Source organism: Micromonospora sp. ATCC 39149 (genome assembly GCF_000158815.1).
In the GTDB taxonomy this organism is placed as follows: domain Bacteria; phylum Actinomycetota; class Actinomycetes; order Mycobacteriales; family Micromonosporaceae; genus Micromonospora.
On the sequence record NZ_GG657738.1, the window covers coordinates 4,576,460 to 4,689,418 of the forward strand.

The 112,959-nt window shown below is 70.2% G+C and carries 115 protein-coding genes, 2 tRNA genes and 5 pseudogenes (2 of these 122 only partly in view); 42 read left to right on the top strand and 80 right to left on the bottom strand.

What is annotated here, in order from left to right; all coding sequences use genetic code 11:
- The 42 genes from MCAG_RS19845 to MCAG_RS32740 form a co-directional block, all read right to left on the bottom strand.
- Positions 1-43, bottom strand: partial view of a minor capsid protein gene (locus MCAG_RS19845; RefSeq protein ID WP_007074773.1) — the 5' end (the start) only. The gene continues 407 nt to the left of window position 1, outside the view; 43 of the gene's 450 nt are visible here — the first part of the coding sequence; it begins with the start codon at positions 41-43; its stop codon lies off the left edge, out of view.
- A 1-nt stretch (position 44) separates the two neighbouring features.
- A complete protein-coding gene (locus tag MCAG_RS19850) occupies positions 45-398 on the bottom strand; it encodes a hypothetical protein (protein ID WP_007074774.1) in 354 nt (117 codons plus the stop codon).
- A 3-nt stretch (positions 399-401) separates the two neighbouring features.
- Complete coding sequence (locus tag MCAG_RS19855; RefSeq protein WP_007074775.1) at positions 402-743, bottom strand: hypothetical protein; 342 nt, start codon at positions 741-743, stop codon at positions 402-404.
- A 4-nt stretch (positions 744-747) separates the two neighbouring features.
- A complete protein-coding gene (locus tag MCAG_RS35010) occupies positions 748-1,437 on the bottom strand; it encodes a hypothetical protein (RefSeq protein WP_007074776.1) in 690 nt (229 codons plus the stop codon).
- Positions 1,434-2,123, bottom strand: coding sequence for a hypothetical protein (locus MCAG_RS19865; protein WP_157548145.1), 690 nt, complete (start codon positions 2,121-2,123; stop codon positions 1,434-1,436). Before MCAG_RS19865 ends, MCAG_RS35010 begins: the two co-directional genes overlap by 4 nt.
- Positions 2,124-2,280: 157 nt before the next feature.
- Positions 2,281-2,865 (bottom strand): hypothetical protein, encoded by a 585-nt coding sequence (locus tag MCAG_RS19870; protein WP_007074778.1) that lies wholly within the window; start codon positions 2,863-2,865, stop codon positions 2,281-2,283.
- Positions 2,866-2,868: 3 nt separating this feature from the next.
- A complete protein-coding gene (locus tag MCAG_RS19875; RefSeq protein WP_036374354.1) occupies positions 2,869-3,219 on the bottom strand; it encodes a hypothetical protein in 351 nt (116 codons plus the stop codon).
- Positions 3,219-4,280 (bottom strand): major capsid protein, encoded by a 1,062-nt coding sequence (locus tag MCAG_RS19880; protein ID WP_036374357.1) that lies wholly within the window; start codon positions 4,278-4,280, stop codon positions 3,219-3,221. The genes MCAG_RS19875 and MCAG_RS19880 overlap by 1 nt, the downstream gene beginning before the upstream one ends.
- 28 nt (positions 4,281-4,308) lie before the next feature.
- On the bottom strand, positions 4,309-5,061 hold the full coding sequence (locus tag MCAG_RS19885; RefSeq protein WP_232290226.1) for a hypothetical protein: 753 nt from the start codon (positions 5,059-5,061) through the stop codon (positions 4,309-4,311).
- A 91-nt stretch (positions 5,062-5,152) separates the two neighbouring features.
- On the bottom strand, positions 5,153-5,377 hold the full coding sequence (locus tag MCAG_RS19890) for a hypothetical protein (protein WP_036374360.1): 225 nt from the start codon (positions 5,375-5,377) through the stop codon (positions 5,153-5,155).
- A complete protein-coding gene (locus MCAG_RS31125) occupies positions 5,370-7,313 on the bottom strand; it encodes a phage minor capsid protein (RefSeq protein WP_007074782.1) in 1,944 nt (647 codons plus the stop codon). Before MCAG_RS31125 ends, MCAG_RS19890 begins: the two co-directional genes overlap by 8 nt.
- A gap of 3 nt (positions 7,314-7,316) precedes the next feature.
- Positions 7,317-8,927, bottom strand: coding sequence for a hypothetical protein (locus MCAG_RS19900; protein ID WP_007074783.1), 1,611 nt, complete (start codon positions 8,925-8,927; stop codon positions 7,317-7,319).
- 12 nt (positions 8,928-8,939) lie between these two features.
- On the bottom strand, positions 8,940-10,226 hold the full coding sequence (locus MCAG_RS19905) for a PBSX family phage terminase large subunit (RefSeq protein ID WP_007074784.1): 1,287 nt from the start codon (positions 10,224-10,226) through the stop codon (positions 8,940-8,942).
- Positions 10,216-10,734: a hypothetical protein gene (locus MCAG_RS19910; protein WP_007074785.1), complete on the bottom strand. Its 519-nt coding sequence runs from the start codon at positions 10,732-10,734 to the stop codon at positions 10,216-10,218. The genes MCAG_RS19905 and MCAG_RS19910 overlap by 11 nt, the downstream gene beginning before the upstream one ends.
- A gap of 175 nt (positions 10,735-10,909) precedes the next feature.
- A tRNA-Met gene (locus MCAG_RS19915) sits at positions 10,910-10,983 on the bottom strand.
- 116 nt (positions 10,984-11,099) lie between these two features.
- Positions 11,100-11,405, bottom strand: coding sequence for a hypothetical protein (locus MCAG_RS19920; RefSeq protein ID WP_007074786.1), 306 nt, complete (start codon positions 11,403-11,405; stop codon positions 11,100-11,102).
- A gap of 13 nt (positions 11,406-11,418) precedes the next feature.
- Positions 11,419-11,724 carry a hypothetical protein gene (locus MCAG_RS19925; RefSeq protein ID WP_007074787.1) on the bottom strand — a complete coding sequence of 102 codons (306 nt, stop codon included), beginning with the start codon at positions 11,722-11,724 and terminating at the stop codon, positions 11,419-11,421.
- Positions 11,725-11,901: 177 nt separating this feature from the next.
- Entirely contained in the window at positions 11,902-12,333 is a 432-nt protein-coding gene (locus tag MCAG_RS32730; RefSeq protein WP_007074788.1) for a hypothetical protein, read from the bottom strand.
- Positions 12,334-12,437: 104 nt separating this feature from the next.
- On the bottom strand, positions 12,438-12,626 hold the full coding sequence (locus MCAG_RS19930) for a hypothetical protein (RefSeq protein ID WP_036374363.1): 189 nt from the start codon (positions 12,624-12,626) through the stop codon (positions 12,438-12,440).
- Between the two features lie 56 nt (positions 12,627-12,682).
- Positions 12,683-13,330, bottom strand: a complete 648-nt coding sequence (locus MCAG_RS19935) for a hypothetical protein (protein WP_007074789.1) — start codon at positions 13,328-13,330, stop codon at positions 12,683-12,685.
- On the bottom strand, positions 13,327-13,515 hold the full coding sequence (locus tag MCAG_RS19940) for a hypothetical protein (protein ID WP_036374365.1): 189 nt from the start codon (positions 13,513-13,515) through the stop codon (positions 13,327-13,329). Before MCAG_RS19940 ends, MCAG_RS19935 begins: the two co-directional genes overlap by 4 nt.
- Positions 13,512-13,772: a hypothetical protein gene (locus tag MCAG_RS19945; RefSeq protein WP_036374367.1), complete on the bottom strand. Its 261-nt coding sequence runs from the start codon at positions 13,770-13,772 to the stop codon at positions 13,512-13,514. Before MCAG_RS19945 ends, MCAG_RS19940 begins: the two co-directional genes overlap by 4 nt.
- 15 nt (positions 13,773-13,787) lie before the next feature.
- Positions 13,788-14,771 (bottom strand): hypothetical protein, encoded by a 984-nt coding sequence (locus MCAG_RS19950; RefSeq protein WP_007074792.1) that lies wholly within the window; start codon positions 14,769-14,771, stop codon positions 13,788-13,790.
- A 16-nt stretch (positions 14,772-14,787) separates the two neighbouring features.
- Positions 14,788-15,315, bottom strand: a complete 528-nt coding sequence (locus MCAG_RS29790) for a hypothetical protein (protein ID WP_007074793.1) — start codon at positions 15,313-15,315, stop codon at positions 14,788-14,790.
- A gap of 10 nt (positions 15,316-15,325) precedes the next feature.
- A complete protein-coding gene (locus tag MCAG_RS19960) occupies positions 15,326-15,553 on the bottom strand; it encodes a hypothetical protein (protein WP_007074794.1) in 228 nt (75 codons plus the stop codon).
- The gene (locus MCAG_RS19965; protein WP_007074795.1) at positions 15,550-16,002 is read right to left on the bottom strand and encodes a hypothetical protein; all 453 of its coding nucleotides are present in this window, start codon (positions 16,000-16,002) and stop codon (positions 15,550-15,552) included. The genes MCAG_RS19960 and MCAG_RS19965 overlap by 4 nt, the downstream gene beginning before the upstream one ends.
- Before the next feature lie 2 nt (positions 16,003-16,004).
- A complete protein-coding gene (locus tag MCAG_RS35015; RefSeq protein WP_007074796.1) occupies positions 16,005-16,994 on the bottom strand; it encodes a hypothetical protein in 990 nt (329 codons plus the stop codon).
- Between the two features lie 83 nt (positions 16,995-17,077).
- Complete coding sequence (locus MCAG_RS19980; RefSeq protein ID WP_007074797.1) at positions 17,078-17,392, bottom strand: hypothetical protein; 315 nt, start codon at positions 17,390-17,392, stop codon at positions 17,078-17,080.
- The gene (locus MCAG_RS19985; protein WP_036374370.1) at positions 17,392-17,850 is read right to left on the bottom strand and encodes a hypothetical protein; all 459 of its coding nucleotides are present in this window, start codon (positions 17,848-17,850) and stop codon (positions 17,392-17,394) included. Before MCAG_RS19985 ends, MCAG_RS19980 begins: the two co-directional genes overlap by 1 nt.
- The gene (locus tag MCAG_RS32735) at positions 17,850-18,026 is read right to left on the bottom strand and encodes a hypothetical protein (RefSeq protein WP_157548147.1); all 177 of its coding nucleotides are present in this window, start codon (positions 18,024-18,026) and stop codon (positions 17,850-17,852) included. The genes MCAG_RS19985 and MCAG_RS32735 overlap by 1 nt, the downstream gene beginning before the upstream one ends.
- A 187-nt stretch (positions 18,027-18,213) precedes the next feature.
- Positions 18,214-18,747 carry a hypothetical protein gene (locus tag MCAG_RS19995; RefSeq protein WP_007074800.1) on the bottom strand — a complete coding sequence of 178 codons (534 nt, stop codon included), beginning with the start codon at positions 18,745-18,747 and terminating at the stop codon, positions 18,214-18,216.
- Positions 18,744-20,039 (bottom strand): hypothetical protein, encoded by a 1,296-nt coding sequence (locus tag MCAG_RS20000; RefSeq protein WP_007074801.1) that lies wholly within the window; start codon positions 20,037-20,039, stop codon positions 18,744-18,746. Before MCAG_RS20000 ends, MCAG_RS19995 begins: the two co-directional genes overlap by 4 nt.
- Positions 20,036-20,278: a hypothetical protein gene (locus MCAG_RS20005; protein WP_036374373.1), complete on the bottom strand. Its 243-nt coding sequence runs from the start codon at positions 20,276-20,278 to the stop codon at positions 20,036-20,038. The genes MCAG_RS20000 and MCAG_RS20005 overlap by 4 nt, the downstream gene beginning before the upstream one ends.
- Entirely contained in the window at positions 20,275-20,538 is a 264-nt protein-coding gene (locus MCAG_RS20010; RefSeq protein WP_007074803.1) for a WhiB family transcriptional regulator, read from the bottom strand. Before MCAG_RS20010 ends, MCAG_RS20005 begins: the two co-directional genes overlap by 4 nt.
- A complete protein-coding gene (locus tag MCAG_RS20015) occupies positions 20,535-20,774 on the bottom strand; it encodes a hypothetical protein (protein ID WP_007074804.1) in 240 nt (79 codons plus the stop codon). Before MCAG_RS20015 ends, MCAG_RS20010 begins: the two co-directional genes overlap by 4 nt.
- Positions 20,771-21,688, bottom strand: coding sequence for a hypothetical protein (locus tag MCAG_RS35020; protein ID WP_232290227.1), 918 nt, complete (start codon positions 21,686-21,688; stop codon positions 20,771-20,773). Before MCAG_RS35020 ends, MCAG_RS20015 begins: the two co-directional genes overlap by 4 nt.
- Positions 21,685-22,029 (bottom strand): hypothetical protein, encoded by a 345-nt coding sequence (locus MCAG_RS20025; protein ID WP_007074806.1) that lies wholly within the window; start codon positions 22,027-22,029, stop codon positions 21,685-21,687. Before MCAG_RS20025 ends, MCAG_RS35020 begins: the two co-directional genes overlap by 4 nt.
- Positions 22,029-22,373 carry a hypothetical protein gene (locus tag MCAG_RS20030; RefSeq protein ID WP_036374375.1) on the bottom strand — a complete coding sequence of 115 codons (345 nt, stop codon included), beginning with the start codon at positions 22,371-22,373 and terminating at the stop codon, positions 22,029-22,031. Before MCAG_RS20030 ends, MCAG_RS20025 begins: the two co-directional genes overlap by 1 nt.
- On the bottom strand, positions 22,370-22,645 hold the full coding sequence (locus tag MCAG_RS35025; protein WP_369751374.1) for a hypothetical protein: 276 nt from the start codon (positions 22,643-22,645) through the stop codon (positions 22,370-22,372). The genes MCAG_RS20030 and MCAG_RS35025 overlap by 4 nt, the downstream gene beginning before the upstream one ends.
- 119 nt (positions 22,646-22,764) lie before the next feature.
- Positions 22,765-23,367: a hypothetical protein gene (locus MCAG_RS20040; protein WP_007074809.1), complete on the bottom strand. Its 603-nt coding sequence runs from the start codon at positions 23,365-23,367 to the stop codon at positions 22,765-22,767.
- Positions 23,368-23,442: 75 nt separating this feature from the next.
- On the bottom strand, positions 23,443-23,751 hold the full coding sequence (locus MCAG_RS20045) for a helix-turn-helix domain-containing protein (RefSeq protein ID WP_198141591.1): 309 nt from the start codon (positions 23,749-23,751) through the stop codon (positions 23,443-23,445).
- A gap of 8 nt (positions 23,752-23,759) precedes the next feature.
- Positions 23,760-24,014 carry a hypothetical protein gene (locus MCAG_RS32740; protein WP_007074811.1) on the bottom strand — a complete coding sequence of 85 codons (255 nt, stop codon included), beginning with the start codon at positions 24,012-24,014 and terminating at the stop codon, positions 23,760-23,762.
- Positions 24,015-24,257: 243 nt separating this feature from the next.
- Here MCAG_RS32740 and MCAG_RS20050 point away from each other — a divergent pair, with 243 nt between their 5' ends.
- A complete protein-coding gene (locus MCAG_RS20050) occupies positions 24,258-24,683 on the top strand; it encodes a helix-turn-helix domain-containing protein (protein ID WP_007074812.1) in 426 nt (141 codons plus the stop codon).
- A 5-nt stretch (positions 24,684-24,688) separates the two neighbouring features.
- Positions 24,689-25,867 carry a site-specific integrase gene (locus tag MCAG_RS29795; RefSeq protein WP_050778017.1) on the top strand — a complete coding sequence of 393 codons (1,179 nt, stop codon included), beginning with the start codon at positions 24,689-24,691 and terminating at the stop codon, positions 25,865-25,867.
- A gap of 198 nt (positions 25,868-26,065) precedes the next feature.
- Here the strand turns inward: MCAG_RS29795 and MCAG_RS20060 are convergent, their stop codons facing one another.
- Both MCAG_RS20060 and MCAG_RS20065 read right to left on the bottom strand, forming a co-directional pair.
- Positions 26,066-27,358 (bottom strand): Ig-like domain-containing protein, encoded by a 1,293-nt coding sequence (locus tag MCAG_RS20060; protein ID WP_036374379.1) that lies wholly within the window; start codon positions 27,356-27,358, stop codon positions 26,066-26,068.
- A gap of 203 nt (positions 27,359-27,561) precedes the next feature.
- On the bottom strand, positions 27,562-28,827 hold the full coding sequence (locus tag MCAG_RS20065; RefSeq protein WP_007074815.1) for an Ig-like domain-containing protein: 1,266 nt from the start codon (positions 28,825-28,827) through the stop codon (positions 27,562-27,564).
- 186 nt (positions 28,828-29,013) lie between these two features.
- On the opposite strand from MCAG_RS20065, the gene MCAG_RS20070 reads away from it, so the two are divergent.
- Positions 29,014-29,089 (top strand) — tRNA-Lys (locus tag MCAG_RS20070).
- A 28-nt stretch (positions 29,090-29,117) separates the two neighbouring features.
- On the opposite strand, the gene xerC is transcribed toward MCAG_RS20070, so the two are convergent.
- From xerC to MCAG_RS20085, 3 genes are all read right to left on the bottom strand, one after another.
- The gene (xerC, locus tag MCAG_RS20075) at positions 29,118-30,551 is read right to left on the bottom strand and encodes a tyrosine recombinase XerC (RefSeq protein ID WP_007074816.1); all 1,434 of its coding nucleotides are present in this window, start codon (positions 30,549-30,551) and stop codon (positions 29,118-29,120) included.
- A 159-nt stretch (positions 30,552-30,710) separates the two neighbouring features.
- The gene (locus MCAG_RS20080) at positions 30,711-33,920 is read right to left on the bottom strand and encodes an AAA domain-containing protein (RefSeq protein WP_007074817.1); all 3,210 of its coding nucleotides are present in this window, start codon (positions 33,918-33,920) and stop codon (positions 30,711-30,713) included.
- Positions 33,921-34,109: 189 nt separating this feature from the next.
- Complete coding sequence (locus MCAG_RS20085) at positions 34,110-35,720, bottom strand: DEAD/DEAH box helicase (RefSeq protein ID WP_232290228.1); 1,611 nt, start codon at positions 35,718-35,720, stop codon at positions 34,110-34,112.
- A 237-nt stretch (positions 35,721-35,957) separates the two neighbouring features.
- Here MCAG_RS20085 and MCAG_RS33780 point away from each other — a divergent pair, with 237 nt between their 5' ends.
- The 9 genes from MCAG_RS33780 (at position 35,958) to MCAG_RS20125 (ending at position 47,936) form a co-directional block, all read left to right on the top strand.
- A complete protein-coding gene (locus MCAG_RS33780) occupies positions 35,958-36,236 on the top strand; it encodes a hypothetical protein (RefSeq protein ID WP_198141799.1) in 279 nt (92 codons plus the stop codon).
- A 371-nt stretch (positions 36,237-36,607) separates the two neighbouring features.
- Positions 36,608-37,153 (top strand): DUF6244 family protein, encoded by a 546-nt coding sequence (locus MCAG_RS20090; protein ID WP_036377617.1) that lies wholly within the window; start codon positions 36,608-36,610, stop codon positions 37,151-37,153.
- Positions 37,132-37,614 carry a DddA-like double-stranded DNA deaminase toxin gene (locus MCAG_RS20095; protein WP_007074820.1) on the top strand — a complete coding sequence of 161 codons (483 nt, stop codon included), beginning with the start codon at positions 37,132-37,134 and terminating at the stop codon, positions 37,612-37,614. Before MCAG_RS20090 ends, MCAG_RS20095 begins: the two co-directional genes overlap by 22 nt.
- A complete protein-coding gene (locus MCAG_RS20100; RefSeq protein WP_007074821.1) occupies positions 37,611-38,030 on the top strand; it encodes an Imm1 family immunity protein in 420 nt (139 codons plus the stop codon). Before MCAG_RS20095 ends, MCAG_RS20100 begins: the two co-directional genes overlap by 4 nt.
- 239 nt (positions 38,031-38,269) lie before the next feature.
- On the top strand, positions 38,270-39,826 hold the full coding sequence (locus tag MCAG_RS20105) for a DUF2397 domain-containing protein (protein WP_036374382.1): 1,557 nt from the start codon (positions 38,270-38,272) through the stop codon (positions 39,824-39,826).
- Positions 39,823-41,013, top strand: coding sequence for a TIGR02678 family protein (locus tag MCAG_RS20110; RefSeq protein ID WP_083802315.1), 1,191 nt, complete (start codon positions 39,823-39,825; stop codon positions 41,011-41,013). The genes MCAG_RS20105 and MCAG_RS20110 overlap by 4 nt, the downstream gene beginning before the upstream one ends.
- Positions 41,013-45,332 (top strand): TIGR02680 family protein, encoded by a 4,320-nt coding sequence (locus tag MCAG_RS20115; RefSeq protein ID WP_007074823.1) that lies wholly within the window; start codon positions 41,013-41,015, stop codon positions 45,330-45,332. Before MCAG_RS20110 ends, MCAG_RS20115 begins: the two co-directional genes overlap by 1 nt.
- The gene (locus MCAG_RS20120) at positions 45,329-46,498 is read left to right on the top strand and encodes a TIGR02679 domain-containing protein (protein ID WP_050778018.1); all 1,170 of its coding nucleotides are present in this window, start codon (positions 45,329-45,331) and stop codon (positions 46,496-46,498) included. The genes MCAG_RS20115 and MCAG_RS20120 overlap by 4 nt, the downstream gene beginning before the upstream one ends.
- Positions 46,499-46,556: 58 nt before the next feature.
- Positions 46,557-47,936, top strand: a complete 1,380-nt coding sequence (locus MCAG_RS20125; RefSeq protein ID WP_007074825.1) for a restriction endonuclease — start codon at positions 46,557-46,559, stop codon at positions 47,934-47,936.
- Here the strand turns inward: MCAG_RS20125 and MCAG_RS20130 are convergent.
- A complete protein-coding gene (locus MCAG_RS20130; protein ID WP_157548073.1) occupies positions 47,863-48,906 on the bottom strand; it encodes an IS630 family transposase in 1,044 nt (347 codons plus the stop codon). The two genes, MCAG_RS20125 and MCAG_RS20130, sit on opposite strands and share 74 nt — an antisense overlap.
- A gap of 629 nt (positions 48,907-49,535) precedes the next feature.
- Between MCAG_RS20130 and MCAG_RS20135 the strand changes: the two genes are divergently transcribed.
- Positions 49,536-52,007, top strand: coding sequence for a UvrD-helicase domain-containing protein (locus MCAG_RS20135; RefSeq protein ID WP_007074826.1), 2,472 nt, complete (start codon positions 49,536-49,538; stop codon positions 52,005-52,007).
- Between the two features lie 590 nt (positions 52,008-52,597).
- Here MCAG_RS20135 and MCAG_RS20140 read toward each other — a convergent pair.
- Together MCAG_RS20140 and MCAG_RS20145 are read right to left on the bottom strand one after the other, a co-directional pair.
- A complete protein-coding gene (locus MCAG_RS20140; protein ID WP_007074827.1) occupies positions 52,598-53,167 on the bottom strand; it encodes a flavoprotein in 570 nt (189 codons plus the stop codon).
- Complete coding sequence (locus tag MCAG_RS20145) at positions 53,164-54,510, bottom strand: hypothetical protein (RefSeq protein WP_036374385.1); 1,347 nt, start codon at positions 54,508-54,510, stop codon at positions 53,164-53,166. The genes MCAG_RS20140 and MCAG_RS20145 overlap by 4 nt, the downstream gene beginning before the upstream one ends.
- 420 nt (positions 54,511-54,930) lie before the next feature.
- Between MCAG_RS20145 and amcA (MCAG_RS33785) the strand changes: the two genes are divergently transcribed.
- The 6 genes from amcA (MCAG_RS33785) to MCAG_RS20170 are packed head-to-tail and all read left to right on the top strand — an operon-like array spanning position 54,931 to position 58,053.
- On the top strand, positions 54,931-55,095 hold the full coding sequence (amcA, locus tag MCAG_RS33785; RefSeq protein WP_198141592.1) for a multiple cyclophane-containing RiPP AmcA: 165 nt from the start codon (positions 54,931-54,933) through the stop codon (positions 55,093-55,095).
- Positions 55,092-55,439, top strand: a complete 348-nt coding sequence (locus MCAG_RS20150) for a hypothetical protein (protein ID WP_007074829.1) — start codon at positions 55,092-55,094, stop codon at positions 55,437-55,439. The genes amcA (MCAG_RS33785) and MCAG_RS20150 overlap by 4 nt, the downstream gene beginning before the upstream one ends.
- The gene (amcB, locus tag MCAG_RS20155) at positions 55,436-56,572 is read left to right on the top strand and encodes a cyclophane-forming radical SAM peptide maturase AmcB (protein ID WP_007074830.1); all 1,137 of its coding nucleotides are present in this window, start codon (positions 55,436-55,438) and stop codon (positions 56,570-56,572) included. Before MCAG_RS20150 ends, amcB begins: the two co-directional genes overlap by 4 nt.
- Complete coding sequence (gene amcA / locus MCAG_RS20160; protein WP_036374387.1) at positions 56,569-56,751, top strand: multiple cyclophane-containing RiPP AmcA; 183 nt, start codon at positions 56,569-56,571, stop codon at positions 56,749-56,751. Before amcB ends, amcA (MCAG_RS20160) begins: the two co-directional genes overlap by 4 nt.
- 60 nt (positions 56,752-56,811) lie before the next feature.
- A complete protein-coding gene (locus MCAG_RS20165; RefSeq protein WP_007074831.1) occupies positions 56,812-57,474 on the top strand; it encodes a pentapeptide repeat-containing protein in 663 nt (220 codons plus the stop codon).
- Positions 57,475-57,489: 15 nt separating this feature from the next.
- On the top strand, positions 57,490-58,053 hold the full coding sequence (locus MCAG_RS20170; RefSeq protein ID WP_007074832.1) for a kinase: 564 nt from the start codon (positions 57,490-57,492) through the stop codon (positions 58,051-58,053).
- Between the two features lie 168 nt (positions 58,054-58,221).
- Here the strand turns inward: MCAG_RS20170 and MCAG_RS20175 are convergent, their stop codons facing one another.
- The 4 genes from MCAG_RS20175 to MCAG_RS20190 form a co-directional block, all read right to left on the bottom strand.
- The gene (locus MCAG_RS20175) at positions 58,222-58,452 is read right to left on the bottom strand and encodes a hypothetical protein (RefSeq protein ID WP_036374390.1); all 231 of its coding nucleotides are present in this window, start codon (positions 58,450-58,452) and stop codon (positions 58,222-58,224) included.
- A gap of 4 nt (positions 58,453-58,456) precedes the next feature.
- On the bottom strand, positions 58,457-59,605 hold the full coding sequence (locus MCAG_RS20180) for a WXG100 family type VII secretion target (protein WP_198141593.1): 1,149 nt from the start codon (positions 59,603-59,605) through the stop codon (positions 58,457-58,459).
- 131 nt (positions 59,606-59,736) lie between these two features.
- The gene (locus MCAG_RS20185) at positions 59,737-60,057 is read right to left on the bottom strand and encodes a type VII secretion target (RefSeq protein WP_007074834.1); all 321 of its coding nucleotides are present in this window, start codon (positions 60,055-60,057) and stop codon (positions 59,737-59,739) included.
- Positions 60,044-60,445 carry a YbaB/EbfC family nucleoid-associated protein gene (locus MCAG_RS20190; protein WP_036374393.1) on the bottom strand — a complete coding sequence of 134 codons (402 nt, stop codon included), beginning with the start codon at positions 60,443-60,445 and terminating at the stop codon, positions 60,044-60,046. Before MCAG_RS20190 ends, MCAG_RS20185 begins: the two co-directional genes overlap by 14 nt.
- Before the next feature lie 544 nt (positions 60,446-60,989).
- On the opposite strand from MCAG_RS20190, the pseudogene MCAG_RS35770 reads away from it, so the two are divergent.
- From MCAG_RS35770 to MCAG_RS20220, 9 genes and pseudogenes are all read left to right on the top strand, one after another.
- Positions 60,990-61,202: pseudogene (locus MCAG_RS35770) on the top strand (transposase); the annotation flags it as partial.
- Positions 61,203-61,298: 96 nt separating this feature from the next.
- Positions 61,299-62,697 (top strand): annotated as a pseudogene (locus tag MCAG_RS31140) (IS30 family transposase).
- A gap of 18 nt (positions 62,698-62,715) precedes the next feature.
- The gene (locus MCAG_RS36320; RefSeq protein WP_369751329.1) at positions 62,716-62,850 is read left to right on the top strand and encodes a hypothetical protein; all 135 of its coding nucleotides are present in this window, start codon (positions 62,716-62,718) and stop codon (positions 62,848-62,850) included.
- Between the two features lie 118 nt (positions 62,851-62,968).
- Entirely contained in the window at positions 62,969-63,988 is a 1,020-nt protein-coding gene (locus MCAG_RS20200) for a tryptophan--tRNA ligase (protein ID WP_036374396.1), read from the top strand.
- Between the two features lie 834 nt (positions 63,989-64,822).
- Positions 64,823-65,305: a hypothetical protein gene (locus tag MCAG_RS35035; protein ID WP_232290230.1), complete on the top strand. Its 483-nt coding sequence runs from the start codon at positions 64,823-64,825 to the stop codon at positions 65,303-65,305.
- Between the two features lie 23 nt (positions 65,306-65,328).
- Positions 65,329-66,078: a DUF4041 domain-containing protein gene (locus tag MCAG_RS35040; protein WP_232290231.1), complete on the top strand. Its 750-nt coding sequence runs from the start codon at positions 65,329-65,331 to the stop codon at positions 66,076-66,078.
- A gap of 157 nt (positions 66,079-66,235) precedes the next feature.
- Positions 66,236-67,048: pseudogene (locus MCAG_RS35775) on the top strand (exonuclease domain-containing protein); the annotation flags it as partial.
- A gap of 105 nt (positions 67,049-67,153) precedes the next feature.
- The gene (locus tag MCAG_RS20215; protein ID WP_007074842.1) at positions 67,154-67,396 is read left to right on the top strand and encodes a DNA-binding transcriptional regulator; all 243 of its coding nucleotides are present in this window, start codon (positions 67,154-67,156) and stop codon (positions 67,394-67,396) included.
- A 406-nt stretch (positions 67,397-67,802) separates the two neighbouring features.
- On the top strand, positions 67,803-70,658 hold the full coding sequence (locus MCAG_RS20220; protein ID WP_036374399.1) for a glycoside hydrolase N-terminal domain-containing protein: 2,856 nt from the start codon (positions 67,803-67,805) through the stop codon (positions 70,656-70,658).
- Between the two features lie 240 nt (positions 70,659-70,898).
- Here MCAG_RS20220 and MCAG_RS20225 read toward each other — a convergent pair whose 3' ends face one another.
- From MCAG_RS20225 to MCAG_RS20240, 4 genes are all read right to left on the bottom strand, one after another.
- Positions 70,899-71,771 (bottom strand): hypothetical protein, encoded by an 873-nt coding sequence (locus tag MCAG_RS20225; protein WP_007074844.1) that lies wholly within the window; start codon positions 71,769-71,771, stop codon positions 70,899-70,901.
- 24 nt (positions 71,772-71,795) lie between these two features.
- Complete coding sequence (locus MCAG_RS20230) at positions 71,796-72,452, bottom strand: hypothetical protein (protein WP_007074845.1); 657 nt, start codon at positions 72,450-72,452, stop codon at positions 71,796-71,798.
- A gap of 19 nt (positions 72,453-72,471) precedes the next feature.
- On the bottom strand, positions 72,472-73,539 hold the full coding sequence (locus tag MCAG_RS20235) for a hypothetical protein (protein WP_007074846.1): 1,068 nt from the start codon (positions 73,537-73,539) through the stop codon (positions 72,472-72,474).
- 136 nt (positions 73,540-73,675) lie between these two features.
- Entirely contained in the window at positions 73,676-76,339 is a 2,664-nt protein-coding gene (locus tag MCAG_RS20240) for a LuxR family transcriptional regulator (RefSeq protein WP_036374405.1), read from the bottom strand.
- Positions 76,340-76,467: 128 nt separating this feature from the next.
- Between MCAG_RS20240 and MCAG_RS32745 the strand changes: the two genes are divergently transcribed.
- Entirely contained in the window at positions 76,468-77,022 is a 555-nt protein-coding gene (locus MCAG_RS32745; RefSeq protein ID WP_157548151.1) for a hypothetical protein, read from the top strand.
- A 20-nt stretch (positions 77,023-77,042) separates the two neighbouring features.
- Here MCAG_RS32745 and MCAG_RS35050 read toward each other — a convergent pair.
- From MCAG_RS35050 to MCAG_RS31155, 5 genes and pseudogenes are all read right to left on the bottom strand, one after another.
- Positions 77,043-77,440 (bottom strand): annotated as a pseudogene (locus MCAG_RS35050) (response regulator transcription factor); the annotation flags it as partial.
- Positions 77,441-77,496: 56 nt separating this feature from the next.
- Entirely contained in the window at positions 77,497-78,150 is a 654-nt protein-coding gene (locus MCAG_RS20255) for a response regulator transcription factor (RefSeq protein ID WP_007074850.1), read from the bottom strand.
- Entirely contained in the window at positions 78,147-79,244 is a 1,098-nt protein-coding gene (locus tag MCAG_RS20260; protein WP_157548153.1) for a sensor histidine kinase, read from the bottom strand. The genes MCAG_RS20255 and MCAG_RS20260 overlap by 4 nt, the downstream gene beginning before the upstream one ends.
- Before the next feature lie 2 nt (positions 79,245-79,246).
- On the bottom strand, positions 79,247-80,689 hold the full coding sequence (locus tag MCAG_RS20265; RefSeq protein ID WP_036374415.1) for a serine hydrolase: 1,443 nt from the start codon (positions 80,687-80,689) through the stop codon (positions 79,247-79,249).
- A 144-nt stretch (positions 80,690-80,833) separates the two neighbouring features.
- Complete coding sequence (locus tag MCAG_RS31155; RefSeq protein WP_232290232.1) at positions 80,834-80,974, bottom strand: hypothetical protein; 141 nt, start codon at positions 80,972-80,974, stop codon at positions 80,834-80,836.
- Positions 80,975-81,413: 439 nt separating this feature from the next.
- Between MCAG_RS31155 and MCAG_RS20275 the strand changes: the two genes are divergently transcribed.
- From MCAG_RS20275 to MCAG_RS20290, 4 genes are all read left to right on the top strand, one after another.
- Positions 81,414-83,039: a PHP domain-containing protein gene (locus MCAG_RS20275; RefSeq protein WP_232290233.1), complete on the top strand. Its 1,626-nt coding sequence runs from the start codon at positions 81,414-81,416 to the stop codon at positions 83,037-83,039.
- A 254-nt stretch (positions 83,040-83,293) separates the two neighbouring features.
- Complete coding sequence (locus MCAG_RS32750) at positions 83,294-83,776, top strand: aldehyde dehydrogenase family protein (protein WP_007074855.1); 483 nt, start codon at positions 83,294-83,296, stop codon at positions 83,774-83,776.
- A gap of 160 nt (positions 83,777-83,936) precedes the next feature.
- A complete protein-coding gene (locus MCAG_RS20285; protein WP_083802318.1) occupies positions 83,937-86,741 on the top strand; it encodes a ricin-type beta-trefoil lectin domain protein in 2,805 nt (934 codons plus the stop codon).
- A 111-nt stretch (positions 86,742-86,852) separates the two neighbouring features.
- On the top strand, positions 86,853-87,032 hold the full coding sequence (locus tag MCAG_RS20290; RefSeq protein ID WP_007074857.1) for a hypothetical protein: 180 nt from the start codon (positions 86,853-86,855) through the stop codon (positions 87,030-87,032).
- 13 nt (positions 87,033-87,045) lie between these two features.
- Here MCAG_RS20290 and MCAG_RS35055 read toward each other — a convergent pair whose 3' ends face one another.
- Positions 87,046-87,237, bottom strand: coding sequence for a DUF664 domain-containing protein (locus tag MCAG_RS35055; protein ID WP_232290234.1), 192 nt, complete (start codon positions 87,235-87,237; stop codon positions 87,046-87,048).
- Complete coding sequence (locus MCAG_RS20295) at positions 87,197-87,859, bottom strand: glycoside hydrolase family 11 protein (RefSeq protein ID WP_369751330.1); 663 nt, start codon at positions 87,857-87,859, stop codon at positions 87,197-87,199. The genes MCAG_RS35055 and MCAG_RS20295 overlap by 41 nt, the downstream gene beginning before the upstream one ends.
- Between MCAG_RS20295 and MCAG_RS33795 the strand changes: the two genes are divergently transcribed.
- A complete protein-coding gene (locus MCAG_RS33795) occupies positions 87,858-88,085 on the top strand; it encodes a hypothetical protein (RefSeq protein WP_165949719.1) in 228 nt (75 codons plus the stop codon). The genes MCAG_RS20295 and MCAG_RS33795 overlap by 2 nt on opposite strands.
- A gap of 252 nt (positions 88,086-88,337) precedes the next feature.
- Here MCAG_RS33795 and MCAG_RS20300 read toward each other — a convergent pair whose 3' ends face one another.
- Both MCAG_RS20300 and MCAG_RS20305 read right to left on the bottom strand, forming a co-directional pair.
- Positions 88,338-88,835 (bottom strand): S-adenosylmethionine decarboxylase family protein, encoded by a 498-nt coding sequence (locus MCAG_RS20300; RefSeq protein ID WP_050778022.1) that lies wholly within the window; start codon positions 88,833-88,835, stop codon positions 88,338-88,340.
- Between the two features lie 34 nt (positions 88,836-88,869).
- Entirely contained in the window at positions 88,870-90,069 is a 1,200-nt protein-coding gene (locus MCAG_RS20305; RefSeq protein WP_036374423.1) for a nucleotide disphospho-sugar-binding domain-containing protein, read from the bottom strand.
- A 228-nt stretch (positions 90,070-90,297) separates the two neighbouring features.
- Here MCAG_RS20305 and MCAG_RS20310 point away from each other — a divergent pair, with 228 nt between their 5' ends.
- Complete coding sequence (locus MCAG_RS20310) at positions 90,298-91,251, top strand: aldo/keto reductase (RefSeq protein ID WP_007074862.1); 954 nt, start codon at positions 90,298-90,300, stop codon at positions 91,249-91,251.
- Between the two features lie 109 nt (positions 91,252-91,360).
- Here the strand turns inward: MCAG_RS20310 and MCAG_RS20315 are convergent, their stop codons facing one another.
- From MCAG_RS20315 to MCAG_RS20355, 10 genes and pseudogenes are all read right to left on the bottom strand, one after another.
- A complete protein-coding gene (locus tag MCAG_RS20315; RefSeq protein ID WP_036374426.1) occupies positions 91,361-92,545 on the bottom strand; it encodes an endonuclease/exonuclease/phosphatase family protein in 1,185 nt (394 codons plus the stop codon).
- The gene (locus MCAG_RS20320) at positions 92,542-93,597 is read right to left on the bottom strand and encodes a glycosyltransferase family 2 protein (protein WP_007074864.1); all 1,056 of its coding nucleotides are present in this window, start codon (positions 93,595-93,597) and stop codon (positions 92,542-92,544) included. Before MCAG_RS20320 ends, MCAG_RS20315 begins: the two co-directional genes overlap by 4 nt.
- A gap of 39 nt (positions 93,598-93,636) precedes the next feature.
- The gene (locus MCAG_RS35060) at positions 93,637-93,876 is read right to left on the bottom strand and encodes a hypothetical protein (RefSeq protein ID WP_050778023.1); all 240 of its coding nucleotides are present in this window, start codon (positions 93,874-93,876) and stop codon (positions 93,637-93,639) included.
- Between the two features lie 200 nt (positions 93,877-94,076).
- A pseudogene (locus tag MCAG_RS36325) lies at positions 94,077-94,388 on the bottom strand (UbiA family prenyltransferase); the annotation flags it as partial.
- Between the two features lie 258 nt (positions 94,389-94,646).
- Entirely contained in the window at positions 94,647-95,696 is a 1,050-nt protein-coding gene (locus MCAG_RS20330; RefSeq protein WP_007074866.1) for an NAD(P)-dependent oxidoreductase, read from the bottom strand.
- Positions 95,693-97,021: an aspartate aminotransferase family protein gene (locus MCAG_RS20335; protein ID WP_198141760.1), complete on the bottom strand. Its 1,329-nt coding sequence runs from the start codon at positions 97,019-97,021 to the stop codon at positions 95,693-95,695. Before MCAG_RS20335 ends, MCAG_RS20330 begins: the two co-directional genes overlap by 4 nt.
- A 165-nt stretch (positions 97,022-97,186) precedes the next feature.
- A complete protein-coding gene (locus tag MCAG_RS20340) occupies positions 97,187-98,173 on the bottom strand; it encodes a lysylphosphatidylglycerol synthase transmembrane domain-containing protein (RefSeq protein WP_083802319.1) in 987 nt (328 codons plus the stop codon).
- Positions 98,170-99,177, bottom strand: a complete 1,008-nt coding sequence (locus tag MCAG_RS20345) for a glycosyltransferase family 2 protein (RefSeq protein ID WP_132399210.1) — start codon at positions 99,175-99,177, stop codon at positions 98,170-98,172. Before MCAG_RS20345 ends, MCAG_RS20340 begins: the two co-directional genes overlap by 4 nt.
- A 260-nt stretch (positions 99,178-99,437) precedes the next feature.
- The gene (locus MCAG_RS20350) at positions 99,438-99,665 is read right to left on the bottom strand and encodes a hypothetical protein (RefSeq protein ID WP_007074870.1); all 228 of its coding nucleotides are present in this window, start codon (positions 99,663-99,665) and stop codon (positions 99,438-99,440) included.
- Positions 99,666-99,706: 41 nt separating this feature from the next.
- On the bottom strand, positions 99,707-100,417 hold the full coding sequence (locus tag MCAG_RS20355; RefSeq protein WP_007074871.1) for a BTAD domain-containing putative transcriptional regulator: 711 nt from the start codon (positions 100,415-100,417) through the stop codon (positions 99,707-99,709).
- A 201-nt stretch (positions 100,418-100,618) separates the two neighbouring features.
- Here MCAG_RS20355 and MCAG_RS20360 point away from each other — a divergent pair, with 201 nt between their 5' ends.
- From MCAG_RS20360 to MCAG_RS20390, 7 genes are all read left to right on the top strand, one after another.
- Positions 100,619-101,569 carry a UbiA family prenyltransferase gene (locus MCAG_RS20360; protein ID WP_007074872.1) on the top strand — a complete coding sequence of 317 codons (951 nt, stop codon included), beginning with the start codon at positions 100,619-100,621 and terminating at the stop codon, positions 101,567-101,569.
- Between the two features lie 153 nt (positions 101,570-101,722).
- The gene (locus MCAG_RS20365) at positions 101,723-102,778 is read left to right on the top strand and encodes a sensor histidine kinase (protein ID WP_198141595.1); all 1,056 of its coding nucleotides are present in this window, start codon (positions 101,723-101,725) and stop codon (positions 102,776-102,778) included.
- Positions 102,775-103,458: a response regulator transcription factor gene (locus tag MCAG_RS20370; RefSeq protein ID WP_036374435.1), complete on the top strand. Its 684-nt coding sequence runs from the start codon at positions 102,775-102,777 to the stop codon at positions 103,456-103,458. The genes MCAG_RS20365 and MCAG_RS20370 overlap by 4 nt, the downstream gene beginning before the upstream one ends.
- 155 nt (positions 103,459-103,613) lie before the next feature.
- The gene (locus MCAG_RS20375; protein WP_198141596.1) at positions 103,614-104,873 is read left to right on the top strand and encodes an AMP-binding protein; all 1,260 of its coding nucleotides are present in this window, start codon (positions 103,614-103,616) and stop codon (positions 104,871-104,873) included.
- A 455-nt stretch (positions 104,874-105,328) separates the two neighbouring features.
- Entirely contained in the window at positions 105,329-106,699 is a 1,371-nt protein-coding gene (locus tag MCAG_RS20380; protein ID WP_036374440.1) for an RICIN domain-containing protein, read from the top strand.
- Between the two features lie 170 nt (positions 106,700-106,869).
- On the top strand, positions 106,870-108,102 hold the full coding sequence (locus tag MCAG_RS20385) for a chromosome condensation regulator (protein ID WP_036374443.1): 1,233 nt from the start codon (positions 106,870-106,872) through the stop codon (positions 108,100-108,102).
- Positions 108,103-108,344: 242 nt separating this feature from the next.
- Complete coding sequence (locus MCAG_RS20390) at positions 108,345-108,995, top strand: ClpP family protease (protein WP_007074878.1); 651 nt, start codon at positions 108,345-108,347, stop codon at positions 108,993-108,995.
- Positions 108,996-109,047: 52 nt separating this feature from the next.
- Here MCAG_RS20390 and MCAG_RS20395 read toward each other — a convergent pair whose 3' ends face one another.
- The 3 genes in view from MCAG_RS20395 to MCAG_RS20405 are tightly spaced (each overlapping or abutting the next) and all read right to left on the bottom strand, a layout consistent with a single transcriptional unit that may run on beyond the window.
- Positions 109,048-109,563, bottom strand: a complete 516-nt coding sequence (locus tag MCAG_RS20395; RefSeq protein WP_007074879.1) for a pyridoxamine 5'-phosphate oxidase family protein — start codon at positions 109,561-109,563, stop codon at positions 109,048-109,050.
- Complete coding sequence (locus MCAG_RS20400; RefSeq protein WP_036374446.1) at positions 109,520-112,150, bottom strand: lantibiotic dehydratase; 2,631 nt, start codon at positions 112,148-112,150, stop codon at positions 109,520-109,522. The genes MCAG_RS20395 and MCAG_RS20400 overlap by 44 nt, the downstream gene beginning before the upstream one ends.
- A protein-coding gene (locus tag MCAG_RS20405) for a cytochrome P450 (protein WP_036374449.1) crosses the window boundary here: on the bottom strand, positions 112,138-112,959 show its 3' portion. It continues 369 nt past the right edge of the window; only the last 822 of its 1,191 coding nucleotides appear in the window; the start codon falls outside the window, past its right edge; the stop codon is at positions 112,138-112,140. The genes MCAG_RS20400 and MCAG_RS20405 overlap by 13 nt, the downstream gene beginning before the upstream one ends.

The window sequence follows — 112,959 nt, forward strand, 5'->3', positions numbered from 1 at the left end:
GGCCGGTCAGCAGCCGGGATGTCCATCCGTCGCCGGTGGCCACGTCAGCCTCCCAGCGGCCGGCGGCTGGCGCGGGCGATCAGGGCCAGCATCACGTCCTGCTCGGTCGACATGGGTTCCTCCAGGTACTTGGCCTGCCGGCCCTCGTCGTGCCGCAGCGTCATGTCCTCGTGCTGCTTGACGGCGTACGGGCGGTCGTACGACACCGCGACGGTCCCGGACGCCCGATCGGCGGTCACCTCCGCGGACCGCTCCAGGTCGCCCTCCTCGTGCGGAGCGAGCCCACTGGACACCTGGAGCAGGTGTTCGGCGGCCAGCATCAGGCCATCCATGCTGGCGTCGGCCAGTGCGGCGAGCACCTGCTCCCCGTCCCAGTGGAGGCGGAAGTCGTCGGCCATGCGTCACTCCAGACTGATCTCCAGGTGCTCAGGCAGGGGCAGCCCGTGTGCCTCGATCCGGGAGACGGCCAGGACCCGGGCCGTCCGGCCAGCGGCGGTGACGCGGCTCCCGGCCGGGCAGACGGTCGCCAGCGGGGCGTACACGGTGGTGGACGACACCTGCTCGGCCCCGGCGGCGTCCTGGGTCTGCACCCGGACCATCCGACGGGAGTCCTCCACCACGCAGGGGGTGACGTTGACTGCGGCGGCGTAGACGGGGCCGTACGCGCCGCTGCCCTCGTACGCCTCCACGCTGACCGTCGCCGGCGTCGGGATGTGAGCAGCGATGAACTCCTCCCAGGTCATCGCGTCACCACGTCTGCGGTCCCTGGCCGGTCAGTCCGGCCGTCTGGAGGATCAGCCACGCCTGATACCAGAGCCGGCCCACCCGGGCCGTGCCGCCGGCGGACCCGGACCCGGGCGCGCCCTGCTGCACGCTGACCTTGCCGATCGTGAAGCCGGTCGACGCCGGTGCCACCCCCGTGCCGGACAGGTCCCCCGCGTCGAGCATGCCCGCCACCTGCTCACACGTCGCCTGCTGGAGGGCCAGCTGCACATCCGCGTCGTCCGCGTCGTAGACGGAGCACAGCAGCGCGGAGTCGACGTCCCGAGACGCCCGGACGAGCAGCCGCTCCGCGCCGGCCGGCGTGCTGCCCAGCCAGTCCGTCAGGTCGGCTACGGACGCGTACGCGCCCGCCACGAGGGCGTCGGCGACGGTCAGCAACTCGGACGCCTGCACGGCCTCCAGGTCGCTGTCGACGGCGGTCCACAGGACCACGTAGTCCCCGACCGTGGTGCCGTCGGCGACCGCCCAGGCGTACGAGTAGAGGCCGACCGCCTCGGCGACCACACCGGTGGAGGTCGGCCCGACCACGGCCGCACCGCCGCCGGTGGGGGCGATGCGGATCTCCACCGACGTGACCGGGGCTGCGGGACCACCCGCGTACGCGTACCACTGGGCGGTCAGGGTGATGGTGCCGCCGACCCGAACCGTCGTCACGACGCGACCCGGGAGAAGCTCAAGCCATCCAACCCCAGGTAGCCTGCCGCGCCGGTGGCGACGTGAGGCAGCGACAGCCGACCGACCGTGTCGACCGTGGCGATCGCCGCCAGGTTGGACGACGGGCCCGTCCGGACCGACAGGGTGATCGTTTCGACGGGCCAGTGAGCGGAGTCAAGCGTTGCCAGGACCGTGCCGGCGGCCAGCGACGCCGACCACGTCAGCCGGCCCCGCAGAAACACCCGGCCGTAGATCCCGTCGAGCTGGCTCGCCACGGTCGGGAAACCGGCACCGGCCCAGGCCACACCCGAGCCGCTGTTGAGGGTTGCGACCAGCCACGCGGGCGGGGCGTCGAGCACGAGCGCCCGACCGACGTGCAGGTCGCGATCTGCGTAGGAGTCGCCATTGGCCAGCGTCCGGAACATGTCGGTGTTGTCGCTGAGGGCGAAGCTGCCGATTGTCTGCGACGTTCCGTCCTTGCTGGAGTGACAGGCCGCGCGAAACGCCACCTGATCGGCTGCGTCGGCGTGCGCCGGCACCCGTGCCCGCAGGCACGAGTAGCCGTTGACGTAGCCGCCGCGCTGGCCCGCGTACTGGGTCTGCCAGACGTCCGTGCTCTCCGCGCCGGTGGCCGGCCGGTTGACGGTCCGCGTTGCCCCAGCCGGCACCGTCTCGGCGGTGGCCACCGCGCCGACGTCACCCGCGTTCAGGACCACTGTGCCGGTCTCGCCGTTGACGGAGTCCACGGCCGCCGGGTCGCTGGTGTAGCCGGTCGCCGCCACGCTGCCTCCCCTCGTCGGGTGGTGGGGCCCGGTCCGGGCAGTAGACGGACCGGGCCCACGATCAGGTCAGGACGACGTACGGCACGAACTGCTTCGCCGTGGGCGACGCGATGGTCGCCGGGGCGGTGGCCGCCAGCGACGACCCCGAAGACTGGCTGAGGTTTCGCTCCCCGGTCACGATCGCCGGGGCGCCCACCGCCCCCAGCAGGGTCGGCACCGCGGTCGCCTTGACCATGATTCCCACCCAGTAGATCCCCGACTCGGTGATCGTCTGCGCGGTCGCCAAGGCCAGGGTCTTGGTGGTGTTCGCCCCCCAGGCCGTGGACGTCTGGTCGGCGGTCTGCGCCAGCAGCGCTGGAGTGGCCGCGTTGGAGTACAGCGCCAGCCAGTAGTTCGTCGGGGTGTTCGCCGCCGTCGCACCGGAGCGCACCGAGATGTTGGTGATGACGTCCCCGGCGTGCAGGTAGATCGGCACCGACGTCATGACCTCGGTGACCAGTGCGACCTGGCCGGTGTCGCCAGCCGAGTCGTACAGGTTGGTGCGGGGCAAGTTGCGCCGGTAGAACGTGTCCGGGCTGGACGGGTCCGCCGCGTTGAGGTGCGCCAGGGCGTCGCGGACGTTGCGGGTGTAGCCGCCGAGTTGCACGGGTCAGTCCTCCTTCGGGCCGAGGACGTGCTCGGCCAGCTCGTCGCGCTTGAGCGCGGTCGCCTCGTCGAGGGTGAGCCGCTTCTCGCCGGCCGCCTCGCTGGTCGCGAACGCGATCCACGCGTCCTTGGCCGCACCCCGGGCCGGAGGCTCGGTGATGACCGGCTCCGTCTGCTCGGCCGGGGTGACGACCGGTTCCGACGCCTCCTCGACGCGGTAGCCCCGGCGACGGAAGTACGCCAACGCGCGGCCGTGCGTCTCGCTGTCGACGGTTGCCGTGCCGTCGGCGAACGCCACCCCCGCCACTTTGCCCGTGAACCCGGGCGTCGGAGTGGTGAGCTTGAAAAGCGCCATCACCGCACCTTGACCTTCCGGATCACGCCGCACGCCTTGGTGGACTTGAGGACCATCGCGACGGGCCCCATCTCCACCTCCCACGTCTTGCTGGCGCCCGGCTCGTCCATGCGCGGCATGTACGTCTCCACCAGTGGCTTGTTGGCCACGGCCGCACCGTGCAGGGCGTCCATGCCGAACGTGACCGCGTAGATGTCGGTCAGGCCGGTGATCGTGCCCCCAGCACCACCCTCGTCGGCGTCCGCGCTGTAGATCGGCACGATCGGGCTGGAGCCCTGGACGCCGTTGCCGAGGTCCACGAGGGCCCAGTCGCCGTACCGCTCGACGCGCCGGCCGAGGTCGTCCTTGTCGGCGGTGTAGAGCCCCGCCCACCGGGCCAGGGCGCGGATACGGGTCACGCTGCTGGTGTTGCCGAGAAGCGCCTTCTCCCCGGGCGGCACGGCGCCGGGGGCGCCGAGGTCACCGCCGCCGGTCTTGCTCGGGGTGATCTCGGCCAGCATCTCGTCGAGGCGGTCCAGGGCGGCCATGGCGAGCGGCTGAGTGATGACGGTGCCGGCAGTCCAGTCGAGGTAGCCGGTGGTGACCCCGTGGTCGAGAGGGTCGTACTCGGTTTCGGTGCCGGTGAGGGACTTGTCGAGGCCGTCGAACCCGAGCGCGTCAACGGCGACGTCGCCGTTGATCAGCTCCTCCTGGACCTTCTGCTGCACGCCCGTGATGAGCTGCTGCAGCTGGAAGGTGGCCTCGTTCGTGGCGGCCTGGCCGAGGTTGGCCAGCACCCGGTCGACATCGAAGCTGCCGCCGAGGGGCTTGAGGTCGACCGTGTACCGCTGGCGTGCGGCCTGAGCGGGGGTGTACTCGGAGTTGAGCGCCCGGAAGCTCGCGCCCCGGGGAGTGGTGAGGCGGGTATACCCGTAGGTGAGGGTCGTGCCGCCGGTCGGGTTGACGGTGTCGTCCCAGACGATGCGGTCCAGGAGCCAGGAGTACCGGCGCAGGTTGTCGATCACCGCGAATGCGACGTCGTCCTGCACGTTCACCTGGGCCTGGGCGAGGGTGATAGCCACGATGGCTACTCCTGTCCTGGTTGGTGGGTTACTGCCCGTTGAGGCGGGCGGTGAGTGCCGCGCCGAGCGAGGCGGGCCGTTGCCGGCCGTTGCCGCCGCCGCCGTGGTCCGCTCCCTGTCGGGCCGGCCCTTGGCCTCCCGGGGTGGCGGTGGCGGCGAGCTTGGGGTTCGCCTTGATGGCGTCACGAACCGCCGCCGTCACCGACTTCTCGAAGTCATCGGCGGTGGGGTCCAGGTCGGCGAGGGCCTTCATGAAGCCGCGGGAGTCCTGGAGCGCGTTGACGTCGCCGCCGGCCTTGCCGGCGACTCGGTACAGCGCGTTCTCGACCCGTAGTTCCCGGTTCTCCGCCTGCGCATCGGTCAGCTCCTTGGCGACCTTCGCTGCGGTGGCGGCCGGATCGGTGTTCGGATCGGGCTTGAGCCCGAGGGCGACCAGAACGGCGTCGAGTTTGGCCTGCTGGTCCTGCTCGGCCTTGACGCGGATCTCCTTCTCGCGCTTGGCGTCTTCTCGGGCCTTGCCGAGGTCTCGCATGGCGCGGTCAGGGTCGTAGTCGCCGTCGAGCTTCGGCTTGCGGGCAGGGCCGTCCTGGGTGGTGCCGTCGCCCTGATCGGTGCCGGAGCTGCTGGGGTCAGTGTCGCCGGTCGTGCCGCTGTCGCCGTCGACGCTGCCGCCGGCCACGACGAGGATGGGGCGGCCGTCGCGTCGGTATCCGAGGACCGTGCCGGGAATGACGGCGCGGCCGGTGACGGGATTGACGAACGCGGGCAGGGTGGAGCGCACGGGGCCTCCTTGAGGCGGGTGGGTGAGGGCGCGCCGGCCTTGCCGGCGGTGATGGATCAGGTGGCGCTGGCGCGGCTCCGGCCGAAGTGGCTTACTCGGCGACTGCGCTGATCGCGCCGTTGGACCAGCCGTCATGCGCAATCAGCGCGACGATCTCGGCCTCGGTGCGGCGGAAGCGGCGAGCCAGCATGGTGACCGTGTCGCGCGCTGTCGCGCTGGTGTACGTCATGCGGTCGCCGGTCAGCTCTGCGGTGCCCAGCTCGGCACCGGCGCTGCCGTCCGCGTTGACGCGGTGGAAGGCGATGCGCTCAGTCAAGGAAATCAACCTTGCCCTTCGCGTGCGGCGCCAGTTCATCGACGATGCCCAGAGCGTAGTCCAGCCACGGGCCGGCGCCGAGCAGCTCGAAGTCGGGGCGCAGGGCTTCGAGGCGTTGGCGCAGCCGTGCCACGTCCCGGGGGGTGAGCGGGTTGTCGACCCACTCCCCGCCGACGCTGAAGTGCCTGGCCGGCCTGGTCTTGTCGTCCTGGACCGGTCCGGGCTGGTCGTCGAGGTCCAGCAGGCCCCAGGCGAAACCGTGGTCGATGCCTACCAGGCGACCGCTGTCGGTGACCATGATGTTGCCCGGGTTACGGTCGCCGTTGCCGGTGAGCTGGTCGACGAGGCCGAGCAGCTTGGCGTCGCGGCCCTGGAGCAGCTCGGCCATGTTGTCCGTCTCGCCGATCGTGCGGCCGTCGATCCAGGGCATCCAGACCCGCTCCGGATCGTCCCGGTAGACGCGCACGATGGGCGCGCCGATCGCACGGCCGAGCAGTGAGGCGAGCTGCTCGGCGTCGGCCTGGCGGCGGATCGAGGCTGCGACCTCGTCCGGGTCTCCCCAGTCGAGCCCGCGCTTGCGGACGAGCCACGTGCCGCCGGATTCCACCAGCTCGACGGCGGCGGACACGCCTCCGGTGAGCGGAGTGCGCCGTGCGCCGTCGTCGAGCTGGGCGGCGGTGGCGGCGAGGTCTTCGACGCCGTCGACGTTCCGGTGATACGGCCTGGCCGCGTCGGGCACCGTGGGCGGCGCTGAAGTCGGGCGGGGTGCGGGCGATGCGGGGGCTGGTCGGCTACGGGGGACGTTGCCTGCGCCGATCTGCTCCCGGTACGGCAACCGCTTCAGCTCCGGGTTGGCGGCGAGGTGGTCGCGCATTGCGCCCTGCCACTGGCGCACCTTGGCCTTTGCGGTCGCCCGACCGGCGTCGTCGAGGGCGGCAGTCTCACGTTCCTTCCACTTCCGGATCTGGCGCTCGATGTACCGCTGCTGCTCCTTGGCCTCGTACCCCTTGGCGTTGGCCGTGGGCCGCGCCGGCCGGCGGGTCGCCCCAGGGAGGAAGGCCCTCAGGCTGTGCGTGCAGTTCGGGTGCTGGAGCCCTGCTGCGCGGGCCTCCTCCACGCTGCCGGCGATGTCCACCGTCACCGTGCCGTCACCGACCATGCTGGGCAGCTCCACCCGGCCCCGGCGGGCACCGGAGATGGAGAGCACCTTGCCTTCCCAGGGGCGGCAGAGCGGGCACTCGCGCGGGCTGTCCGACACGATCACCGTGTCCACGCCGAGGGTGGTCAGTCGGTCGGTCTGGCCCTGGACAGCAGCGCGTTGAGTGACGGTGCGGACCGCCATCTCGGCATAGCTGGACAGCCGCCACTGGCGACCGCGGGTGTCCGTGAAGGACACGACTCCTTGGTCGACGAAGCGGGCGTACGCCCGCTGGGCGGCCTGCCGACGGGTCTGACCGCCCGCCACGCTGACCGCGGTCGCCTGCTGGATGACCGATCGGTACACGTCCAGGACGTGCCGCAGCACGTTGGAGTGCCGCTCCCCGACGTCGGCCACCAGAGCGGCAGCCAAGCTCTCGACCACGGCGATCCGCGGTACGGTCTGCACCGCCCCGGCCGCGCCGGCCACCTCCGGGTCGCGGGGCAGCAGTGCCGCCGGCAGATCCCGGGTCGCGATGCCCTGCCCCGAGCGGTACGCGGCGGCGAGCGTCTCCCGGATCGAGTCAGCCCCCTCGGCTGCAACCAGGCCGAGGATGCGTTCCACGGCGCGGCGGAGCGCGGATACCGCGCCGAGCCGGGTTACCGCCCAGTCGGGGGCGTCCATCATGCCGGCCGCCAGGTGACGGGTGACCTGCTCCAGGATGGCCTGCTCGGCACCCCGGTACAGGTCGACAGTGCTGCGGGTAACGGCCTCGACCTGCTCGCCGGTCAGCGCCATCGACTACTCCTCGGCCGGCGGTGGCTCCTCGCCGCCCTGGCCCTCGTTGGGGCTGTTGCCGGCCAGCGCGCCGAGCGCCCCACCGACCTCGACCGGCGTCGGCTGGTCACCCTTGATCCGGGCCACCTCGGCGGCCACCTGCGAGTCGTCCCAGTCGGGGTGGACCATCCGCACCCGGGTGTCGACGGACGCGGCTTCGGCGGCGTGGAGCAGCTGGAGCGTGCGGGCGACCGTCTCCGGTGCCTCGCTGACGCTGTCGCCGAACTCGACGTTCGGCCTCACCGGCTCGGCCGGCGCTCGGAGCTGGGCGCGCTCGACGGCCAACAGCAGCTCGACCGCCTCGGCGATCGCCGGCCGCCAGGTCTGGATCCGGTTGCCCCGGGTCGTGAAGGACTGCCGCTCCCTGGCCTGCACCTCTGTAGCTGTCACCGCGACGTCGCCCTCCTCGCCGAGGGTCTGCGACGACAGGCCGGCGTGCCGTAGCGCCGTCTCCACGATCGCGTCAGCGGTCGCCTTGTGCTCGACGTGCCGGATCGCGAACTGGCTGAGCGTGATGCCCGCCCCGGGCTGGTCCGGGAGCATGCTGACCGCCGAGTACACCTCTCGGTCGGCGTCCCACGTCGCCCCGCTACCCGGACCAAGGCTGGTCAGCATGTACTCGGGGACGACGATCCGGGCCCGGGCGAGCCGCAGGTCCCGCATCCACGACGTCCACGTTTCGTCCAGGGCGTCGAACTGCTGCTCGTTGCCGTCGAAGTCGCTGCGGCCGAGGTACTTCAGGCCTGGCGCGGTGCGCCAGCGACGCTGAGGCCCCGAGTTGGGTACGCGGACGACGTCGAGCCGGTCCAAGCCGGTCGCCTGCGCGCCGGTGGCGTCCACCAGCTCAGCCAGGTATGCGCTGCTGCCATGGTCGGCGAGGCTGATCATGCGGCCGAGCCGATCCGGGGTGCCCTCGTGCAGGGCGTACGTAATCCGCCCGGCCCGAGATTTGTCTGCTCCGGTGACCACGTCGTGGTGCTCCAGCAACCGGATCACGACGTTGTTGGACCGCTCCAGCTCCGACCAGAACGTCACCTCGACCAGGCGGCCCCACCGGATGGTCGGTAGCGCCCCGTCGGCGTGCACCGCGGCGAGGAACGCCGACGGGGAGACGTCCTGGTCGATGACCGGCCGCACGTAAACGTCGCCGAGGGCGCTGTTGGCGTCGGCGGCGTGCAGCAGCACCCCGGAGAGTCCATCCGCCTGAAGCTGCTCCAGGCGGGTCATCACGGCCGGCTCAGGGTGTGTGATCGTCGGCGGCTCGGAGAACAACAGGTTCGCGGCCGTGCTGGCCAGGTCGGCAGGCAGCGGCGTGTGCAGTCGGGCGTCGCGGGTACCAACCGGCGGTGGTGTGCCCCACAACCAGCGCGACAGGGTGCCGACGATGCCGCCGGCGTATTGTCCAGCCCGGTATCGCTGCGATGGGGGGATGCTGCTGCCGTTGGCGTGCCGGTTGGCGTACACGTCACGGAGCTGGTCAGGATTGCCGGAGTACCAGGCATCCCAGTCGCGGTACGCCTGGTAGGCGGGGGCGTAGGCCGGCGGTGGCCACGGGCCGTCATCGGGGATCGGCACCGGACCTCCTCGTCAGGCTGTGAGGGCGTGTGCGCTCCGCAGCAGCGGACGCCACAGCACCTCGGGGGTTTTGATCGCGTACCTCGCGGCGTCGATCGAGTGGTCGTCGGCCTTGATCGGGGCATCTTCCCCGCGCTCGGCCGCCTTGTCGTCCCATGAGTAGCCGGGGATCTCGTCGATCAGCCCCCGGCACGAGGCGTGCACCCGGAGCTGGTCGTTGCCGAGCAGCGACGACATGAGCCGGATGCCGTCGAGGACGGCGTTGTCGGCGAGTGCCGGAGTCATGCCGTCCTCGTGGAGCTGCAACCGCAGCGATGCGGCGGCCGGGTCGACGACGGTCCACTCCGGCCGCAGCCCGGTCAGGCCGGTCGCCCCGGGGACCTGGAGGCGGCCGAGCCAGGCGCGCAGCTCGCGGGACAGGCCGGCGTCGGTGAGCTGCCGGCGGGCGACGGCGGGGTCGTGCCGCCACTCGTGGGTGAGGTGCAGCCGCCCGTCCTGGCCGACGCCGAGGATCAGGGCGGCGGTGGCGTTGCGGGTGCCGTAGTCGATGCCGAGGCTGATCCACCGGTGGATTGCCGGCAGCACGGGTATGACGTGGCGGTCCTCGTCCCACATGTCGAAGACGGCACCCTCGGCCTGGACCCAGGCTCCGAGGATGAACCGCTTGTACCAGAGGCCGACGTACTCGGTGGTCAGGTTGCGGACATACTGCGGGTCCAGGTGCGGGTTATCCCGCAGCGTGGAGTGCCATGTGCGGAGGTTCAGCTCACCGGCCCGGAGGAGATACTTCTTCCTCAGCCAGTGGTTCGGGCTGTCCGGGTTGGTGGTGCCGAACAGCTGCGCGCCGGCCACCGACAACCGAGCCAGCACCTGAGTGAAGAACGCCTCGGGGATGGTGGTCAGCTCATCGCCGTACGCGATGCACAGCGTCATGCCGCGAACCTTGGGTTCGGCCTTGGCATCGTTGGCGCCCAGGACGTCGACCTCGCGGCCGAGGATGGAGCCGGTGGCCGCGCCCGGGTTGTACTTGACCAGGTGCGCGAGGGGGCCGAAGAGGGCCGGGTCGCCGAGCACCGAGAACACGTTGCGGTTGACGCTCTCCCTGGTCTTGCCGAACAGCAGCACCCGGCCGGAGCTGGGGGCGGCGGCGATGGCCATCAGGAGCCGCAGCAGCGACGCCACGGTCTTCCCGGATCGGACGCTGCCCTGCCAGATGTTGAGGCGGGCGGTCGACTCGACGATGGACCGGATGTGCACTGGGGCGAGCTGCCGGACAACCGCGTCGACGTCAATCGCCATTGGCGGTGGGTTGGGTGAGCTGGTCGTAGGCTGCGCCGAGGCCGGCGGCGAGCGCGCCGAGCATGCTCTTCGCGGCGTCGATGCCGGGGTCGGCGTCGTACTGGTCGAGCTTGACCGCCCGGTCGACGGCGATGCCGGTCGCCTGCATGATCTTCAGCTTGTCGGCGAAGGTCGGCTGAGGGAGCGTCCAGTCGACGCGGTCGTACTCCTTGCCCCCGTGGTCGACGTAGTGCGCCTCTTCCCAGAGCTGCCCGCGCAGCTTCTCTGCGTCGCCGAGCAGGGCCAGGGCGAGCGCGGCACGCCGGTCCTTGGCGTCGGCGACCCGGGCGGCGGTGGCGACCTTGGTCTTCTCGCGGTCGAAGCTCAGGCCGAGCTTCTTCGCGATCTCGCTGATCGTCTTGCCGCTTCGGCCGAGCTGCTTGGCGATGGCGTTGCGGCTGAGGCGTTCGGCGTGGAGCGCGCGCACCTGGTCGTAGTCGGCCTGTGTGACGGGCCTGGGTGCAGCCATGGGTCACCTCTTCCCGGCGCCTTGTCCGGTCAGGGGGGTGGGGGTGTGCGGGCCACCGTTCAGGCCGGTGCGTGGTGGCAGCCCCGGACCATGCGCCCCGCAGGGCGGTGGTCCATCCCAGCCGCACACCCCCTGTCATCAAGGGGGAGTCCTGTTCGCGCTGGTCGGCGCGTAGTTGCGACGGCAGGATTCGAACCTGCGACCTCTCGGGTTATGAGCCCGGCGAGCTGACCACTGCTCTACGTCGCTGTGTGCGGGCAGGCCCCGCCGCCAAGGCCTGCCCGCGTTCCCCTCCGCGTCCTGTCCCCTGGACGCAGTACAGCCCGGGAGCCGTGGGGCTCTACCGGGCTGTGGGCACACTCCGCCTACGCGTGAATGTGTGATTGATGATCGCTCGCTCCGGCGGTGGGCGTCAACTCGACGCCCCGTCTCGCGCCGGCTGGCCCGGTGCGGGTGAGCCATTCGACGTGGGCAGCGTGGTCGAGCCGGTACCAGGTGGTGCCTCGGCCTGGGCCGGGTAGGTGGTGGCCGGGTAGGAGGCCGTAGAGGCGGTCGTCGGCCTTGCGGGAGCGGCGGGCCCAGTCGCGGACGCGGTCGGCGGTGATGTCGGTGCCGAGGGCGTGGGCGATCTCGGCGGCGGTGCCGTACTCGCGGCCGTCTGTCAGCAGCATGGCCTGATCGTACTTACCTGGGCCGCGGCGGTGGGTTCGCCCCTTTTGCCGGTCGGCCTCGCCCTGGCTGGTAGGGCCTTCCCCGGCGGCCAATCAGCTTGTCTTCGTCGAAGTACCCCAAGCGGAGCCCCACCAGGAAGAGGGCGACACTCGACAGGAACGCCAGCGCCAGCGCCGCAAGCCCCGGGTTCGCTTTGATGTAGCTGGCTGCGATCGCGATGAGGTAGATGATGGCGGCTGCGACGAGATTCGCCAGGACGTTCACCAGGATGTCGCGGCCGAACTGTCGCGGGGCCGTGTTGGGCGGCTGATCGGGCACGGCTACATGGTGGCAGCGGTCCGCTACCGATGGGCGCCACGGTTCGATCGTACCTTCCTAGGCCGCTATGGCCACGCCGCACATAAGCGTCATTATGATGCTCGGCATAACGGTCATATTGGACGCGCGATGGCCTGCGACACGAGGCGGATTCACGCCACGGGCCCCGTGGTCACGTCAGTTCCATCCGGGCGGCATCGGTACAGGAACCCACTCCGTCTGGCCTTCCCAGCGCACCCAGATCTCGCGAAGCGTCGGCTGCCCGAGCGACGTTGCGTTGCGGAGCGGGATGGACGCTCCTGGCCACACCGGTCCGGGGTCCTTTTCTGCTCGGATCACACCCGGTGCCCGCGGCTTGTCGATCTCGACCTCGCGGGCTACTTCCGTGCCGGTGTTCACCATGGCCCAGCTCTCCCTGTCGGAACCGCCTCGGCGAATCTCCCATGCGACGGGTGGAGGAGGCGGGGGAAGAGCTGCCTCGGCGACCGCCGCTTGCCGTTCCGCGACGGTGATGGCTCGACGGTTGAGGCGAGCTTGGTAGAACGAGACAGCCACGGCGAAGAAGGCGATCACGACGCCGGCCCAGGCAGCAGCAACAGCGGCATCCACCCCGGCAGGCTAGCGCGACTGCGATACCTCCAGCGCGCTGCTGTACTGGCGTGCCGGGGTGCGACGCCCCCAAGAGGTTCTCTCGGGGGCGTCGCGCGGATCGATCAGAACACCGTGGGTCCGTGGTACGGGACCTCGACGGCCGCCGTGTGGCCACACGGCTGGATGGCGGTGTGCATGTAGGAGGCACGAGCGCGCCGAGGGTGCGTGATGTCGACGCCCTCGTACGGGACGAGCTTCTCGATCTGGGTGCCGCACTCCGGGCAGGGGTCGCCCTTGGCGAGTTCCGCCACGACTTGTCCTTTCTTTCGCGTTGGACAGGATCTGGGTGGGCAGGTCCATTATGCCATTACCCGGCGCTGGCCCCCGCGACCGCGCCGAGCACGGACGCCCTGGGCCAGATGTGCGCCACGCCCTCGACGGCTCCGGGCATCCCGCAGCCGCACCCGGCCCCGATGCAGAGGCAGACCTGGCATCGGACGGTCCAGCAGTCGACGGGGCCGGCGGTGAGCACCTCCAGGAGGCGTTGTCCGCAGCGCGGGTTGGGGCAGGCGACGCCGGGCAGGGGTTCGCGGGCGGGGGCGAGGCGGACGGCGGCGCGCACCCAGGCGTCCTCGTCGGTCAAGTGCTGCGCCACGATCCGGGCGGTGCCGGGCGACAGCGTGGGGATGGCGGTGAGGATGCGGCCGACGGTGGGTCCGTGGTCGCAGCGGAGGGTGGAGGCGAGCCAGTCGAGGCGGTCGGTGGAGCGGCGGTAGAGGTCGGCCCAGGTGGTGTCCCGGGTGGGGTGGGCGGTGAGGAGCGCGCCGCCGGTGGGGTCGCCGTGGCCGCCGATGCTGGTGCGGGTGCCGTACGTCGGGGAGCGCAGGAGCGCGGCGGCCTGGAGGTGGTGGTCGACGGCGCGGCGGTGGTCGAGCGTGGCGAGCTGGCCGAGGCGGGTGCGGGCGTCGCGGACGGCGTACGCGGCGGCCAGGGCGTGCAGGTGGTGCGGGGTCAACGGGCGCTCCGGGTGGTGACGAGGGCGACGGTGAGGGTGCAGGGCAGCCACACGGCGGCGAGGGCGACGAGGACGAGGGCCCCGTCGCGGGTCCAGGCGTCGGCGGCAGCGGCGATGCCGAGCATCCCGGCCACCCCCGCCACCAGTGCGGCGGCGAGGGCGACCAGCAGACGACGGGGAGTCACCGGGTGACGTCTACGTCGGCCGGGGCGTCGCGGTGCGGGCACGACAGCCAGACGCGGCCGTCGGTGTCGACCAGGTCGACGAGCAGCGCGTACGGGGCGCTCGGGTGGCGCTCGATGCGCCGCACGGTCCAGGTCCCGCGCCAGGGCGAGCCGGGCACGTTGTAGATGACCTGCTCGCCCTTGCGGACGTCGGCCCAGGTGCGGACCGGGGGCGGGGTGGGGGCGACGGCCGGGGTGTCGGTGGTGAAGAGCTCCATCTGTCCCTGCACCGCTCAGCCCTCCCGCGTGGTGGCCGGGCACTCGGGCAGGCCGACCACCTCCTCGCTGTCGCACGTCCAGCACAGCGGGTCCTGGCCGGCGGGGAGGGTGCGCGGGTAGGTGTCGCCGCACTTGCGGCAGCGTCCGCCGGGTCCGGCAAGGCCGGCGTCGATCAGGGCCCGGACGGCGCTGGCGGCGATACGGGTGCACATCGGGTTCGCGGCCGGATAGCCCCACTGGATGAGGTCGTCGGCGATGACGTCGGCTGCGCGCTGCTCCCAGTCGGCGGGGCGGATGCCCTGCGCGCGGTCGCCGACGGAACCGGGGGGCGGGTCGGCGACGTAGCGGTCCCGTTGCTGGCGGGTGCGGGCGAGGGCGTCGCAGGTGCGCGTCAGCTCAGCCCGTGCCTCGCTGATCTGCCGGACGGCCTCGACGGCGGCGGACGACGGGGCGCTGTAGGTGGGTCCGACGGCGATCCGCAGGTCGTGGAGGACGTCCTTCAGCTCAGCGCGGGCCTCGTCTCGGTCGGCGGCGCATCGCGCGATGAGGTCGGCGACGGTGGCGCTGGGGTGGGCGTAGCCGGCGGCGTTGAGGGCGGCCCAGGCCTGGGTGAGCTGCTCCAGGGCCTCGCCGTGCTCGCGCTCGGCGGTCGCGGTGGTGGCGCGGGCCTTGTCGCGTTCGCGGATCACCTCGTCGCGGTCGCGCATCATGGCCCGGTTGTCGGCTTCGGCGCGGCCGAGCTGGACGCGGAGGTCGTCGCGTTCGGCCTCGATGCGGTCGCGCTCCTCGGCGGTGGTGTTGCGCTGGCGGAGCAGGTCGGCGGCGGTGCGGGCGTAGCGGTCGCGGTCGGCGCGGGCGCGATTGAGGTCGGCGGCGAGGTCGAGGGCGTGCACGGCGGTGGTGGGGTTTTGGGCGGCCTCGATGATGCGGGCGGCGGTCATGCGGTCCTTCCGGGTGGGGATGGGGCGCAGCGGGATGCGGTCGTGGGGCTGGGTCACGGCGGGTCCTTCCGGGTCAGGCGGGCATGGCGAACAGGTCGCCCTGACCGCCGGGGGCGGATGGCGGTCGGGCGGGTAGCGGGTCGGGCATGTCGGCGGGCAGTTGCTGGAGGGCGAGTAGTCCGCCCTTTGTCTCGCCGACCGGGATCCAGCCGGCGCGGCGGTAACAGCGGCCGGGGTCGCGCTTGCGGCGGGTTTTGGTGGGGTCGACGAACGTGACGATCCCGAGTGGGGGCACGTCCGGCCACTGCGCTCGGGTGGCGGCGACGGCGGCGGCGATGAGGTGGGATGCGAGGTGGTCGCAGTCGGGTTCGCGGCGGAACAGGGAGCAGACCATGGCACCGGCCCAGGCGTGCTTGACGTAGTCGGCGATGGGCCAGGAGGTGACCCAGAGGGCGTCGGCGGGGTCGGTGAGGAGCACGAGGCAGCGGCCCGGGGGCACGAACTGGGGGGATCCGATCTTCTGCCGGTTGTAGTGGCGGTCGGCGAGGGGCAGGGCGCGGGGATCGGCGCGGGTGGAGCGTCGCCAGGGCTGCTGGGTCACGGCGGTCTCCTCAGGCGATGTCGTGGGCGGGCAGGTGGACGGTGTCGACGGGCCGGGTGACGTCGTCGGGCCAGGGCTGGCCGTCGTCGTCCCAGCCGGCGTCCGGGTCGTCGGGGTCGCAGGTGCACAGGTACGAGCCGCGCGGGGTGCCGCACTCGCAGCGGGGGCAGTCGCAGGAGCCGATGCCGTCGCCCTGGCCCTGGTACGGGTCGGGCAGGCCGCAGATGTCGCAGGTCACGACCGCTGCCCCCGTTTCTGGGCGCGAGCCACCTCCAGGGCGCGGCGGCGGATCTCGTCGGACTCGGACGCCTCCGGCTGGCTCCCGTCGCGGGCGGCCTCCAGGCGGGCGATCACCGGGGCGAGCACGGCCCGGCACTGGGCCACTCCCCGCTCGATGCGCAGGTCCCGGGTGACGTCGGTGTCGTAGCGGCCGGCGATGGCGCGGATCTCGTGGGGCTGCTCGCGGCGCTTGCGGTCCTCGCGGACCACCCGGACGCCGGCGCGCAGGTCGGCGGGCATCATCCGTTCGCGGGTCTGCCGGTACCAGGCGGTCACCGCGGCGCGGGCGTCGGTGAGGTCGAGGTCTCCGGCGTCTTCGAACCAGGCTTCCACCATGGTCTGGTCGACCTTGCGGGCGTCGCGGCCGGCCATGAGGCCGAGGAGGAGGGCCATCTCGGATCGGGTCATGGTCAGGCTCCCGTCAGGTGTCGGCTGATGGTGTTGGTGCCGTCGAGGGCGTCGTAGTGGGCGGCGAGGCGCATGGCGTCGGTCATGCGGCTGTTGCCGGTGCCGGCGGGCAGGGGTGCTCCGTCGGCGGCGGAGATCGACGAGGGGATGGGCTGGCCGGCCGAGGCGAGGCCGGTGCCGGGCTGTTCGCGCTGCATGGCGAGGCGCAGCTGGTCGTACTTCTCGCGGAGCTTGGGCAGGGAGAGGATGTTCGACCGCCAGAACGGGTCGCGCTGGGACCAGGCGATGACGTCGCGGATCTCGTCGAGGGCTCGGCCGTCCTTGTCGATGAGGAGCCGGGCGTCGGTGCGCCACTTCTTGGTGATGGTGGGGCGCTTGGAGCCGTTCTTGACGATCCACTCGGCGAGGTAGGTGCAGACCCGTTCGACGTCGATGCGGTCGGGGAGCGCCATCTCCTGCGTCGCTTGCGACGCAGGGGGAGATGGTTTTCTTCCTTTCCCTGTTCCCTGTTCCCTGTTCCTTTCCTGGCGTGAGTCCTCACTGAGTTGTGCGTGAGCCTGCTCTGAGGACTCACTGCCCGGCGGGTTGGAGGCATCCTGACCAGGGGTTTCCGCAGGTGGAGGAGGGGTTTCCTCGCTGGCTGGCGGCGGTTCGGGGGTGACCGGCGGGGGTGGGATCTTGCTCTTCGTGGGTCGGTTGATCCGCTGGTGCTCAGACCACCCTCGGACAGCCAGGTATGAGCGCTCGCCCACCTTGTAGCGAAGGATCAGTGAGGACTCACTGAGTCGCTTCAGGTCGAGTTCGACGTCGGTCGAGAGCCGATCGTCGAGGGGCCAGACGGCGGCCTTGATGAGCCTGGCGTCGTCGACGCAGCGCCCCTCGTCGTCGACGTGCGTCCACAGCCCGACGAAGGTCAGCCGGGCCTCGACGGGCAGGCTCGCCACGGTGAGGCTGGTGAAGAACTCCGGCTTGATGGTGCGGATCCGGGCCACGTCGTGCCTTCCTGATCTATGTCGTCGTGCTGGTGTGGTTCGGGTGGCCGCCCGGCCCCGGGGAAGTGGGGCCGGGCGGCCGGTCAGGCGGCCTTCGGCCGGAGTTCGGCGGCGACGGCGCGCAGGTCGCCGTACCGCTCGGCCAGCAGTGCCGGCCCGGAGGCGGGCGGCCCGGAGGCGGGCGGCGCGGTGCGAGCCCACGCGGTCAGGTGCAGCCACGGCCGGTCATCCGGCACCGCGGCGGCCAGGACGAAGAGCAGGTCGAGGCGCTCCCGCTCGGTCGGCAGGGTGGCGGTGAGCCAGCGGAGGTTGGCCTCCGGGTCGTCGTCGCGGACCCGTACGACCAGATCGGCGGCGACCTCGGCGAGGTGCTCGGCGTACTCGTCGGTGGCGGTCATCACCGGCTGCCCATCCGGGCGTAGCCGCGCGGCAGGCTGCGGATCGTCAGCGCGATCGACTCCAGCAGCGCCGACACGTAGTTGCCCCGCTGGTAGCCGTCGGAGATGTCGTTGAGCTGCTGCACGACGGCGTTGAACGCGGCCTCGTCGCCCTCGGCGCGGGCCTGGATCAGGTCGATGGCCCAGCGGGTCCGGGCGGGCACCTCCTGCTCCGTCGACCCGGTGCCGACCGCCCACGGCTTGAGCCGGACCTTGCCGAACGTCGGCGCGGCGCCCCCGTTGGCGTGGGCGGCGAAGGTGTCGCACCAGGCGATCAGCGCGGTCATGAGGCCAGCGCCAGGGCATTCCCGGTTCAGGCGCTCGACAGCGTCCGAGGCGCGGCGCCAGTCGTTCTCAACGGCAGCGGTAAGGGCGGCCCCGGCCAGGCGGACGGGCTTGCTGTGGTTCGTGGTGGTCATCAGTCCTCGTCTCCGATGCGTCGGCGGTGCTCGGTCTGGGCGGGCGGCGCGTCCGGCAGCTGGTGTCGGGCGTGGCGGCGGGGCAGCCGGCACGTGCACGGCCGGTCGCCGGTGTGGTCGGCCGGCAGGTCGCCGTCGGGCTGGTACAGGTGCGGGGTGAGCTGCCGGGCGGTCATCACGCGCCCCCGGCCGGGGCCGGCGTGGTACCGGCCCCGGGGGTGTAGCGGCGGCAGGAGCAGGTGCTGGTGGAGCAGGTGCCGCGACCGCGGGCGCCGGGGGTGTGCAGCGGCTTCAAGTGCCCGCACTCGCACCGGCCGGGCTCGGCGGCCACGGTGCCGGTGGCGGCGCCCGGGTCGCGGCGGGTCACCGGTCGGCGTCCGGCACGTCGCCCGGGTCCAGGTGGCCCGGCACCTCCCCGGCGAGCAACAGCAGACCGTCGAGCAGCTGCGCCCCAGCCGCCGCGAACACCGCGCGGGCGTCCCTGCTCGGCCGGATGGACAGCGACTGCGGCATGCCGCCCAGCCGGACCGCCACGCCCGGCACAACCTCCCCGGTGCCCGGGTCGACCACCACGTCCCCGTCGCACACCACCCGACCCAACAGGGCCGTCTGGAAGCTCGCGCGGATCTGGTGGACCGTCTCCACCTCGCCCGGGTAGCGGGCCAGGCACCAGGCGGTCAGCGCCTCGATGTCGGCGACGACCGGGGCCTCCTTCGACACGGCCAGGGCGACGGTGCCGATGTCGGGCAGCCGCCACGACGGGGCGGTGCCCTCACGCTCCAGCTCGGCGCGGGCGTCCGCGTCGAGGGCGGCCCGGTGCTCGGCGGCGCGCTTCTTCGCGGCGTCGGCGAGACCCTCCAGGCGGAGCACCTCCTGAACCCTCTCGGTGCGGTTCATCCGGCCATCTCCATCTGCTGCGGGGTCTGCTGGGCGATGTACGACTCGACCCGCTCGATCACCTGGGACACCTCGGCGTCGGTCAGGTCATTGGTGCTGGCGACCGGCCGGCCGGCGATGTCGCTGACGTAGGCGAGCCGGTCGTCCCGGTCGGTGATGTCGGCCTGGCCGAGCAGGGCGAACATCTTCCGGCGGGCCGGGTCGTTGCCCGGGTTCTTCGGCTCCGGCGGGAACAGCTCCGCCTTGCGCGCCTTCCACTTGGCCTGGAAGTGCGTGGCCTCGTCGGCGGTGATCCGACCCGCCTTGGTGGCGTCCAGGGCGGCCTTCCACGCCCGGCGGAGGCCGGTCTCGTCGGTGGTCACCGCGAGGTCGTCGAGCAGGCCGGCGGCGACGGTCGACAGCGCGGCCGGCGGACCGGAGACGGGCCGGGCAGTCGGCGGGCCGGACACCGGCCGGTCGTCGTCCGGCTCGGCCGGCTGCAACGCGACCAGGTCCCGGGTGTGCGCCTCGGCCGGCGCGCACCGCAGCGTGTCGAAGACGATGTTCTCGACCGTCCAGTTGCGGGCCAGCTCGATCGGGTCGTCATAGCCGGGCCGGATGCCGACGTGCACCGACCGCACGCCGATCACCGTGCCCGGCTTCGACCGGTCGAGCCGGATCCAGCAGGAGACGTCGAAGCCGAGCGTCTTGTGGCCCTCGACCTTGTACTCGCGCTGGCGCTCGATCGGCTTGCCGGCGTCGTCGAGGGCGGCGACCTCCTTACCGCGGGCCGTCAACAGGACGATGCCCGGGAAGGTCATCAGCGTGGTCATGAGCTTCCGGTGCCGGGCACCGGCCTCGTTCCACAAGTCCATGCTGATCTTCGGTTCGTCGTCCGGGCCGAGCGGCTTCGCGCCGTACTTCCGGACCTTGGCCTCGTGCCGCTGGCGGGCCTTGTCGGACGCCCAGTCCTTGAGCAGGTCCCACTCGGCGGTCATCGAGTCGATGACCAGCACGATCGGCGGGTCGCCGGCGGACGCGGCGCGCTGCGCCGCGGCCTTCACGGCATCGACAGCGCCCTGGATCTGCGCCCAGGTGCCGTCGTGCTCGACGACGAGGTAGTTCGCGCCCGGGATCGCGCCGTACTCGTCGGCGGCCCCCTCGCCGAGGTCGATCCAGTACATCTGGCCGATGCGGGAGCTGGTGGAGAACTGGGCGCAGGCCCAGGACTTGCCCGATTTCTCGCCGCCCTCGATCAGGATGAGCGGCCACGGCACGCGGCCGGTGGGCTGGCGGGTCTTCAGGGCGGTCATCGGGTGGTCTCCGTGAGGTCGAGTTGTCCGGTGCGGACCGCGATCGTGATCGCGTGGGCGTTGGTGGTCGCGCCGATGTGCTCGCGCATCCGCAGCAGTCGCATGGCGATCGCGCTGCCGGTGAGGCCGAGTCGGGTGCCGGTCTGGCGGACGGTGTAGCCGGCGGCGAGGAGTCGCAGCGCCCGCAGGTCGGTGGGGCTGATCTGCGCGACGGCGCGGGCCGGGGCGGGGGCCGTCATGCCGCCACCTGCTCGGCCCTGTCCGACCGGCCCAGCGCGCGCCGCTCGTTCTGGCTCATGCCGCCCCAAACCCCGTACGGCTCGCGCCGTTCCACGGCGTCCTGCGCGCACTCGGTCTTGACCTCGCAGCGGTCGCAGATGCGCTTGGCGGTGCGGGTCGAGCCGCCCTTCTCTGGGTAGAACTCGTCGGTGTCGGTGCCCTGGCAGTTGGCCCGCTGGTGCCACTCGGGCAGGGCGTCGAGGATCAGGCGGAGGCTCACGACGACGTCTCCTCTCCGGCGGCGCTGGTGGCGGCCCAGGCCGGCGGCGGGGCGGTCCACGCGCCGGTCGCGGCGACGTCGCGTACCCGGATGAGGCCGGTCGCGTCGTCGGGTCCGGCGTGGACGGGCTCCGGGGTGCGGGTGACGAGCTGGTAGGCGGTGGGGCTGAGCAGGTGGTCGGCGGGGGCGAGCTGCACGGTGTCGGGCCAGTGCCGGCCGAGGTAGCGGGCGCTCACCGGGACACCGCCTCGGCCGCGTTCGGGTCGGGCCGGCCGAGCAGGGCGCGGGCGAGCCGCAGCGCGTCGGTCCAGTGCTCGCGGTCGGGCCGGTCGCGGTCGCTGTCCGGGTGGACGAGCCACCGCTTCGACGGGATGTGGTTGGGGTGCTCGACCTCGCCGGCCCAGTCGTCGTGCATGGCGTCGCCGATGTTCTGGAGCAGCTCGGCGAGCGGCCGGGCGATCTGCTCGGGCAGGCTGGCGGCGAACGGGAGGCGTCCGTCGAGGCTGCCGGCGGCGGTCAGCACCACGTTGGCCTCGGGCGAGTGGCTGTAGGCGACGGTGCTCGGCTCGGTGGTCGTCATCGGGCCCGTCAGGGCCACGTCCACGTCGGCGGTCAGCGGCTCCGCCTGGCCCGGGGCGGTGGCCTGGGCGGCGCGGAGCCGGTCCACCTCGGCGAGCAGCGCGGGGATGTCCTGACGAGCGTGGGCGATGAACTCGGCGTCCGGGTGGGTGGTGCCCTTCACGTCGTCGCGGTACATGTGCTGGGACCACTGGAGGACCTCGGCCTTGGCCCACTCGTTGATGGGCCGGATGAAGCCGTCGGGGTGCCACGTCCAGACGGTGTCGAGGTTCTCCGGCTTCTCGCACTTCGGGTCCTCGCCACGTCCGATGCCGCCACCCGTCAGGTAGGCGGTGCACGCCTTGCACGCGTTGTCGAGCAGCACCAGCTCCTCGTCGGCCGTGTATCCGATGCACGGCTCGGGGCGGCTGGTGGAGATGATCCGCAGTCCGCCGGAGTGCAGCGCGCGCAGCTCAACGGACTGGCTGATGTGGCCTCGCCAGCCCCACGGGCCGGGGGTAGCGGCCTGCTCGCGGGCGCGGATGGCGTCGAGATCCAGGTCGGCGGTCGGGGTCGCGTCGGTGGTCGTCATCGGGTGCTCCCGGGGGTGTCGAAGTCGGCGGGGGTGGTGGTGAGGTGGATGTCGCGCAGGGTCCGCAGCGCCCACCGGGGCGTCGCCGGATCGGCGGGCTCGTCCGGCGTGGCGGCGGTGCGGCGCAGGGCGTGCAGCTCCGCGCGGGTCGTGGCCAGGTCGGCGCGGAGGCCCCGCTCGGTGCGGTGCGCGTCGCGCAGGTCCTGGCGCAGGTCGTCGCGTTCCTCGGCGGCGTCGTCGGCTGCCGTCCGGTACGCCCAGGCCAGCAGCGACGCGACACCCAGGGCGATCAGCAGGGCGGCGACGAGGGCGGACAGGGCGGCGATGAGCAGGGCGGACATCAGGCGGACCCCCGCTCGCGTCCCTGCGCCGGGCGGCCCGGGGACACCCCCGGCTGGATGCCGTGCCGCGCCCGGAACTGCTGCACCTTCCAGCGCGACCAGTCCAAGCCGTCGGCGATCTCGCTGTCGGTGTGTCCCTTCGCGGCCAGCCCCGTGATGACGGTGATGAGCGCGGCCTCCGGGTGGTGGCCGGGGCAGTAGTCCTTGCCGTCGCGCCGGGCCCAGCCCTCGGCCATCGCGCCCTTGCGGGTGGCCTGGACGTCCGTCAGCTCGTCGACGGCGGGGGCATAGGCGATGTCGCAGTCCGTCGCGTCGCAGGACAACTCGACGATGAGGGTGATCACGCCGCACCCCGCTCGCGCCGGTCCCACTCGACGGCCGTGATGTGCCGCGCGGCCAGCTCCCGCAAATCGAACGGCGGCATCACGATCACCGGGGTCATGTACGCGCCATCCGGGTCCGGGAACTCGCCGAGGGCCACGCCCCGCCAGTACTCGCATTCGTCGTCGTGGGGCTCGCCGGGCAGGTGCCCACACAGCGGGTCGCCGTCGTGCCGGCCGCGCCCGGTGACCGCCCAGCCGTCGCCGGCCTGCCGGGTGACGGTCGGCTCGTCCATGTCGCCGCGGTCGTAGGTCAGCCCGGTCGGGTCGTCGATGCTGGGGCCGCCGGTGGTGCTGGTGCCGGGGATCGGACCCAGCGGCGGCACCGGGGGCAGCGGCGGCAGGTCGGGCGCGGTCACCGGGCACCGCCCTCAGCGAGCCGGGCGAGCAGCTCGGCGTTCTCCGCCCGCAGCCGCTCCACCTCGGACTGCTCCGGGTCGGGGACGTAGCCGTAGAAGCTGAGGTTGAGCTGGCCAATTTGTGCACGGGCGGACCGCTCGTAGTAGCCGCCCGTCGACCGCCGGGTCTCGGCCGTCAACCCGAACGCGGCGGCGATGACGTCAACCCGGTCAGCGGCGGCGGCGTCCTTGTTGCCGGGGTCCGCGACGTTGATGCCCAGGCCGACGTAGGGCGGCTTCGGCTGACCGACCAGGGTGGCGGCCCGGTCGGCGGCCTTGCGAATGTCGTCGGCGAGGGCGAGCCAGTAGTCCGGCTCGGCCGGCTGGACCGGGGCGGAATCACCGGTGACGGTGACGCCCTCCTCGACGTAGTAGGTCGCGGTCGCGCCGTCCGCCATCGTCGCGGTGACGTCGTCGCCGTCGCGGATGGTGCCGGTGATCAGGTCGCGGGTGCCGTCGTCGTAGACCACGGTCATGCCGGCGGCGAGGTACCTCGCCTTGATCGTGCGGGTGGCCGGCTCGGCCGGCTGGGTGGTCGTGTCGGGTAGGGTCTGGGACATCTGGACTCCTTGCTTGCGGTAGGCGTGTCCGGGTGGGAGCCCTCGGCCGGTGGTGCGGCTGGGGGCTCGTCTGCGTCAGGCCGCAGCAGCCCGGCGTGGTCCCGCCGGCGGCTTGGGCTTGATCGGTCCGGCCGGGGGCTTCGGCGCCCTCGGCGGGTTGGTGGGGCGCGGAGGGGGAGAGCTCGGCTTTTTCGGCCCGAAGATGCCCAGCACGGGGGCCGCGTCGGGTCGCTCCTTCTTGCTCTCAAGCCACGCAGCGATGTCGTCCTCGTCGAAGCGGGCGTGCCGGCCGACCCAGGTGATCGGCAGGGTCCGGGCGGTGATGGCGTCGCGAACCCAGGTCACCTCGACGCCGAGCGCGGCGGCGAGCTGCTCCTTGTTCATCAGCGGCTTCATGCGGCGGCCTCGAACAGGTCCTCGACCTTGGTGCCGAGGCGGTCGGCCATGTGCAGGGCCAGCTCAAGGCTCGGGGTCTGCCCCTTGCGGATGCGCAGCAGATTGACCCGATCCATGCCGCACAGTCGCGCCCGAGCGGCGTTGGTCGTGGCGCCACGTTCGGCGGCGAGGCGGTCGAAGACGTCAGTGCGTAGCCGAATCCGCGATGCGACACGTATGCCGCGATTGATCTCGGGAGGTGCTGCACTCATGTCGCAAGCCTAGGGTGCTGCACTCGTGTCGCACCCTCGTACTTTCGGCCGATTCTGACCCGCCCTCCAGGACCCTACTGTTGCATCAGTGCAACACCTATGAAGGGAAGCAAGATGCCCGGCCAGAGAGGGATGGCGGTAGGCAAGCGACGATCAAGATGTGGAGCGCAGTGGGTGTTGCGCAAAGGCAACGCGACAGGTCCGCAACCGGTCCGACCTGCGGTTACGACCTACGGTGTGCACATGCGCAACACACCGGGGCTGGGGCGCGGCACATGGGCCGCATACGTCCTCACCGCCCGCGAGCGCGCCGGACTGACCAAGAGCGAGTTGGCCAGGCGCATCCAGAAGGACCGGGCCACCGTCGGCCGGTGGGAGGACGGCAAGAACCGGCCCGACGACGCGGACCTCGTTGCCCGCGTCGCCCAGGTGCTCGGCCTCGACCTCGACGAAGCCCTCGCCGCCGCAGGTCTGCGCCCCGGCGTCACCCCGCCAGCGACCCCAACCATGGACCTGGACGAGGAAATCGAGCTGGTCCGCACCGACCCCAAGCTGGACGAGGACATGAAGCGGCGCATCATCGCCCTAATCCTGGAGCGCCGTGAGCGCGACAAGGCGGCGGCGATCGAGGAAACCAAGCGGCTCATCGACCTGTTCCGCCGGAGCTGACAACGGTGTGGATCGAGAAGAACGGGCCCGTCTACCGCATTCGGGACCTCGTTCGCGGTAAAAAGGTCACCATTCAGACCGGTTATCCGACGAAGACCAGCGCCAAGAATGCGATGGTGCAGTTCCGTGCGGAGCAGTTGCAGGGCAACGCGCTCATGCCGCGCGGCGGTCAGATTACCCTCGCCGATTTCGTGGGGGAGTGGTGGCCGAGCTACGAAAAGACGCTGAAACCGACCGCCGTGAACTCGGAGGGCAACCGGATCCGCAACCACCTCCTGCCCATACTCGGCCATCTCACCCTTGACGAGCTGGACGGGCAGGTCACCCAGCAGTGGGTCAACGACCTGGAGGCCGGCGTCGGCCCGTGGCCGGAGTCCACGCGGGGTCGTCGGAAGCCGCTGGCAGCGAAGACGATCAGCAACTGCCACGGCCTGCTGCACACGATCTGCGGCGCGGCGATCGCGGCGAAACGGATCAGGCTCAACCCGTGCTCTTCGACGATGCTGCCCCGGCGCGAGCCGAAAGAGATGAAGTTCCTGAGCGACCCGGAGATCGGTCGGCTTATCACGGCGCTTCCGCCGCACTGGCGACCGCTCGTCATGCTGCTGGTGGCGACCGGTCTGAGGTGGGGTGAGGCGATCGGCCTGCGCGCCGGCCGGGTCGACCTGCTCGCCGCGCGGCCCCGGCTGACCGTCGTCGAGCAGCTCCAGGAGCTGGCCAGCACGGGAGAGCTCGTCTTCCAGTCGCCGAAGACCGCGAAGGGCCGGCGCACGGTCAGTTTCACCACGAAAGTCGCTCTACTGCTTACGCCACTCATCGCCGGAAAGAAAAGTGACGAGGTCGTGTTCACCGCGCCGAAAGGCGGGATGGTAAGGACGCGCAATTTCCGGCGGATCTGGGTCAAGGCGTGCGAGGAAGCCGGGCTTCCGGGCTTACGCATTCACGATCTGCGGCACACTCACGCGGCGATCCTGATTTCTGCCGGGCGTCCGCTGTCGGCGATCTCCCGCCGCCTCGGTCACTCGTCGATCGCGGTCACGGATCTGCTGTACGGGCACCTGCGTGAGGAGGTCGACGAGGGGATCCTCGCGGCGATCGAGGAGGCGATGGCCGGCGTCCGGGCTGAGGACCTGGAGGCGGAACTCGACGAGGAGCTGACGGACGTGTTGGCCGACGCAGCATGATCAACTCTAGGGGAGGGGTAGGGGAATCCACTCCGGAGACGCCCGGAGCAATCCGGAGCATGACGGAGCAACCAGCAGGTCAGGTGGCCTGTTGACCCCCTGACCAGGGCCCCGGTACGGGTTCAATTCCCATCAGTCACCCGGCAAGAAGGCCCCCTCCACTCGGAGGGGGCCTTCGGCGTTCCTGAGGGTTCGCGGTCAGGCGGTCGGCTCGGCGCTGGGGGACTCGGCCCCGTCGGCGGGAGTGGCCTCGGCGTCCGGGGAGGCGGTGGCGTCCGGGTCGTACGGGAGGGCGCTGCCCTTGACGTACGAGCTGATCGCGCAGGTGCGCCTCCATCGCCTGCCGGCGTTCGGCCGTCTCGCTCGAGGCCAGGACCCCGGCGCCACTCCGACCCGGGTGTTGTCGAACAGCCAGGCGCCGTTCTTCATCGAGACGTTGACGCAGCCGTGCGAGACGTTGACGCTGCCCTGCTGCCCCTCGGACCAGGGGGCGGCGTGGATGAACTCGCCGCCCCAGGTGAGGCGCTGCGCGTAGTCGATCTTCGTGCGGTAGCCCTCCTCGGGACCCAGCTCCTCGAAGGTGTCGAAGACGGTCTTGCGTAGCTTCTCGATGACCACCATGGTTCCGCTGGACGACGGCGTGCTCTTCTTGCCGAGGCTGACGGGGATGGTCTTGATCACCTTGCCGTCCTTGGTGACGGTCATCAGCTTCGTCTTGTTGTCGACCGTCATGATCACCGCTGGGCCGGTCTTGATGTCGACCGTCAGGTCCGCGCGGCCATACCAGCCGTCGCCGAGGGGGAGGCCCCCGGCCTGTACCCGGTACGAGATGGCGCTGCCGGCCTTCCAGAACTCCTTCGGCCGGTACCGGATCTCGGTCGGGCTGACCCAGTGCCAGATGCCCTCCTGCGCCGGCGTGGAGGTCACCGTCATCCGCCGCTGGACGTCGTCGCGGTAGTCCTCGGGGATGGCCCGGCTGAACTTCACGATGAGCGGCATGCCGACGCCGACGACCTGGTCGTCGCCGAGGAAGCTGCTGATCCGCACCTGCTTGCCAGGCTTGGCCATGGTGGTGAAGGTGCTGGTCGCCTGCGCCGGCTTGCCGTCGTCCCCGGTCGCCGTGACGGTGGCCGTATAGGTCTCCCCGTACTTCAGGGCGCCCTTGGGCAGCCAGCTTGCGCCGTCGGCGGCGAGCGTGCCCTCGACGGGCGCGCCCGCCGAGTCCTTCAGCTCGATCGCGGTGTCCTTCGCGTCCTTCGTGGTGAAGGTGATGCCGGTGGACGCCGGCACGTCCTTGGCGTTGGCCGCAGGCTCGGTGATGGTGGCCGAGGCCTTGGGTGCGCTCTCGCCGCCACCCTGCCAGGCCGACGACTTGCCCCCTTCGCCGTCGGTGCAGGCGGTGGTGAGCGCCAGTGCGGCGGCGAGCAGCCCCGCCGCGAACACGCGGCGTCGACCACCGCGCCGGGTCAGCTGGTCCTGGGTTGCGCGCATGAATTCCCTCACTGTCGTGGTACCCCGGTTGCCCATCGTCTCTCAGTGACGCACGGAAACACGTACCCGTTGCGGGGGGTGAAGAGAAACACCCGAACCATGATGTCCGAATGCTGCCGAAAATTCGAAGTTGGCGAGTGATGTTCGCAAATGACGAGGGCGGGCGCCGGGATCCCGACGCCCGCCCTCGTGCTGGTCGTCTGTCAGGCCAGCGCCGACCCGGAGCCGCCCTCCGGCACCGGTAGCGCGCTGCCCTTGACGAACTCGGACCAGCTCAGGCTCCAGGCCGTCCAGCCGTTGCCGGGGGCAAGCTTGCGCTCGGTGCCCTTGATGGTGACCGGATCGCCGACCCGGGTCTGGGAGAAAAGCCACTTCGCGTGCGCCATCGAGACGTTGACGCAGCCGTGTGAGACGTTCTGCCGCCCCTGCACGTGCTCGGACCAGGGCGCGGCGTGGATGTACTCGCCGCCCCAGGTGAGCCGCTGGGCGAAGTCGATCTCGGTGACGTACCGGTTGGCCGGGTTCGGGTCGTCGCGGGTGTCGAAGACCGTGGACTCCTTCTTCTCCATCACCACCATGGTGCCGCTGGAGGAAGGGGTGCTTTTCTTGCCCAGGCTCACCGGGATCGTACGGACGAGCTGGCCGTCCTGGTAGACGCTCATCTTCTTGGTGGCATTGTCGACCTTCATCTCGAACGCCCGGCCGATCTTGGCGGTGGCGCTCCGGTCGACGTTGCCGTACTTGCCGTTGCTGAGCGGGACGCCGGCCAGCGCGATTCGTACGCTGATCGTGGTCCCGGGCTTCCAGTATTCCGGCGCCCGGTAGTAGGCCTGGGTGCCGTTGGAGACCCAGTGCCACGCACCGGGCTGCGGCGGGTCGGTGCGGACGAACATCCGCTTCTGCACCGCGGCCCGGTCCTTCTCCGGGATGCCCGGGTGGAACTCGGTGACGACCGGCATGCCGACCCCGTACGTCTTGTCGCTGAACAGGTAGAGCCCGGAGGCGATCATCGACTTCGGCTTGGTCATCGTCGTGAACGTGCTGGTGCCCTGCCGGGTCTCCCCGCCCGCGCCGGCGGCGCTGACGGTGGCCGTGTAGCGCATGCCGTACTTCAGGGGGCTGTTCGGCACCCAGGACGAGCCGTCGGTGCGCCAGCGGCCCTCGACCTTGGTGCCGTTCGCGGCGGTGAGGGTGAGGTCGGTCACCTTGCCGCCTTCGGGGATCTTTGCGGAGATTTCAGTGCTGACCGGCCTGTTCTTCGCCCCGTCGGCCGGGCTGACCTTGAGCGGGTCGGTGCTCACGGCCGGATCGGTCGGCACCGTTCCTGTCGCGGCGACGCTGCTGCCGACGTCGGGGGCACCGTCGACGAACTCCGCCTTCTTCTGGTCGGCACCGCACCCGGTCAGCGCCAGTGACGCCATCAGGCTCAGGACGCCTACCAGCGCCCCGGCCCGCGCGAACCTGCCCATTCCCACCCCTGTTCTCGCGTACCTGGCGGACATCGTGCCGCATGACGGCCGTCCGCTACGGCCCGAGCCGGCGATCACGGGCAATTTAGTGGCTTTTGACCGTTAAGGGTGTCCGAAGGGTGGAGTCGAGTATCGGATTGGAACCCCGCTCAGGGGGCGTGCTAGTGTTCTCTCCGTTGCCAACGAGCGCCGCTAGCTCAACTGGCAGAGCAGCGGACTCTTAATCCGCGGGTTCGGGGTTCGAGTCCCTGGCGGCGCACCACCTCTGATCAGGCCGTATAGCCATCTGGCTATGCGGCCTTGATCTTTGGGTGTCGTGTGGGTGTCACGTGGGCGCGGTCCGCCTCAGGGCGGGGCTCGCGCCGGGTTCTGTTGCCTGGCAACGGTTTGAGCTGCTTGGCGGTGGGTGTTGCTGCGGTTCGTGGGTGTCGGGTGGGTGTCCGGTGCTTGCGGCCGGAGACGCGGGCTGCGGTGGCCAGGACGAGGCGGGCGGTGGCTTCGGCGACGGTGAAGTGCAGGTCGAGCAGGACGCTGGTATAGGTGTCGGCGGTGAGCACGATGCTGGTGTGACCGAGCTGCTCCTGAACGGTCTTGAGGTCGGCGCCTGCGGAGTGGGCGAGGGTGGCCGCGCCGTGGCGCAGGTCGTGCAGACGGACGGGTGGGAGACCGGATTCGGTCACGAGGCGGCGGAAGCGGCGGGTGAGGTAGTCCGGGTGTAGCGGCTGCCCGTCCGGCTGTGTGAAGACGTAGCCGGAGTCCGTCCAGTCGGCTGCGTGCTCTGTCTGCTCGGTGAGTTGTCGGCGGCGGTGTTGGCGCAGGATCGTGAGGGTGGTGTGGTCCAGGGCGATGGTGCGTCGGCTGGCGGCGGTCTTGGGTGGGCCGACGGTGACGGTCTGGCCGTAGGCGATGCGTTGCTGGTCGATGGTGATTACTCGGCCGGTGAGGTCGACGTCGACCCAGCGCAGTCCGGCGGCTTCGCCGCGGCGTAGGCCGCGCAGGCTGATGAGCCACCACATCGCGGTGAGTCGGTCGTCGGCGGTGTGGTCGAGGAAGTGTGCCAGTTGCTGGGTGGTCCAGACCGCGACTGCGTACCGTTCGCCGTGGTCGCGCCAGGCCTTTACCCGGTGGTCGGTCCAGACACGGGCCTGGGGTCGCCTTGGTTTGGCCAGTCTGACGAATCGTGCCGGGTTGTCGCGGAGTAGTCCGTGCCGGATCGCGGCGTTGAGGGCGGAGCGCAGGGTGGCGCGGATGCGGTGCAGCGTGGACGGGGTCGGCGGCCGGCCGTGGCGGTTGGGTGTTTCGGCGATGTGGGCGAACGTCGCGGTGACGTGGAGGTTGGTGAGGTCGGTCAGACGGTGGCGCCCGAGGTGGGGGATGAGCTGGTGCTCGACGTGGTCGGTGTAGGAGCGCAGCGTGCTGGGGCGGATGCCGAGGTTGGTCGACAGCCAGTAGCGCAGCCAGCGGGACACCGTCCAGGTGTCGCTGGTGCATTCCTCGGTCGACCTGGCCAGCAGCGCGTCCCGCGCCCGCTCGGCATCCCCGCGGGTCAGATACCCGCCGCGTCGGACACGTTCCCGCCGCCCCGTGAGGGTGCTCACCGAGCAGTGGAAGTACCAACTGCCGTGACCACGCCGGCTCAGCAACTCGCAGGCCGACTCCAGACGTCGCTTGGTCTCCGGGTGACGACACCCGCACCGCTTCACGATCACTCCGTTGCCACGCATCGCAGTACCTCCAGGTTGAGTAGGTGACCTCTGCCTACCAACCTGTGCCCCTCATCAGGCCTACGTACCAGGCTCTGCCCAACCCGGCCGCTCCTCGCGGGGGAGGTGCTACGCAACATCGCATCGCAGCCCCTGCGGCGGTGCCCCCAATGAGTGGGCTCATTGGTTCCTGGCGTCGTTGATTGGCCCTTCCGGCTCGGCGGTCCAGCCGCAGGTGGATGACCGTGTATCGCTGGGAGTCAGGCTGCGGGCATAGCAGCGCCATCGCCAGCCTTTGGCGGTGCGGTGCAACGCGATCGTTGTGCTGCCACACGCCTCACACGTCGGTGGTGCCTGCCTGAACTGTGCCGCGTTTTCGTGCTCGAGTATTTTGCGGGCGAAGTGGGCGCCTTCCATGACAAGCATGACTTCACGGCTTTGGCGTTGAGAGAGGACGTTGAGGCTTCCGAGAAGCACGAGCCGCTCGTCGATGACGACGATCTTCTGGTGCATCTTGTACATTTCAACGATGGTGGGACCCGCCGCTCGCAGCGTTTTCAGGTTTTGCTGCGAATTGTCGGTGCCCTGCAGGTGGTCTCTGGCGTCGCGGACGAAGACGACGACTTTGACGCCTCGTTCAACCGCTGCACCAAGCGCCGGCGCCACCGACTTCGTTCGGTTTGCCGTCCAGGTGGCCCACATCCAGATAGAGTGGCGCGCAGACTCGAGGTACTCGGCGAAGGTTCGATAGAACGCTTTCTCGTCTTGGATTTCGGCGACGCGGACATGTTGGGCCAGGATGTCGGCCAGGTCGTTGCTGAATTCTCCGAGTAGCGGCCGGTCGGGCTCAGGCACGGACGGTGCGGTGATCAGCTGCTCGGCGCGCACGGTGCGGATCGTTTTGCCAAGTAGCGGCGCGATACAGGCCAGCACGGTGTCCGGCGGTGCTTGTTCGATGCGCTGGCGGCTGCCAATGAGGTAGAGACGGTCCTTGGTACGGGTGACGGCGACGTTGAACAGCCTGAGACCCTCACGGGCGAAGCCGCCACGAGAAGAGCTTGCCTGGGCGATCCATCGGGACTTGGCGTTGTCCTCGACGAGGTCGAGAACCACCACGTCGAACTCCCGGCCCTGGAAACGGTGGGCGGTGCCGACCTCCGTGGGATGGGCCCCGGTCTCCTCCCAATCCCGCAACGCCTCGAGGGTGGCATCGGCTTGCGGGTTGTACGGGGTGATGACGCCGAGCGTCTCTCCGCGCGAGCGGTGGTACTGGGCCAAGGCTCGACTGATGAGCGCACCGGCCGGCCACCAGCCTTTGGAAGGGCCGGTCGCTCGCACGGTGCCGAGGTCACCGAGTCTGTCGGTGTCGATGAGGACGATCTCCGGGTCGTCGGCGTCGCGGACGCGGGTGTTGGGCGCAGCGCGTAGCAGGCCGTCATAGGCGACAGCGTTGGCCACGTGCATGATGTCGTGTCCGAAGCGGTGCTGCTCGTCAAGCACGGTGCAGCCGGGGTTGGCGGTCGCGTCAGCGGCGACGGTAATGCCGCAGAGGCCGAAGATGTCGTCGCACAGCCAGCGCTGCACGTCGGGGCGTTTGCTCTTGGTGATGGGCGTCGGTAGGACGGGTCCGAGTTGCATGAAGTCCCCGAGGAGCACAGCGGTGGTGGTGGCGCGCGACACGGCCAGCAGTGTCTCGGGGATGGTGGCGGCGCCAACTTCGTCGACGAGCACGACGTCGTAAGGGCCGTCGAGGAGGACCGTGGCGGTACGCAGCCGCGCGAGGGTGGTGGCGATGACGCGGGCTTGGCGGATGAGGGTGCTTTCCGCGTCGCGGCGCAGACGGTCGTAGTCGTCGTGGGCTTTGGCGTGCTCTTTCTCCAGGCGAGATCGGGTGGGAGCCTCGGCAGCGGCGCGACGGCGCAATGACTGCATACGCTCGTACTGGGCCGGCAGTTGGTGACGATCAGCCCGCTCGACCAGGGTTTGCTGCTCTGGCGTGGCGCGCGGCGCCGCCTCGGCTGCCAGTAGTCGCTGCTGGGCCGCGTCGTGCTCGTTGACTGCTGCGGACAATTCAGCGGCCGCCGCGTGGTGGATGCGTTGTGCCTCGGCCAGAACGCTGCCGCGGGCAGCGATCTGTTCCCGGCTGAAACGTACCTTCGCTGTCAGTGCCGCTACCTGAGGCTCGGCGGAGCGATGGAACCGTGCGAGAAGGGCCTTGTCGTGTTGCACCTGCGCGCCGAGCGTCTCCACTGTTTCGCGCTGCTCCTGCAGGAGACCGCGGAGGCGATTCAGCTGCCGCCAGTTGCGGGCCCGTGCCCATGGTCCGCCGTCCCGGGCGGAGGCAAGGTCCGACTCGGTCCGGTCGCATTCGGCTCGCGCGGCGAGCAGCCGCACGGCAACTCGGTCAACCTCCTGCTGAGCCAACGTGGCCTCGCGCCTGATGCCGTCCAAGGCGTCCAGCGCGGTTCGCGAGTCCGAGGTTTCCGCTACCGCGGCACGAGCCTCCTGCACTGCGGCATCGGCCTGCGCCAGGGCACGACGGCGAGCGGTCATTTGATCGCCGGCATTCGCCAGTTGTTGCGCGAGCCGGGGTATGTCCCGGTCCCGGTTAACCGCGGCACGAGCCCGTTGGTGTTCACTCGGGTTGAAGTCCGCTACCAGCTTTTCGGTGGTGCGAAGATCGTTCACTGTCTGCTTGAGTGCCAGGAGCCGGTTCTGCAAGGTCAACCGGCGTTGCTCGGCCTCGGCCAGTGATGTCTTGACGAGGTGGGTGAGCGACACGTCGGGGTCGGTGGCTATCTCCCGTAGATGGGGTGGTCCGACGCGAATCAGGTCGCCGGGGCGGTGCCGACGGTGTCTCATCACGCCAGCGAGGGCGTTGTCGACCGCGATGTTGGTGGCCGACACCAGCAGGACCCGCTTACCGTCGGCTATCAGGGAGCTGATCGCTTCGCTGAGCACCCGCGTTTTCCCGGTGCCCGGCGGTCCCCACACCAATCGCACCCCGGGACGAAGGCAGGACGTGTACGCCTCACACTGCGCTGGCGTGAATCCCGCGACACGGTCCAGCATCTGGGGTGCGGGGGCAAGGCGGCCGGCGGCGAGGTCTGCGGCCAAGCCCACTGGCTTTACGGTCGCGAGGACCTCGCGGAGCCGATCCAACAGATAGGCCGGGGGCTGACGCTGTTGCCATAGGGTGGCGTCGGCAAGGTCCACGAAATCGGCGACCCGAACCCGCAGCTGCTGCCCCTCCTGCATCACCTCCAGCGGCCGGTATCCACCCTCGGCTCCCCTCGGTGGGGCCGTGCCGGCCACGCGCAGCGTGTCGAGCTGGTCCACGTCGGTACGCGATCCGCGCAGATCAACGCTGTACCAGCCCGCCTCTGCCATGGGGTGCGCCCGTCCCACCCGCCCCCAGCTCGCCGTGCTCGTACCGCCTACGGTCGACCGCCACACGTCAACGACGGAACAGACTTCCTCGCGCCACCCCGACACCAATCACCTCGGATTCGCTCGCTGGCCCGGTTGCGGTGTGTACACCGTCAGTCCAGAGGTATGTGCTCCGGCACCGCCGCGCCGTCAGGAAACCCGTCGCTTGTCGAGGCCAAGCCGTTGACGCTCGACCATGATGATCCGCCGATCAAGCGGGATCGCCTCATCGGTGAGGAGGTCGTGGTCGACGTAGGTGCCGTCAGTTGCCAACGGGTCAGCGCTCTTCGCGACGCTGTCGTGGGCGTATGCGCGGATCAGGGCGCTCTTGCGTTCGAGCATTTCCAACAACCGCTGATCCACGGTGTTTCTGGCTAGTAGGCGGTGAACCCGTACGCCCCGGGTCTGACCCATCCGGTAGCACCGCCGGATGGCCTGCTCCTCGTGTGCCGGGGTGAGCTGCGGCTCGGTGAGCACGACGATCGACGCCGCCGGAAGATTCAAGCCCACCCCGCCAACGCCGATCTGGCTGACCAAGACGGCGTGGCCGTCCGTACCGCTGAAGTCGTCCACAACCTGTTGCCGAGCAGCGACAGGGACCGCCCCAGAGAGCAGGAACACCGGTGTGTCTTCCTGGAGGCTCACGCGCACGCGTTCCAGTACCTCCAAGAAGAAGGAGAAGACCACGACCTTCCATCCGTTGTCCGCAGCCTCTTGGATGATCTCGCGCAGTCGCTCCACCTTCGCCGGCATTACCGACCCGTCGATGACAACGGCGGCTCGACGCATATGGGCGAACTGCCGGGCCTCGACCGCCCGCCGGTAGGCGCGCGTTTCTGCCTGGCCCATCTCGACCCAGTCCGCGACCTCGATCAGGTCCGGAAGTTCGGCTAGGACGTCTTTTTGGTTGCGGCGGAGGTACACGTTGGCGACCTTGCGGCGGAAGCTGGCGGCGCCGGCCAAACCGTCGGTGACGCTGATCGTGGCCGCCACCGCAGGGTTCAGGTAACGGATCAGGTTTCGAAACTCGTCGACCCGGTTCAGCATTGGCGTGCCGGTCAGGAAAAGGGCTCGGGGTGCCTGGGCGAGATAGGCGGCGACGGCCTGGGACCGTTGGGCTGCCGGGTTTTTGATCAGTTGCGCCTCATCCACGATGACGACTCCGGGGCGGAGATCCTGAGGTAAGGACAGCCGGCTCAGCGTTTCGAACGTTGTGACGGCCACGCCTCCGTCAGCGTGCCAATGTCGGATCGCTTCGTCGCGCTGCGGCCCGTGTAGGCGGTGGGCGGGCAGCGTGCTGTGGGATGCAATCTCATTGAGCCAGTTCACGATGACGCTGGCCGGGCAGACGACGAGGAAGTGACGCCCTCCGGCGGCAGCGAGGTGGGCGCAGACCGCGATGGCCTCGATCGTCTTGCCCAACCCCATCTCGTCACCGAGGATGCAACGGCGTTGCAGGAGTGCGTACCGGACTCCGAAAGCCTGATAGCCGCGCAAAGTGACGCGTAACCTTCCCAGGTCCAGCCCGATCTGCCCGGCCTGGTTCTGGAGAGCCTGCGGCAAGTGCCCATGCGCCGCCGCGCCGTCTGTCGTGCTACCGCTGACTCGCTCCAGCAGCGTGTTGTAGACCGCGGCGTGGCGTGCAAAGTCGGCCCACAACGCGTCCCGGCCGTCAGTTAGTGCCTGGCTGCTTGATTGGTCCCACTGCCCAAGAATCGTTGCCGCTGCGTCTGCTTGGCGACTGCTCAACAGTCGCTCCACCTCCGCTACCGCTGACCTCGCAGCCGCCTTGGTGGCTGCCCGAGCGATGAGCAGCCCTCCTCTACGTGTTGCGCGCTTTGCCCTACGCAGAGCGTCTGCTAAGTCGTCGGCAAGAGGGCCCAGACGCGCGATACCGTCGGCGTGCAGCTGCGTGACAATGCGAAGTACCCGCAGGGCCCGCAGCAGCGGTTCCAAGGCCGGGTCTTTGCGATCGGCATCTAAGCGCACCGAGGCGCCGTGCTCGACAAGACGTTGAAGCGCTTGTGCCGCATCGGCTATGGCCGCCGCGCTGCGGCTTCCTACTCCTGGAAGTCGTACAAGGTCCCCGTGCGATGCGCCCAGCACATCCAAAACTGTGCGGTAACCCTGTCGCTCAAGGCTCGGCGCGATTCGCAGGCCCGGCCGTACCGCTCGGAGTTCCTGGACGGGCGTCCCCCGCAACCCCTCGACCACGGCAGCATGGTGTGCTTGGCGATAGAGCTCTGCCGCTTCGAGCTCTGCGGTTGTTCGAGCTGATCCGAATGCGGTGAGCTGCTCCAGCAGTAGGTGCCCACGCCACCACACGTCCCGCGCAGCTAGTCGATTGAAGGATGCCTCTGTCGCGCCCCGGGGCTCTGGTGGCGCTGCCCCCCGTTGGCTCAAGCCTCTGCTCCTTCCGGCGACCGCAGCATCCACCCTCGGGTAGGCCAGCAGGTAAAGGCAACGATGGCACGCTGTCAGATCGCTGATAGACAAGGAACGCCTCGACTTGTCGATCTCGCCACCGGCGTCAAGCACTGCTGGCCCGTCCGTGCGCGAACGAACGCCACTGGCGAGCCGTCGGAATCCATCTTTAGGCTGTCACCGTTTAGGGGAGCACCGAAATCGTCAGGATGAGGTACGAGCCGGTGTCGCTGACCGACAGCATCAGTGACGACCTGCGCGCGATGACCGCAGGTGTCGGCGCGGCGCAGCGGCAGGCTGCTGCGGCCGAGCATGTCATCGCGCAAATCGCAGCCCGGGCCGTCGCGGCCGGCTTCGCGGGTATCGCGGCGGGGCTGGCGCAGGTACGCGAGGTGGTCGGGCGAGCCCGCGCACGGCTGACAACGATCGACGCAATCCTGGGGGAGGCAACGGGTTCGGTCGCCAGCGCTGCGCAACAACCGTCACCTCAGGAGACGATCAGCGCACTCACGCGGCTGCTGGCCGTTCTCTCCCGGGTCGATGCCGAAGTCGCGGAGGCGGCAGGCGGGATCGAGGAGGCTCGGCGGCTCGTCACAGTGGCGCTGCGGGGAGGCCAACCCGGCCCGACACTGGCCCGCCTGCAGCAGCTCAGCCAAGGGCTCTCGGCCGTCAAAGCCCGAGGAAACCAGGCGCGGCACCATGTCGAAGCGGCACTTGCGCAGGCCCGGCAAGTCGGTGACGTGGGAAAATGGCTGCGGGCGGCGGCGTAAGCCGGCCGCCCGCAACGCGCGACGGCGCCGCGAACCCCACGCGCGTACCGAACCCGCCGGAGTGGCTCCCTGGCTGGCTGACAGAGGCTGCCCGCGATCTGCCTCGACGACAGGCGAAGGACCCCACATCCGGTGTGGCGCTGATCAACGGTGAGCGGATACCCATGAGATCCGGCCGGGACCCCGCCGCCGCTGCCGATCTCAAGGCGGCCTACAAACTCATCGCCACCACGACCGACCACCTGGAGGCCAAACTCGCCGCCCGGATGCGTCGCGACCAGGTCATGCATGCCGAGGTGCTGACGAACAACCCGCCGTGCGACTACGAGCCCTACGGATGCGAGAAGATCCTTTCCCGGCTCCTGCCCGCCGGTGCACAGCTGAGCGTGTACGTACGCGACGATGACGATCAGGTACGTCTCTGGCGTACCTACATAGGCAACGGAAAGGCGATCGCATGAAGGCCACGTGGGCGTACGACCGAGGCGACCACCGCGACAACCACGAGACCGACGTGACCGACCCCGCTGTCCTGGAGGCACTTCTCCACGAGATCCATCAGGCCGGTGAGCCCGTCGCGGTCACCATCTTCAGCGACACCACCGATGATCCCGATGAACTGCCACCCGGCCTGCAGATCGGGCTCGGCCACCCCACCTACGCCTTCGCGGTACACATCGCCGATGACGGCGGCTATCTCAACGACCCAACAGTCCAGAAACCCGGTGGGGACATCAGCTTCGATCTCGGCGGTGTACCCACTGAATACGGTGCCGAGAACCTACGGCTCCGGCCCGTAACGGCCATACAAATAGCAGCCACCTTTCTCAAGACTGGCGGCAAGCAACCCCAGCTACCCGCCGCCGAAAACAACTGACCGCCGGCCATGTCGACCATCACGAGTTGACTGGCCAGCTCGTTCGCGGAGATGCCCTGGAATCGGGAGTTGTTCCCGCGATGTCACCTTGGTTGGTGACGACCCGGTTACTCGGAGGGATGCCGCCTGGTCAAGGTGTCGGACGGTCCGCATATGCTGCGGGCCCCAGGCGGGACGACGCTGTCGTGTGAAGCGCTCGGGCAGACGGGGAAGGGTCCAACGCTGAGAGGAGTTGGCGGGTGCGGCGAACCGGTCCGGAGGAGGACGTCGCCGGCGCGGATGCGTGGCAGCTGGGCGGGATGCCCGGCGGCCTGCTGCAGGCCAGCTATCTGACGCCGGGCAGGTACGCCGCCCAGTACCGGGCGATTGTCGACGTGTTGCTCGCGCAGCAGCAGCACACCCTGACCGGTGTCGCCGCCACGGAACTTCCCGACCTCATCCGGGCGCATCTGGCCGCCTCGGGTGCGGACCCCGCCCTGGTCGACGAGGCCGGGTTCGACCTGCCGGCGCGGATGACAAGCTTGGAGCGGTGGGGTGTCGTCGACCGGTTCCAGGACCGGGCGCTGCGGGATGCGGACTTCATCCGAAACCTGGACCGGTACCAGCTGACCGAAATCGCCGCGCAGCTGCACCAGGCGGTCACGAGTCTCGGGCAGGACGCCGCGACGGCGGCCGCGGCCACGCTGGCGCCTGGCGTGTTGACCGCGAACCTGACGCAGCTGCGTGATCTCGCCGAATCGGATCCGGGCGAAGCGGCGAATGCCTGGTCGATCATTTTGAATACCCACCAGTCGATGGCGCGGGCCGCGGCGGGGTGGCAGGCCCGGCTGGCGTCCGCACTGGCCGGCACCCCGACCATCGACAAAATCACGGTGGTGCAGGAGACGCTGCGCCGGTACGTCGACATGTGGGGTGCCGGCGTCGATGTGCATTCGGAGACGATCACCCGCCGGGTGAACGAACTGGGTGCGGTTTCGGACGGGGTGTGGCGGGCGGTCGCGGCCCGCATGCTCGGGCCGAACGCCGACGACCCGGCGATCGTGGAACTGGTCGGGACGTACCGGCAAACCTTGGAGACGCTGCGCTCCTGGTTCGATGGCCCGGACTGTCAGGCCCGGCGGCTGCGGCGGCAGATGCGCGACACGATTGGTCCGCTGTTGCGTGGGCAGCGAACTCTGGCCGCGATCGGTGGGCATATGTCGCGGCGTGCCGAGCTGCTCGCTTTGGCGGCCCGGATTGAGGCCGCTGGCGATGACGAGGCGGGCTGGCAGGTGTGGTGCAACGCGACCGGCCTGTACGCGGCCCGGCACCTGCCGGGGGTGGCGCCGGCGCCGGCCGGTAACCCGTCCGCATCGTCATGGTGGGAGTCCGACACGGTGCCGGTCGAAGCCCGGCTGCGAAAGCAGGGCCCGCGCGGCACGACCGGGGCGCCGGCGCGGCTAGCCGACAACACCGGCAACCGGAAGATCGCGCGGGCGAACGCGGTGGCGCAGCAGTCCTTGGCGGCGCAGACCGAGGCGGCGGTCGTGGCCCGCTCGGGGATGCGGTTGTCGGACTGGCCGCCGATCTCGGAGGCGGAGACCACGCTGCTGCTGCAGTTCCTGACGGCGATGCTGCGGGGCAGATCAGCGGCGTCCGGGACGCGGACCGCGATAACCGGGGACGGCCGCTGGTCGTTGCGGACCGAACCGGTTCTCGGCGGCGTGGACGCCGTGATCCACACACCGGCGGGCCGGCTCGTGCACCCGGATCTGATCTTGCACATCTCCGCCACCACAACCGGGAGCATCGAATGAGCGCCAGAACGTCGGAGCAGCAGGTCGCTGCGCAGCACGCGTTCGTCGGCCTGCTCGCCCAGCCGATGATCACCCCTGCCACGAACCGGGAGTTGTTCCGGCTGGTGGTTCGCCATCAACAGCCGCTGTCGGAGGCGGCGCGCCGGCTCGGGTACCGGATCCAGCGGGTCGGTCAGGCGGCTCGACTGATCCGGGTACCGGTCGGCGGAACGGCGACCGTTCCGCCGCGGCCGTCGGACGCCCCGTCTCGGCGGCTGTTGGCGCTGATGTGCCTGATCGCGGCGTGCTGCGAGGAGGTGTCCGGGACGGTCACCCTGCAGCGGTTGTCCGACATGGTTCGTGACGTGTGTGCCGCCCCGGGCGTGCAGGTGTCGCCCTACGACCCGGACATCAAGTCCGAGCGCCGGCAGTTGCGGGACGCGGCGGCGCTGCTGGCCCGCTGGGGTGTGCTGAACCGGCGGACCAGCGACGAAAAGATGTTGGAGGAATGGACTGAGGACGGGTCCGGCCCCGGCGCCGGCTACGAAGTCGACCGGGACGCTCTGCTGCTGATGACCAGCCCGGACGTGCTCGCCGCCGCGTTGCAGCCGGAGCCAGCGGACGCGGACGCGACCCGCACGATCCGGCTGCTGCGGGCCCTGGTCGAAACCCCGGCAGTGCTCTACGCCGACCTCGACCCGATCGACGCGGACACGCTGCGCCGGCACCGTTCCCGATACGCCGGCTATCTGGCGCAGATGACTGGCGGTGCGACTGAGGCCCGGCAGGAAGGGATCCTGTTGGTCCTCTGCGACGGCGACGGTCGTCCGCCGACGGTCGCCGATTGGCCGCGGGCGAAAGCTGCGGACTGGGTCGCGCTGCTCGCCGCGGACCAGGCCGGCCGCGACGGTGTCCGCCACGACGACGGTACGGTCCACCTGACCCGGGTTCTGGTCGACGAGCTGATCGACGACCTGATCCGGTCGCGGGGTGCGTACATGAACGACCGGCAGAAAGCCGACCCGCAGGTCGTCCTCGACGACGTGCAGCGGGTCCTGACCGAGCTCGGCCTGCTGCGGGTCACAGGTGACGGCGGCTGGGTGCTGCTGCCGCCCGCCGCCCGCTACCGCGACCCGGACGTGCTCTATCCCGAGACCACCAGCCGCACCTCGTCCGCCGCTGACTTGACCGTTGTGGAGATTGCCTGATGACCGCCCTCGCCGGCCTGACCGTACCGTCACCGGGCCCGCACCTGTCCGACGCCCAGCTCGCCGGATGGCGCGACGCCGTCGCGCACGGCCGGCTGCCGGAGCCGGTCCGCGGCCGGTGGCAGATCCTGCGGGCCGGGGTCATCGGTTTGTGGGAGTTCGACGTCGCCGAGTACGTGTTCGCTGACGGCCGCGCCCAGTTTGTCGGCGCGAACCAGTCCGGCAAGTCGACACTGATGACGTTGACGACGCTGATCATGCTCGCCGGCAACCTCGAACGGCAGAACATCGACACCTTCGGTGACTCCGGCAAAGACTTCCGGTACTACGTCGAGCCCTCAGGCAACGACCAGGACCGCCGCGACGACTCCGCGACCGCGCATCGCGGCTGGGCGTGGGTCGAGTACGGCCGGATGCGTGACGACGGTACCTCGGAGTTCTTCACCACGCTGCTGTACGCGCAGGCCAAGCGGGGCGTGTCGCAGCTGACCCGCACCTGGATGATCTGCCACGGCACCGCCCGGGTCCGCGCCGGCCTCGACCTGGTGAGCGGGCAGGCGGTCACCGAACCAAGACACCTCGACGGCATCGACGGAGTCCAGGTCTTTCCCACCGGCACGCACTATCGGCGCAAGCTGACCACCGCACTGTTCGGGTTCACCGATGAAGACCGGTACGCGACCGTGCTCGAGCTGCTCAAGACGCTGCGGACCCCGCATTTGGGGCAGAAGCTGAACCCGGACTGGTTCACCAACCAAATCCGCTCGGCGTTGCCGCCGCTGGCCCGCGACGAGATTGAGGGGCTCGCCTCTGGCTGGCAGCAGGTCGAGCAGGTCGGTGCCGACCGCACCGACGCTGAGGAGGCCCGGTCCGCGATCGTGGACTATGTCGCCAAGGCGTGGCGGCCGTGGGCAGACGCCGTGCTGCGCCAGCACGCCGACGCCCTTGCCGAAGCCGACGCCGCGCTCAGCGCGGCGTCGGCGGCCGTGGACGCCGCCGCCGCGACGCTGGATCAGGCCCGGCAGGCTCTCGACGCCGAGTCGACCAAGACCCAGCAGCTCACTAGCGCCGCCGAGCGTAATCGCGGAGCGCATCGGCAGCTGCTGGAGTCCGCGGCGTACAAGAGCGCGACCGGCAGGGCCGAAGCCGCGACGTTCGCCCGCCGCGCCGCCAACCAAGCCGCCACCCGCGCCGATGACGCCGCGGCGGCGCTGGTCATGCTGCGCAGCCTGCACGAGCAGGCGCTGGCCAAGCAGACCGAGGCGCAAGCGGCCCTGGAGGCCGCCCGCACCGGCTACCAGGCGGCGGTGACCGCCACCGTCACCGCCGCCGGCGCGGCGATGCTCGGGGACCTGGCGGCCCAGTGGGCCGCTGACGCGGATACTGCCCGGTTGGACGCGGCCGTTGCCGCTCGCAGGACCGCGGTAGCCACCTTGCGGAACCTGCTGCGGGAAACGACCAGACTGGCTGCGAAGTATCGCACAGCCGACGACCTGGCGAGCGCCGCAGAAGCGGACCTCAACACCCGTAACGCTGATGCGGAGTCCGCCGCCGGCAGGCTCAGCGACGCGATACAGCAGCTGTCCGACGACATGGAACGGTGGGCCGCCGCCTTGACCGGATCCGCACCGGAGCCGGCCCTTCGGCAGCGGTGGCTCGAGCAGGTCACGACGGAGTCGATCGCCGCCAGCCCGCGTCAGGTGCTGCAGCAGCTGCTCATGCGGGAGTGGCTCACCCCGGCCGTCGACCCGCGGACCACCCGAGTCGCGCAGTTGCGCACCGAAGCCGAACAGCAGCAGTCCGCGGCGACGGCCGCTGACCGGGAAGCCGACGAGCTGGCGATGCACGGTGACCCGGTCCCGCCGGCTCCGGCCGGCTGGACCCGCCGCCCGCGGCCACCGTTCCCGTCCGCGGACGGTGCGCCGCTGTGGCGGCTGGTCGACCCGGCCGACGGGGTCGAGCGGGACGTGCTGGACCAGGTTGAGGCCGCCTTGACCGTCGCAGGACTGCTCGACGCATGGGTCACCGTCGACGGGGTGTACACCTCCGGCCGCGACGGCACGGACGTGGTCGCCACGAGCCTGCCCTCGGCGACTGGTCCGGCGCTCTCGACGGTGCTCGTCCCAGCCGGTGACAGCGGCCCGCTGACCGCGACGATCACGGCGATCCTCGACGGGATCGGGTTCACCCCGGCCGGGCAGCCGCACGCCAGTGCTGTCGCCGTCGCCGCCGACGGCCGCTGGCAGACCCCGACCGCTTCCGGGCAAGCGGGTCCGGCCGAACACGGCGCCGAGCTGATCGGCGCCGCCGCCCGCGCGGCCGCCCGGCAACGCCGGATCACCGAGTTGCACGAGCTGGCCGAGCAGCACCGCACCCGGGCCGATGACGCGAACCAGGCCGCGGACACCCTGGTCGATGAAATCACCGCGCTGCGGGCCGCGGCGGAGCGGGCGCCCTCTGACGGCGACGTGGTAGCCGCCGCTCTGGCGTTGACGGGCGCCAACCGCGAACGTGACACCGCCCAGCGCAAGCACGTGGCCCTGGCCGGCAAGGCCGACGCCGCCCGCCAGGTGTGGGAGACCGCAACCGCAGACGCAACCGCTCACGCACTCGACCACCGGCTGCCGAACTCCGACGAGCACCTCGACGCCGTCACCGAAGCGCTCGACGCGGCCGCAGGCGCGGTCGGCCGGCTCCGGCTCGCCGACCAGGTCCGCAACACCGCCGAGCGGGGCAGCGCCGCAGCGGAGTCGAGGACCGCCGAGTCCGAAGCCCAACTCGACGCCGGCGTCCAGGCGGAACAGACCGCAGCAGCCGAGGCGGCGCTGCTCGACGAGCGGGCCACCGAGGCGGAGAAGGCTGTAGGGCGCGGCGACCAGGAATTGTTCGACCGGGCCGCCGAACTCGATCGTGAGGCCGACGCGCTCAAATCGGCGATCGCCGCCTCCCACCGCGACGGTCTCGTCCTGGCCGGGGCCGCCGCGACCGCGCAGAGCGACTGGGAACAACGCTGCCGAGAGCAAACCACCGCCGAACAGGATCGCGCCGCCGCCGTCATCAGCTGGTGGATTCCGGTCGACGCGGGACTCGCCGCAGCCCGCAACCTGCCCGAGCCGTGCGGGCGCAGCGTCGACGACGCGCTGCAGCAGGCCCGCACCGCAATCGCCGATCTACGTCCGGCGAGCTGGCCGGCGACGCGCACCGGACGCGAGGATCGGGTCCGGCAGGTGACCGCCCGGCTGTTCGCCGGCCCCTACACCGAGTTGCAGACCAGCCTCGAAGCCAAAGGCGGCCGCGCCGTGCACGCCGCCGAAGCCGACGACGCCCGGCCACTGCCGGAGATCACCATGGTGGTGGAAGCCTCCGGCAAGCAACTCACCCCGGCCGCGGCGATCGCGCACCTCGACGACCAGATCGCAAAGCTGTCCGCGACGCACGACGAGAAGCTGCACCAGATGTACGCCCAGATTCTGTCGTCGACGTTCATCAACCACCTGCGCGACCGTCTCAAGCGTGTCCTGAGCCTGCTGAGCACCGTCAACGACGTCCTCGAACGGCACCCGACCGGAGCGAACCGAACCACGTTGCGGCTGCGCCGGAATCCCCGCAACGAACAGCAGGCCGGCTACAAGATCTTGCGCGCTCTGGAGTCCGGCAGCTTCGAATCCGACGCCGCGCAGGAGCAGTTGCAGGCCTTCCTCATCGAACGGCTCCAGCAGGTTCAGGAAGCCGGCCTGCCCGGTGTCGACGACTGGACCGACCGGCTCGCCACCCTGCTCGACTACCGTGACTGGTTCGACGTCGTCTGCGAGTTCCGGGTCGGGACCGCCACCGACCCGAAATGGAGACCGCTGACGAAACAGGTCCACGCGGTCGACTCCGGCGGCGGCAAGGTCGTCACCCTGATGCAACCGTTGCTGGCCACCCTCGTCGCCCTGTACTCCGACAACCCGGCCGGACCCCGCCCGCTGTGGCTCGACGAAGCATTCGAAGGCGTCGACCCCAACAACCGAGCGATCATGCTGCGGATGCTGTGCGACTTCGACCTCGACTTCCTGCTCGCCGGCCCCGGCGCCCTCGTCGCCGCAGCCCAAGTCCCCGCCGCCGCGATCTGGACCATCACCCGGGCGCCGGCGCCACTGCCCGGCGTTGACCTGTCCCTGATGCTGTGGGCCGGGAACACGCTGCAGATCGTGCCGGTCGCCGACACCGCCGCGCCGCTGCTGGCCACCCCGCGACCAGCCGAACAGGACGGACCGGACCTACTGTCCACGCTCACTGCCGATGTTGGGGCCACCGGCAGCGAGGAGATGCGATGAGCGCGGCCGCGGACCGATGGGCCGCCCTGCCCGGCCCGACGAAAGTCCTCGCCGCCGCCCGAGAACTGCTGGAGAACGGCAAGACCGGCCCTGGCGTCACCGTTCGGATCACCCTCGACGCGGTTGAACGCGACCAGGTCGGACGGATCCTCGGGATGTCCTGGGAAGCTTCCACTGCTCCGGTCACCCTCGGCCGGCTACGCAAAGCCCTGCACGGCCTGAACGACACCCTGGAAGACCTCCTCGTCCGGCTCGGCGGCCCGCTCGACGACCGGGTCGCCAAACGCGAACTGGATCGGCAAGCCGCCCAGGACCATCTCGACAACGCATACGCCATCCTGACCAGTGCGGGCATCCCGGAGCATGCGGTCGCACTCGCGCGCACCCGGCGCTGGCTGGAGCACACCAACCCCGATCTGGCCGACAGCCGCGCCCAGGCTCTAGCCCTGCTGTGGCAGCACCTGCCCGCCGCCGACCGCCCGCTGCCGGAGCTCGCGAACTCGCTGTTCGGCAATCCGCACCATCTCGACCGCGACGCCGACCTCGGCCGCCTCGCTGCCCGCCTGCTCGCCGCCGCACACACTACGGAACCCGGCGCCGCCGCAGCCGCGGCCGGCACCGCGTTGAGCGCCGACGTCTGGCGGCAGGTTTGGGCGAGCGCCGGCGTCAGCTGCGACGAAGTCTCGGCAACTGTCCTGGTCCTCAATCTGCCTCTGGCCGGCTCCGGTGCCGCAGCGGCAATCGCCGCCGCAGCCGCCGAGACCGGTGAACCAGTCTGGCTGACCGCCCGCTCGCTGCGCCACGCGTGGGAACCCGGACCCGGCCTTCACACCGTCCGGGTGTGCGAGAACCCGGTCGTGGTCGAAACCGCGGCGGCACGGCTAGGCCCCCACGCTCTGCCACTGATCTGCGTGTACGGGCGCCCGTCGATCGCGGCATGGCTGCTACTGGATGGTCTGGCCGCGGCCGGGGTCCGTCTGCTGATGACCTGTGACCGCGACACCGCCGGGCAGCAGTTCCTCACCGAACTCCTGCGCCTGCCCGGCGCGGTCGAGTGGCTGGCCGCGGCTGACGGCGTCTACGAGGAATCGAGGCTACCGGCCCTGCTGGCCGACCTCGCCCCTGCACCGCCGGAGGTACTTGATCCGGTACCCAAGTCGGGGTAAGGGTCATGCTGCTGTTGCGGCGCGCGGAGGAGTGGCGGCCACGGCGGATAATCGGGGGATGCGCCTCAGCGAAGCGGCTCCCGAGCTCAATCTGATCCGTCGGTACGCCAACCTGGGTGGGTTGGTCGGTGGCATCAGTCGGTCCGAGCGGGGAATGGCGTTCAACCAGCTAGTCGCTGACGTGCTCCAGCGGGACGGTATCGACGCGGAGGCGGACGCCCGCGGTCCACGGGGGGAAGTTGATGTCGCCTTTCCTTACGAAGGCACCTGGTACCTGCTGGAGGCGAAATGGGAAGCCGGACCGGTCAACGCCGATCCGGTCCGGAAGCTGCACTCCGTCGTCAACGAGCGGCGTCCTGGGAGCATGGGCATTTTGGCGTCGTGGTCGGGTTTCAACGACAGCGCCCTCCGCTTTGCTGCCAGCGTTAGAAACATCATTCTGTTCGACCGTGCTCATATCGAGGCGCTGCTGACCGGTGTGACCGCTGCGCAGGAGATCCTCTCTGCGGCGAACCGCGCGATCTCGGTCTTGGGCGACGAGCACGTCCCGTTAGCCGCGCTCCTGCGGCCCCGGCGTCCGAGCGAGGCGCCCATCATCCTTGGGGTACCAGATGGGTTCACTCCGGCGGCTGTCGCAGCGCCGGACGGCTTGGACGCGGAGGTGCTGGCTTACGGCGAAGGGATCAGGGGCCTCTCGTCATACGAGAATCGACTACTAATCACCGTCGAGGACGGTGTGGTCGAACTCGGTCCCCACCGTTCACGGATACGGCGGCGACTGGAGTTGACCGGCTGTGAAGGCAACGTTTTCGGCGACTCCGACGGCTCACTGTTCGTCGCACGCCGCGCGGGTGTTGTCCGATATGGCCAGGACGGCATCGACGCGGTGGCCGGTGGGTATGAGCGCACACCGATGATCGTGCCCGGCATCAACGGGGCGCCCTGGCTGTTGGACCGCAGCACGACTGGTTGGCCCGGTAATCAACCCGGGCATCTCGTCGCACCGGGCGGGAATCTGGGCGACGACCAGCGATACTCCTGTGAGCTACCGGCGATGAGCTGCGCGAACGCGTGCTGGATGCGCGACCACACCTTCCTAATCCTTGGCGAGGGAAACAGCTGTGTAGTCGACATCCGTACCGGCAAGTTCGTCTGGATTGTCACGCCGGTGGGCCGGCCGCACGGGCTCATCCGCCTCAACGAGACCCAGGTCCTGGTGACTGGCTGGAATCGCTATCTCCAGACTGCTGTGATCGACACCGAGTCCGGGTGGACGTCGCAACCGGTCGGCGTCAACCTCGCCGCGCATGTCGGCGACGCGGCCATGCTCAACGACTCCGTGGTGGTCCTGGCCGGGGCACCAGTTAAGCGCCTGGCCAGAAGTTCTGTCGGTATTCGTGGGGTAGCCATGGGCTGGTCCAGGGTGCGGCGGTGGTGAGGTTCTGGTCGGAGGTGCGGTGGCGGAAGAAGGTGTGGGCTTGGCGGAGTCGGTCGGCGAGGGTGGTGACGGCGGTGTTGGCGATGTGGTGTTTGAGGGCGGCCCAGATGCGTTCGACGGGGTTGTCCTGGGGGCTGTAACGGGCGCCGGTGATCAGGTGTAGGCGGGGGTGTTGGGCGAGCCACGCCTGGGTGTGGCGGCTGGTGTGGGTGGTGTCGTTGTCGCAGAGCACGACTACGGCCGGGGCGTCGGGGTAGGCGTCGAGGAGTTGCTGGAGGAAGTAGCAGAACACCTCGGACACGGCCTTGACGCAGGCGTGGTAGTGGAAGACGCCGGTGGTGAGGTTGATCGCGCCGTAGATGCTGCGGCGTTGGTTGCGGCCGGGGGTGGGGATGCGGTGGCGGATGCCGGTGGGCTGCCAGCATGCGCGGACTTTGGCGAGGAGTTCGAGGTAGGTTTCGTCCTCGGCCAGCATGACCGTCCCGGCGGGCAGGTGTCGCAGGTGAGCGCGGATACGGGTGCAGATGGTGTCGTGGTCGGGGTCGGTCTTGGCGACCAGGCGGGGCCGGCGCCAGTTTGCGTGTTCGCGGATGCGCCGGTAGGTGGTGCGCAGGCTGATCGCGGGTCGGTCGAGGGCTCGCCAGATCCGGAGGGTGGTCCAGGCCTTCGGGGTGGTCAGGAGGACGCGGATCCGTCGGCCGAGGCCGGTGCTGCCGTGGCGGGGCCGGCCTGAACGAGGCCGGTCGGGTAGGCCGGCCAGGCCTTCGGCGTTGTGTCGTCGGATCCAGCGGCGCACGGTGACGGGGTCGTCGTAGTGCAGGAGTTCGGCGATCTCCGCCGGGGACATGCCGTCGGCGGAGAGCAGGATCATCACCGTGCGCATGGCGACGCGCCATTGGTGGTGCAACGCGGTGAGCAGTTGCTGGTACTCGGCGTCGGTCGGGTTGGCGTAGGTCTGTGCCGGTCGCATACTGATCGTGGCCTCGCTGGTGTTTGCACGTTGTCGGAAACTCCATGCAAACCCAGCGAGGTCCACACCGCACGACGAGCCTCAACCCAGACGGTTACCGACAAGACTTACGGCAACCTGCTTAACTCTTCGACCGTCGTCACCGTCGTGGCTCGTCTGGACCTGGACCGGCTCATCCAGTCCGTCCATTGGTAGCCGCTCGCAGGCCCCTCGACCCGAGATCAGCCTCTTGATCTGCGGGAGTGCCTGGACCGGGTGAGACGTGTGGGAGCGGGGCCTGACCTGGGAATCTGTGCGGGCTGTAGGCGTCGAAGCTGCTGGTACAGGTGGGTCGTCCGACGCAAAGTCCGCTGGTTGGCGGAGCACATGGGCCACGAAGACTGCCCCTGCTGACACGGGGACGGAGCAGGGCACGTGTTCTCGGCAGCGCCGTCGAGATTCTGGGCCCTCCGAGTGCCTGACGAGACTGCGGATCGCTCGGGATGGCGGTAGCGGAGTGATCACATCGCGCTCGCTTCCGAAGTAGGCTCCACTGGTTCCGCGAGCAGCTTTCGGGCTCGGGCGGACCCGTCCGGTGGTCCATGGGATCACGAGGGTGTGAGCACGGGAATCAGTCCTGGAAGGGGCGTATGGACGTCAAGCCGACCGAGGAACAGCTCGCCGCCCGGGACACGTTCCTCGCGGGCAGGGAACTGGCCCTGGTGGCCGGGGCCGGCACCGGTAAGACCTCCACGCTGGTACTGATGGCCGGGGTCACCAGAAAGCGCGGTCTCTACGTGGCGTTCAACAAGGCGATCGCCGATGAGGCCAGGCAGCGCTTCGGGGCGAACGTCGACTGCCGTACCGCGCACTCGCTGGCGCACCGCGCCGTCGGGCGGAACTACCAGGAACGTCTGAACCGGTCGGCCCGCATACCCTCGAAGGAAACCGCGCGGCTGCTGGGCATCCACCAAAATCTGTGGGTCAGCTCCCGTCCGATCACCTGTGGACACCAGGCACGCCTGGTGATGGGCATGATCCGTCGGTTCTGCTACAGCACCGACCGCCAACTGATGGCCCGGCATCTGGAACGGGTCAACGGGCTGGACCCGGCGGCCCAAGACCACGTCGCCCGCGTGCTGCTGCCGTACGCGTGCCGGGCCTGGGACGACATCCGCTCAACGGACGGCAAACTGCGCTTCGAACACGACCACTACCTGAAGATGTGGGCGCTGACCGAGCCCACGCTGGCGGCGGACTTCGTGCTGCTCGACGAGGCGCAGGACACCAACCCGGTCCTGGAGGAGGTCTTCCTCGCTCAGAACGCGCAGCGGGTGTGTGTCGGCGACCCGGCCCAGCAGATCTACGCCTGGCGCAACGCCCGGGACGTGATGACCGGCTTCCCGGCGGATCACCTGTACTTGACGAAGTCGTTTCGTTTCGGCCCACGTATCGCCCGGATGGCCAACCGGTGGCTCCGGCACGCCGAGTCGGATCTGCAACTGACCGGGAACAGTGCCACCGACTCCCGCGTCGGCTCGGCGGCGGAGATCGATGCCGTGCTGTGCCGGGGGAACGCCGACGCGATGCAGGAGGTCCTCGGTTTCCTGGAGCGGGGCGTACCGGTCGCGCTCACGGGCGGCGGCGGCGCGCTGCGGACCATCGCGCAGGCCGCCCAGGCTCTGAAGTCCGGTCGGCGTACCACTCATCCGGAGCTGTTCCTGTTCACCTCCTGGGCCGATGTGCAGGAGTACGCCGAGAACGACACCGCCGGCCAGGACCTCAAGGCGATCGTGACGCTGGTCGACACCTACGGGCCGGACGTGATCATCGACGCGGTCGACCGTCTCGCCGACGAGCGCACCGCGAAGGTCACCGTGTCCACCGCGCACAAGGCCAAGGGCCGGGAGTGGTCGCGGGTACGGATCGGCGACGGCTTCGCGGCACCGTCGGTCGACGACGACGGGAATCCGCGCCCGCTACGGGCCAGTGAGGCCCGCCTGATCTATGTGGCGGTCACCCGAGCCCGGCACCACCTCGATCCGGCGGGGATCACCTGGATCGACGACTACGAGAAGGCCACCGAGGCGGCCGGTGACGGCACGGTGGCCGGGCAGCCGATGATCGAGCTGAGCCTGACCCGCCAGCTGAGGTACCCGAACTCCCCGATGTCGCAGTTCGTGACCCAGCACCTGCCGAACAGCACGGCCGTCGTGCAGGACTACCTCCGGCGGATCTGCGACCTGCCCCGCCCTGTGCAGCCACTCGACGTGAAGTACCCCGACTGGTCGGCGCTCGGCCACGCCATCGACTTCCGGCTCAGGCTCTGCCTGGGTAGTCCGTTCGGCGCGCCGGTCAACATCGGCGTCGACGCCGTCGGCAGCGGCCTGCCCCTCCGAGGCGCACCCGCGCCACCGGTACGGGACGCCCTGCACCGAGCCGGACGCGACCTGATCTCCATGGTCGACGCATACCTGCACGGCGACGACGACCTCGACGGGGAGATCCTGGGCCGCCTGTGCTTCGTGGCCGCCTACTACGAGGACATCTACCGAACCGGTGAGATCCGGCGGTACAGCATGCTGACCGGCGCCACCCCGGCCACCACTCTCGACGATCTCCTGACAGCGGTCCCCGACTACGCCATCGAGGACATCAACCGGCAGTTGGCAATCGCCGAGGAGCCGTACGGACCGTTCCTCGAACTGCCCGCCAGCGCCCGGATCTGCGGTCCGACGTTCCTCGGCAGCCAGGACATCGGCGGAGCGGACGCCGACTTCATCCTCGACGGCCTACTGCTGGACTGCAAGGCGACCATCCAACCCCGCAGGCTGGGCCGTGACGAGATCTACCAGCTCGCCAGCTACCTGCTGCTGGACTACGACGACCGGTACGGCATCGACCGGATCGGCCTGTACCTGTCCCGGCAGGGCGCCCTCGTCACCTGGAGCGTGCCGGACTTCCTGCGCCGCCTCGGCGCCACCGGACCGGTCGGGGACCTGCGCCGGCGGCTGCGGGAACACCTTCACCGCCGGAGCGGCGACCGCCTGGCCACCAGCCCGCAGCCCGACGCCCGCGCCGGTTCACTCGCGTCTGTGATGGAACCTGGCGCTCGCTTCTAGTCGATGTGCCGCATGCCGTGCGTGAGTGGGGGTTCTGCGTCGCCATGGCACGGGTGGTCCGGTCATGCCCCGATGGCCGGCTGGCGGGTCATCATCCGTGCGGCGTCTCGCAGGGTGCTCCGTGGGTGCTCCAGCGCGATGGACGGGGCTGGCACGTGATGGACTGGGTCGGACGCTGTCCCGCTGAAGCTGGGGCCTGACCGCGAACAGATGGATTTACGCGACGCCGTTGGACCAAATGACTCGAACAAGACCAATCTCTTAATCCGCGGGTTCGGGGTTCGAGTCCCTGGCGGCGCACCAGCAATCAAGGCCCTGACCTGGCGTTTCACGCTGGGTCGGGGCCTTGTTCGTGTCCGGCCCTGGTGGGTGGTCGCTCGGTGGGTGCTCGGGAGCCGTTGGACCGGGGCGGCCGATGGTGGACGACGAGCGGTGGTCGTGGACGTTCGTGCCCGCCTGGCCGAGCCCTCGCGGTCTTCCGTTCTGGCGCTTCGGCCGGCTGTTAGAGGCCGGTGATGTCGCGTTCGCCGCTTACCTCCGCTGATGGTCGACCTCGGGGTCTGGCCTTGCTTCCTGACCGCCGGGGTAGTTCAGCCCCGATGGGTGTTGCTGGCTGGCATGTCGTCAGCCAGCCGGGTCGCTGCCTCGAGCGCCGCCGTCCAGGGAAAGTCTCGCTGGCGGCTGTTGCCGCTGCCGGGTGGGTGCGGTTCCCATCCGTCCTCGGTCCCGATGATTCGGACGCGCTCGTCGCGGAGGCTTGCCACGGCGCGTTGGAAGGGTGCGCGGGTGGCCAGGGCGGTGTTGACGAACGGGACGACCACGGTGGGCACCTGCCGGCCGATCAGCTCGGCGATCGTGGTCAAGGCGTAGTTGTCGGCGATGCCGAGAGCGATCTTGTTGACCGAGTTGTAGGTGGCGGGGGCGATGATGAGCGCGTCCGCAGTAGGGAGGGAGCGGCGGGTGCCGGGGGACGACCGGTAGGTGGATCGGACGGGGTGGCCCGTCAGTCGCTCTATCGCTTCCGGGCCGATGAAGTCGAGGGCGCTGGGGGTGGCGGTGACCGCTGTTGTCCACGACTGTTTCGTCGCGGCGGCGATCAGTTGGGTCACGTCTGCGGCGGGCCCGGCGGCGCAGACGACGATCTGCAGGTAACGGGTCATACCCGGATCCCGGCGTGCTGGGCGAAGTCGAGGACGGCGGCGCGGACGTGCCCGCGGGTGACGGCTGCCAGGTCGCCAGCGATGTGCTGTACCGCTGGCCGGCACCGGATCTCTTCCGGTGCCACTCGATAGGCGCTGCGCAGTGCGCTCAGGCCATGCTCGTAGCGGCCCCATTGGGTGTAGGCGCGAGCCACGTCGACGAACAGGGATGCCCGGCGTTCGGCGAGGTCGATCTTGTCTAACGGTACCTGGCGGGCGAGGGCGATGGCGGTGCCGGCGTCGCCCAGGGTCAGCGCGATGTTGACGCGGTGCAGCACGACGTTAGTGGTCCCGAAGCCGGTCCACCGGTCGTTACCGTCGTAGCCGAGTCGTCCGGCGGCATGGGACGCCTCGTCGAGCATGGCGTGTGCGCTGTCCCGGTTGTCGTCACGCGCGGCGGCGACGGCACCGCGGAGCAGCAGGGCACCGTAGACCGCCACCGCATCGGCCGAGGCGAGCCGGGTGCCGCGTCGAAGGGCCTCGGCCGCGTCTTCGGCGAGCTGCCTGGCCTGGCGGCTGTGGCCGTTGCTCATCAGGGCGTGGGTCATGATCCGTGCGCTGGTCGCCATCGCCACCGGGTCCTGACTGATCGAGGCGGCGCGGGTGCTGCGTTCGGCGGCGACCAGGGCCATGCCCTTGTCACCGACCTTGAGCAGCACGCTGCCGACGACGTGGTAGAGGTCGCTGGCCAGGGCGTCTACCTGAGCTCGCTGCTCGCCTTCGCTGTCCGCGCGAGTCGGTTCCAGCGCGGGCAACAGGGCCACGAGTCCGGCGAGAAGCCGCTCGTACCGGCAGGCCTGGTAGTCAATCTTGGCTGCGGCGACATCGTGAGCGAACTGCCGAAGCGGTAGGGCAACTGGCTCGGTGTTATGAAAGGGCGGTGCGACCAGTGCGTTGAGCAGCGCTGCGACGCTCGGCAGGGACATGCCGCTGATCGTCACGCCGGTTAGGAGGTCTCTGCGCCGCACGTCGCCGCCCGAGTCGATGTCGTGAATGCTGCCGTCGCCAGTATGGGTGTGCGTGGCGGTGACGGGCGGTGCCGCTGGATCCGCAAGTGCACCGCTGGTTCCTGTTTCCAGCAGTGCGTTGAAGCGCTCGCGAACATCGGGGGTCGCCCGCGCGAGTACGGTGTCGAGGGCTGCCTGCATGTCGGCACGGAGATGGACCTTGTCGCCCTGGCTGCTCCACTTGGCCACCGTGCGACGGGCCGCGCCCAAGTGCTCGGCGAAGCCGGTAATGCTCATCCGCAACGCTTGGCGCAGTGCGTTGGCTTCCCGGCCGGTCCAGGTCGTCACCGCGGCCATCGCACGTCCTCTCGCTGTGGACAGTTGTCGGCCGGACGATCGTAACGGCACTCGTCGTGCTCGCAGGTGCACCGTGAGTGCATCGCCGGGACATCCCCATCGCCGCGTTGATCGAGCGAACCTGATCGTGCTGGTGCGCTGCTTTCAGGAGTAGGCGGTCGGCACGTAATCGCAGCCTCACGCCAGGGAGCTCGAGATGAACGACGGGACCGCCGGAAGGCGAGGGTGTTACCCAACGCGAAAGCCGGCGTCGTCGGGTGAAACCCGTCCACGCGTGCGGCTGAGGCCTCGCCTGCCTACTGCCATCAGGGCTGCGTGGGTGGGTGAGCGGCGGTCTGCTCCCAGCCGCCGTGGTGCGGCGGTGGGCTTGCCTTTCCCCCGGCGGGCCCACCGCTCACCGTCTCGGATGGCGGTGGCGGCATGACGGTGTACGTCTCGCGTAACGCGATGGCCGGTCAGCCCCGGCGCCCCGAGCCCAGGTGGACGTCCTCGCAGGGGCAGGTACGGCCGCCTGATCCGCCACTGTTCACCTACGTGTGGCGTGGGCTGTTCGAGCAGCGGGCCCGCGAGGGCGGTCGCCGGTGACCGGGCCGCAGCGCTGTGGTGCGGCGTACCGGAGCGCGCCGGCCGGGGTTGAGCATCTGCCGATGCGTCCGCTGTGGCTGTGCCGTCGGTGTGGACGGCCCTGGCCGTGCGGCGCGGCGAAGCTCGCGCTCCTGGCCGAGTACCGGGAAGTGCCGGTGAGCCTGTTCCTCTACCTGGCCGGCTGCCTGCACGACGCGATCGACGATCTGCACCGGCTGAACCCGAGCGTGACGGGTGGCGCCGCGGACATGTTCGAACGGTTTCTCGGCTGGCCCGCCCGCCACACCCACGCCCACCACGTCGGTAACACCACGGCCGTCAGCATCGAAGAAGGCTCCTCGTGAACGGCATCGGCGTCATCAACGCCACTGGCCAGCCGGCGGTCGCCAGTAGTTTCCACACCCTGGTCGTGCAGCCGACCAGCTTCTGCAACCTCGACTGTACCTACTGCTACCTGCCCGATCGTAGATCCCGCCGACTGATGGAAGTTGCGGTCGCGCAGGCGTGCGCCGAATCGATCGCCCAGCAGAACAGCGGTCATCCGGTGAGCGTCGTGTGGCACGGGGGCGAACCCACCGCCACACCCATCGGGCTGTTCCGGGAGCTGCTGGCCCCGTTCGAGGAACTGCGCCGCGCGGGGATGGTGCGTCATGAGATCCAGACGAACGCGACGCTGATCAACCGACAGTGGTGCGAGCTGTTCACCGCTTACGGGTTCGAGGTCGGGGTCAGCATCGACGGACCGGGCGCGTTGAACCGAAACCGCCTCGACCGGGCCGGCAACCCGACGGACACCAGAACCCGGCGCGGGATGCAGGCCCTGGCCGACGCGGGGCTGGGGTACTCGGTGATCTGTGTTGTCACACCGGAAACCATCGACCATGCGGAGGCCCTCGTCGACTTCTTCACCGGCCTGCCCGGCTGCGAGTCGGTGGGCTTCAACATCGAAGAGCAGGAGGGTGCCGATCGGATACCGGTGCCGGAGGACGCCGCGTACCGGTTTTGGCAGCGCCTCATCGCACGTCGCGTCGGCGGCAGCCCGCTGCGGATCCGCGACCTTGATCGCTTGGCCGACTATCTCGCCGCGATCCGCGCTGGGCACGTCGACCACGCCCCGTACGAGCCGATCCCGACCGTTTCCTGGAACGGGCAGGTGGTCTTGCTGTCACCGGAGTTACTCGGCATCACCGAGCCGCGATACGGCGACTTCATCGCCGGCAACGTCCTCCATCAGCCGATCACCGCCATGCTCGCCCGCGCCGGCGACCTGCGTTACGTCAACGAGTTCGTCACGGCTCTCAATGACTGCGCCAGTCACTGCTCCTTCTATGACTTCTGCCGTGGTGCCCAGGCCGGCAACCGCTACTTCGAGCACGCGACGTTCACCGTCCGTGAGACCACCTACTGCCGGACCACCCGACAGGCCCTCGTCCGCGCCGCCGCGGACCATCTCACCCCTCAAGGAGGACGATCATGACCAATGCTCTCGCGGCCCTCGTCAACGCCGCACCCGAGCAACTCGCCCGCCTCGGCGTCGACCCGCAGCGGTCGGTAACGTCAATCGACGCGGCAAAGTTCGACAACCGCCCCACCTGGGACAACCGAGGAAAGTTCGACAGCCGACCCGGCTGGGACAACTGGAACAAGAAGAAGTAGCCCCGCCACGGACCACGCGGGGTGGCGTGCCCACCCCGCGCCTATAGAGGTTGAGGACACATGCGCAGCACCACGATCGGCGACGTGAAGGTCCTACTGCCGGACCTCGAACCGGACGATCTCGACAACACGACGGACCTGGCCGACGGCCTCACAGAGGCCCTCGTCGAGGGCGCAGGGTGGCACGGTGCGCGGCTTGAAAACGCCCGCATCCGCAGCAGCCTGATGACCGGCGTGGACCTGAGCGACAGCGTCTGGGAAGCGGGCAGCCTCTACGGATGCGAGATCACCCGCACCGACTTCTCCGGCGCTCGCCTGACCGGCATCACCATCGAGCGATGCGCGATCACCGGCTCACGGTTCACCGGCACCCGACTCACCGACGTACGCCTCAAGGACGTCCTGTTCGACGACTGCCGTTTCGACTACGCCACCTTCCACCGCGTCACCGCCGCCGGATCCGTCGCCTTCACCGACTGCACCCTCGCCCACGCCACCTGGTCCACCTGCCGCCTCCCGGGCATCGCGCTGCGGTCCTGCAACCTGGACGGCATGGAAATCGACTCCTGCCATCTCGACGGCGCCGATCTGCGGGGCAGCCGTCTCCACGGACTCAAGACGGCCCTCGACAATCTGCGCGGTGTCACAGTCAGTCAGGATCAACTGCCCGACTTCACCAAGCTGACCATCGACGCACTCGACCTCGCCGTGCGCGACGACTAAATCTGCGGAGGCATCGTGCTCGTCGGACCCACTGGCAGCCCGGACACGATCCTCGTCTGCGTCCGGGGCAACTCCGGTTCGGGTAAGAGCAGCATCGCTCGGGAGTTGCGGCGTCGGCACGGCCGGGGCTGCGCCCTGGTCGAGCAGGACTACCTGCGCCGGATCGTGCTGCGCGAGCGGGACAAGCCCGGCGGTGCGGCCCCCGCGTTGATCGCGCAGACCGTCCGGTTCGCGCTCGACCACGGCTACCACGTGGTGCTGGACGGCATCATGCACAGCGACCGCTACCGGAACATGCTGACCGCCCTGCGCGACGATCATCAAGGACGGTCGCTGTTCTGCTACCTCGACGTGTCCCTGCCCGAGACGCTGCGGCGGCACCTGACCCGCCCACAGGCCAGCGATTTCACCGCCGAGCAGATGAGCGGCTGGTACGTAGCCCGGGACATCCTGGGCTGGCCCGACGAACTCATCCTGGCGGAGACCACCACGCTCGAAGGGACCGTCGAGGTTATCGCCGCTGCCGCCGGGCTACCCCAGACCGGACGAGACGACGACCTGCTGCCAATCGTCTCGTAACCCCGGCGCTCCCTCCCGAGGTGGGTGGGGAGCGGCGTCATCGTGTACTCCGACACCCGGGCGTGTAGCCGACCAGATTCCGGGCGGGTGCTGGCCCGATCGAAAAGCTGTGGCGTACGGGCATGGTTCGGCAGGGGATCCCAACGAATGCCAGCCGTACCGCTCGGCTCAGCTGGCGAACATCATCCTTGCCGGGAAGTCTCCAGCGGAGCGCCGCGCGTTTACGATCTTGGCCGTGATGGCGCTCGCAGCGGCGTTGAAGTCACCGTCTTCGACCCGCGCCTCAAGCGTGTGCGGATCAATCGTCAGCACCCGGTCGAACCTGTCCTCGAACCCGAACTCGTACCGCACCTCGTCCACGGATGCCTCGATACGACGTGCGACCACCATCATGCCCATGGCGCTATTCTCCGAATTTCGCGTAGTCCTCGTACGTGGGGTCGGGGATCGACGCCTCCCAGTTCGACACCCGGTTGGCGGCGAGATGAGCCTCCCGGTAATCCGCCTGCGGATGCGCCTGGTAGTACCGCGATTCTGCCAGTTCGTGCTCCAGGAGCCTGTAGTCCTCCGGCAGCGGGTCACCCCGTCGCAGGCGCAGCCACGCCTCGGCCATCGGCGCGCTCGGGTCGTACCGTTGGCGGACGATCCCGCCCGCGTAGTCGTCCATCGGGTGCTCTTCGAAGAAGATGTGCCGCCGGACCTGCTCGATCTCCTGGAGCGAGAAGCCCCGGGAGCCATCGAGGCGAGGCGCGTCAGTCAGACTGCGGGCGATGGCCCCGGCGTCGTCCTGCTGCCGGATCGCGGTATACGCCTCGCTGGCCCAGCGCTCCTGACGTTCGTAGTCGGCAAGGTTACGAGGGCGGGTGGTGTGGCCTCCGTGGACTCCGAGCACATCTTCGGTTGCCCCGCTCGGGCGCCCGTGAGGTGCGTTCGTGAGCCGGCTCAACGCCTGTTTCAGTCTCTCGATCAGGTCACCGAGTCGGCGGATTTCCGGCATCAACCGCTGCAGGCTTGCCAGCAACCCTCGCAGCAGTCGGGCGATTCGCGCCGCCCACGCCGCCACCGTCGTTGTCACCTGCTCCACGACCAGCGGGGCGGCGAACCCTGCCGTGACAACCAGTTCGCCTGCGTACACGATCAGGCGGGAGACGCAGGTGGCGATGGCGTCCCGGACCAGCAGCCGAACGGCAGCGACGAGGCCGGCCGCGCCTTCGGTGATGGCGGCGAGGGTGTCGGCGCCTTGGGCGAGCCCGATGATGGCTTGCTGCTGCTCGTTGGCCCAGGCCCGGTAGGCAGGGCCGGCGCTGCCGCCCCACTCTGCGACGTCAGCCCGGACGGAGCTGGACAGCGCGGCGACCTCCTCGCGGAGCGAGGCGGCAACGTTCCGCCAGGTCTGGGCGTGCGCGGTGATCTGCGCGGGGTCGCCAGCGAGCCAGTCCAGTGCCTCACTGAGCGGTTTGACGTGCTCGATGAGCCAGGCGATGCCGTACTGGAGCAGTGCGCCGGCCGGGTCGGAGACGAAGGCGAGGGCATCCAGGCCGGCGCTGACCACGCCGAGGCTGCCGTCGATCCAACTGCCGTTGCGGACACCCTGGGCGATGAGCTCGATGTCCTCGCAGATCCACACGCCAGCCCAGGCGCTGGGTGGGGCGTCGGAGGCGGTGGCGACGAGCGGGTTGGCGGTCACTGGTCGTCGCGTGCCTGCCGGAGCAGCCGCTCCGCCCGCGCCTCAGTGGCCCGGTAGCGAGCGGCGGTCGTCCGTAGTTTGTCGGCCGTGTCGCGGACCGAACCGGCGGCGCTGTCGATACCGTCGACGAGGGTGTCCTGGAGTCTGTCGAGCAACATGGGCATGATCACGCACAGTTGTCCGTACGCATCGGTGCCGAGTCGGACATGCTGGCCAGCCTGTCGGGCAGTGTCGAGGCTGCCGGCGATCCGGTCGAGGCGCGCGGCATGGTGGGTAAGGTCGTCGGGATCGACCTGAATGCCGTCACCGACGGGCATTCGAAGCGTCCGGGCCAGGGTCCAGGCGGCGCCGGTACGAGTCGACGAGCGCCGCCGCTGTCGGATCGTCGTCGCCGAGCGCACAGGTGGTCGCCTCGGTCATCTGCCGCAGCAGATCACTGCACGCGGCCCGAGTGGTTTCCAGGATTTGCCGTGCGGTGTCCGCGGCAGGGCGGTGTCGGGTGCGTTCGTCCAGCCGCAGATCGACCAACATCCCGGCCGAATCAACCGTGACCTCGACCATCAGATCCGGACTGCGCGCCGTTCCGGTCAGCTGCTGGACCTGCGCAGACAGCGCCTTGGCCTGCGCCGCCCGCTCGACGATGGACGATTCCCAACTGTCGAGCCGGCGTGCCGCCGCGTCGAGCGCAGCCTCGTCCGACCACACGTGTGTGACCCTCCCCAACGGACACCGCCGTTGACCGGCCGATGACGTCCAGCGTCACGTTATCAATCGATGGCGCTGCGTAGTGCCTCGGTGGCCGTGCGGGCCGCCATCGCGATGTCGCCGGACGTGCGCACTTCGAGGCGCACCGCTGCAACGGCGGATGGTCGGCCGCCGTTGACGGCGGCCTGACCGGAAACCGGCGTGCGGCTGGCTCGTAGCCTGGTGACCCCCAGTGAGCAGCTGAAGGGCTCAGGGCAAGTAACTCGTTACCGAAGGAAGCGTGGCCGCGCCGGGTCCGCCGGCGGTCCGCCCTTGCTGTTGCTGGCGCGCCCGGCCGTGCGACTCCGGCGGAATTGACCGACTCGGCCAGCGGGAGCACTGTCTCACAAAGTGAGACATTTTTACAGATGGGCCAAGATTTTTCGGCCGGAAATCCGTCCCGCTGGAGACCAGTACGGCTTGGCGGGTGCCAGTGCGTCTGAAGTGACCCCCTGAGACCGGACACCTCCTGACTTGGCATCCTGCCGAGGAGGAGGAGACCGCTGTGGCTCGACAGAGCAGGTACCCCGAGGAGTTCCGCCGCCAGGCCGCGGCGCTGGTGCTCGACTCCGGTCGCACGATCCGCGACGTCGGCCGGGAGTTGGGCGTCAACCACGAGACGCTGCGCAACTGGGTCGACCGGTTGCGGCAGGAACGCGACGGCGGCCGGCCCAGCGACCTGGTTGCTGACGAGCGGGCCGAGCTGGTGCGGTTGCGGCGCCAGGTCGCCCAGTTGGAGCTGGAGAAGGAGATCTTGAAAAAAAGCCGGGCAGTTCAACCGGTCGTCGCAACACCTTGTCGGAAAGGTGGAGCGATGGCTTATGGGCCGGGGCAGAGGCGGGTTCGGGAGTGTCGGGGTCAGATGCCTTCGCCGGGACGACCGACGGTGGCGTGGCGTGAGGACCGGGTCAAGTTTCTGGGCTGCGATCCGGTCCGGTGTGATGACCGAGGACGCGGCCGCGGCGGCGGGTGTGTCGTCGCCGGTGGCGTTCCGGTGGTTCCGGCACGCTGGCGGCGTGAATCCTGGGTTGCCGCCGACGGTGTCGGGCCGCTATCTGTCGTTCTGTGAGCGAGAGGACATCGCTCTGTTGCGGGCGCAGGGCTTGGGTGTTCGTGCGATCGCCCGCCAGGTCGGTCGGGACCCGTCGACCATCTCGCGGGAGTTGCGGCGTAACGCCTCGACCAGAACGTACCGGTTGGACTACAAGGCCTCGACCGCGCAGTGGCATGCGGAGCGTCGAGCCCGCCGGCCGAAGATCGCGAAGCTGCTGACCAATGAGCGGCTGCGAGAGTACATCCAGCAACGGTTGGCGGGCGTGATCCGGACAGCGGACGGCCGGCCGGTCACCGGCCCCCAGGGCCCGCAGTGGAGGGCCGCAACAAGCCCCACCGGGCCGATCGGGCATGGACGACCGGGTGGAGCCCGGAGCAGATCTCCCGCAGGCTCAGGGCCGAGTTCCCGGAGGATGAGTCCATGCGCATCAGCCACGAGGCGATCTACCAGGCGCTCTACGTCCAGAGCCGTGGCGCCCTCAAGCGCGAACTCGTCACCTGCTTGCGAACCGGTCGCGCGCTTCGCGTTCCCCGAGCACGGGCGAAGCAACGCGCGTGGGCGCATGTTACCAGCGACACCCTGATCAGCGAACGGCCCGCCGAAGTTGCCGACCGTGCTGTTCCCGGGCACTGGGAAGGGGATCTGATCATCGGTTTGCAGCGCTCCGCGATCGGGACACTGGTTGAGCGGACGACGAGGTTCATGATGCTGATCCACCTGCCGCGTGAAGCCGGCTGGGGAGTGAGCCCGCGGACGAAGAACGGCCCCGATCTCGCCGGCTACGGGGCGATCACGATGAGCAGAGCCCTCGCCGAGACGATCACCCAACTGCCCGAGCAACTGCGCAGGTCGCTGACGTGGGACCGCGGCAAGGAGTTGTCGGCGCACGCACGCTTCACGGTCGAACCGGCGTCCCGGATTCTTCGCCGACCCCCACAGCCCCTGGCAACGCGGCACCAACGAAAACACCAACGGCCTGCTGCGGCAGTACTTTCCGAAAGGCACCGACCTGTCCCGATGGAGCGCCGACGAGATCAACGCCGTCGCCCACGCCCTCAACAGCCGACCCCGCAAAACTCTCGACTGGAAGACTCCAGCCGAAGTCCTCGACGATCACCTACGATCGCTCCAGCAACCCGGTGTTGCAAACACCGGTTGAATCCGCCCAGAGCTGGAGATGGAGGTCTTCTCCTACATCGAAGGCTTCTACAACCCTCGCCGCCGGCACAGCCGTCTGGGTAACGTCAGCCCCGACACCTACGAGAAGATCCACCGAGAGTTCCTGACACACATCGAGGTGTCCGGCCGATAGGGGTCACTTCAGTTGCCGTCGCTGCTCAGCCTTGCCAACGGCAACAGGAGCATCTCGGTATGCGCCGACAGCCAATGAGGACGGAAGATCGATGGCGGCTCACGGTAATGTCATGCCTATGGGTTCGACGGCGCGAAAGGTATCGCTGACCGGCATCAAGCCGACCGGTGAGCCGCATCTGGGCAACTACATCGGCGCGATCCTGCCGGCGCTGCGGTTGGCCGACAGCTACGAGTCGCTGTATTTCATCGCGGACTATCACGCGCTGACGACGATCCGCGACCGTGATCAGTTGCAGCACTACACCCGATCCGTGGCGGCCACCTGGTTGGCGGCCGGGCTCGACCCGGATCGCACCACGTTCTACCGCCAGTCGGACATCCCGGAAATCTTCGAACTGAACTGGATCCTGGCGTGCATGGCCAGCAAGGGCCTGATGAACCGAGCGCACGCCTACAAGGCGGCGCGTGACCGTAACCGGGAGACCGGCAAGGAGGATCTTGACGCCGGCGTGAACATGGGCCTGTTCAACTACCCGGTGCTGATGGCGGTCGACATCCTCATCATGGACGCCGATGTGGTGCCCGTCGGTCGCGACCAGGTCCAGCATGTCGAGTACGCCGCGGACATCGCTGGCAGTTTCAACGCTGTGTACGGGGACCGGTTCAAGTTCAAGATCCCCGCTGCTGTCATTCCGGATGAGGGGTCGGCGCACACCTTGCCCGGCACCGACGGCCGCAAGATGAGCAAGTCGTACGGCAACACGATCCCGCTGTTCGCGCCAGAGCCCAACCTGCGGAAACTGATCCGGCGTATCCCGACCGACAGCGTGCCGGTGGAGGAACCGAAGGACCCCGACTCGGCTGCCGTGTTCAAGCTGCTTGAACGGTTCGGTGCGGCTGACGTGGTCACCGAGACACGGGCGCGGCTGTCGGCCGGGGGGATGGGCTGGGGAGAGGTGAAGGCACAGCTCGCCGACGCGCTTGTCGCTGAGTTCGCGCCGCTTCGGGAACGCTACGAGGCGTTGATGGCGCAGGGTAGTGAGCTGGACGACCTGCTTGCCCACGGCGCGGACAAGGCCCGGAAGCAGACCAGGCCGTTGCTGGAGCGGGTGAGAGACGCCATCGGCATCGGATAGCTCGGGCCCCGTCCGTCAGATGAGTGCGTCGACCACCCGGTCGGCACAGTGCCAGGCGGTGGTCCATTTGCCGGGCAGCGCGACGAGCAGGTTCCCAGTGGGAGTCCACCCGTCCGGAGGCTGTCGGAGGTCCACGACAAAGCTGGATGGATCAGCATGCGGGCTGGTCGGCTCGCACACGGTCCCCCAGATCAGGCTGAGGTCCGGGCGGGACTGGTGGAGACGGTGTCGATCGAGCGCTTCCAGTAGTCGGGCACGCTCTTCCGCCGTTGTGCCGTATCCACCCTTCACGCTGGGCAAGCCCACGCGGATGCCCCCACGATCCGGACTGATGGCGAGCAGATCGCCGTCCAGCCTTCGAGAACCTGGAGCCGGTAGGCATGCCGACACGGCCAGCCGACCCGTCTCAAAGCAACGCTCTTTCTGTCGGTAACCAGACTGATGTCCCCGCTTGGGCATCCGTCGCCGTCTGGATGGCTGACCTTGCCGATCTGAGTCGTCAATGTCCGCGTGAGGGCCACGGCGCTACCTTCGTCGGGCCGTGGTGAAGCCTGGGGGAAACAATGGGATACCGCTTCAACGCACCACCGAACTGGCCGACGCCGCCTGCTGGATGGGTCCCGCCTTCGGGCTGGACACCGGATCCCGCTTGGGGCCCTCCTCCGCCGGGGTGGCAGTTATGGACCCCGGATTCGCCGGCTCCGGCTCCGACTGAGCCCGTCGCGGCCGCCCCGCAGGCTGCTGGTGCGCCCGCAGTCGTTGTCTCGCAGCAGCGCAACGCAAGTCCGGACATTCCTCTGTTCGGTGCCCCGGGGGAAGGCGCGTGAGCTGGCGGTGGAGAATGCGCAGCTCCGCGGCGAGCTGGATCAGGTACGCGTTGAGCTGACGGGTCTACGGGCGGAGATGTCACGGCTCGGCGTGCTGTCCGCGATCGAGCTCGAGCAGCACCGGGTTCGACTCAGTCGTGAGATCGCGGACCTGACAGCAAAGGGCGAAGCGGAGAAGGCTGAACTCGATCGACACCTGCGCGGTCTCCGGCAGCAGATCGTGGTCACCGAGGAGACGGCACTGCTGCAGGAAGCTGGTGTTTATAGGTACCGCCATCCCCTGTCGGACGCGGTCACCTACCAGAGCCAGCTTAGCCGGCTGCAGGACCAGATCAAGGCTATGACCAGGAAGGATGGGGGAGCGGTCAAGGCTGCCACCGGATGGACGGTCAACGGCTCGGCTGCCGAGGGCCGCGCCATGGTCCGGGACTTCTCCAAGCTCATGCTTCGCGCCTACAACGCCGAGGCTGACAACCTGGTACGGGGTTGAAGCCTTACAAACTTGACTCGGCCGTGGACCGGCTTGGGAAGGTCGCGGCAACCATCGCCAAGCTCGGCAAGACGATGGACATTCGGATCGCCGAGGAGTACCACCGGCTGCGGGTCGAGGAGTTGGAACTCACCGCCGACTACCAGGAGAAGTTGGCCGAGGAGAAGGAACGGGAACGGGAAGAGAAGGCCCGGCTACGCGAAGAGCGACGTGCCCAGCAGGAGATCGAACGCGATCGCGCCCGGCTCGACAAGGAACGCCAGCACTATGCCAACGCCATGGCCGCCTTGCAGGCCAAGGGCGATGCTGACGGTGCCGCCCAGATGCAGGACCGGTTGGCCCAGATCGACACCGCGATTCAGGACGTCGACCGGCGGGCCGCCAACGTCCGGGCCGGCTACGTGTACGTGATCTCCAACCTCGGTGCGTTCGGCGAGAAGATGGTCAAGGTCGGCATGACCCGTCGCTTGGACCCGCTGGACCGGGTACGCGAACTCAGTGACGCCTCGGTGCCCTTCAACTTCGACGTCCACGCCCTCTTCCTCTCCGAAAACGCCGTCGGCATCGAGGCGCAGATGCACGCACGGCTGGCCGACCGGCGAGTCAATCTGGTCAACCACCGTCGCGAGTTCTTCTACGCCACGCCGGAGGAGGCCAAGGAACACCTGCTGGCGTTGACCGGCAGCCTGCTGCAGTACGAGGAGGTCCCGGAGGCCCTGGAGTACCGGCAGAGCCTCACCCAGGCACAGGAGCAACCAGTCGCGAGCACATGACATGCCGGGGCATTGGATGGCAGATGCCCGCTAAGCCGGTCGGCCTACGGATCACTCGTGCACGCAGCCGTTCCGACGACTGTCATGAGCATCCGTCGCTGGAGGGCCAGTCGCTCTAACCATGATCAAGCCGAATCGCCGAGATAGAGAGGTACACATGTCGCCGGTCGGACTGTTCGCCTACGGGTCAGCGAGCGAAAGGGAAGGTGTCGACCTGGGTGAGGTCCCGTTCGTGGTGGTGGACGTGGAGACGACCGGGCTGTCATCGACATCCGACCGCATCGTGGAGATCGCCCTGGTTCGCATCGAAGGAGGTCGGGTGGTCGACGAGTGGGCCACCCTCGTCGACCCAGGCCGCGACCCAGATCCGACTTTCGTCCACCACATCACCGCAGAGATGCTGTCCGGAGCGCCGACGTTCGCGGACGTGGCCGGGGAGATCCTGTCCAGGCTCGACGGAGCTGTGGTCGTGGCGCATAACGCCCGCTTCGAGGAGGGGTTCATCGCGCAGGAGTTCGCTCGAGTCGGCATCAGCACCGCGCCCCTGCCGGCGGTGTGCACTCTGCGGCTGGCCCGACAGGTCCTGGCCGCGCCGAACTTCCAGCTCGTGTCCTGCTGCACGGTGTACGGCATCGAGCTGCATGACGCCCACACCGCACTCGGTGACACCCGGGCAACCGCCCAGCTTCTACCCAGACACCAGCGGTGGTGCGAGCTGTTCGCCGCCCACGGATCCACGGTCGGTGTCAGCGTCAACGGCCCCGGTGCCCTCAACCGCAACCGGCTCGACCACGCAGGCAGGTCCACCATCCAGCGGACGTTGCGCGGCATCCGGATCCTGGCGGAGACGGGTCTGGAGTACTCGGTGATCTGTGTCGTCACCCCGGAGACCATCGACCACGCCGACGATCTCATCGGCTTCTTCACCGACCTGCCGGAATGCCAGTCCGTGGGCTTCAACATCGAGGAGCACACCCAGTAGGCGCAGGCGCGGGACGAGGATCGCCAGCGACGCGCCGGCCGGACCGCCACCCGGGCCACTCACGCGGCGACGGGTGACTGCGGGTGCGGGACGGTGGTGATCGGCCGGTGGACCGGACAGGAGACCCGCGCGCTCCGCGAGGCGCTCCGGATGACCGTCCACGACTTCGCCCGCCACCTCGGGGTGGCGCCCGAGACGGTTTCTGGCTGGGAACACCGCCACACGCCCACACCGCCACCGACGATGGCCACAAAAGCAGTCCTGGACGAAACGCTCACGCTCGCCGACAGCAACACCATGATCAGCCAGGGTCGATACAGACCGACCCCAGGTTGAAGATCAAGCTAGGGCCGCGGGGGAGGCGGGGGACGCTCGAGGGTGTGCTTTCTCAGCATGACCATCGTCGCTGTCAACGGTCAGAACGGTACGGTCTTCGACGCGCGGCGGGCGATGCCGGTGGCGGGTGTCGGGCTCGGCGTGGACTTCGGCATCACCGCACGGTGGCGGTTGATCGGGCAGATGGGGCGCGGCCCTGGCCGCGTAGACCCTGACCGGTACCCACGTTGGCATGTATTGACTCGCTCCTGTCGGCCACTTAACGTATGACGTCATACATTTAGATGCGTCACTTTAAGGGAAGGCGCCATCGTGTGATCGAGTGATGCGGCCCGCTCGATGGCGCGGCGTCCGCACGCCGTGGCGCCACCCAAGGTGTAGCTGTGTGCCGCTTTGGAGAAATCGAATGTCAGAAGTGACACGTAGGAAACTCCTCGCAGCCGGGGCGGCGGGGGCCGGTGCCATGCTGCTGCCCACCGGCTGGACCGCGGCCGCCAAGGCCGGCGCGTCGGCACCGCCGCAGGTGCGGGCCGCGGGTGATATGGCGTTGTGGTACGACGAGCCGGCGGGCACGGACTGGCTTCGAGCACTGCCGATCGGTAACGGTCGGCTGGGTGCAATGGTGTTCGGCAACGTCGACACGGAGCGGCTACAGCTCAATGAGGACACTGTGTGGGCCGGTGGCCCGTACGACTCGGCGAACACCCGTGGTGCGGCCAACCTGGCGGAGATCCGGCGGCGGGTCTTCGCCGACCAGTGGACCCAGGCGCAAGATCTGATCAACCAGACGATGGTCGGCAACCCCGCCGGGCAGTTGGCGTACCAGCCTGTCGGAAACCTGCGGCTGGCCTTCGGCAGCGCCAGCGGTGCCTCGCAGTACAACCGGGCGCTCGACCTCACCACGGCCACCGCCACCACCACCTACGTGCTGAACGGGGTGCGGTATCAGCGGGAGGTGTTCGCGAGCGCACCGGATCAGGTGATCGTTATCCGGCTGACCGCCGACCGAGCCAACTCGATCACGTTCAACGCCACATTCGACAGCCCGCAACGGACGACGGTGTCGAGCCCGGACAGCGCCACGATCGGCCTCGACGGCATCTCCGCAAACATGGACGGCGTCACCGGGCAGGTCCGCTTCCTCGCCCTGGCCAACGCCAGCGTCACCGGCGGCACGGTCAGCAGCTCCGGCGGCACCCTGCGGGTCTCCGGCGCGACCAGCGTCACGGTGCTGGTCTCGATCGGCACCAGCTACGTCAACTACCGCACCGTCAACGGCGACTACCAGGGCATCGCGCGTACCCGCCTGAACGCCGCCCGCACCGCCGGCTTCGACCAGCTGCGCGCCCGGCATCTGGCCGACTACCAGGCGCTGTTCAACCGGGTGACGATCGACCTCGGACGCACCGCGGCGGCCGACCAGACGACCGACGTGCGGATCGCTCAGCACGCGAACACGAACGACCCGCAGTTTTCCGCGCTGCTGTTCCAGTTCGGCCGCTACCTGCTGATCTCCTCCTCACGCCCGGGCACGCAGCCGGCAAACCTGCAGGGCATCTGGAACGATCAGATGGCCCCGTCGTGGGACTCGAAGTACACCATCAACGCCAACCTGCCGATGAACTACTGGCCGGCCGACACGACGAACCTGTCCGAGTGCTTCCTGCCAGTCTTCGACATGATCAAAGACCTGACGGTGACCGGTGCCCGGGTGGCACAGGCGCAGTACGGCGCCGGCGGCTGGGTCACCCACCACAACACCGACGCCTGGCGCGGCGCGTCGGTCGTCGACTACGCCCAGTCGGGCATGTGGCAGACCGGCGGCGCGTGGCTGGCCACGATGATCTGGGATCACTACCTGTTCACCGGCGATCTGGAGTTCCTGCGCGCGAACTACCCGGCGATGAAGGGCGCTGCCCAGTTCTTTCTGGACACCCTGGTCGCCCACCCGACGCTGAGCTACCTCGTCACCAACCCGTCGAACTCCCCAGAGCTGAGCCACCATTCGAACGCCTTCGTCTGCGCCGGCCCCACCATGGACAACCAGATCCTGCGCGACCTGTTCAACGGCGTCGCCCTGGCCAGCGAGGTCCTCGGCGTGGACGCCACCTTTCGTACCCAGGTGCGCACCGCCAAGGACCGGCTGCCGCCGACGAAGGTCGGCTCCCGCGGCAACGTCCAGGAGTGGCTTGCCGACTGGGTGGAGACCGAGCGGACTCACCGACACGTCTCCCACCTGTACGGCCTGCACCCCAGCAACCAGATCACCAAGCGCGGCACCCCGCAGCTCTACGAGGCCGCGCGCCGGACGCTGGAACTGCGCGGCGACGACGGTACCGGCTGGTCCCTCGCCTGGAAAATCAACTTCTGGGCCCGCCTGGAGGACGCCGCCCGCGCCCACAAGCTCCTGAAGGACCTGGTGCGCACCGACCGGCTCGCCCCGAACATGTTCGACCTGCACCCACCATTCCAGATCGACGGCAACTTCGGCGCCACCTCCGGCATCGCCGAGATGCTCCTGCAGAGCCACAACAACGAACTGCACCTGCTGCCCGCCCTACCGTCCGCCTGGCCCACCGGCAGCGTCACGGGTCTGCGCGGCCGCGGCGGATACACGGTTGGCGCCGCGTGGAGCAGCAGCCGGATCGAGCTCGTCGTCACCCCCGACCGCGCCGGCACCGTTCGGGTGCGCAGCCAGATCTTCGCTGGCGCCTTCGACCTGCGCGACGAGACCAACGGCACGGTGGTCCGGCCGACGCGGCTCGAAACCGATCTCGTCGAGTTCGCCGGGCAGGCCGGTCACACCTACCGCGCGTCGGCCGTCAAGTCGGGGCCGGTGGTGGTCGGCGCCTACTACCGGCTCGTGGCCCAGCACAGCAGGAAGGCCGCCGACATCAGCGGCGGATCCACCGCGGCCGGCGCGCAGCTGATTCAGTGGTCGACCGGCACCGGACCCAACCAGCAGTTCGATTTTCTGCCGTCCGACGACGGCTACTACCGGATCCGGGCTCGGCACAGCGGCCTGGTCCTACAGATCGCCAGCAACAGCACCGGCGCCGACATCAACCAGCAGCCGGACACCAACGCCGCCAGCCAGCAGTGGCGACTCGTCGAATACGGCGGCGACGTGGTGAGCCTGGTCAACCGGCAAAGCGGCCTGGCCATGGACGTCTGGCAAGCCTCCACCGCCGACGGTGCCCGCATCTCCCAGTGGACGCCCACCAGTAGCACCAACCAGCAGTTCCAACTTCAACGCGTCTAGCTTGATCTTTAACCTGGGGTCGGTCTGTATCGACCCTGGCTGATCATGGCCGCAGCCCTTGGTTGATCATTCTTCTGTCCAGGAAGAAGATCAGGACCAAGGGCTGCGGGATGATCAGTGTGCATGACGCCGGGCGCGCCGGCGCGGTGGGGGAACTCAACCTCGCGGTGCGGGCCCGATGATCTTTGGATCGGGCAGGCATGGCAGTCCGCCCGTGTCGTGGCGGGCCTCGCGGCCGGGCTACGTCGCGCAGATGGCGTGGACGCGGGCGGTCCAGTTGCCGTCGTAACCGCTCCGGTCCTCGCGGGCCTCGAGCCGGACGTGGTCCAGCGGCTGCGCCGGATACAGGGCGATGATCGCTGCCTCGCCCACGGGCGCGGTCAGGCTCGCCCCCAGTCCGTGCACCCTCGTACCGGTCGGGCACGTGACGCCGACCGTCTTGTCCAGCGAGTCGCCGGGCGAGGCGGCCGACACCAGGGTGAGCCCGGGGATCGGGTCGGCGCACACCGCGAAGGCTTCGACGCCCCACGGGATCGGCCACGTCGTCTCGGCCTCGTACGCGGCCACCCGGACGCTGGTGAGCGACGCGGATGGAACGATGTCGTCGAGCACCACGAACCCGAACGCCGGATGGATCTGGCCACCGGCGCCGATCACCCGCTTGCCGGCCGGGCAGGACACGGTGACGCTGCGGCTGCTGGTCAGACTCCGTGCGGTGGAGGCGGACACGTACTCCAGGCCGGCGGGGGCGGAGCCGCAGATCCCGTACGCGACCACGAACCAGTCACCGCCGAAACCGGTGTGGTCGGGGCGGGTCGTCACCGAGGCGTTCACCTGGAAGTAGTCCCCGGTGGGGGTGCTCACCGGTTTCATGGTGTCCACCATGACTTCCCGGCCGCCGCCGCCGACGTACGCGCCGCCGCCGAGGATCCGCCGCCCCGGCGGGCAGTGCACCAGCTGCGTCTTGCCCAGGTCGCTGTTGATCGCGCTCGTGGCGGTGACGAACGTCATCGACGGCACCGCGTGCGCCGGGACGGCTGGGCTGACCGCGACAACGCCCGCCAGCATCACCAGCACACCGGCGCTCAGCAGCCGCCGGCCGATTCGGTACACCTGATCTCCTTGTTGCAAGCCCGTCTACCGGCGCCGCAGCCGGTAGAGCACTGTGGTCGGTGTGGCGACGACGAGGAAGACGACGCCCGCGGCGTAGGCGAGCGGCATCACGCGGAGGGCACCGGCGACCCACGCCGCCATGAAGCTGATGACGGACATCCAGAACAGCGCCAGGAACAGCACTCGCGACGGCGTCGTAGCGGGGCGGGTGGCCGCCTCCCGGGCGGCGGCGGCCTGGCCGGCGGCGCCGAGCATCAGGTCCGGCGCGGCGGTGCCCAAGGCCGCCGCCAGGCCGGGCCCGAACGCTTCGGGACCGCGCCGGTCGCCCTCGACGATTCCGTGTACGACCGCCGCCCCGCCGTGCGACAGCAGCAGCTCCAGCCCGCCGGCCGCGCCGAGCCGGTCGACCGCGAGGCGCAGCGCGTCGACGAAGCCACGCTCCTCCCGCGCCGCCTGTTCGACATCGCGGGCGAACGTGCGGCGCGCCTTGCCGCTGCGCGGGCTCTGCGCCAGGTACGCGGCGCCGAGGGCGTCGTCGTCGTCCAGTTCATGCCGGACCAACTCGTACAGCTGCCGGACGTCCTCGGCCAGCCGCGAATCGGGCAGCGTCCGTCCAGACTGGAGCCAGACGGTCACGTACGCCGTCGCCGCCACGGCATATCCGGGAAGTTCGCGCGTCATCGTCTGCTCGCCGCGCTCTTCAGCTCGGCTCGGAGAACCGGATCCGGCGGCGCCGGGCGAGCAGCAGGACCGCGGTACCGGCGGTGAGCAGGGCGCCCCCGGCCGCGAGCAGCGCGATGGCCGGCGCTCCGGTGACCGGCAGGCCACCACCGGCACCAGGGTCGCCGGCCGGGTCGCTGGGGGCGGTGCTCGGGTCGGTGGGGCCGCCCGGCGTCGGTGACCCGCAGACCCTCGCCGCGACGGTGTGCCGGGCGAGGTCCAGCCCGAGTTCCGCGTTTCGGACCACCACGACGGCGCCGACGGCGGCCGGCTCGGTGAACATGTCGCGGGCACCGGCGGAGACCCACCGGTGTGTGGTGGCGGCGCCGTCGACCAGGACGGTGATCCGAACGGCGCCCTCGGCGCGGTTGGTCAGGTCGACCTGGACGCCGGCACAGGCGTCGGCGATCCGCACCGCGACCGCCTCCGGGCCGCAGCCGGCGGGTTGCCGGTAGGTGCCCACCATCCAGGTCACCTGCTCCGGCCCCGGCTCCCCGCTGGCCAGCAGGTAGTTGTCGCCGTCGGCGAGCCGGCGTACGAGCGTCACCCGACCCGGAGCCAGTGGCCCCAGCTCTTCCGGGGTCGGGTGCGCCGGGGAGAACAGCCGCAACCCGGTGATCGGGGTGGTTCCCTCGTTCGCCAGGTGCAGCTCGAGCACGTGGCAGTGGGCGTCGGCGGTGACCGCCAGCCGGGGCGCGTCCGCGCACCCGTCCGGCGCGCGGAACACCAGATTCCGGTCCGGCAGCCCGGCCCGCTGGATCACGAAGGTGTCCCGGTCGGTCGCGCCGTACCGGCGGTTGCCGCGCTCGCGCATCTCGAACCGATCGATCGCCACGCCGTTGCGCAGCACGGTCGTCGCCCAGGTCTCGTCGCCGCCGATCGTGCCGGTGTCCCAGCTGAACACCGCGACGCCGCACTGTTCGGACATCGTGATCTCGGGTGCGTCGGCCTGCGCGGCGGACGCCGCGCCCCCGACCAGGGCACCGGCGAACAGAACAGCTGCGCCCGAGGCAACGAGCAGGCGACGCAGCAGGAGGGGGACACGCATCAACGAGCAACCTTCGGCCGTACGACATGGGTGGGCGACGGCGACGTGCGCGCCGCGCCCCGGACCGGGCTACTCCAGCACAGGAACGCGCCGGTGGCATGAGTCCCGGGGCACTCAAATCGCGGTGGGCGGGTACTCAGCCGAGGGTCTGCCGCAGCTCGGCCCGCCCGGACACGCCGAGCTTCCCGTACGCGCGGTGCAGGTGGTTCTCCACGGTCCGTTCGGCCACGTGCAGGCGGCCGGCGATGGCCCGGGTGGGCTCGCCCCGCACGGCGGCCAGCACGACCTCCCGTTCCCGGTCGGTCAACCCCAGCAGCGGGCCGGCCGTGGCCAGCGCGGGCGTGGCCGCCGGTTCGCCGGCGGCCAGCCGCAGTTCGGCGATCAGGCGGGCCCGGGCCGCCGCCCGCGGCTCGCCGGCCCGTTGCCAGGCCGCGGCCGCCAGAGTCGCCGCCTCCGCGGCGTGCATGGTCATGCCGTAACCGGCGAATCGCTGGGCGACCCCGAGCAACGCTTCCGGATCGGCCGCCGCGGCGGCCGCGGCGTACCGGACGACCAGCTCGCCCAGGCTCCACCCGGCCGGTGGCGGGTACCCAGCCAACAGCCGCGCGGCGAGGTCGGCTCCGCCCAGCCGGACCAGGTCCAGGGCGCCGAGAGTGGCGGCGCCGAGCGCGCCGCCCGCGCCGTGGCGGGCGATCTCGTCGCCGAGCACAGTACGCACGGCCACCGCGTCGGCCTGGACGCTGACCTGCCACGCCCGGGCGCGGGCCACCTCCATCTCGAACAGAAGATTGCTGTGCGGCCCGCCGCGGTAGCGGTCCAGGTCGGCGGTGGCCGCGGCCAGCTCGTGCTCGTCGCCGCACTGGGCGGCGGCCTGGACGCGGACCGCGGCCGCCCATCGACAGACCGGCCGCTGCAGTCCCTCGGCGACGACGAAGGACTCCTTGGCCCAGCGCAGCGCGGTCGCCGGTCGTCCCAGCATCAGGCCCACCATGCCGAGCGCGAAGGCGCCCAGTGCCTGCGCGGTCCGGTCCGGCGGATGCAGGCTCGCCTCGTAGCACGCCTGGATCTGGGCGAATCCGCCGGCCGGGTCACCGAGCACGCACCGCATCCAGCCGCCGGCCGGCCGCATGCTGTCGGCGTGTACCCGGCCCGGGCCGGTGTGCCGGGCGGCCAGCGGCACCGCTCGCCCGATGACGTCGGCCGCCTCGGCGTACCGGCCGGCGAGCATCAGCGCCGCGCCGGCCGCGCTAGCCGCCGCCACCCGCGTCTCGACGACTTCCGCCTCCTGTCGCGCCGAATCCGGCGTTGCCGCCTCGAACAGGGCAAGCGCCGCGCCGACGCTGGAGCAGTCCAGCCCGTACGAGCGCAGATAGAGACGCGAAACCTCGAGCTGTCCAGCCGATGCCGGCACATCCGCCGCGGCCGCGTCGATGACCGCCCGCGCGGCAGCCAGGTCGTCGGCGTGGTGGGCGAGCGCGGCGGCGTGCTGGACGGCCACTTCCACCCGCTCGGCGTCGTTCGTGGCCTTGCCGGCCAGGTCGGCGCACCGCTCCAGCGCCTCGTCGATGTGCCCGAGGCACAGCATCGCGCGTACCTCGGTCAGCCCCGCCGCGACGCCGGCACCGCTGTCGTAGGCGTGCCGGGCCAGCCGCTCGGCCAACGCGTACTCCCGGATCAGCGCGGCCTGGTCGGCGGCCTGGAGCATCCGCTGCGGGTGGACCGTGCCACCCCCGTCGAGGCGCCAGATCGCGGTCCGCATGACGTCCTCGCTGCGCCGCGCGCCCGTGCCGTCGAGGGCGTCGGCCAGCCGCCGGCTGTGCCGCAGCCGGGCCAGCTCCGGCAGATCGGCGCGCAGCAACTCGCCGTACAGGGGATGGCTGAGCCGGACCGCGCGGCGACGCCCGGTGGTGCCGACCGTGACGAGCCCACGGCGCTCCAGTTCCTCCAGCATGGACTCACCGGCCAACTCGGCCGCGACCGGCAGCGGCAGCGGCTCACCGAGCGCGAGGGTCTCCAACGCGTCCCGCTCGGCCGGATCCCGTACGGCGAGCCGGTCGCGGAGCAACTCGACCAGCCGAGGCGCCCGGCTCAGCGGCGCGGTCAGCCGCCAGACCCCGTCCACCCGGCCCAGACCGCCGCTGTCCGAGGCCGAGATCAGCAACTCGCGCAGAAAGAGCGGGTTGCCTCCGGTGGCCTCACGGAGCTGGCGCAGCGTGCGGCCCTCGACAGGCCCGCCCAACGCGGCGCCGATCAGCGCGTCGGTCTCCGCTGGGGCCAGAGCGCCCAGGTCCACCCGCAGCACACCGCGGTCTTTCCACAGCGCGGTCACCGGGCTGGGCACGGCCGCTTCCGCGCGCACGGTGGCCAGCAGCGTGACCGCACGCTCGGCCACGAGCTGGTGGATGACGATCGCGGAGATCTCATCGAGCTCGTGCAGGTCGTCGACCAGAAGCACCGTGCGCGGCCCCTGGGTGAGCCCGCGCAGCACGTGTAGCCCACGCTCGACCAGACCAGCCCGTACCGCCCCGTCCGGGGGTTGGGCACCGCTCGGTGCCGGCAGCAGCCCGGCGAGCCCGCTCAGCGGCAGGCGGGAGCTGGCCGCGGCCGGCCGGGCCACGAGCATCCGGTGGCCGGCCGCCTCGGCGCCGGAGGCCGCCTCCTCGGCCAGCCGGGTCTTGCCCACGCCCGGCGGCCCGGCGATCAGGGCACCGGCATGGTCGGCGCCGCGTACCGCCCGGGTCACCGCCACCAGTTCGCGGTCGCGCCCGATCAGCGGAAGCGCGTCCAGGCGGGGCAACATGCCGGCAGAGTAGCGTCCGCCCGCATCGTGGCTCGAACCGCTGGTCACTCGCCGTTTGGGTCGACGTTGGACGGCGTCGCCTAGCCTGTGCGACACGGTAGCGGCCGACGGCCGCGGAAGGGACGGACGTGGTGCGGATCAGATCGGTGTTGGCGGGAGTGATGGCCGCCGTGGTCGGGACGCTGGGCTTGGTGGTCGGTACGGGCAACCCCGCCGCGGCTGAGACACCCCTTGGGCACTGCTACGACGACAGCACGCCCGCGCATCGCGACGCGGCGCCGTGGCGTCTGCCGGGTGGCGTGCAGGCCTCGTGGCCGACACCTCTGGGTCTGATCAACGGTGACGTTCTGCGGGTGACAGCCTCCGGCAGGATCCGAATCGACCACTGGGGTACGAGCAAATCCATAGCCGGCGAGTTGCCCTTGGCTGGCAGCGGGTGGCCGGCGCCTGGGCTACGCCGCTACATGCTGATCGGCAAGGTGACCATCGGGGCCGTGTGGCTCAAGAGCACCGGGCTCACCTATGGAGCCGGAAAGTGGTTCCCGATCGGCACGGACAGCGATTGCATGATGTATCAGAGCGGCGCTCTGCCCGAGGGCGGGCAACTCGTCCTCTCGTTCAACGACGACAATCTGGGCGACAACGGGGACAACGCCGCCGTCGTCGTCAAGCAGTGGATCTGAACGCGTCGCGCGCTCGGCTCGGGGCTGCCCAGCTTCTTTCGCAAGGTCATCATTGTCACTCGAACCGCGTTCGTGAACGGATCGATGTGTTCGTCCCATGCCTTCTCCAACAGTTCCTCGGCGCTGACCGCGGCGCCTTCGGCCCGCATCAGAACTTCCAGTACGGCAAATTCCTTTCGGGACAGCGCGATGAACCGGCCGTCCCTGAGCACCTGGTGCCGGGGGACGTCGAGTTCGATGCCGGCACGGCGCAGCACCGGCGGTAGCGCCGGCCTGGCACGCCGACCGAGTGCCTGTACCCGGGCGACGAGTTCGGCGAGGGCGAACGGTTGGTCAGGTAGTCGTCCGCGCCGATACTGAGCCCGTGTACCCGTTCGTCCAGGTCGACCGAGGCGGCCAGGCGTTCGCCGCTGGTCGGAGCCTTGTCGTGCCCTCTGCCGACGCCGGGCGCCGGTGGCTCACCTTGGGTGACGGTCACCCGGTAACCAGGCCCGCTTCGTGGGCCAGGACGGCGGCCTGTACGCGATTGGCCAGGCCGAGCCGGGCGAGGATCGTGCTGACGTGCCCCTTGACGGTGCCTTCCACGAGGTGGAGTCGGCGGGCGATCTGGGCGTTGGACAACCCGGCGCCGACGAGGGCAAGGACGTCGCGCTCCCGGTCGGTGAGCTGTTGCACCTTGGCGCGGGCTTCGGCGGCCCGGCCGAGGCCGGTGGCGCGCAGCCGCCCGATGACCTGTGCGGTGATGTCCGGCGACAGGTACGCGCCGCCGTCGGCGATCGCGTGGATGCCCGTGAGCAGTTCTCGCGGGTCGCCGGACTTGAGCAGGAAGCCGCGGGCGCCGCTGTCGAGGGCGCGGGCCACGTACTCGTCGTCGCCGAAGGTGGTCAGCATGGCCACTCCGATGCCGGGCAGGACGCGCAGGAGCTCCGCGGCGGCGGCGAGCCCGTCGAGGCGGGGCATGCGGACGTCGAGCAGGACGACGCCGGGGCGGTGGGCGAGGGCGAACTCGACCGCCTCACGGCCGTCGGCGGCCTCGGCGATGACGTCGATGCCCGGGTCGGTGGCGAGGATGGCGCGCACCCCGGCGCGGATTATGGCCTCGTCGTCGGCCAACAGTACTCGGATCATGGCGTTCCCGGATGTGGCAGGGCGGCGACGACTTCGAACTGCTGCCCGTACGGGCCGGCGGTGAATGTGCCGCCGGCCAGGCGTACGCGCTCGGCCAGGCCGGCCAGGCCGGAGCCGCTGCCTGCGCCGCCGCGCCGCCCGGGCGGCAGCGGGTTGGTGACGGTGACGGTCGTCGAGCCGTCCGTAGTGGACAGACGGACGCGCACGGGCGTACCCGGGGCATGTTTCGTGGCGTTGGTGAGCGCCTCCTGGACGATGCGGTACGCCGCCCGGTCGACATCGGCCGGGAGGTCGTCGCCGGTTCGCTCCACTGTCACCGCCATCCCAGCCTGCTTCGCGCGATCGGCGAGGTCTTCGATCCGGTCGCCGGCCGGTTCCAGCGGCGCCGGCGTACCCTCACGGAGGACCGTGATGATCTCGGCCAGGCGGCGGGTCGCGGCGCCCGCGCCCGCGCGTAGCTCGGTGGCCACGGCCCGGTGCCGTTGGTCCAGGTCGGGCGCCATCTCCAGGGCCGCGGCGCGTAGCGCGAGCAGGCTGAGGTCGTGCCCGAGTGTGTCGTGCATGTCGCGGGCGAAGCGCGCGCGCTCTTGGAGCCGGGCCTGCTCGGCGCTGAGCACCACGAGCTGGTCCTGCTGGCGCAGGATGCGCCCGAGCGCCCACGGCAGGGCGACGACCAGGGCGAGCATGAGCAGACCGGGCCCCCACCCGCCGCCGGTGGCCAGGCCGTAGGCGACGTCCAGCGGCGCGGCGACGCCGAACACGGCCAGCGCGGGCATCGGGCGCGGGGTGCGGCGCCCGGCCAGCAGGCTGATAACGAACAGCGCCGCGCCGAGCGCGGCGCTCGACACCGGCACCGAGTCGCGGATCGCCAGGCCCGCGGCCAGGCTGGTGGCCGCGCAGATCACCACCGACATCATCGGGTACGCCCGAAGCGGCGCCGTTGCGGCCAGCGGGGCGATCACCGCACCGGCGGTTGCCCACCACGGCAGCGTCCCGCGACCGAGGACGACGGCCGCGAGGAGCAGTGCCAGCGCGGCCAACGCCCACGGTGGAGCGGGTGACCGTCGCAGCCACCCGCCCCGCACGCTCGTCACGATCATGACGGTACCGGCTCGGCGGCTGCGGCCTGCGCGAGCTCGGCGGGCACGTCCGTGTGACGGGCCCTGGCCAAGGCCGAGACCCGGGCGACGAGCACGCACAGGTTCGCGACCGCAGCCACCGTGGTCCAGGCGACCAGCGGGAACGTGTAGTGGACCAGCTGCACGAAGGTGATGTCCCGCCCGCCGCCGACGACCTGGCCGATCAGGTCGGGCAGCGTCACGAGCAGCACGGCCGGGATCAGCCGGGGCGTCAGGCGCACCACGGGCTGCCAGAGGGGCTTGGCGGCGATCCGGCGCGCCCAGGTGCCGCTGCGGCGCAGGTTGCGGATGACGAGCGCCACGCTGAGCAGGGTCAGCCCCGCCAGGCTGAGGTCGACGATGAGCCGGATCGGCGCGGGCTTGTTCGGGGTGCCGCCGGTCACCAGCTCGGCGAGAGCGTCGGCGAGCTGGTCGGTGCCCTCGTTGCCCAGGCCGATGCCGCTGTTGCCCAGGACGGCGATGCCGTAGTCCGACGGCAGCAGCAGCTGGCTGGCGGTGTAGGTGAACCACACGCCGTTGTGGTGTACCCGGCCGTCATGGTCCCGTTCCCAGCCCAGGGCGTAGGTCGACCCCTCTGCCGGCGTGTGCATGGCGGTGAGGTTCGCCGCGGAGACCAGCCCGGGGCCGTGTCCGTTCTGCATGATCAGCCACTTCGCCATGTCGGTCGCTGTGGTGACCACGCCGTCGGAGCCGGCGACGAACCGTCCCGGTTCGGCCGCCGCAATGGTCGCCCCGTACGCGTACGTGTGGCCGTCGGGTACCCGCGGGTCGATGGTCCGGGTGATGCTGATCGTGGACTGCATGCCCAGTGGCCCGAACACCCGATCGCGTAGGTAGTCGGCGAACGGCTGGCCGGAGACCACCTCGACCAGTCGTGCCGCGAGGTGGTAGTTCGTGTTCGTGTACCTGTAGGCCGTGCCGGGATCGGTCGCCAGCGTGGCCCGCTGCGCCCGCTGCTGAGCTCCGGCCAGGGAGTCGGGCTGCGGCAGGCTCTTCTCCGGCAGGGTCTGGTCGGTGATCCCGGAGGTCTGGTTCAGTAGCTCGCGTACGGTGATTCGGCTGCCGCGGGCGTCGTCGATCCGGAAGTCCGGCAGGTACCGGGTGACCGGAGCGTCCAGCTCGACCTTCCCGGCCCCCACCAGCTGCATCACGGCGAGAGTGGTGAACGACTTGCTGACCGAGGCGATCGGCATCGGCGTCGTCGCGGTCACCGGCGCCCCGGACGAGTCGTGGCCGTAGCCCCCGGCGTACAGCACATGGCCGCCGTGGGTGATCGCCACGGCGATCCCCGGATAGCCGGCCCGGCCGGCGAAGTCCCGCACCAACCGTTCGACGGCGTCCGGCGATGCCTGCGTCGGGCCGGCCGCCGTCGCCGGGCCGGTCCCCACGAGTACTGCCATTCCTGCGGCGGCCGTCACTACGACGCCCTGCCACCAGCGAACCCACACAGCGCGCTCCGATCATCTCGATGAACGTCAGCAACGCTAGGAATCAGCAGGGGGCCGCCACCCGACCCGATCGGCAGCGGCCACCCCTGACTTTCGTCAGGCCAGGTGCCGCTCGGCGAGGAGGGCGGTCGCGGTGATGAACACCGGGGCAACCGGGTCGATGCGGGCGCTGTCGTGTTCCCGGAGGACGGTTCTGCGCAGGTAGTCCTGCTCCAGCAGGGCCGCACCGCGTCGCACCAGCCTCACCCTCGGCCCGTACTGCCCTACCCGGACCGCGGCAACGGCGTACCTGGCCCTCGGCCGCACCACCGACGTCGCCGGCCACCTGACCACCGCCATCGCCGCCTTCGACGCCACGCAGCTACGCGGCGCGCAAGCGCTCAGCCGCCTCGACCTGGCCACCGCCCACCTGCACGCCGGCGACCCCGACCAGGCAGCCGAGCTGGCGTGGCAAGCCCTCACTCTCACCGCCGAGCTGCCCACCCTCACCGAGTGCGGGTACTGGCGTCCATCGTGGTCGAGGCTGACCTCGGTACCGAGCCGGCGCCGGATGGTGGGCGAGCTGGCCGGCCATGTCAGGCCTCGTACGTCCGGCGTTAATCTGAGATCTTCTCGGGTTCAACCGCGGGTGGGTACGGTCGCTGCCGGTGATCTTCGGCGCGGTGTGGGAGAGACGATGGATCTGAGTACCGGTCGGCGTGGCTTCCTGGTTGGAGCCGGCGTCGTCGGCGCCGGCGCGGTTCTCGGCAACGGCTCGGCCGCGGCCGGCGCGTCCCGGCGCCAGGGCCGCGAACCGCGGGGCGGCTATGTGTGGCTGGCCGGTGACCATCACGTCCACAGCCAGTACAGCAACGACGCCATGTACCCGGTCGCCACCCAGGTGCAGCGGGCCGCCAGGTACGGGCTGGACTGGCTGGTCGTCACCGACCACGGCAACGTCCCGTTCGCCACCTACAGCATTCCGCCGCTGGTGGCCGACATCGTCGCGGCGAGAAGGAAATACCGCGACGACGTGCTGGTCTTCACCGGTCTGGAGTGGAACATCCCTGCCGGTGAGCACACCACACTCATGCTCGCCCCGGGCGCGAACGAGGCATCCCTGCTGCAGGAGTTCGTCGACCGGTACGACGCCCGGGTCAACGGCACCCGCAACGGCACCCCGGAGAACGAGGCCATCGCCCTGCAGGCACTCGGGTTCCTCAGGGACGCGGTCCGCAGCCGACGGATCGCCGACGCGCTCGTGCTGCCGAACCACCCGTCCAGACTGGGCATCAACTCCCCGGCGGAGACCCGCAACTGGCGTGACGCCGCGCCCGAGATCGTCATCGGCATGGAAGGCGCCCCGGGCCACCAGGCCGCCGGCCTGCCCGCTCCGGGTATGGCACGCGGACGCGGCCTGTACGACTCCGCCGCCGGCACCTGGTCCTTCCCCGGCTATCCAGCCGAAAGCTACCGCACCTGGGGTGGATTCGACTGGATGACCGCCACCGTGGGCGGCCTGTGGGACAGCCTGCTCGCCGAGGGCAAGCCCTGGTGGATCACCACCACCTCCGACGGTCACCAGGGCTGCGGCGACTGGGTCAAGAACCCGGTCGACCCACTGAACCAGACCGGGTACGACAGCATTCCGTACGACAGCGAAGGGCACACCTTCAACAACACCGGCCGGTTTCCCGACCCGGTCAACGCCGGCCGTCCGATCACCGAGTACAGCTCCTTCCCACCCGGGACCTACAACAAGACCTGGGTCGGCGCCACCGGCTACGGCTACCGACAGGTGATGCAGGCCATGCGGGCCGGCCGGATGTGGGCCTGCCTCGGCGACCTCGTCGCCGGCCTGGACCTGCGTCTTCGCCCTCGCGGATCGCGCCAGCCCGGGGTGCCGATGGGCGGCACCCTGAAGATGCCGGCCGGCCGTGCCGCGGAGGTGGTCATCCGGATCGACCTGGCCTCCCAGCCCAACTTCGCCGGACTACTGCCGGTGCTCGCCAGGGTGGACCTGATCCTCGGCAAAATCACCGGACCCGCCGCCGACCGCTCCTCCTTCCGCGCCCCGGATACCAGAGTCGTCAAGTCCTGGGACGTCGACAAGCGGGCCGGCACCCTCGAGCTTGTCCACGAGATCACGGTGGACGAGCCGTTCTACGTCCGGGTACGCGGCACGGACGGCAAGCGCGGCGCTCCCGGCTACTTCGGCGCCGGTGTCGACCCGGCCGGACCGGCCCTCGACGTCATCGGCCAGGCCGATCCCTGGGAAGACCTGTGGTTCTACTCCAACCCCATCTTCGCCAAGGCGCGATGACCTGGCTGCGGCTACCCGTCACATGTCCGCTGACCAGGCTTACCGCTTCGCCAGGGACTGAGGCTCGCCGGCCAACGCCGGCTCTAGTCTGACCGCTCCTGGTGGCAGATCTCGATCGCCCCCGGGGTTTCTCGTCCTCGGCGGGCTGACCGAGGGCTTCCTGCAGACCACGTTCTCGATCGAGGTGGCCCGGTGGCTGCTGTCGCTGGTGTTCATCGCGATCATCATCGCCATGGGCGTGATCGGCGTGCCCGGTGCAGGCGCAACTGGCTCTCGTGCTGATCCCGGCGGCTGCCGTGCTTGCCTTCTCGCTGCACATCCCTGACATCGACGGCGCGGTGGCCCCGGCGATGACGGCGACGATGCGCAACATCGGCGAGGCGTGTACCGCCGCCAACCGGTTCTTCGTCCACCGCGCGGTTGCCGACGAGTTCGCGGCCCGGCTCGCCGAGCGGGTGGGGCCGCTGATCATGGGCCCCGGAACGCGGCCCGGGTGGAGGTCGGGCCGCTCGCCGACCGTGCTGGGCCCCGGGATCTGGTGGTCCGACCGGCGCGTCCGGCGGCGGGGTGGGCGGCGCGGCGCGGGGTGGGCCGCATCGGCAATCGTGGGTGGCGCGGGCCGGCCGGGGATGGGCGTCGGCGCCCGCCGGCAGGCCGCGATTATGTATAGGCGTCGGCCAATTCAGCGGTTGCATCCGGTGCGCCCGACGCCTACGCTTCAAGGCAGAATTCTGTGACTATGGGCATGAGAGTGTGAGCGGGCGGCGGGAGTTCCCGGTGGCGCGGTAACTGCCACCGGTCGGTGCTTGTCGCCCGAAGCGTGCGTGGACCTTGCCTCTGTTCGTTGCTGCCCTTGTTAAGGAACCCGCCAATGGTCGGAATCGCCAGGATCGCCCCATGCCTCCCGGTGTGTCGGCCGATGTTCGTACGGTGGTTCACTGTCGCGCCCCGGGGACGACTGTCCAGCGAACATATCTTGTCGGCGGCAATCGAAAGGAATGGTACGTGAAATCAGCCGTCTCTACCGCTCGAAGGCCACTGCTGGCAGTTGCGCTGCTCGTCACCGCCGCACTCCCGGCAGTGATCGCGAATCAAATGCCGGCTTCGGCTGCCGTCCAACAATCCTTCTATGTCGCTCCGGGCGGCAACGACGCCAACCCCGGAACGATCGAATCGCCGTTCAAGACTTTGCAACGTGCGAGGGACGCCGTTCGTACGGTGAATTCGAGCATGACAGGCGACATTCAGGTGTACCTCCGTGGTGGGAGTTATCCGGTAAGCAGCACGATCGAGTTCGGGGCGGGTGACTCCGGCACCAACGGTCACCGGGTAATATACTCCGCCTACCCCAACGAGACGCCAGTTCTCGACGGCGGCGTGCAGGTGACCGGATGGACCCAGCACAGCGGCAACATCTGGAAGGCGCCGCTCGACCGCGCCAACAAGCTTCGTGCGCTCTATGTCAACGACAAGCGGGCGTACATGGCTTCGAAGACGATTAGCTCGTCGGGCTGCCACGGGACGTACAACATCACGGCCGGGCAGGCCGCGTGGGCCTGGGAGTCGGGGTCGCAGTGCGAGGGCGCCAGATACAGCCTGAACGACTTCCCCGCCATTCCCCGCAATCAGGACGATATCGAGATCGAAACGGCGACCACCTGGACCACCGCCATCGTGGGGGTCCGCCAGGTGACCACGAGTTCTGACGGTGCGAACCGGTTGGCGCTGTTCCAGCAACCGGGTGCCGCTATCGCCCAGGGGGCGTTCAACGGCAACGCGCAGGTGGGCGGCTCCCACAAGGTCATGAACGCCTACGAGTTCCTGGACACGCCGGGCGAGTTCTTCTTCGACAAGGGCAGCCGGACGCTGTACTACTACAAGAGCAACACGGAGAACATGTCGACCGCGACGGTCGTCGCGCCGAACAACGTGTCCACTGTGCTGCGGGTCGCCGGCACCTCGACGAGCAACCACGCGCGCAACATCACGTTCTCCGGTCTCACCGTCCAGCACTCCGACTGGAACCTGTTCAACGTCGCCGGCTCCTCCTACAAGCAGGCGCAGCAGGGAAACCTCGGCGCGCTCGCGTACGCGAAGAAGAATTTCCACGACTACTACTACCGAAATGTCGATGTCACTCCGGGCATCATCCAGGTGGAGAATGCCGACGGGATCCTCCTGCAGCGCAACCGGGTGCAGCACACCGGTGCCGACGGGATCAACATGGTCAACGACGTGCAGAGCACGCAGTTGATCGGGAACCACACCAACGACATCGCCGGCTCCGCCATCACCGTCGGTCATCCCCAGCACGTCTACATCGGCGACTACACGTCGACCAACCGTGAGAAGTGGCCCACGCAGGTCGAAGGACTGCCGAAGAACATCGACATCAAGAACAACTACATCTACGACAGTGCGGTGCTGTTCAACGGGCACAGCCCCATCTCGGCGTACTTCGTCGACACCCTGACGGTGCAGCGCAACCGGATCGAGAAAGCCCCGTGGTCGGGCATAACGCTCGGTTGGGGCTGGTGGAATTTCGACGGGTCATCGGGCTCGATCGCACCCAACCGGCCGACCACGACGGCGCGGAACAACAACATCAGCTACAACCACATCATCGACACGGTGCAGCGCCTCAGTGACACTGCTCCCATCTACACGCTGGGCAGCCAGCCGGGCACCACGATCACCAACAACTATCTCCAGGGCGTTCCGGCCGGTCACAAGTACGGCCTGCACCCGGACGAGGGCTCGGCGTACATCACCTTCCGCGACAACGTCCTGAGCGTGGACAAGAACGTCACCTGGCTCCTCAACTCCGACGACTTCGGGCGCAAGCACGACCTGAGCGTCACGCAGATCTACGGCCCGATCAACAAGGTCTCGAACAAGAACCTGCCCAACAGCACGATCCACGACATCATCGTCTCCTCCGACTATGTCTGGCCGGCGCCGGCGTACAGCATCGCCGCCAACTCCGGCCTTGAGGATTCGTTCCGGGACATCATCCCGCCGGCCAACCTCTCCCTGCCGAACTACGTCCTGCCGGCCAGCACCTACGTCACCAGCGGGACGTCGTCGGTTCCGATCCGGAGCACCGGCGACGCGACCAGGACGGTCTGGCTGGCGCCCGCCGGCACGACCACCTTCACCGCGGGCCCGACGATGACCAGGGCCGGGGGCACCGCCACGTCCATCGCCGTGCCGACGTCCCAGGGTGAGTACCGGCTGTACGTGCTCGACGCGCAGGGCAACCGGTCGGCCGAGTCGAGCTCGATCGTCCGGCAACAGAGCGGCACCGGTCAGCAGGGCGGACGGCTCGTGGGTGGCCAGTCCGGCCGCTGCGTCGACGTGCCCAACGCCAGCACCACCAACGGTATCCAGGTGCAGCTGTGGGACTGCTCCGGCGGCACGGGCCAGCAGTGGACCTACACCGCCAGCAAGCAGCTGACCGTGTACGGCAACAAGTGCCTGGACGCGAACAACTCGGGTACGACCAACGGCACCACGGTCATCATCTGGGACTGTCACGGCGGCACCAACCAGCAGTGGAACTTCAACGCCAACGGCACCCTCACCAATGTCCAGTCCGGACTTTGCGTTGATGCCAACGGCGCTGCCACCGCCAACGGCACGAAGATCATCCTCTGGTCGTGCAACGGCGGCGCGAACCAGCAGTGGAGCCTTCGCAACTGACTGGGCACACCCGGGGCCGGGCCGGCTCGGCCCGGCCCCGGGCAGCCACCCACGCGGTCGCCTCCTACTCCTCCACGGGTAGGGCTGGCCTCGCGTCACTACCCTGGCCCCATGTCCTGGCTCAGCAATGTCGGCAAGCTGATGCTCACGGTCGCCGGCCTGATCGCGTTGCTCGATCTCGCCGGACCGAACGGGGTGGCAGGCTGGGCCGGACGGGCCGAGAAGCGGCACAAGGAGACGGACGAGCGCTGGGCCGGACTGAAGGCCGCGCGGCGCGATGAGGCACGGTAGCGGTCCGACGGCCCTACTCGTTGATGAGCTGCTCTCGCAGAATGCCCGCGTGCCCACAGTGCTGGGCGAACTCGCGCAGTACGTGGAGGTACACCCACCGCAGCGGAAGCGGGACCTGGCCCCCGGGGCTACGGGTAGATGACGTCGGTGAGCATCCGGGCGGCCTACCAGAGCGTCCTGCCGGCTCCCCGGCGACCGAGGTCATGGCGTAGTTGTCGAATACGACGCCGGCCGAGGTTGAGGCCGGCGCGGGCCCAGGCGTCGAAGTGGTTGGCGGTGGTGATGGTGCCGCTGCTCCGCTTCTGCTGACGCACGCTCCAGTACTGGTAGAAGGTGCAGCGGTCGCCGTCGATGCAGGGTGCGTTGACCCGCTGGCTGCGGAGGATGTCGTAGGTGCCGCCGTCAGTGGTGACGGTGCCCAGCCGCTGGGCGCCGCTGCTCGGGTTGTAGGTGCCGAAGTTCTCCACTACGTAGTACTCGATGAGCGGGTTCCGCGTCCATCCGTACAGGGCGAGGTAGGTGTTGTTGTTGCCCGGGTTGTAGCTGCCCGAGTAGGTGACGGTCCGCCGGGTGCCGGTGGCCCAGCCCTTGCCGCCGACCCAGTTGTTGGTGCTCCTGTCCCAACTGCTTGTGTAACGGCCGTCGGCGCGCAGCGTCATGCTGGCGTTGCCGCTGTCCTTCCAGAACGAGAAGAAGTAGCCGTTGTGCGTGCCGGTGAGGTTCGACGTGAGGGTACGGTCGGCCTCGGCGTACGCGTTGGGCGAGGCGATGAACGTGCCGGTGACGGCGAGCGCCGCGGCGCACGCGGCGCTGAGGAGCAACCGCATGCGGCTGCTCCTTCGCGGTCTGGTCGAGGTGTCGTTCATGTACGTGTTCCTCCTCGTGACAGCTGGTGGTGGCCAGTGCCGCGGTGCGACCCGGCGGGCTGTCGGTGGCCAGGTGCGGGCAGCCGGTTATTCGGCGTATCACCACACGGTGGGTGGGGTGGTTCTCCTGCGCGACCGGGACGGGGTCGCGGAGGGCGAGGTCGACGTAATCGATGCTCGTCGATGACGATCGTAGGGTTCCGAATTTGGGCCTGTCAACGATTTTCGGAAATATTCCCGAAACTTTTTGTTCGACAAGCGGGCGCCTCGAGGCACCTCCAACTCGCTGACAGCCGTGCCCAGGGAGCGCGTTCCGCGTGGTCAATCGCTACCCGGGAGTGAGGGATGGTGAACCGGAGCCAAGCCTTCGAAACTTCCGGAACCTCCCCGCGATCCCGTCCGCCCGTCGACTTGATTCAAGGCGTGGTGCCACACCTGTTCATGTCGCCCGGATGAGGCCGCCGTCGGCCGGAGCGTCAGCCGCTACTGCCGTGAGCCGCTGGCTGCGCCACAGCCGGGTCGCCGGCCCGAGCGCGCGTGGCCAGTTCTCCCCCCGGCGGGTCAGGCAGCGCTCGGTGATCTCGAACCCGCCGACCAGCGCGGCCAGTTCGTCGAGCACGTCGGACTCGCGGAACGGCTTGCAGGAAAAGATGTTCAGGAACACCTCCCGCAGCCCCGGATAGGTGTGGATGGCGGCGTGCGACTCGGCGAGGATCACCACCGCCGACTTTCCGGCCTGGTGCGGCGGGCCGTCCTCGCTGGCGACCAGTGGCCCGGCGATCACCGTCATGCCGATCCGGGCGACGAGGTCGCGCATGAAGGTGTGCAGCGCCTCGCCGTCGTCCAGGGCGCGGGTGTCGGTGACCGCGGACAGCCGCAGGGTCAGCTCGTCGCCGTAGTGACCGTCGGTCGGTTGGGTACCAGGGTGCCCGGTCATCGGTTCTCCTTGTCGGTCGGATGTCAGTGCGTCGTCAGCCGGCATGGGACAGCAGCCGGACCGGGTCGGCGGTCAGTTCCTGCATGATCGAGACGATGCGGGCCGGACCGGTTGGCGCGGCGGCGGCCCGGGCGGGGCGGGCCGACCGGACGGTGGCGGCGTGCGCGACGAGTTCCCGTAGCCTCTCCGGCCGCCAGTCGTCGTCCCCGCAGTTGGCGGCCAGCCCCTGGCGGGCCAGCATGTCGGCGAAATACTCGCGTTCCGGGTCGCCCCCGGGGAAGACCAGCAGCGGTACGCCTGCGTGCAACGCGCTGGCGAGCGTGCCCCGGCCCCCGTGGCAGAGCAGCGCCCTGGCCCGTCCGAACAGGTTGCGAAGCGGCAGCAACGGCCACGCCTGCACGTTGCCGCGCGGCGACACCCGGGGCGGGGCCGTGTCGGTGCTGCCCGCCGCGATCAGCACGTCGACGTCCGAGCCCTCGAACGCCGCGAGGCAGTGCCGGTAGTACCAGTCGGCGTCCATCGGCGGCCCGCTGGTGTAGGCCAGCAACCCGTGCTGGCCCGGCCGGGGCCAGTCCACCGGCCCGGTGGCGAGGTGCCGGTCCAGTGACGCTGCGGTGAGCTGGCCGACGTACTCGCCGGTGCTGTGCCGCGCCACCAGCGGGTCCATCTCCGGGGCCAACGGGTAGACCAGGCGGGTGCTCCAGGCGAAGAGCACTTCCGAAAGGGACTGTGGCTCCGGTGCCCGGCTGCGGCGCAGCACCGGCCGGAACGCGGCCAGTGCCCGGGTGTCCACCGGTGCCCAACCGTCGCTGCCGCGCCCGAAGAGACGGTGGTCCGGCCAGGTGACCGGGGTGATCACGGGAATGCCGGCGAGCGACCCGGCGACCACCGTGGTCAGGTCGTAGTCGTGGAACAGCACCTGCACCCGGTGCGCCCGGAACTCCCGTAACTGCGCGGTCAGGACGGTCTCCACCAGGTCGGGGTCGGCGTACGCGGACCGGGACAGCAGGTCGTCCAGGCGGAGGGCGGTCGTCGCGTCGGGGTATGGTGCGGCGTGCGGCCCGGGGATCGGCACCGCCGGCACGCCCAGCCGGTCGAGCACCGGCCGGAAGTGTGGGCTGGCGAAGAGCACCGGAGTATGCCCGGCGAGGCGGACCGCCTCGTACACGGAGAGCACGGTGGAGACCGAGCCGAGGCCGTACGACCACACTCCCGGAACCAGGCCGACCCGCATGGTGAGATCCTCCTTCCGGGTGCCGCGCCGGTGCGGCCGGCCCCTGCGGCGACTGTAGGAAGCCGTGAACAGCGGGGACAAGGTGGCGGCAACTGCCGTCCACGTTGATGCGTCCCCGGTCCCATGGGCCCTGCGTCGAAGGTAGTAGATATCGACAAGAAGCGCGCCCGTGCCGGGTCGCCGTCCCTATTCTGGGCCCGACGTACCCGTCACACTCTGGGAGGACTGATGCGGCAACGTGAGTTGTCCGGCGGCGCGGGGATCCAGATCAGCCAGCTCTGTCTCGGCGCCATGGCGTTCGGCACCGAGGTCGACGAGAAAACCTCGTTCGCGATCCTGGACCGCTTCGTCGAGGCGGGCGGCACGACCATCGACACCGCGAACTGCTACTCGTTCTGGGTCCCTGGCGGCGTCGGTGGCGAGAGCGAGACGGTGCTCGGCCGTTGGCTGTCCCGTCGGGGCGGCCGCGACGGGCTGGTGCTGGCGTCGAAGGTTGGCTCCGGTCCCGGCGCCCACGGTGGGGCCGAGGGGCTTGCCCCGGCGGTGATCCGTGCGCAGCTCGCCGGGTCGCTGCGGCGGCTCGGTGTGGACCACCTGGACCTCTACTACGCGCATCGGGAGGACCGTGACACCCCCGACGAGCAGGCCCTGGCGGCGTTCCACGAGGCGGTGACGCAGGGAAAGGTCCGGGCGTTGGGCGCCAGCAACCACACCGCCTGGCGGCTGGCCGAGACCCGGGCGGTGGCCGAGGCGAAGGGCTGGACGCCCTACACGGCGGTGCAGCAGCGCTACTCGTACCTGCTGCCCCGCCCGGCGACGGCGCTGCCCGAGGGCGGGCACGTGCACGCCAGCGACGAACTGCTGGACCTGGTCCGCAGCCGGGGCCTGACCATGTTCGCGTACAGCACCCTGCTGTGGGGTTCGTACACGCGGCCGGACAAGCCGCTGCCGGAGCACTACGAGCATCCGGGCACCGAGCGGCGGCTCCAGGCGCTGCGGGAGGTGGCGGACGAGCTGGGGGTAACGGCGAACCAGGTGGTGCTGAGCTGGCTGATCGGCGGAGATCCCGCGGTCGTACCGATCGTCGGGGTCAGCTCGGTGGCCCAGCTCGACGAGGTCCTCGCCGCGGTGGACCTGGATCTGCCGACCGAGCTGCGCAAGCGCCTCGACGCGGCCTGCTGAACCGGCCTCGCGTCGGCGACCGGGCAGGGGATTCCCCTGCCCGGTCGCCGTGTGTCCCTCACCCGGGTCGTCCCGCTTCCCCGGGGTGGGGGAAGCGGGACGACGCGGTTCAGCCGGCACCGGCCAGAGAGACGGTCACCTGCTGTCCTAGATGGTCCGAATGGCCCTGTGAGCCGACCATCCGGTACTCGTGGCAGCGCACCGGCCCGGTGAAGAACGCCCAGTCCAGCCGCCACCACGCGGCACTGTCCGGCCAGGACACCGGATAGAGCTGGTCGCCGGCGACAGCCGCGTCGGTCAGCCGGGTGGCCAGCTCGCGCAGTTCACCCATCGCCGAGGTGGCGTTGAAGTCACCGGCGACGAGTTGGCCGTGCGGGTTGCTCGCCAGGTCGGCTCGCAGCGCCCGGTAGTGGGCCTGCCGGCGGTCCTGCTGGGCCTGCATGAACGCGGTGAACTCGGACTCGGTGGGGTCCATCGAGATGTCGAGCTGCACCGGCACGTGCACGTTGTAGACGGAGAGCACCTGGCCGTCGACGCGCAGGTCGGTGCGGAGCACCTTGTGACGGTAGTAGTCGGCGAAGTCCGAGTCGGCCGGAACGCCGTGCCGAGTTGGGTCGGCCAGGTACGGCATCCCGTCCAGGGCCCGCGAGGCCACGATGGGGTAGCGGGACATGGTGAGTAGTTCCCCGACGGCCACCACCTGGTAGTCCGGGAAGTGGCGGCGCAGCTCGGCGACGTGGTCCACCGGGACCGGGCGGTGCCCGGCCAGGTCCCAGCCGACGTACTCCTGAAGGAGGTAGACGTCGGCCCGTTGGGCGGCCAGGTAGTCGTGGAAGTGTTGGGGATCGGCGCCGTCGTACCAGTACTCGGTGTTCCAGGAGAACACCCGGACCGCACCGGACGGAGCTGGGTCGACCCTGCCGAACAGCGCGGATGGGTTCAGGCCGGCCAGGTCGAAGCCGACGGCGAGGCAGCACACCGCGGCGACGGCGAGCCGCCCGCGTGCCGGCCGGGCCAGCGGGGTGAGAGACAGCAGCAGCAGTGGCACCACGACGAAGACCAGCGGCGGCATCAGCTCGGCGGGCCGCCACCACCAGTGCTCGCCGGTCAGGAGCAGGAACATCGTGAGGAACACCGCCCAGGCGGCGGTGAGTGCCGCGAGCCACCGGGCCCGGCGCGGCCACCGGGCCGGCTCGTTGGGGTCCCGGCGCGGTGGCGCGGTGAGGGTGGTGACCCCGGGGGCCCCCGGCGCGGCGGTGGCCGCGCCGGGGACGGGGTCGATCAGGAGGGTCATGCCGTGGTCCCGGCCATCGTCGGGGACGGCGTGCGAGTGGCCGACCAGTCCGCGTCGTAGAGCCGACGGAACTCGCGGGACAGCAGCCACTGTACGGCGCCGACCGCGATGCCGGCGGAGATCGCCACGTTGGTCAGGAAGGCGATGCCGGTGAACACGGCCAGGAACGGCAGCCCCTTGCGGCGTCGCACGTGCCGGTACATCTCCGCGTCCGCCGACAGCGAGACGCCGAACAGGACGGTGGTCAGCAGCAGCCAGGCGGGATGCAGCGCGGCCAGCGGCAGGGTGGCGAGCACGCCGAGGGCGGCCACGGTGCCGAAGGAGCGGGCCGGGCTCTCGAAGCCCTTGGCGAAGCGCCGCCGCCGGGCGAACAGCGGCACCCGCAGCCGGGCCCGGCGGAAGAGCTTGCGTAGCAGCGGCAGCAGCCGGTCGTCGTCGTCGTGCCAGCCGCGGACCTGGTCGGTGACCATGATCTGGTGGCGGGCCGACATCCGCTCGCCGTAGTCGACCTCCTCGGTCTGCCGCAGCCGGGGGTTGAACGGGCCGACCTCATCGAAGACCCGGCGTGGGATCGCGGTCAGCGACGAGAACAGGAAGCTGACCTCGCCCAGGGACGCCATCCGCCAGCAGTACGCCTGGAGCACCCGGCACTCCTCGACGATGCTGTCACGGATTAGCGGATCCTCCTCGTAGATGCCGCAGACCGCGCCGTACTCCGGGTGGGCGGCAAGTTCGGCGACGGCGCGCTGCACCGCGTCCGGGCGCAGCGCCACGTCGGAGTCGACGAAGAAGAGGATCTCGCCGCGGGCTGCCGCGGCACCGGTGTTGCGGGCGACGGCCACCCCGCTGTTGCGCGGGGTCTGGAGCACCGTCACGGCCCGCTGGCGGGCCTTGGCGAGCGAGTCGTCGGTGCTGTGGTCGTCGACGACGATCACCTCGATCGGCTGGTAGGTCTGCCCGAGCGCGGCGTCGATGCACGAGCCGATGGAGTTGCCGTAGTTGTAGTTCGGGATGATCACCGAGACCAACGGGTTCGTGGTCGGGGTCGTCATGGTCTGTCTCCTCAGACGGTGGATGGGGACGCCAGGTCGTCAGTGGACGAGGGCGAGCAGGGTCGGGTGTTGGGTGACGAGCAGGACCCCGCCGAGCAGGACGCCCCAGAGCAGCGCGTTGACCAGCATCGCCCGGTCCCGCAGCAGCACCCGGGTGGGTTCGCCGCCGTCTCCGTCGACGACCACCACCTGGAGGTAGCGGGCCACCGCGAAGAGCGCGAACGGGGTGGAGCCGACCAGCGCCAGCGCCTGGTACGGGGTGGGGATGGTGGCCTGCACGTGGCCGAGGAAGCCGCTGATCGCGACTGCGGGCGCAAAGCACGATCAGCAGGTCCAGGTACTGGACCGAGTACCCGGCCAGCGAGGGCCGGTGGGGCGCTGCCACCGACGGCCATCTCGTGCCGTCGCTTGCCGAGAATGAGCAGCAGGCAGAGGGCGAAGACGGCGATCAGCAGCCAACTCGACACGGCGACCCCGGCGGCCAGGTAGCCCTGCACCACCCGGAGCAGGAAGCCACCGGCCACCACCAGCACGTCCAGCAGCGGAACGTGCTTGAGCCCTCTGCTGTAGGCGATGTTGAGCGTCAGGTAGGCCGCCAGCGGCCACCACGGGAACGCCGGCCCGAGCGCCACCGCCGTGACCAGCGCGGCGGCGATCAGCCCGCCGAAGGCGTACGCGGTGGGCACGCTCACCCGGCCGGAGGCGATCGGCCGGTGTCGTTTGGTGGGATGTGCTCGGTCGCGGTGCCGGTCGTAGACGTCGTTCCAGACGTAGACCAGCGCGGAGACCATGGTGAACAGCAGCACCGCCCAGGACACCCGGCCGAGAACACCGAGCCCGAGCCGGGGGGTGTCGATCAGCACCAGCGGAACCACCAGCAGGTTCTTCGCCCACTGGTGGGGCCGGATCAGGGTGATCAGGTCACGCGCCAGGGTACGGTCGGTGGCGCGGGAGCCGGTGGCCCGGGTCGCCGGGCGGGTGCTGGGCGGGGTGGGTCGGTCGAGGGTCGGCGGGTCGACGAGGACAGTCACGGTTACCTCCGGTGCCGATCAGAAGATGGCCTTGGCCAGCCCGAGGGCCCCCTGCTTCCAGGGGTCCCGGCTGGTCCGGCCGGACGAGGTCGGTGCGGCGGTGCGGTTGTTCGCCCGCCACCAGTCGTAGGTGCGCAGGATGGCGTCGCGGTTGGACAACCGGGGGGTCCAGCCGAGCACGTCGCGGGCCTTGTCGACACTGACGTACGAGTCGGCCCGCAGCTTGTGGATGAGGCGTCCGTAGACCGGGGAGAGCTTCAGCCGTTGCAGCAGCTCCAGCGCGGCGACGGCGGGGCGCACCGGCACCGAGACCACGCGCTTGCCGTGGCCGGCGGCGTCCAGCACCGCCTGGAAGTCCTCCCGCAGGGTGTCGAAGCGGTCGGCGGCGATGTTGAACGTGTCGTTGGCGACGTCGTCCGGTGCGTGCAGCACGGTCCGTACCGCGTCGACCAGGTCGTCGATCGCCAGCATCTGGATCCGCACGTCGCCCTTGCCGAGCACCGGAAAGTTGCGGCCCTCCTCGGCCCACTCGAAGAGCATCGAGAACAGCCCCATCCGGCCTGGCCCGAGGAACGTCTTGGGCCGCAGCATCGGCAGCACCATGCCGGCGGCGCGGTACCGCTCGGCGACCTCCTCCGCGCCGGCCTTGGCCCGGCTGTACGGGTCGACCGGTTCGCGCGGGTACTCCTCCGTGGTGGGCACCACGCTTGGCAGCCCGTACACGGCGGTCGAGGAGACGTGCACCACCCGGGCGGTGCCGGCGTGGGCGGCGGCGTCCAGCACCGTCTCCGTGCCGCCCACGATGATCGACCGGATCTCGTCCTCGGGGTAGCTGGGCAGGGCGGCGGCGGTGTGCACCAGCGCGTCCGCCCCGGCCAGGACCGCGCCGACCCTGGCCCGGTCGCGCACGTCGGCGACCGTGTACTCGACACCCTTCACCGGCTCGACCGGGTCCCGCACGTCCAGGCCGCGCACCCGCCAGCCGTCGGCGGCCAGCGCCCGTACCAGGTGCCCGCCCAGCATTCCGCTGCCGCCGGTCACCACCACCGTCTTAGCGTTCTGATTCACCACAGCGACGACACCTTCTCCTTGACGAAACGGGTGACCAGCCGGGGCAGGCCCTGGGCGAGGGTCCGGTCCAGGCGGTCGAGGAAGTGCTCCACCTCGGCCGGGGCGGTCACCAGCGACGGGCCGACCACCAGTGGGTTCTTGCCGTTGAGCGTGTAGTACGTGTAGATGTCGTGGTCCCGGTAGAGGGCATTGACGACCGCGCAGGTGACGAGCTTCGTGCCGAACTGCGGGTCCTTGGCCAGGCCGCCGGGCGCCAGCTTGGTGACTAGGTCCAGCACCCGCGGCGCGTCGAGGAACACCCCCCACAGGGCGCCCGCGCCGCGGACCTCGGCGACCGCGTCCGGGTGCTCCTTGGCGATCCGGGCCAGCCCGGGGGCCAGGATCCGCTCGATGTCGCGGGCCCGGGCGGGGAAGTCCTCCTCCACCGCCACGTTGATCGCCTCGATCGCGGTGGCGGTCTCCTCACCGAAGCCGTAGTAGGTGGTGCTGGTGCTCTGCAACAGCGCGTCGTTGAGGCTCTCGTACGCCTTGTGGAAGATCGGCCGCCGGGCCACGTACGCGGAGATCGAGGACTTGCCGCCGCCGAAGGACTTCGAGGTGGTCACCACGTCGGGGATCAACCCGGGATAGCGCATGAAGTAGAACATCGTGCCGGTCTTGCCCCAGCCGGTGTAGATCTCGTCGAAGATCAGCACGATGTCCTCGCGGGTGCACAGCTCGCGCAGCCCGCGCAGGAACTCCTCGGAGCACCAGCGCATGGTCGAGGCGCTGAACGGCTCGATGAGGATCGCGTACACGTCGCACTTGCCCCGGCGGTCCCGGGTCGCGTCGACGGCGGCCCGGACCGCGGCCAGGTCGTCGTAGGGGAAGCTCACCACGCCCGGGATGCCGGGGAAGGTGAAGTGGTTCTGCGCGCTGCCGGTCAGGCTGCCCGAACCGAGCAGCTTGCCGTGGAAGCTGATGTCGCTGCGCATGATCGTGTTGCGCTTGCCGCCGTGGTACTTGTAGGCGAGCTTGACCGCGCCCTCCACCGCCTCGGCGCCGGAGTTGGGCAGGAACGACATGTCGAGGTCGCCGGGGAGCACGGCGGCCAGGTTGTGCGACAGCGCGGCCAGGTACGGCGAGAAGTAGGTCTTGTGCACCTCCATCCGCTGCCGCTGCTGGAAGCGCTGCCGGGCGGCCAGGATCCGGGGGTGGTTGTGCCCGTGGTTGAGCACCCCGACGCCGCCGGTGAAGTCCAGGATCCGCCGACCGTCCCGGGTGTGGATCCAGGCGCCCTCGGCGTGGTCGACCAGTTCCCGGCCGAAGCCGAACGAGGTCATCAGGCTGACCTGACTCTTGTTGACGTGCTTGCGGTAGAGGTCCTGCACCTCGGCGACGGAGAGCTGTTCGGCGTCGTCGATGGTCAGTAGCTCGGGCATGAGGGGTCCTTTCGAAGCGCGGTTCACGGACGCGGTGGTGGAGTCGGGAGGTTGCGCCGGCATCGGTCAGCCGGGGGTCGGGGTGAGCCGGGGGTCGGGTCCGGCGGATGGCGTGGCGGGGTTACCGCTGGTCGCGAGCCGTTCCGAGGCGGCGACCGCGAGTAGCGCCAGGCCCGCCGTGAGTGCCTCGGCGAGCGTGCTGAGCACCCGGCTGGCGACCGCCGCGGTGACCGCCGCCGGCAGGGGCAGCACGGTGGACAGGGCCGCGACCACCAGCACCTCCCGTACGCCGGCGCCGTCCGGCACGAAGAGGGCGACCGTGCCGGCGGTGGTCGCCAGGGCGAACGCACCGACCGCCGCCGGAAGGGCGGCCCCGGCGTCCGCGCCGAGCAGCACCGCGACGATCCACAGGTGCACCCCCGAGAGCACCCAGGACAGGCTCTGCCACGCGATCGCGTGGCGGACCTCGGCGGGCCGGTGCAGCGGTGCCGGGCGGGGCCGGCGGGCCACCCGGGCGGCCAGCCGGACCAGGAGGTCGAGCACTCTGGGCCGGATCGCCAGCACCACCAGCAGGGCGACCGGCAGGAGCAGCCAGGCCAGCCCGGTGCCGGTGCCGAGCACGGCCGGGGCCACCAGGAGGCCCACCGCGCCGCCGGTCAGCAGCACCACGACCAGGTTCACCAGGTAGGTGCCGGCCATCCGGCCCCGGCTCACCCCGGCGGCATCGCCGAGCCGGAGCTGGGCCAACAACCCCCACACTCGGCCCGGGACGAACTTGCCGAGGAACCCGACGAAGAACATCCGCACACCGGTGCGGGGCGGTACCACCGCCCCCACCGAGGCCAGCGTCAGCGTCCAGGCCCTCATGCCGCAGAGCAGGCCGACCCCGGTGACCAGCAACGCGGCCAGCAGCCATCCGGCGGTATCCGGTCGTAACAGCCGGCCCAGCGTCGACCACTGCTGCCCGCGCAGGGTCAGCGTGACGCCGCCGAGTACCGCCGCCACGAAGACCGCCGTGAGCGCCGCGCGCCACGCCCGCCGCCTGCCCATCATCGGCCCGCCGTCAGGGGCAGCGGGCGGGGGGAGCCGGTGCCGCGTAGCCGGGCGATCAGGCCGGCGGCCGCGCCGGCCACGATGGCGAGCTGGGCCACCAGGTGCACGCCGACGAACCAGACCAGGAAGGCCCCGCCGCGCTCGCGTCGGACGAACGGCAGCAGCCCCGGGTCGGCGAGCAGGAAAAGCCCGAAACAGGCCAGAGGTACGGCGAGCAGCGCCGGGTGCAGGATGCCCAGCAGCAGTGTGGCCGGCACCAGCGGAGCGGCCAGCACGCCGAGTGCGGGATTGACCGCGACGCTGCCGGCGCGCATCCGGTGCGCTCCGGCGAACGCCGCCAGCGGCAGCGAGCGACGGTACTGCTCGCGCAGCATGGCTGCGAACCCGGCGCAGTCGTCGTGCCGGCCGACCACGGTGTCGGTGAGTCTGATTCCGGTCACTCGGGCGAGCCGGTCGCTGTACTCGACGTCCTCGGCGTCGCGCAGTCCCTCGTGGAACGGGCCGGCGGCGAGGAACGCGGCGCGCCGCACCGCGGCCAGCGCGAAGATCGCGGTGTTGACCCGGCCCACGCTGCGCCGTCGCCACCAGTGCGCGTGCAGCACCCTGTAGTGCTCGATCGGTCCGTCGTCGTAGAGCGGGTGGGTGTCGTAGGTGCCGTGCACGCAGCCGCAGGTGGGGTCCGCGGCGAGCACCGCCAGGGCGTTGGCGATGGCGTCGGGGAACAGCGCCACGTCGGAGTCGACGAAGAAGAGGATCTCGCCGGTGGCCGCCCGCGCGCCGATGTTGCGGGCCGCCGACACGCCCCGGTTGCCGCCACCCTCGATCACCCGGCACGGGTATCGGGCCGCGATGTCGCGGGACCGGTCGGTCGAGCCGTCGTCGACGACGATGACCTCGTATGGCCGGTGGGTCTGCGCGAACACGGCGTCCAGGCACGCACCGAGCGTCTTCTCGTAGTTGTAGTTCGGCACGATGACCGAAACTCTCTGCCCATCAGCGGCCATTCGGCCTCTCCCTCTCATGCCCGACGCCATGTCGACGTCGATGAATACCGGCGCTCTCGACGTTAGGGATCGCCATTCCTCGGGCCAAGGTGGCGCATCCTCATTCGGATGGGATTTCCTCGAAGGTGGAAGGTCGATCTACGACCATCAGTGCATGGGGTATCTCGGCAGCGGGAAACCGGCAGAGAAAAAGGGCGTTCCGCACGTCTGTCACGACGTGCGGAACGCCCTCGAACGATGGGGAGTACGGGTGGTGGCGCTCAGCTGCGGTGGGCGGTGTACAGCAGGATCGGGGGGCAGTCGTCGGCGACCGCCAGCAGGTGTCGCTGGAGGCGGCGCAGGGTGCGCCGGCAGCGGCTGCCCAGCGACAGGCGGGCGGGTGGCAGGGGACCCGTCACCGGTGGGCCGACCGAGGGTCGATCGTCGGCGGGTCGGCGGGGGGCGGGTGGGGTCGAGGCTGGACGCTCCAGCGGGATCGTGATGGTCATGCTGCTCCCTCCATGGGTGGGCGGTCGTGTTCGGCCGGCGGTCACACCTGCGCCAGCCGGTCCTGGGCGAGTTCGTCCCACCGCAGCGCCGCCGCGGTGATGCCGAGCTTGCGGTGGCAGTCGGCCAGGGCGGCGAAGGGGACCGGGTCGTACGGATCCACCTCCAACGCCCGGCGGTTCCAGCGGATCGCGGTCCACCAGTCCTCGGCCTCCAGCGCCAGGTCACTGAGGAGCCGCAGTGCGTGCAGGGCGCGGGTGCGGCACCACTCCCGCTCGGCCACCGCCCACTCCGCGTCCTGCGCGGGGAGCAGGTCACCCCGGTAGACCTCCACCGCGCGCCGTAGGTGCCCGGCGGCCAGCGCCCGGTCGCCGGCGGCGAGTGCGGCGTTGGCGGCGGTGATCCGTCGTTCGAAGGAGGCCACGTCGATCCAGAGCTGGTCGGTCTGGAGCAGGTAGCCACCGTCCACCGAGGCGATCCGCACCGGGGCGTGGCCCTCGCCCGTCGGGCAGAGGGCGCGCCGGGCCCCGTGCACCGCGGCCTTCACCGAAGTGGTGCCGGCCGACGGCGGCAGGTGCGGCCACAGCGCCGAGCGGAGGGTGTCCCGGCTGACCGGCCGGCCCCGGTGCAGCAGCAGGTATTGCACCAGCGCCTGGGACCGGCCGGCCCGCCAGTTGGTGACGGTGCGACCGTCAATGGTGATCCGGAATCCGCCGAGTAGTTCGACGCTCGACGGGGCTGTGTTGTCTGACATATTGCTCCACCACGATCTGCCGTTCCCTGGGTGGGGGTGACCTGCCGACCGTAAATTGCTTACGCTGGGGAGGCCAAGGTGGCGAAATCAACGTGCCGGCGAAAGTGGAGGTAGGTGGTAGTCGTTCTGCGACCATCGTCGTAGGTGTAAGTCAGTGACTCGGATGAACCGAGTCACAGGTTTCACGCCCACGATATTCACATGACCTACCACTCGGTTATTCGGTTCGACCGGTACTCCCGGTCCGCGGGTGTCGTACGGCCGTCGACGGTGGCGGTCGCGGAAGGCTGCCGATACCTGGCGGCGAGTTGGCGGGAAGCCCGCCCAGTCGTGCAGGTCGTCTTCCAGCTGCGTTTTCTCGCGGGCGCGGCCGTGGCCGCCCCGCAGGCGGTGCTGACCCGGCCCGGGTCGCTGCTGGTGGGCGCGTTCGCCTGGCTCTGCGCGACCTGGTTCGTCTACCTGCTGAACGGGCTCTCCGACCAGGTGGAGGACCGGCGCAACGGCTCGCTGCGACCGCTCGCCAGCGGAACGCTCCCGGTCGGCGTCGCTCGGCGGACCGCAGTCGCCCTGGCCGGGCTCGCACTGCTGTCGGCGGCGGCGGTCTCGGCGCGTCTTGCCGGGCTGGTGGCGCTGATGTTGACCCTCGGCTGGCTCTACTCGGCCGGTCCCCGGCCGCAGAAGGGCAACATGGCCGGCTTCGTGCTGGTGGTGGCGTCCGGCGGGATCGTCACCTACCTGGCCGGAGCCGCCGCGGCAGGTGGGCCGGTGCGCCCGGAGCTGATGGTGCTGATGGTGGCGATGTCGCTGTGGATGGCGCTGGCCGGCACCACCAAGGACCTCTCCGACGTGGACGGTGACCGGGTGGCCGGCCGGCGTACCCTGCCGGTGCTGCTGGGCGACGGGGCCGCCCGCCGGCTGATGGCCGTCCTGGTGGCGGTGGCCGGCGGTGTGCTGCTGGCCGGTGCCCTGCTGCTGGCCCCGGTGCTGGTCCTGCCGGCGGTGGTGCTGGCCTTCGGCGCGGCCGGGGTGGTCGGTTGCCTGCTCCTCGGCGCCGGTGCCACCGGGCGCCGCCGCCAGCGCCGCCCGTATCGGCTCTTCATGATCAGCCAGTACGCGGTGCACCTGAGCGTGCTGGGGGCTTTTCCGGGTTGACGGTGGCCGGGTCGAAGGCGCAAAAGTCGGGTGTGGACGGTCACATCCGTCGCCTCCGGAGGAGGGCCTACGCTGCGCGACAGGCGCGCTACCGTGGTAGCCTCTGCCGAGATAGCGGGGGGGTCCGTGGCGAAGCCATACGCGATGCAGCCCGTGACAGAGGCCGAACTGTCCTCGATGGCGCGGGAGATCGTCGAAGCGTTTCATCGCTCACTGAGTCAACAGGAAAGCGAACTGGCCAACGGTCCCGATGTCCTGGCGCAGCTCGCGGCGCAGGTCCGGGCGGTGCTCAACGATGTCGCGGCCCGGGTGTCCATGACCGAGGTGCCCCCGATGGATCTGGTCGGCGAGGCTCGGCTGTTCACCGTCGACATCGGTGCCGACCGCGCCCGGCGCGGCATCCACCCGGTCCAGTCGCTCCGTGCCGCGACCACCCTCTTCGAGGTGATGCTGCCGGTCATCACGCGCGACCTGCCGGCCACGGACAGCGCCGGGGCGCTCCGGCTCAGCCGCGCGTTGCACGAGGCGATCATGGCTCGGGTCGCGCTGGCCTCGCTGTCGTATGTGGGGTTCCTGATGCAGAAGTTGCAGGCGTCCCGGCAGGAGGAGCGCAATCGGATCGCCCGGGAGCTGCACGACCGGGTCCTGCACGAGATGGGGCTCACCCTGCACCGGCTCGACCTGCACCGGCACTACGCCGACCGCGATCTGGAGCAGGCCCGGGCCAAGATCGACGCAGCCATCGAGTCACTGGACGAGGCGGTCCGTACGGTGCGTGGCCTCTCTGCCGAACTCCGTCGTTCGGTGGGCGAGTACGGGCTGGAACGTACCCTGCGCGGCTACCTGGAGGCCAACGTGCCGCCCTCGGTGCGGTACTCGCTGGTGGCAAACGGTGACCTCAAGGTGCTCCCGCCCGACGTGCTGGAGGAGCTGTACCTGATCCTGCGGGAGGCCGCCCGCAACGCGGTGCGGCATGCCGCACCGTCCCGGCTGGACATCGTGGTCGACGTGGGGGACAACGCGGTGGCCGCCACGGTGGCCGACGACGGGTGCGGCTTCGACACCACCGACCCGGACTGTGCCCGGGGTGGCCTGCCGTCGATGTACGAGCGGGCCCTGTTGCTGCACGGCGAGGTCGAGCTGATCAGCGCGCCTGGCCAGGGCACCCGGGTCGAGGTGCGGATCCCGTTCGCCGAGGCGGGCCTGTGAACGCCCCGGTCCGGTCGCAGATCCGGGTGTGCCTGGCCGACGACCACACCCTGCTGCGGGACGGTATCCGGGAGATGCTCTCCACCGAGCCGGAGTTCGCGGTCGTCGGCGAGGCGTCCTCCGGGCCGGAGGCGGTGGCCCTCGCGGTGCGGCTGCGCCCGGACGTGCTGCTGCTCGACGTCGAGATGCCGGGTCCGGGTGCGGCGGCGGTGATTCGACAGGTCCGACGGACCGCATCCGAAACCCGGGTGATCGTGTTGACCATGCACGACGACCCGGACATGGTGCACGAGCTGTTGGAGGCGGGCGCCGTCGCGTACCTGCTCAAGACGATCCTGCGGGACGACCTGGTCGCCGCGGTGCGCTCGGTGGTCCGCCGTCCCACACAGAGCGTCCTGCTGGCGGTCTCCCGAGAGACGGTGGAGCGGCTGGACCGGCAGAAGCCGCGAACGAACGGCACTCCGTTGACCTCGCGGGAGCTGGAGGTGCTCCGGCTCACCGCAGAGGCGATGAGCAACGCGCAGATCGCCAGCCGGCTCTTCATCACCGAGGCCACGGTCAAGCGGCACCTGACCAACATCTACGCCAAGTTGCAGGCGGTGTCCCGGGTGGACGCCATCCGCAAGGCAACCGCCGCCCGGCTGATCAAACCGATGGACGACAGGCCCACCGCCCGCTGACGACCCGCGGCGCTCCCGGTGAGGTATGACCAGGCCATGACCGGCGTCACTTAGGTTTGTCCGGTCGGATGTCGTCGAGGTTTGACCCGGTGTGTCCCCCGGCTCCGAGCCGGCGGGAGGGGCGCCGGGCCAGTCTCCGGAGCTGGGAGCGCCGCATGTCTGGGTGGAGGGAGTCCCGCTACTTTCAACTGGTGGTCAGCCAGACCCGGGATTTCGCGGTCTGGCCGATCGGTCGACGGCCACCCGAGGGATGGCGGATCGTGCCGTTCGCCGGGAGCATCCAGGCCTGCGGCCGGCAGGTGGCGGAGCGGACCGGCGCGGTGCGGGCCAGCGACGCGGCCCGTCCCGTGGCGACCGACATGAGCCTCGTCGGCCTGCTACGTAAGGCGGCGGGGGAGCAGCCCGATGCGCCCGCGCTGGGCGCCGGCCACCTGCGGCTGTCCTACCGGCGGCTGTGGGAGTCGGTCGACGACGTCGCCGACCGGTTGGTGGCGGCCGGGGCCGGTCCCGGCCGGCGGGTCGCTGTCGTCGGCGACTGCGCCGCCGACCTGATCGGCGCGGTCCTCGCGGTGCTGGCCGCCGGAGCGAGCTGTGTCCTGTGTGCCGGGAGTCGCCCGGAGGCGGCGGTGCGGGCGACCCGGCCGGAACTGGTGCTGGTCCCGGCTGGCCCCGGGGCGCCAGCCGGGTGGCCGGTGGTCCGGCAGCGCTGGCGGGGAGTGACCGGGGCGGCCTGGCAGGCCCGTGGCCGGGCCGGGTCGACGGTGGCCGCGCCTGTGGTGGACGAGCCGGAACCGTCGTTGATGGTGCCGCTTGCCGAGGACGCGGTGAGTGTGGTGTGGCGTGGTACGCAGTTGACCTGGTTGGCCGGTGACTGCGGCCTGCCCCGGTCGGGCCATGGGGACCGGCTGCGCGTGCCGGTCCCGACGGACCCGCTGGTGGGCGCGGTGGCAGTGGCACGCGCGTTGCTCACCGGTGCGGAACTGGTCCTGCCGGCGGTGCGGCCTGCGGGCGCGGGCGACCGGCGTGACGCGGCGGCGGGGCTGGCCCGGTGGTCGTTGCGGATCGACCGAAACGCCGGCCCGGCCGACGAGGTGGAGCTGTGCGGCTTCGCCGAAACCGCGATGGTGGCGGCGGTGGTGTCGGAGGGCGGCGCGTTGGCGCCGTTGCCGCAGCACCGGTGGCACGTCCTCGACGACGACTTCGGGCCGGTGCCGACAGGGGAGGTCGGAGAGCTGTTCCTGGCCGGTCCCATGCTGACCGTCGGGTACCTCGACCGGCCCGAGCTGACCATGGCCCGGTTCCTGCCGGATCCGCTGGGTGCCGCCGAGGGGAGCCGGATGTTCCGGACCGGGTGCCGGGCGCGGCGGTTGCCGGGACACCGGTTCGCGCTCGTCGAAGGGGATGACGGCATCTGACCTGCCTCAGCTCGCGGTTGGCGCATGGGTGAACCCGTCCAGGTGAGTGACCCGGCCCGTCGGGGAGGGCTGAGGAGGAAGCAGGCCCCGGACTCCGGCGGCGTGCGGCGGGTCGCCCGGTGCAACCCGCCGGACATAGCATTGACATATCTCACTGAATGACCCTAAGGTCTTGCCGAAACGATTCGACGTCGGCGGGCGGTTCGGGCAGCGTCCGGCCGCGTACGGCGCGGGTGCCGTCGACGATACGAGCACCATCTGGTCCTGCACGGGCAGCGGGGCCAGAGATGGAGTCTGCGGGAACTGAGCCGGCCGGGCGCCGCGGGCCCGTCGTGCGCGTCTCCGGGCGCCCCCCAGGGGTGAGCGCGGTCAGGAATGGCGCGTCGTGGCGGTATGGGGATCGCCGTGGATGCCCGTACCGGAATCAGTCCATGCCGAGTGGCAGGAGCCGCATCATGGCAAAACGCAGACCCATTCTCGGAATCATCGCGGCTGCGGCGATCTTCGTCGTGGCCGCAGGCGCAACGGCAGTGGCCGGTGGCCTGAGCGGAACCGCGTCGGCCGCAGGGGTCGGAGCGGCTGCGACGACCGCTGGGTGCGGCAAGGCACCCACGTTGACCAGCGGCCCACGGTCCATCCAGAGCGGGGGCCAGAACCGTAGCTTCATCCTGAGGATTCCCGACAACTACGACAGGAACCACCCCTACCGGTTGATCTTCGGGTTCCACTGGAACGGCGGCACCGCCAACGACGTGGACTCCGGCGGTTCGGACGGGGCGGCCTGGTCCTACTACGGGCTGCGGCAGCAGGCGAACAACAGCACCATCTTCGTCGCACCCCAGGGCAACAACAACGGCTGGGCCAACCCCGGCGGCCAGGACGTCACCTTCGTCGACGACATGATCAGGCAGATCCAGGCGGACCTGTGCGTCGACACCACGCAGTTGTTCGCCCTCGGCTTCAGCTACGGCGGAGGCATGAGCTACGCCCTGGCCTGCGCCCGGGCAACCGTCTTCCGCGCGGTCGCCGTCTACGCCGGCGGGCAACTCAGTGGGTGCAGCGGCGGCACGCAACCCATCGCTTACATGGGGCTGCACGGCATCGGGGACACGGTGCTCAACATCTCCGCCGGGCGGTCCCTGCGCGACACGTTCGTGCGCAACAACGGGTGCACCCCGCAGAGCCCGCCCGAGCCGAGGCCGGGCAGCCTGACCCACATCACCACCACCTACTCCGGCTGCCGGGCCGGCTATCCGGTGGTGTGGGCCGCCTTCGACGGCGGTCACACCCCCGGCCCCGTCGACGGCGGTGGCGACAGCGGAGCCAGGACGTGGACCAAGATCGAGGTGTGGAGGTTCTTCACCCAGTTCGGCGGCACCAGCCCGACCGCCTCGCCGACGGCCACGCCGACCGCCAGCCCGACCACCCCGCCGCCGAGCAGCACCTCGGCCGTCCGCAGCGTCTCCTCCGGTCGGTGCCTGGACGTCAACGGCGGCTCGCAGACCAACGGCGCAGCGGCGATCATCTGGGACTGCCACGGCCAGAGCAACCAGGTGTGGACCTCGACCGGCGCCCAGGAGCTGCGCGTCTTCGGCGGCAAGTGCCTTGACGTCAACGGCGCCGCCACCGCCAACGGCAGCTCGGTGATCATTTGGGATTGCAACGGCCAGTCCAACCAGAAGTGGCGGTTCAACGCCGACGGCACGATCACCGGCGTCGGTTCGGGCCGCTGTCTGGACCTGGTCAGCAGCGGCACGGCGAACGGTACGCGTGCCCAGATCTGGGACTGCAGCGGAGCGTCCAGCCAGAAATGGAGCCGCGGCTGAGTCCCGAACGTCGTGGGACGTAACGGCGGATCCGGCTGCGCCCCGGCAGATTAGGCATTGTCGCTAGTCAATGCCTAAGATCAGTGACGTGAATGGCTGGTCGCTGGCGACCTGCCGGGGCAATGCCGCCTCCATCGTGCAGAAATCGACGTTGTTTGGGAGAAAAGAACATGAACGGACATCAGGGTGGTCGCGGGTGGACCAGATGGGGGCGGGCGGCAAGAACGGCCGCCGCCACGGCGGCGGCATCCATCGGGGTCGCCGTGCTCGCCATCGGACTCACCGCCGGCCCGGCCGTCGCTCGCGTCAACTCCGCCGAGCGTGGCTCGCCGAACGCCTCGCTCGCTGCCGCACCGGTTTCCCGGGTCGCCGCGGGAAGCGCGCACACCTGCGCGACTTTTGCCGACGGAACGCTGTGGTGCTGGGGCGACAACTACAGCGGCCAGCTCGGTGACGGGACCACCACGAGCCGGCCCGGCCCGGCGCGGGTGGGTGACGCCACCTGGGCGCGGATCGACGCTGGCGCCAGCAACACCTGCGGGGTGCGGACGGACGGCACGCTGTGGTGCTGGGGTGGCAACTACAACGGGCAGCTCGGTGACGGGACGACCACGAACCGTACCGGACCGGTGCGGGTCGGTGACGCCACCACCTGGGCCAGCGTCAGCGCCGGCCCCAATCACACCTGCGCCGTCCGGACCACCGGCACCCTGTGGTGCTGGGGCTTGAACCGTAGCGCGCAGTTGGGCATCGGCACGTCTCCCTACCGGGCGACCACCCCGGTGCAGGTCGGCACGGCGACCACCTGGGCGAGCGTCGCGACCGGCTTCGGGCACACCTGCGCCATCCGCACCGACCGGACCCTGTGGTGCTGGGGCGACAACATCGACGGGCAACTCGGCCTCGGTAACCTGGACTACCGGGCGACGCCGACGCAGGTGGGCACCGTGGCCACCTGGACCGGCGTGACGACCGGGTACGCGCACACCTGCGCGGTCCGCGCCGACGGGACCCTGTGGTGCTGGGGTGAGAACGGGTACGGTCAACTGGGCAACGGCGGCGGCTTCCAGACCAGCCCCCTCCAGGTCGGCAGCGCCACCACCTGGGCCAGGGTCGACGCGAGCGTCGACTCGTCCTGCGCGGTCCGCACCGATGGCAGTCTGTGGTGCTGGGGCTACAACGCGTACGGGCAGCTGGGCGACGGCACCACCACCCACCGGAGCGCCCCGACCCGGGTCGGGACCGCCACCACCTGGACGGACGGCTTCGTCGTCACCTACCACAGCTGCGCGATCCGCACCGATGGCGGCCTGTGGTGCTGGGGCAACAACACGTCCGGGCAGTTGGGCGACGGCACCACCACCAATCGGTCGACCCCGGTGCAGGCGGTCCTGCCGGGCTGACCGCCGCCGCGCCCGATGCCGTGCCGTCGGCCCGCCACCGACCCGTCGTCGGTGGCCGGTCGACGGCACGGGCGCGAGCCCGTCGGCTCAGGTCAGGTCACGTGGCGGAACCGCCCCCGACGCGGTTCCGCCACGTGCCGCGCCCAGTGTTCTCCCTCGCCTTTCCATAGACGGGTTTCGTCGGCTAGGTGATCGCGGCTAGGATGCTGATCGAGCGATTTTCCGGCCGGTGTCCACCTGGTGTGCGGTCGTGCGAGGCGGTTGATGCAGCCGTCGCACATAGGGGACAGAAACTGACAGGAATCGAGGCGCACGTGGCAAAAACGGCTGAGGATTTCGTCGGCCCCATCGATACCGTGGTCCAGAACCGCCTGCTCGGGAAGCGGATCATCGTGCTGGGCAGCGAATTGGACGACAGCGTCGCCAACAGGATTTGCGCCCAGTTGTTGATCCTGTCCAGCGAGGATCCGAGGGCCGACATCCAGTTGTACATCAACTCCCCGGGCGGCTCGGTGACGGCCGGAATGGCGATCTACGACACGATGCAGTCCGTGCCGAACGATGTGGCGACGGTCGCCATGGGAATGACCGCCTCCATGGGACAGTTCCTGCTCTGTGCCGGGGCCAGGGGTAAGAGGTACGCGTTGCCCCACGCGTCCATCATGATGCACCAGCCGTCCGGCGGCATTGCGGGAACGGCGTCCGACGTCGCCATCCGGGCCGCGCAGTTGCTCTACACCAAGCGCGTCTGCCAGGAACGCATCGCCTTCCACACCGGGCAGCCCGTCGAGCGTATCGAGGCCGACTCCGACCGCGACCGGTGGTTCACCGCCGAAGAGGCGAAGGACTACGGCCTGATCGACCACGTCCTGCACCGCAAGGTTCGGGCCTGAGGGCCGTCGCCAGGGCGGTTGGCTGCTTTCCACGAGGGCGGCGGGACGGCGTTCAGGCCAGGTCCGCCGCGTTGACGGAGGTCTGGGCCACCGGCAGGCCGTCGGGGCCGAGCGTCCACCGGTTGGCCATGAACGCGGCTCCGGCGTGCCACCCCCGGACGACCTCGGCCCGGACACTGATCACCGCCATGCCCATCGACCTGGCCTGGACGAGGTCGTAGGCCACACCGGTGATGGCGCCGTACTTCTCGGTGAACGCCGCGCCCAGGGCGCGCAACTCGTCCTCGTCGTCGACCCGCGTGGCGTGTCCGTCCACGATGACCACCTCGTCGCCGCTTTCCAGGTGCACCGTCGCCTCGGCGTTCGTCTCCAGGTTGCGCGCCTTGACGGTCGAGTCGGGTGAGCTGAACACGACGCATCCGTTGCGCCAGACCGCCCAGACGGGAGCGGCGTGCGGGCGCGAGTCGGGGCGTACGGTGCAGATCCAGTAGTTGCGTGCCTCGGCCAGCAGGCCCGACACCTCGTCAAAGGTGATCTGCTGCTGCTCGGTCTGGGACGACGACGACATCCTGTCCTCCTGTGGTTGAGTGTCGAATCGGGCGTGAGGTCTCGACGATGTACTCGGCGATGTGCGCGTCCGCCGGCAACGCGTCGGGGTCGGGCAGCGGCTCGGTGAAGGTCACGGTGGCACTCTGCTGGGTGACCAACGGCCAGGACAGTGGCTGGGAGAGGTCCACGTACATTGGCTTCCGCGCGGCGTCACCGGCGCGGGAACGCGCCTGGGTGATCTCCTCGAACGGGGCGAGACCGCGGACCACGTCCCAGGTGTCCGGAACCGTCCGGGGATGGACGAAGGAGCGACGGGGAACCCCGGTCTCGTCACACCAGCGTCGCCAGGCGACGAGTTCCTCGGCGGAACCGGTGCCGGAGCGCGGCAGGGTCGGCAGCCGCGCGATGTCCACCTTCCAGGTCCGCCGGCTGAGCACGAGCGAGCCGAGCCGCAGCCGGGGGTAGGAACGGACGGCGGGCCGCCCGCCCTGGGTGGTGGGGCCGTCGACCAGGTTCCAGAACTGGCAGGTTGCGCCCAGCGGCGGCCCGAACCGGGCCAGCCAGCGGTAGAGGGGTGGACCGAGCTGCGGCATGGTGCCGTTGTGCGGCACCGGCAGCAACGGGCGGCCCGGCCACCGGTCGCTTTCGAGCACCAGCCGCCCCTGCGGCGTCGCCCGGACCACGCAACCCCCCGGATCTATCCGCGCCTGCGGGTCGCACTCCAGCGCCGAGCCCGGGTAGCCGAGGGCGGTGGTCAGCAGCCGGGGCCGTTCGTTGACCGACGCGCCGAGACCGGCGGCGATGTCCACGACGAGCGCGTCCTCCGGGTCGGTGTCCGCGCCGTCGATCCAGCGTCGCAGGGTCGACAGTTCGTGGTCGCGGATGACCGACCCCATCCGGGCGGCGAGCCGGCCGTACCCGGAACTCGCGCCGTTGACAACGTGCCGACCTGCGGCGGACTGGAGCACCCAGGAGACGCACGTCCAGCGGGGCACCGCTCGCGGAAGGGCGTCGACGAGCTGTTCCACGGCCTCCCGGCTCCAGCTGACCTCGTACTGACCGGCGTGGGTCAGCGCCAACCGCCGCAGCTCGTCGATCATGCGGGTCCGCAGCGCGAGCACCCGGGCCAGCAGGGGCTCGTCGCAGCGGCGCAGCAGCGCCGACGCCTCCGCCCGTCCACTGCGCACGTGCCACTGGTAGGCCTCGAACAGCGGGACGGGGTCGGTTCCGAACCGCTGCCGGAAGCAGGCGGCGTCGGCGATCTGGATGGGCACCTCGCCGCCGAGCAGCGGCAGCAGGCCCTGGAGCGCCGCGAGGTCCCGCAGCGCCTCCGCGTCGACGGGTGGGTCGTCGTCGGACGGAGCCCGCACGCCCTCCAGACTCTCGATCACCACGGGCGGAGCGGCGGGCATCCGGAGCGCGGCGGACAGCCGGGCGGTGAGATCGGTGGCCCGGCGTACCAGCGCCGCTCGCCGGCCCCCGGGCCGATCGGACCACGCCCGCCGGAGCGCCGCGAGATCGTGCAGGGCGGCGGCCACCTCGGTCTCCGGCGCGAGCGCCGCGCGCGTGTGGTCGAGGACATCGGTGCCCACCCGGAGCAGGCCGAGTTCGAGCACCCCGCGTCCCACCAGCGCGTCCAGCGCTCGGGGAAGCCGGCCGGCGGTCGCGCCCGGCCCGGCCACCGACGCGACGACCTGCCGCACCGTCGCCGGAGTGCGGAGGGCCACCACCAGCGGTGCGATCTCCGGCGGGCACCGGGCGCTCACCAACTGCTCCGCGCCCGAGGCGTCGATCCGCACCCACCGCATCCGCGTCCCGTCGGCGGCGGGGGTCAGGGAGAGGGTCGGGTTCGTGGTCAGCCAGACGTGGTCGGGATCGGCGGGCGCCGGGTGGCCCGCCACCGCCCACCCCCCGAGCCGGGCGAGCAGGTCCGACTCGAAGCTGATCCGGCCGCTCGCCGGGCGTTCCTGCCCACCGTCGACGACCAGCGTGGATTCGGTGAACCGGTGCAGCGGCGTCGGTTTGGTGGCCGCCCGCAGCGCCATCCGCAGCAGCGTGACGGCCCAGCGGCGACGCCGCGAGTCGAGGGGGCCGTCGAGTCCGGTCCGCTCCCCACCTGGGCGTGTCAGCGCGGGCAGTAGCTCGGGCACCGACAGGTCGACCGAGGCGGCGAAGTCACCGTTCGCCAGCAGGAGCGTTAGCGTGGCGGCGGTGAGGTCGGCGTGCTGGCGCATCCGGTCGGCGAGCCGGGCCACCGCCGTCTCGCGGTGCTCCCGGGCGGCGAGGTAGGCCGCCGTCTCCGGTTCGGCGCCGACGGCCCGTTCGACGTCGGACCGGCGCGGTGGCCGCCCGTTGAACGCGTCCCGCCGCAGCCGGAGCAGACCGCCCCGGACCTGCGGCGGGACGGCGGGAACCAGGTCGGCGATCCGGTCCGCGAGCTGCCGGCCCGCGGCGCGGGTCCGATCGGTCGCCTCGGCCACCTCACCCGCCAGCTCCCACGAGGGGCTGTCGCCGAACTCCCGGATCGCGCCCACCGGCAGGCGGCAGCGCCGCACGATCGTCGCCGGCCCGTAACGTACGTCCCGCAGGAGGTCTAGGCCTTCCACGTGACCTCCAGCGGCAGCTCGGCCAGCCCGCGTACCAAAAAGTGCGGATTCCACCGGGGGTCCTCCGCCAGCCGCACCGAGCTCCAGCGGGCGGCGAGGACGTCCAGTAGCAGGGCACCCTCCTCCCGCGCCAGGTGGGAGCCGAGGCAGACGTGCATGCCCTCGCCGAAGGCGAGCCCGTCGAGCTGCTGGTGCGGCCGGGCCTGCTGGGTCAGGTCGTGGTTCGCCGCGCCGAGCATCACCCGCACCCGCTGGCCGGCCCGGATCTGGTGGCCGGCCAACTCCACGTCGCAGGTCGCCATGCGGGCGGTGAACGTCAGCGGCGGCTCGTCGAGGAGCACCGTGTTCACCACCGTGGCGGCGTCGAGGTCGGCGCGGGCCAGGGCGGGCAGCATGGTCGGATCGGTGGCCAGCCGGTGGGCCAGGGCGCTGAACAGGTTGCGGGAGGTGTCGTGGCCGGCGAGGTGCAGGCTGAACACCACCGCGACGGTCTCCGCGTCGCTGAGTCCGCCGCCCCGGGCACGGGTGGCGTGCAGATCCGTCAGCACGCTGTCGGGCTCCAGTAGTTCCGGCTCCGCCAGCCAACCGCGCACCCGCGTACCGAGCTCACCGACGGCGGTGATCGAGTCGTCGACGGCCCGGGACGGCGGTCGTACGCCGCCGACCAGCCCCCCGCCGCTGCTGATCCGGCGGCAGAGGTCGCTCACCTCGTCGCGCTGGGCGCGGGGAATGCCGATGACGTCACCGACCACGGCGACCGGGAAGGGCACGCTGATGTCCGCCACCGCCTCGACGCGGGTCGCCGGGTG

Coding starts and splice junctions, on each gene's coding strand:
- MCAG_RS19850 (WP_007074774.1), bottom strand. CDS start 398: ATGGCCGACGACTTCCGCCTCCACTGGGACGGGGAGCAGGTGCTCGCC.
- MCAG_RS19855 (WP_007074775.1), bottom strand. CDS start 743: ATGACCTGGGAGGAGTTCATCGCTGCTCACATCCCGACGCCGGCGACG.
- MCAG_RS19875 (WP_036374354.1), bottom strand. CDS start 3,219: ATGGCGCTTTTCAAGCTCACCACTCCGACGCCCGGGTTCACGGGCAAA.
- MCAG_RS31125 (WP_007074782.1), bottom strand. CDS start 7,313: ATGGCGCTGACCGGCGAGCAGGTCGAGGCCGTTACCCGCAGCACTGTC.
- MCAG_RS19905 (WP_007074784.1), bottom strand. CDS start 10,226: ATGGCGATTGACGTCGACGCGGTTGTCCGGCAGCTCGCCCCAGTGCAC.
- MCAG_RS19910 (WP_007074785.1), bottom strand. CDS start 10,734: ATGGCTGCACCCAGGCCCGTCACACAGGCCGACTACGACCAGGTGCGC.
- MCAG_RS19920 (WP_007074786.1), bottom strand. CDS start 11,405: ATGCTGCTGACAGACGGCCGCGAGTACGGCACCGCCGCCGAGATCGCC.
- MCAG_RS19945 (WP_036374367.1), bottom strand. CDS start 13,772: ATGGAGCTCTTCACCACCGACACCCCGGCCGTCGCCCCCACCCCGCCC.
- MCAG_RS19965 (WP_007074795.1), bottom strand. CDS start 16,002: ATGACCCGATCCGAGATGGCCCTCCTCCTCGGCCTCATGGCCGGCCGC.
- MCAG_RS19980 (WP_007074797.1), bottom strand. CDS start 17,392: ATGACCGCCACCGACGAGTACGCCGAGCACCTCGCCGAGGTCGCCGCC.
- MCAG_RS19985 (WP_036374370.1), bottom strand. CDS start 17,850: ATGACCACCACGAACCACAGCAAGCCCGTCCGCCTGGCCGGGGCCGCC.
- MCAG_RS32735 (WP_157548147.1), bottom strand. CDS start 18,026: ATGACCGCCCGGCAGCTCACCCCGCACCTGTACCAGCCCGACGGCGAC.
- MCAG_RS19995 (WP_007074800.1), bottom strand. CDS start 18,747: ATGAACCGCACCGAGAGGGTTCAGGAGGTGCTCCGCCTGGAGGGTCTC.
- MCAG_RS20000 (WP_007074801.1), bottom strand. CDS start 20,039: ATGACCGCCCTGAAGACCCGCCAGCCCACCGGCCGCGTGCCGTGGCCG.
- MCAG_RS20005 (WP_036374373.1), bottom strand. CDS start 20,278: ATGACGGCCCCCGCCCCGGCCCGCGCCGTCGCGCAGATCAGCCCCACC.
- MCAG_RS35020 (WP_232290227.1), bottom strand. CDS start 21,688: ATGACGACCACCGACGCGACCCCGACCGCCGACCTGGATCTCGACGCC.
- MCAG_RS20025 (WP_007074806.1), bottom strand. CDS start 22,029: ATGTCCGCCCTGCTCATCGCCGCCCTGTCCGCCCTCGTCGCCGCCCTG.
- MCAG_RS35025 (WP_369751374.1), bottom strand. CDS start 22,645: ATGGACGAGCCGACCGTCACCCGGCAGGCCGGCGACGGCTGGGCGGTC.
- MCAG_RS20040 (WP_007074809.1), bottom strand. CDS start 23,367: ATGTCCCAGACCCTACCCGACACGACCACCCAGCCGGCCGAGCCGGCC.
- MCAG_RS20045 (WP_198141591.1), bottom strand. CDS start 23,751: ATGAACAAGGAGCAGCTCGCCGCCGCGCTCGGCGTCGAGGTGACCTGG.
- MCAG_RS32740 (WP_007074811.1), bottom strand. CDS start 24,014: ATGAGTGCAGCACCTCCCGAGATCAATCGCGGCATACGTGTCGCATCG.
- MCAG_RS20050 (WP_007074812.1), top strand. CDS start 24,258: ATGCGCAACACACCGGGGCTGGGGCGCGGCACATGGGCCGCATACGTC.
- MCAG_RS20060 (WP_036374379.1), bottom strand. CDS start 27,358: ATGCGCGCAACCCAGGACCAGCTGACCCGGCGCGGTGGTCGACGCCGC.
- MCAG_RS20065 (WP_007074815.1), bottom strand. CDS start 28,827: ATGGGCAGGTTCGCGCGGGCCGGGGCGCTGGTAGGCGTCCTGAGCCTG.
- xerC (WP_007074816.1), bottom strand. CDS start 30,551: ATGCGTGGCAACGGAGTGATCGTGAAGCGGTGCGGGTGTCGTCACCCG.
- MCAG_RS20080 (WP_007074817.1), bottom strand. CDS start 33,920: ATGGCAGAGGCGGGCTGGTACAGCGTTGATCTGCGCGGATCGCGTACC.
- MCAG_RS20095 (WP_007074820.1), top strand. CDS start 37,132: ATGGCTGCGGGCGGCGGCGTAAGCCGGCCGCCCGCAACGCGCGACGGC.
- MCAG_RS20100 (WP_007074821.1), top strand. CDS start 37,611: ATGAAGGCCACGTGGGCGTACGACCGAGGCGACCACCGCGACAACCAC.
- MCAG_RS20110 (WP_083802315.1), top strand. CDS start 39,823: ATGAGCGCCAGAACGTCGGAGCAGCAGGTCGCTGCGCAGCACGCGTTC.
- MCAG_RS20115 (WP_007074823.1), top strand. CDS start 41,013: ATGACCGCCCTCGCCGGCCTGACCGTACCGTCACCGGGCCCGCACCTG.
- MCAG_RS20120 (WP_050778018.1), top strand. CDS start 45,329: ATGAGCGCGGCCGCGGACCGATGGGCCGCCCTGCCCGGCCCGACGAAA.
- MCAG_RS20125 (WP_007074825.1), top strand. CDS start 46,557: ATGCGCCTCAGCGAAGCGGCTCCCGAGCTCAATCTGATCCGTCGGTAC.
- MCAG_RS20130 (WP_157548073.1), bottom strand. CDS start 48,906: ATGCGACCGGCACAGACCTACGCCAACCCGACCGACGCCGAGTACCAG.
- MCAG_RS20135 (WP_007074826.1), top strand. CDS start 49,536: ATGGACGTCAAGCCGACCGAGGAACAGCTCGCCGCCCGGGACACGTTC.
- MCAG_RS20140 (WP_007074827.1), bottom strand. CDS start 53,167: ATGACCCGTTACCTGCAGATCGTCGTCTGCGCCGCCGGGCCCGCCGCA.
- MCAG_RS20145 (WP_036374385.1), bottom strand. CDS start 54,510: ATGGCCGCGGTGACGACCTGGACCGGCCGGGAAGCCAACGCACTGCGC.
- amcA (WP_198141592.1), top strand. CDS start 54,931: ATGACGGTGTACGTCTCGCGTAACGCGATGGCCGGTCAGCCCCGGCGC.
- amcA (WP_036374387.1), top strand. CDS start 56,569: ATGACCAATGCTCTCGCGGCCCTCGTCAACGCCGCACCCGAGCAACTC.
- MCAG_RS20165 (WP_007074831.1), top strand. CDS start 56,812: ATGCGCAGCACCACGATCGGCGACGTGAAGGTCCTACTGCCGGACCTC.
- MCAG_RS20175 (WP_036374390.1), bottom strand. CDS start 58,452: ATGGGCATGATGGTGGTCGCACGTCGTATCGAGGCATCCGTGGACGAG.
- MCAG_RS20185 (WP_007074834.1), bottom strand. CDS start 60,057: ATGCCCGTCGGTGACGGCATTCAGGTCGATCCCGACGACCTTACCCAC.
- MCAG_RS36320 (WP_369751329.1), top strand. CDS start 62,716: ATGGAGGTCTTCTCCTACATCGAAGGCTTCTACAACCCTCGCCGCCGG.
- MCAG_RS20200 (WP_036374396.1), top strand. CDS start 62,969: ATGGGTTCGACGGCGCGAAAGGTATCGCTGACCGGCATCAAGCCGACC.
- MCAG_RS20220 (WP_036374399.1), top strand. CDS start 67,803: ATGTCAGAAGTGACACGTAGGAAACTCCTCGCAGCCGGGGCGGCGGGG.
- MCAG_RS20230 (WP_007074845.1), bottom strand. CDS start 72,452: ATGACGCGCGAACTTCCCGGATATGCCGTGGCGGCGACGGCGTACGTG.
- MCAG_RS20235 (WP_007074846.1), bottom strand. CDS start 73,539: ATGCGTGTCCCCCTCCTGCTGCGTCGCCTGCTCGTTGCCTCGGGCGCA.
- MCAG_RS20240 (WP_036374405.1), bottom strand. CDS start 76,339: ATGTTGCCCCGCCTGGACGCGCTTCCGCTGATCGGGCGCGACCGCGAA.
- MCAG_RS20255 (WP_007074850.1), bottom strand. CDS start 78,150: ATGATCCGAGTACTGTTGGCCGACGACGAGGCCATAATCCGCGCCGGG.
- MCAG_RS20265 (WP_036374415.1), bottom strand. CDS start 80,689: ATGGCAGTACTCGTGGGGACCGGCCCGGCGACGGCGGCCGGCCCGACG.
- MCAG_RS20275 (WP_232290233.1), top strand. CDS start 81,414: ATGGATCTGAGTACCGGTCGGCGTGGCTTCCTGGTTGGAGCCGGCGTC.
- MCAG_RS20285 (WP_083802318.1), top strand. CDS start 83,937: ATGCCTCCCGGTGTGTCGGCCGATGTTCGTACGGTGGTTCACTGTCGC.
- MCAG_RS20290 (WP_007074857.1), top strand. CDS start 86,853: ATGTCCTGGCTCAGCAATGTCGGCAAGCTGATGCTCACGGTCGCCGGC.
- MCAG_RS35055 (WP_232290234.1), bottom strand. CDS start 87,237: ATGACCTCGGTCGCCGGGGAGCCGGCAGGACGCTCTGGTAGGCCGCCC.
- MCAG_RS33795 (WP_165949719.1), top strand. CDS start 87,858: ATGCGGCTGCTCCTTCGCGGTCTGGTCGAGGTGTCGTTCATGTACGTG.
- MCAG_RS20295 (WP_369751330.1), bottom strand. CDS start 87,859: ATGCGGTTGCTCCTCAGCGCCGCGTGCGCCGCGGCGCTCGCCGTCACC.
- MCAG_RS20300 (WP_050778022.1), bottom strand. CDS start 88,835: ATGACCGGGCACCCTGGTACCCAACCGACCGACGGTCACTACGGCGAC.
- MCAG_RS20305 (WP_036374423.1), bottom strand. CDS start 90,069: ATGCGGGTCGGCCTGGTTCCGGGAGTGTGGTCGTACGGCCTCGGCTCG.
- MCAG_RS20310 (WP_007074862.1), top strand. CDS start 90,298: ATGCGGCAACGTGAGTTGTCCGGCGGCGCGGGGATCCAGATCAGCCAG.
- MCAG_RS20315 (WP_036374426.1), bottom strand. CDS start 92,545: ATGACCCTCCTGATCGACCCCGTCCCCGGCGCGGCCACCGCCGCGCCG.
- MCAG_RS20320 (WP_007074864.1), bottom strand. CDS start 93,597: ATGACGACCCCGACCACGAACCCGTTGGTCTCGGTGATCATCCCGAAC.
- MCAG_RS20335 (WP_198141760.1), bottom strand. CDS start 97,021: ATGACCTCGTTCGGCTTCGGCCGGGAACTGGTCGACCACGCCGAGGGC.
- MCAG_RS20340 (WP_083802319.1), bottom strand. CDS start 98,173: ATGATGGGCAGGCGGCGGGCGTGGCGCGCGGCGCTCACGGCGGTCTTC.
- MCAG_RS20345 (WP_132399210.1), bottom strand. CDS start 99,177: ATGGCCGCTGATGGGCAGAGAGTTTCGGTCATCGTGCCGAACTACAAC.
- MCAG_RS20350 (WP_007074870.1), bottom strand. CDS start 99,665: ATGACCATCACGATCCCGCTGGAGCGTCCAGCCTCGACCCCACCCGCC.
- MCAG_RS20355 (WP_007074871.1), bottom strand. CDS start 100,417: ATGTCAGACAACACAGCCCCGTCGAGCGTCGAACTACTCGGCGGATTC.
- MCAG_RS20360 (WP_007074872.1), top strand. CDS start 100,619: ATGACCTACCACTCGGTTATTCGGTTCGACCGGTACTCCCGGTCCGCG.
- MCAG_RS20375 (WP_198141596.1), top strand. CDS start 103,614: ATGTCTGGGTGGAGGGAGTCCCGCTACTTTCAACTGGTGGTCAGCCAG.
- MCAG_RS20380 (WP_036374440.1), top strand. CDS start 105,329: ATGGCAAAACGCAGACCCATTCTCGGAATCATCGCGGCTGCGGCGATC.
- MCAG_RS20385 (WP_036374443.1), top strand. CDS start 106,870: ATGAACGGACATCAGGGTGGTCGCGGGTGGACCAGATGGGGGCGGGCG.
- MCAG_RS20395 (WP_007074879.1), bottom strand. CDS start 109,563: ATGTCGTCGTCGTCCCAGACCGAGCAGCAGCAGATCACCTTTGACGAG.